Source organism: Cystobacter fuscus DSM 2262 (assembly GCF_000335475.2).
Taxonomy (GTDB): domain Bacteria; phylum Myxococcota; class Myxococcia; order Myxococcales; family Myxococcaceae; genus Cystobacter; species Cystobacter fuscus.
Genome location: NZ_ANAH02000014.1, coordinates 115,344 through 230,686, shown reverse-complemented (window position 1 = coordinate 230,686; position 115,343 = coordinate 115,344). Strand labels below are relative to the sequence as shown.

Sequence of the window (115,343 nt, the reverse complement as noted above, 5' to 3'; positions counted from 1 at the left end):
CCCTGCTCACGGACGTCGAGCACACGCTGCACGCCCACGGCCTCACCCCCGGCCCGAGCCCCCGCACGGTGCGGCTGGAGCTGCGCGAGCCCGGCGACGTGGAGCGCGGCCGCGTGCTCCACCGCCTGCGGGTGCTCGGCCTCCCCGGCTTCACCCGGAACTCGGGCCCCACCTTCCCCACCGAGCCCGTGCTCCAGGAGTCCTGGACGGTGGCTCCCGCGGAGGACTTCCTCTCCTGGGTCATCGAGGCCTCGGGCTGGGGCGCCACCCTGGAGCAGGCCGCCACCGCGCGTCTGGAGGAAGCCCTCCTCCAGGCGGGCCCGAACCTGGAGCGGCTCACCCTGCTCCTGGCCGAGAGCTTCTTCATCGGCGCGAAGCACCTGGCCCGGCGCGTCCTCACCGCGGTGGCCGCGCAGGCGGGCAACGAGCCGGACCTCGCGCGGCTGGGCGCGGCCCTGGAGCGGCTGCTCGCCATCTGGCGGCATGACGTGCTGCTCGGCGCCCAGGGCTCCGCCGAGGTGGGGCAATTGCTCGCGGCGGCCGTCGAGCGCGGCCTGTGGTTGCTCGAGCAGCTCGACGGTCCCTCGCTCCCCAGCGACGAGGGACACCTCCGGGCCATGGCCGCGCTGCGCGACACGCTGCGCTTCGCCGCCCAGCCCCTCGCGCTCGACGTGGCCCGGGCCAGCGCCGTGTTCGAGCGCCGGCTCGCGTCCCTCCATGCGCCGCCCGCGGTGCGCGGAGCCTCGCTCGGGGCGCTCTGGTCCCTGTCTCGCTTCCCCGACGAGGCGAGCGCCGAGGCCGCCGCCCTGCGCGCCACTCGCGCCGCCGCGCGCCCTTCCACCCTTGGAGACTTCCTGGCCGGGCTGTTCCGGCTCGCCCGCGAGCAGGTGGTGCACACGCCCGCCCTCACCTCGGTGCTGGACGAGCTCATCCGCCAGCTCACGGAAGAGGACTTCCTCGTCGCGCTCCCGGCGCTGCGGCTGGCCTTCGGGTTCTTCCCTCCCCGGGAGAAGGAGGGCATCGCCCGGACCCTGCTGCCCCTGCACGGACAGGACGCCTCGGGCGCGCGGGCCCTGGTGCGCCTGGACATGGACCCCGCCGTCATCCTCGCGGGCGCGGCGCTGGACGACGAGGTGGAGCAGGTGCTCGAACGCTTCGGCCTGCATGGGCCTGGAAGGAAGGAGAAGCGCGATGCCCCTTGAGCCCCTGGCGCGCTGGCGCCTCGTGTTGGGAGAAGCCTCGGACGGGGCGCTCGGCAATTGTCTGGACGAGCGCGGACGGGCGATGGACTCGGCGCTCTCGTGGCTCTACGGCCGGGAGGGAGATCTCTCCGAGCGCGGCGTGCGACAGGGCGGCTCGGGCGAGTCCGTGCTCAGCGTTCCGGAGTGGATCAACGACGTCCACACGCTCTTTCCCCAGGAGACCATCGAGCGGCTCGAACAGGATGCCGTCGAGCGCTATCAAATCGACGAGGTGGTGACGCGCGCCGACGTGCTCGAGCGCGTGGAGCCCAACGAGACCCTGCTGCGCGCGGTGCTGCGCACCAAACACCTGATGAATCCCGAGGTGCTCGCGGTGGCCCGCCGCATCGTGCAGCGGGTGGTGAGCGAGCTGATGGAGAAGCTGGCCCGGGAGGTGCGCCGCACGTTCTCGGGGGTGCTCGACCGGCGGAGGCGCTCGCCCCTGAAGGTGGCGCGCAACTTCGACTTCCGGCGCACCCTGCGCGAGAACCTGCGCCGCTACTCCCCCACCGAGCGGCGGATCGCCATCGAGCGCGCCGCGTTCTACTCGCGCACCCGCCGCCACGTGGACCGCTGGCAGGTCATCCTCCTGGTGGACCAGTCCGGCAGCATGACGTCCTCGGTCATCCACTCGGCCGTCACCGCCGCGTGTCTGTGGGGACTGCCCGGCATCCAGACGCACCTCGTCGCCTTCGACACCGCGGTGGTGGACCTCACCCGGGACGTGACGGACCCCGTGGAGCTGTTGATGAAGGTGCAGCTCGGCGGGGGCACGGACATCCAGCTCGCGGTGGCCTACGCCGCGGGGCTCATCGAGACGCCCCGGCGCACCATCGTCGTCCTCATCACCGACTTCATCGAGGGCGGCCCCCCGGGGATGCTCGTGCGCCGTGTGAAGGAGCTGTGCGACCAGGGCACGAAGGTGCTGGGGCTCGCGGCGCTCGAACCGGACGCCACGCCGAACTACGACCGCGACTGCGCCCGGCGGCTGGTGGACGTGGGCGCGCACGTGGCGGCGATGACCCCGGGCGAGCTGGCCGGGTGGATCGCCGAGAAGGTGCGCGCATGAGCCGCGCGGATCTGCTCGCGCTCACGCCCCAGGCCATCGCGAGCCTGTCCAACCTGGGGCTCGTCAAGCGCGCCCAGAAGGATCTGGAGGAGGGCAAGGGGCCGCGCCTGGAGGAGCTGGCGGACGGCACCGTGGTGGGCACCTTCGAGGACGGCGTTGTCGCCCGGCTCGTTCCGGGCAAGGCCTTCAAGAACGGTCCCTGCACCTGCAACGCCGCCACCGTGTGCCGCCACCGCGTGGCCACGGCCCTCGCCTATCCGGCGTTCATCGCCACGAGCGCCGCACCGCCTCCGGCCGAGGTGAAGGCGGAGGCCCCCTGGTCCCCGGGAATGGTGGACGACGCGGAGCTGGCGCGGGTGCTGCCCCGCCGGGCCCTGGAGCGGGCCGAGGGCTTCCGCAAGCGCGGCTACCTCGCGCAGGTGCGGCGGGGAACCTTCGAGGGAGAAGACATCCCCTCGGTGGCGCTCGCCACGTGCACGGTGCGCTTCCTCGTGCCGAGGGACTTGAGCTACGCGCGCTGTGACTGCTCGCTCGGGACGGGCTGCGAGCACCTGCCCCTGGCCATCTGGGCCTTCCGCGCCGCCGACGAGAAGGACCCCACGCGCCGCGAGGTCTCCGTCGAGGTGGCCCGGGGCGCCGTCACCACCACCGTGGGGGGAGCGGCGCTGGACACCGCGGGGGACCTCGTGCGCTTCCTCTTGTTGGAGGGAGTCCAGCACGCCAGCCAGGGGCTCGCGGGGCGCTTCGCCGTGGCCCGCGCGGGCCTGGAAGGGGCGCGCATGACGTGGCCGCTCCTGGCGCTCGAGGAGCTGGAGGAGCTGCTTGGCGCCTACGTGAGCCGCGCTGCCCGCTATGACGCCCCGCGCTTCACCGCCGTGCTGACGGAGTTCTTCGCGCGCATGAGGGCCTCGCGGACGCCGGGCCCGGTGCCCCCCCGGGCGGTGCTGGGCATGGACGAGGCGCCGGAGACGAAGCTCGATTATGTGCGGCTGGTGTCGCTCGGCATCCGGCTCTTCGCCGAGGGCCGGGAGCGCCGCGCGGAGGTGGTGCTCGCGGACCCCGACACCGCCGGCCTGCTCGTGGTGCGCCGCGCCTTCACCTACGCGGAGGATCAGACGCCCGAGGACGGCGCGCAGCTCGGACGCCGACAGGGCGCCCCCAGAACCACTCTGGAGGCGCTCGCACACGGGCAGGTGGTGGCCTCGGGCGCCACGCGGCGCACCAACCGCCTCATCCTCTTCTCCACCCAGGGCTTGCAGCGCACCTCGGTGACGCCGCAGTCCGGGGACTGGAGCCTGCTGCCCGAGCCGCTGCTCGTGAAGGACGTGCGCGCGCTGGAGTCCGCCTGGCGGGCCCGCCCTCCCCGCTTCCTCCGGCCCCGGCTGCTCGCGGAGAACGTGCATGCCTTCGCCATCTCCCGCGTGGGGGAGGTGACGTACGCCCCGGGTGCCCAGGAGGTGCACGCGGAGTTGGAGGACTCGCGGGGCCACGGCTTCCGCGTCGAGCTGTCCCACCGCTCGGTGGCTCCCGGGGCGCTGGACGCGCTCGCCGGGGCGCTCACGGGCGGGCACGGCACGCCGCGCTACGTCTCGGGCGAGGTGCGCCGGACGGCCCGGGGGCTCGTCGTCGAGCCCATGGCCCTGTCCTGCGAGCACGGCGTGGTGGCGCTCGACGTGCAACCCACCGTCACCACGGGGAGGCCGCGCACGGCGGCGGACGCGCCCGCCCTTCCCCCGCTGGCGGCGGCCCTGACCGAGGTGGAGGGCTGCCTCGCGGAAGGGGTGCACCAGGGCCTGCGCCATGTGCCCCCCGCGTGGAGCACCCGGCTCGACACCGTGGCGTCCCGGGCGCGGGGGCTGGGCCTGAAGCGCCTGGCGGAGGACCTGGGCGCGCTCGGCGCGGCGCTCGCGAGGGCCCGGGCCTCGGGGGCCGCCGGGGACGAGGCCGCGCTCGCCGAGACCTGGGCCAGCGCCGCCCTGCGCACCGGGGTGGGACACGAGCAGCTCGGCGGGTGAGGGGCGCCCTGCCCCCCTGCCCGGCCACTTCCCCGGGCCGCTTCTTGGGCTTGGAGCCCCACTCGCGCTAGCCTCTTGCCCGCCATGTCGATGTACAACGAGTCGCTCCGCGCCTTCCTCAAGCCCGTGCTGCCCCATCTCGACGACCCCACGGTCTCCGAGATCATGATCAACGGGCCCACCGACATCTGGATCGAACGCAAGGGCAAGGTCAGCAAGATCGACGCCTCGTTCACCGAGGAGGGGCTGCTGGGCGCCGCGCGCAACATGGCCCAGTTCGTGGGCCGTCTGCTCAACGACGAGCGACCGCGCCTGGACGCGCGCCTGCCCGACGGCAGCCGCATCCACGTCGTCATCCCGCCCATCGCCCGCAAGGGCACCACCATCTCCATCCGCAAGTTCTTCAAGGACAAGCTGACGGTCGACTCGCTCATCAAGTTCAAGTCGATGACGCCGCAGATGGCGCGCCTCATCGACGCCGGCATCCACACCAAGCTCAACATGCTGGTGTCCGGCGGAACGGGCTCGGGCAAGACGACGCTGCTCAACATCGTCTCCTCGCTCATCCCCGACGAGGAGCGCATCCTCACCATCGAGGACTCGGCGGAGCTCCAGCTCAACCAGTCCCACATCGTCCCCTTCGAGAGCCGGCCCCCGGACAAGTTCGGCAAGGGCGGCGTGGACATGGGAGACCTGCTCAACTCCGCGCTGCGTCTGCGCCCCGACCGCATCGTGGTGGGCGAGGTGCGCGGCGGCGAGGCCTTCTACCTCGTGCAGGCGATGAACACGGGCCACGGCGGCTCGCTGGCCACCACGCACGCCAACACGCCCACGGACACGCTGCGGCGCATCGAGTCGCTCTGCCTCATGTCCGGCATCGAGCTGCCCCTGGTGGCCATCCGCGCCCAGGTGGCCAGCGCCATCAACTTCGTCATCTGCTGCGAGCGCCTGCACGACGGCAGCCGCAAGACGATCGCCCTGTCCGAGGTGCTCCCGCTCAGCGAGAAGGGCGAGTACCGCACCCAGGACATCTTCGTCTTCACGCCGGTGACGAAGGACGAGGAGGGCCACATCCTCGGCTACCACGCGCCCACCGGCATCATCCCCAGCTTCGTGGACCGGGCGCGCGCCTACGGCTTCAACGACCTGGACGAGTCCTTCTTCGACCCGGCCACCTACGGCGTGCCCCCGCCGCCCTCCTTCCGCCTGGGCGAGTCGTACAACGTGCGCTGGGTGCCCTCGCTCAAGCACCGCGAGCGCGGCGAGCAGGATCCCTCCAGCTTCAAGAAGGAATGGTTGGCGTTCGAACAAAGGCTCAAGGACGAGGCGCACGACGCCAGGGGGGACAAGCCCGCCGCGCCCGCCGTGCAGGTGCAGGTGCCCGCCGCGCGGACGCCCGCGCCGGTGGCGACCCCGCCGGCCCGGCCCGCGCTCCGTCCCAGCGCGACCACCCGCCTGCCGCCGCCCGTGGAGTTCGACGAGCCGCTCGGGGACGACGACAAGACGCCGCCCCCCACGCCCAACCCCTTCGCCATGGACGGGGACGAGGCGCTCCTCCCGCCCACGGACGAGCCCAAGGTGCAGGTCGCCGCGGACCTGCAGGAGGAGATAGAGGCCACCCAGAGCCGGGCCACCGCGCTCTCGCGCGCGTCCCGTCCCACGCCTCCCGCCCGGCCCGCGGCGTCCGTGCCCCAGCGTCCCGCGTCGCCGCCCGTGCGCCGTCCGCTCGCGTCCCGGCCGCCGCCGCCCGTGCCGGACGAGGACCTGGTGGATGACGCGTCGCAAGACAATTCGGAGAAGACGGCCATCCGGGCCATGCCCGAGAAGCCGCGCCGCTGACTCGCGTCCCGTGGGGCCGGGCAGCCGGAACCCGACCTCACGGAGAGGCCGTGTCCTTGCGGCAAGCACGACATGAGGGGAAAGTGGCACCCCGTGTTCCTCTCCCTTCTCACCACGCTCGTCGTGCTCGGCCAGGCCCCCGCCTCTCCTCCCAGTGCCTCGCCGCTCACCGTGCTGATCGCCCCACCCGATGCCGCGGGAGTGCCGTCCCACATCGTCTCCTTCGCCCAGGAGCACGTGTACGAGCAACTCAAGACCGAGGGCTTGCAGGTGATCCGCGCCTCGGAGCTGTCCCAGGGGCTGCCGCCCGCGCAAAGAAAGGCGGTGCTCGGATGCAACCGCCTGGAGGCCGCCTGCCGCATCACACTCGGGGAAGCGGCCGTGTCCGACGTGGTGATGATCGCCGAGCTGGTGCAGTTCCTCAGCGGCTACCGGGTGGGGCTCAAGGCCTACGCCACGCGGGACGGGGAGCTGCTCGCCGAGTACTACGTACCGGGCGTGCACGAGGATCAGCTCCTCGACGCCTTCACGGAGGCGAGCAACAAGGTGCTGCCCCCCGTGCTCCGCGCGCTGCGCCCCTCGCAGGAGCCCGTGGCCCAGAGGCCCACCGTGACGCCGGGAGCGCAGACACCGGGAGCCACCGGGCCCCATTCCCCCGGGGCGGCCACCGCCCGCCAGGGCACGCCCGAGTGGGCGTGGATGCCGGCCGCGGGAGGCGCGGTGATACTGGGCCTGGGGACGTTCTTCACCATCCAGGCGGGCAACAACCACTACCGGCTGACGAACGGGAATTTCAACACGGCCCAGGACGCCCGGAACGAGCGGGACGCGGGCGTGCGCAATCAAGCGCTGGGCACGACGGCCTTCGTGCTGGGCGCGGCCGGAGTGGCGACCACGGGTGCCCTCTATCTGCTGAAGGGCAAGAGCCCGCTGGACTTGCTGCCCGTGCGGCCCACGGTGTCGGTGGGGCCCTCGGGCGGCTCGGTGGGACTGGTGGGAACGCTGCCGTGAGAGAGCACATGCGAGACAACAAGAGCTTGTGGATGCTGGGCGCCGTGGCGGCGCTGGCGGCGGCCTGGGGCTGCTTCGACTTCAACGGTGCCTTCAAGGATTGCGTGGAGCGGGGCGACTGTCCGGTGGAACCCGGCACGTGTGACCCGAACTACCGGGACGTGCCGGATGACAAGTTCACGGATGCCAACTGCGATGGCATCGACGGCACGGCGAGTGAGGCCATCTTCGTCGACGCGGCCACGGGGGAGGACGAGCGCCTCAACGTGGGCGAGAAGATGACCCCCTTCCGCACGCTCGGGGCGGCGCTGGCCCAGGCCGTCCAGTCCGGCAAGTCCATCTACCTGGCCCAGGGCGACTACACCGAGCCGAGCCTCCAGTTGGACAAGCCCGTCTCCATCTACGGCGGCTACTCGGGCACGAACGGGGAATGGAAGCGTGGCACGCAGTACACCACGCGCATCACCCTGCCGGGCACGGGCCTGACGGTGATGAACCTGGGCGAGGACGCGGGCGTCACCCTGGACCTGCTCACCGTGCGCGCCACGACCCCGCCGGGGGAGACGGGCGCCCCGTGCATTGGCGTGCGGGTGATGAACTCGGGCGGGGTGCGGTTGCGCAACCTGACGGTGACGGTCGGCGCGGGCAGCCCGGGCACCACGGCCCCCAACACGCCTCCGGCCGCGGACGGCGGGACGGGCTTGCCCGGGGCCAATGGAGTGGCGGGCGGCGATGGGGGCCTGCCCGGCCCGAGTGACTGCAACCCCGCCGGGTTCGGGCAGGGGGGAAAAGGAGGCATCTTCACGGCCTACGCGACCCGAGGACAAGCCGGCGGACCGGGCGTGGAGGGCGGGAGCGCGGGTTGTGACGGAGGTCCAGATACCAACTGCGACAATTTCAATGGAGGGCCGGGGCAGAACGGCCTGAATGGAGACGCCGGCACCGACGGCCTGGAAGGCGATGGCGTGGGGGTCGTGGCGCAGGGCGTGTGGAGCGCGAGTTCCGGCGAGCAGGGCAAGCCGGGCACGGGCGGAACCCATGGCGGCGGCGGCGGCGGCGGCGCATTGCTCCTCGCCGGCAGCGGATTCAACGGCGGAGGCGGAGGCGGGGGTGGAGCCGGCGGGTGTGGCGGACAGGGCGGCCTGGGCGGCCAGGGGGGAGGCGCCTCCATCGCCCTGCTGCTCATCAACGGGCAGGTCTCCGTGGAGCACTGCGCCCTGCGCACGGCGGGTGGAGGCAAGGGAGGAGCGGGCGCGCAGGGAGTCGAGGGCGGCCAGGGGGGACCCGGCGGTCAGGGTGGAATTGGCGAGACCGCCGGCCTCTCGAAGGCCGGAGACGGCGGCAAGGGGGGCACTGGCGGCAACGGCGGCAAGGGCGGCAACGGCGGCAACGGCGGAGGGGGGCCGTCGGTGGGCGTGTGGTGCCAGGACTCGTCCGTCAGCGCCCAGGACACCGCCATCACCCTGGGGAACGGGGGTGTGCCGGGCGCGCCCTCGGGCAACCCGGGGCTGCGCAAGGAGTACCACCAGTGTCCGGGCTTCCCGTGACGGCGAAGGGGAACACGAGGTGGCGGCTCCTCGTCTCCGGGCTGGCGTTGGTGGTGGCCTCCGGCTGTCTGGATTTCGAAGGAGCCCACAGGGAGTGCCAGAGACGCGGGGACTGCCCGGTGTTCCCTCAAGAGTGTGATCCAAGCTTCCCGGACGAGCCGGATGACACGTTCGTGGATGCCAACTGCGATGGCATCGACGGCACGGAGCGCAAGGCCATCTTCGTCGACGCGACCACGGGGCAGGACGAGCGCCTCAACGTGGGCGAGAAGATGACCCCCTTCCGCACGCTCGGGGCGGCGCTGGCCCCGGCCACATGGTCGGGCAAGTCCATCTACCTGGCCCAGGGGGACTACACCGAGCAGAGCCTCCAGTTGGACAGGCCCGTCTCCATTTACGGCGGCTACTCGGGCACGGGCGGGAACTGGGCGCGCGGCCCGCAGTACACCACGCGCATCACCCTGCCGGGCACGGGCCTGACGGTGATGAACCTGGGCCAGGACGCGGGCGTCACCCTGGACCGGCTCACCGTGCGCGCCACGACCCCGCTGGGGGAGACGGGCGCCCCGTGCATTGGCGTGCGGGTGATGAACTCGGGTGGGGTGCGGCTGCGCAATCTGGTGGTGACGGCCGGCGCGGGCAGCCCGGGCGCCACGGCCCCCAACACGCCTCCGGCCGCGGACGGCGGGACAGGCTTGCCGGGGAACGCTGGAGTAGCGGGCGGCGATGGGGGCCTGCCCGGCCGGAGTGACTGCAACCCCGCCGGGTTCGGGCAGGGGGGAAATGGAGGCATCTTCACGGCCTACGCGACTCGAGGACAAGCCGGCGGGCCGGGCGTGGAGGGCGGGAGCGCGGGTTGTGACGGAGGTCCAGATACCAACTGCGACAATTTCGATGGAGAGCCAGGACAGAACGGCCTGAATGGAGACGCTGGCACCAACGGCCTGGAGGGGGATGGCATCGGGGGGGTGACCCAGAGAATGTGGAGCGCGAGTTCCGGCGAGCAGGGCAAGCCGGGCACGGGGGGAACCCATGGCGGCGGCGGGGGCGGCGGCGCATTGGCCCTCGTCGGCGCCGGATTGAATGGCGGAGGCGGAGGCGGGGGTGGAGCCGGCGGGTGTGGCGGACAGGGCGGCCTGGGCGGCCAGGGGGGAGGCGCCTCCATCGCCCTGCTGCTCATCAACGGGCACGTCTCCGTGGAGCACTGTGCCCTGAGCACGGCGGGTGGAGGCAAGGGGGGAGTGGGCACACTAGGCGCCGAGGGCGGCCAGGGGGGACCCGGAGGCGAGAGGGGAATCGGCGAGACCGCGGGCGGGATGAGGGCCGGAAGTGGGGGCAAGGGGGGTAGTGGCGGCAAGGGCGGCCGGGGCGGTAACGGCGGCGGCGGCGGAGGGGGGCCGTCGGTGGGCGTGTGGTGCCAGGACGCGTCCGTCAGCGCCCGGGACACCATCATCACCTTGGGTGACGGGGGCGTGCCGGGCGCGCTCTCGGGCAACCCGGGGCTGCGCAAGGAGTACCACCAGTGTCCGGGCTTCCCGTGACGGCGAAGGGGGACCAACCACCCCCCTGGACGCCCGCCCGCTTGTGGGAATCCGGCTCAGGTCTGATAACCTGGGAATAACTCCCCAATGGCTGACTCCCGTAACTGCGAAACCTGCGGCGGCACCGTGCCCGTGGACACGGACATCTGTCCGCGCGACGGCACCGTCCTGCTCGATTTCTCGACGGCGCCGCGCCTGGCCGACCCTGGTAGCACCCGGGAGACATCACCCGGCAAGAACGTGCACGTCATGGAAGACGTCTCCGCGCAGGACACCCTCGTCGGATTGAAGGTCGGTGAGTACGAGCTCGGCCAGCGCATCGGCGTGGGCGGCATGGGGCTCGTGTACGACGGCATCCAGCCCCTCATCGGCAAGCGCGTGGCGGTCAAGGTGCTACGCCCCGAGCTCGCCGCCGCCGAGGAGCAGGTGGCGCGCCTGCTCGCCGAGGCCCGCGCCGTCAACGCCATCCGCCACCGCGGCATCGTCGACATCTTCGGCTTCGGCCAGGTGCCCGACGGCCGCCAGTACATCATCATGGAGTACCTGGAGGGGGTGGCGCTCGACGCGCACCTGGCCGAGCGCGGCCGCATCCCCGTGCCCGAGGTGCTCGACATCCTCGACGAGGTGCTCAGCGCGCTCGGTGCCGCGCACGGCGCGGGCGTCGTCCACCGCGACCTCAAGCCGAGCAACGTCTTCCTCGTGAAGCAGCCGGATGGCTCGCGCTACGTGAAGCTGCTCGACTTCGGCCTCGCGAAGATGGGCCTGCCCGCCGGGCGCACCGCCCAGACGCGCACCGACATGGTCGTGGGCACCCCCGAGTACATGGCCCCCGAGCAGGCCCGTGGCCAGCCCGTGGGTCCCATGACGGACCTCTACGCGCTGGGCGTGGTGGCCTTCGAGATGATCACCGGCCGGCTGCCCTTCACGGGCACCTCGCCGGTGGATCTGCTGATGAAGCACGTGGACGCGCGGCCGCCCAAGCCCTCCGAGTTCCTCCCCGGGCTGCCCCCCGCGCTCGACGCCTTCATCCTGCAGATGCTCACCAAGGATCCCGAGGCGCGCCCCGGGTCCGCCGAGTTGCTGCGCCGGCAGTTGCAGCGGCTGCGCGACAGCCTCCAGGTGCCCGCCGAGGTCCCCGCGCCTCCGCCCGCGCCCTCCGCGCCCGTGCGCCAGTCCAAGCCCACGGTCGTCGAGTCCCAGCTGCCCGCGCTCCCGGAGCCCCCGCCCCTCGATGCGCAAGAGCCGCTGCCCACGCTCGAGCCGTTGAAGACGACGCCCTCCGTCGAGCTGCCGCGCGCGGGAGGCCACTCGCGGCGCTGGTTGTTGCCCCTGGGCCTGGGCGCGCTCGGCCTGGGCGTCGTGGGAGGTGCCGTGCTCGTCCTGCGCGAGCGTCCGTCGCCGCCCGTGCCGCCCGTCGCCGTCACGGCCCCGCCCCGCGCGCAGCCCCAGCCTCCGCCCCAGGTGGCCACGGCCCAGGTGCCTCCGGCGTCGGCCGCGGCTCCCGTCACGGGCCCGTCCACCGAGACCCAGACTCCAGCCCCCACCGGGGAGAGCGCCACCCCGGTGCCCGCGGTCGCCCACGCCGACGACGCGCAAGGCTCGACGCAGAAGGGCCGGAGCGTGGCCGCCGCCGCCCAGGCGCCCACCCAGTTCATGCTGCAGGGCCGCATCCGCAAGTTCTATCGCGACATCGAATCGCGGGAGGCCAAGAACCAGAAGCTCAGCCCCGCCATCCGCCCCACCCTGGAGCAGATCCGCAAGAAGGTGGACGGGGCGGTGAGCGCCGAGGAGCGCCGCCAGGCGGCCATCGAACTGGATGGCTGGGAGAAGCTCTTCCTGCCCCGCCGGTGACGGGGCAGCGCGCCCATTTAGTGGCAGGTGACTGGCTGGGCCATCGCGTTGCGGGCCCGCTCCACGGTCACCAGCTTGTAGTCGGCCAGGTCCGCCAGCAGCACGTCCCGGTTCTGGCGGATGATGCTCTCGTTGCGGCACTGCACGGCGTCCACGTAGAAGCCGTGCGGCGGCAGGGTGAGCGACAGCTCGGCGAGCTGTGACAGCTCGAGCGCGTCCAGCTCCTTGCCGAAGAGCTTGTACGCCGCGTCATCCACCCCGACGATGCCCCGCTCGAAGTAGACCGTGGCCAGGTCGTAGGCGATGAGCTGATCCTTCTGGAGGAAGGAGTGCAGGCGGTGGGCGGCCACGGTCTGCTGCAGCGGCTCCTCGATGCCCAGCGCCATGGCCAGCCGCATGGCCAGCTTGCGCTCACAGGAGCCATCCCCCGCGAGGTTGGCCCCCACGGCCACCTTCACCAGCAGGCGCCAGGCCCACTTCGGCCCATCCTCGCGCTCCGTCTGGAAGAAGGTGGGGCAGCCAAGCTGGGAGATGTAGAGGGCGACCAGATCCTTGGGCAGGCGGGAGAAGTCCGGCCGGGGGAACTCCACGGAGCGGCCCTGCTCGAAGGTGCCGGCGCGCACGCTCATGCGCTCACCCTCGATGGAGTGGCGCAGCTGCTTCTCCAGGTCGAACTCGGTCTCCAACTGCGGCAACTTGCTGGCCGCATGGAGGTAGGCGGCGGGCAGCGCGACCCCCGCCAGCCCGATGAGGAACAACACCAACCAGAGCACGGTCTTCACGCCCCCCACGCTATCAAAGGGAGACGGCGGGACGGGTCCACGTTAAACCTTCTTTTCACATGAACGACTGGCACCCCACCACCGTGGCGGCCGTGCTCCCCGCCGCGGAGGATCTCACCGAGCTCGTCCTGGACATCTCGGGCACCCCCCTGGTGGGACACCACCGGATGCCCGGGCAATTCGTGCGCCTGTCGCTGCCAGAGGTGGGCGAGAGCATGTTCGCCATCGCCTCGGCGCCCGAGCCCTCCGGCACCCGCTGGGAGTTCCTCCTCAAGGGAAGCAGCCTCCTGTCCGAGCGGCTCATCGCGCTCGAGCCCGGGGCGCGGGTGTACAGCAAGCAGCCCGAGGGCCAGGGCTTTCCCCTCCCCCTGGCACGCGGGCGGGGGTTGCTGCTGTTCGCCGTCGGCTCGGGCATCTCCCCCATCCGCTCCGTCATCGAGAGCATCCGCCGGGAGCGCGGGGCCTACGGGCAGGTGACGCTCTACTTCGGGGCGCGCACCCCGCGCGCGTTCGCCTACGAGGACGAGCTGCGCCACTGGGAGGAGGCCGGCATCCGCGTGGTGCGCACGGTGAGCCAGCCGGGAGACAGCGACTGGCAGGGGCTCACCGGCTACGTCCAGGCGCACCTGAACGAGGAGCCGGTGGAGAACACCGTGGCCTTCCTCTGTGGCCAGTCGAGCATGGTGAAGGGCGTCATCGAGGCGCTGTGCGCGCGGGGACTGCCCCGCGAGGCCGTCCACCTCAACTACTAGCGCCGCTGGACGCTGGGGGCGGCGTAGCCCACGGAGAAGAGGGCGGCGGAGGGATCGCTCTGCTGATCTCCCGTCACCTTCTGCGGCGTCCACGCGGCCACGCCCACCAGCCGCCCGTCCGGACCAAAGCGCGCCCGACGCACGGACCAGCCCAGGCGCCGCTCGGCCACGGGGGCCTCCTGCCCCTCGCGCCAGAGGAAGAGCCGCTTGTCCCAGCTTCCACTCACGAGCGCGCGCCCGTCGGGGGAGATGCCCGCGGAGGCCACCACGCCCTCATGGCCCGTCCACTTGCGCAGCACCTGGCCCGAGCCCGCGTCCACCACCGCCGCGGCGTTCCAGGCGGAGGGCGGCTCGCCAAGTCCCTTCTTCTCCCGCTCGTACACGGCGCGGGTGCGCTCGGCCTTCGCCTCCGAGAAGGCCACGCCCAGGCGGCGCCCGGACGCGTCGACGGTGACGTCGTTGACGTGCGCCTCGAAGGAGAACGTGGCGCGCGGGGCGAACACCAGCGCCCGCGCCTCCACCGGAGCCGGAGGCGCGGGGGCCTTGAGGGTGAGGACGGCCTCGGAGGTGACCTCGTCGAACGCCACGTCCACGCGCTCGGCGAAGGGCGCGCCCAACACCCCCCCTACGTCCGCGGGGAGGCACGCGTCACACACCGCCACGTCCACGCCCTCGAGCACCAGTCCCTTGAAGCGCAGGCGCTGGGCACGCACGAGCCGCGCCAGGGTGGAGCCGAGCGCGGTGGGCAGGGACACCGTCTCCTGGACGAAGGCCGTGTCGATGCCCGCCTCGCGCGCCGCCGCCGTGCCGAGCACGAGGGCGGGCGTGCGCGCATCCAGCGCGAAGCGCACCGGGGCGCCACCGTTGACGCTGCCCACCACCACCGCGTGGCCCGAGCGCCGCTCGAAGCGCACCCGCGCGCCGTCGCGCCGGGGCGCCTCCTCGCGCGTAGCGAGGACATGGATGCGCTTGTCCCAACCGCCCGAGTACAGCGTCCCGTCCGCCGCGAAGGCGAGCGCGCTCACCCGGTCCGCATGGGGCCGCGACTCGAAGGAGAAGCCCAGGTCCGCCGCGCGCAGCACGGTGACGAGTCCCCGGGCACTGCCCACCACGAGGTAGCCGCCCGATGGGTGGAAGGCCACGGCGGTGAGGGGCTCCTCGGTGCGCAGGCTCGCCCGGGGCGCTCCGGTGGCCGCGTCGAACAGGCGCACCACGCCGTCCCACCCCGCGCTCGCCAAGAGCGCGCCGTCGGCGGAGAAGGCCAGCGCCTCCACGTCGAACTCGGAGGGGTTGAGCGAGGCGTCCACCACGCGCGCCGGCGGGGGCCCCAGGCTCCAGAGCCCGAGCCGGTAGTCCTGCCCGGCCAGGTGCGTGAAGGCCACGCGCGCGCCGTCCGGCGAGAAGTCGAGCGTCCAGACGAAGTCGCGGCGCTCCAGCACGGCCGCGTCCGCGAGTCCCACCGCGTCGCCCGCCAGGTAGCCCCCCGGCGTGGACTCGAGCCGGGCGGAGACGTCGGGGGCGAGCACCGGCGCGGCGTGACGGCAGGCCGCGAGCAGCAGGGCTCCCGCGGCCCACCAGGCCCGCGGCGCGCCCCGGCTCACATGTCCCCCACGGACGCTCTCTGATCGGGAGTCACCTCGGTGACGCCCTTGTTGCTCACGGACAGCAGGAACAGGGGCTTGCGCGCCTCGCGCTTGTCGTCGAAGGACGTCTTGCCGGTGGCGCCGTCGAAGTCCTTGAGGTTGGCCAGCGCCTCGCGCAGCTCCGCGCGGCTCTGCGGGGCCTGCTTGCTCTCGAGCATCTGCCGCAGCATGCGCGCCGAGTCATAGCCGTAGGCCTCCAGGAGGCTCGGGTCGCCGTTGTACGCCTGGCGGTAGGCCTTCACGAAGCGCTGCGTGGCCGGGCGCTGCGAGTCCACGAAGAAGCCATCCACGTACACCGAGCAGTTGACGAACTTGCCCCCGCGCTCGACGAGCTCGGGCAGGCCGCTGGCGCCCTTGGCGCTGCTCCACGCGTTGGTGCCCAGCAGCATGACCGTCTTGACGGTCTTCTTGCCCGTCGTCTTGCGGATGCGCTCCAGGTCGCGCGCGTCGCACGAGTTGGTGATGATGTCCTCCACCGCGAGCGCCGGGGCCACCAGGCTCACCCGCCGCCATTCGTCGGGGATGAAGATGGCCTCGAAGTCGATGATGGGCTCCACGCTGCCCTTCATCTTCTCCATGGCCTTGCGCTTGCGGAACGCGTCCTGGCCGCTCGTCTGCTGCTCCACCTCGCGCACGCCCTCGTAGTAGTCGCCCCGGTCCTCCAGGTAGTAGCGGCCCACGAGCTTCTTGGCCTCGGAGGTGAAGGTCGTCTGATCATGCGCGTACGTCTCGGCGCCGCGCACCTGGCCGCCGTTGTCCACCACCTGGTCCCAGAAGTCGTTGGCCAGCTCCACGCCGTAGGGCAGGTTCGGATAGAGCATGGCGAAGCTGCGCAGGCCCTTCTCCTTCATGGCGTAGTCGGCGATGGCGCGCGCCTGGGCGGAGTTGGTGAGCATGTTGCGGAAGACGTACGGCCCGATGGCGGTGATGTCCTCCTGGCGCGTGAACGTGAGCAGCGGCACCTGGAGCTCCTCGGCCAGGAGCGCCGCGCGCCGCGAATCATCGGAGGCGATGGGGCCGAGCACCGCGATGGCGCCCTCGTCATAGGCGAGCTGCTCCATCGCCTGGCCGGTGAGGTTCACGTCGCCCTGGGTGTCCTTGACGACGAGCTCCACGTCGCTGCCGGACAGGGCCAGCTTCACGCCCCGCAGCACCGCCTCGCCCCAGGCCTTGTACTTGCCCGTCATGGGCAGCAAGAGCCCCACCGTCCGGGGCTGCACCTCCACGCGCCGCGTGGCGCGCGCGAGCAGCTCGCGGGCCTGGGGCGCGAAGGGATGGGAGGGGGCCTCGGCGAGGAAGCGGTTGAGCGTCTCCTCCAGGCGCGTCCAGTCACGCAGGTGGTAGTGGATGCGCGCCAGCTTGAAGGTGAGCACCGGCCAGGCGGGATGCGAGGCGGGCAGGCCCTCCACCACCCGGGCCACGTCCACGAAGCCCGCGCGGCCCTCCACCAGTTGCTGCACCCGGGCCACCGCGGCCTGCTGCTCCTCGGGCGTCTGCGCGCGGCCGGCCAGGTCCACGGCGATCTGCAGCGACTGGCCGTAGAGGCCCGCCTTCTCCCCGGCCTTCGCGGCGTCCTGGAGCAGTCGCACCTGCTCGGCGCCCTCGGCGCGCTCGGCGAGGCTGGAGAGCATCAGGTAGGCGTCGCGGTAGGCGCCCACCTCGAGCGCGGCGCGGCCCAGCCGCAGCTTGGCGTCCTCGGCCTCGGGATGGAGCGGGTTCTCGAAGAGCAGCTCGTTGAAGGACTTGCGCGCGTTGGCGTAGTCCTGCGACTCGTAGAAGAGCACGCCGGCGCGGTAGAGCGCCTCCTGGCCCGCGGTCGTCTCGGGGTAGGCCTTGCGCACCGCGAGGAAGAGCTCCGCGCCCTTCTTGCCCGGCGCCGACTGGGCCTGCTGGGCCGCCTGCGCGAGCGCCGCGTCCGCCGCGGAGTCCTGGCGCGCCTTCACGGTGGGCTTGGTGGGAAAGGGGTTTTCCTGGGTGACTTCACCCGGCGAGGAAGGGGTGGAGTCGGTGCCGGAGCTCGCGGCGGAGGGCGTCTTGCAGGCGACAAGCAGCATCGTCAGCGCGAGCAACAGGGCGCGGCACGGAGAAAGGCGGGCATCCATGGTAGGGGCGTGCATAGCAGTGGGGCGCTTCTGCGTCGACAGCCGAGCGGGGGGAAGATTCCCCGGGGAGCGCGGCCTGCCGTGCAGCCAACGTGCCGTCCCCGCTCCCCTCGGGGCCGCCCGGGAGCGCACGTGAAGTGCGGAGCGGGGGCCACGCGGGTGCGTCCCCTGGGACTCGCCCGCTGGAGCAGCGAGGAGGAGAGCGAGCACCCGGCAAGGGCGGAATGCGTCCGGGCGGGGCATTGCGCTCCCCGGCCCCCGACCCCAACGTCAACGGTCCGAGGTTCTCTCCAACCCAGGAGCACACGATGGCGAACAAGCCGACGAGGACGCGAGAGGGGTATGGGAGCACGAGCGAGCAGCGGCAGCGCAATCTGGAGGGAGACGCCTTCCAGGAGCGCGCGCCGCGGACCCCCGAGGAGAGCGAGGCGGCGCGCGGCTCACCCGACAAGGGCGGGCAGGTCATCCAGGTGAACGCCCTGCCCGAGCCGCTCGACGGCACCCAGGATTAGGGCGGGCCCCCCCCCGCGAGACTCGCGGCGCGGGCTCATGACGAGGCGAGCGTCGCGGAGTCGACGGGAGCGGAGACGAGCGCCGGGGCCCGGACGCCCTTGGACTCGGCGGTCACCCGCGCCATCACCTCCGTGCGGAGGGCATCCAGGGCGGGGGCGGGCAACCGTCCGGCCGCGCGCAGCCGGGCGAGGGCCTGGGACACATCCGACGCCCCGAGCAGGGCCGGGTCCGCTTCCTCCAGGAAGGCCACCGCGGCGGCCAGGGCCAGCACGGCCTTGGGGGTGGTCGCCGGCAGAGGCGGCGCGTCCCGGGCGCAGGCATCGATCAGGCCGTCCAGTTCCTCCGAGTCCCGGCCCAGGATGGCGCGCACGGCCTCGAGCGAGGGCCGCGTGAAGCGCCCACCGGACTCCTGGAAGGCCGCGAGCGCCAGGGCATACGCCACCGCCGAGGCGCTCTCGGCCTCCGCGGGAGCCGCGCCCAGCCGGCCCGCCACATCCCGGGCCAGACTGGCGAGCAGGGAGCCCCACGCCCCCGCTCCGCCCAGCATCGCGAGCGCCGCGTCCACCACGCGCGAGTGCCACCGCGCCGCGCGGCCTATCTCTCCGGTCCCGCCCAGGGCCGCCTTCTCCCTGTCCCCGGCCTCACCGCCCGAGGTGGCGCCCCCCGGACGCGACTCCCCGGCCCGCTCCACGGCCTCGCCCCGGTAGAAGCGGTCGATGGCGCGGCGCAGCGCGCTCTGGGTGGCGTAGATGCCGCGCACGGCGTGCCCGGTGATGAGCTTCAGCTCGTCCAGACGCGCCAGGTCGCGGGGCTCGCGCATGGCGCACACCAGCACCCCGGCCTGCTGGGACACCGGGATCACCTCCAGCCGCTCGGCCTTCTCCAGCGGCAGCAGGGGCAGCAGCACGCGGGGCACGGGCATGGTGCGCAGCACCCGATCCGAGATGAAGGGGAGGCCGCTCTGCTCGCTCAGGGCGCGCACCACGTCCTCCTCGGACAGCAGCCCCTCGGCGACGAGCAGCTCGCCGATGCGCCCGCCGGAGCACCGCTGCCGCTCCAGCGCGCCCCGGAGCTGCGGCTCCGACACCTTGCCGAACACCAGGAGCATCTCGCCCAGCTTGCGGTGCGCCGGACGCATCCGCGTGGCCAGCTCCAGGACGCCCGTGCGGGTGGGAGGAGCCGGGACGGCAACGCGGCCCGGCTCCGTCTGCGTCCGCACGGGAGTGGGCGTGCCTGGCCGGGGCCCTCCGAGGAACGGCGGGCGCGAGCGCACCGAGGTGAGCGGCGTCGGGCGCTGCAGCCCCACGTCCGAGCCCAGGCGGATCTCCCCCCCGAGCGCCTCGGGGGAGCCGCCGTCCACGCCCTCCAGGAGCGAGCGACGTCCCGGCAGGCAACGCTGGAAGAGCGCCGCCACGTCCTGGGGCCCCACGCGCAACCGGTGGTCGGAGAGGAAGTCGCGCAGCGCGTCCGCCAGGTCGCGTGCCCGGTGGAAGCGCGCCGCCGGCTCGGGCGCCAGCACCCGGGTGATGATGCTCCAGAGCGCCGCCGGCACGCCGGGCAGCGGCACGAGGCGCCTCACGTCGAACTGGGCGATGGCGCGCAGCGTCTGGAAGGAGTCCGTCCCCTGGAAGAGCTGCCGGCCCGAGAGCAACTCGTAGAGCAGCAGGCCGGTCAGGAAGAGGTCCGCGCGCTGATCCACCTCGGCCCCCTTGACCTGCTCGGGTGCGAGATAGCCCGCCCTGCCCTTCACCACCCCCACCTGGGTGCCGCTCTGCGCGTTGAGGGCCTTGGCGATGCCGAAGTCGGCGAGCTTCACCTCGCCGCGGCTGGACACCAGCACGTTGGACGGGTTGACGTCGCGGTGGATGATGTTGAGCGGCCGGCCCGCCGCGTCCACGCGGCCATGCGCGTAGGCGAGCCCCTCGGCGAGCTGCTGGACGATGAAGCACACCTCGCGCAGTCCGAGCAGCAGGCCCCGCGCCGCCGCGCCGCGCTGGAGGGCACGCAGGTTCTCCCCCTCCACCCACTCCATCACCATGTAGTACTGGCCCTCGAGCGCCCCGAGGTCGAGCACCTGCACCACGTTGGGGTGCTGGAGACAGACGGTGAGCCGGGCCTCGCGAAGGAAGAGCTCCACGAACTCCCGATCCCTCGCCATGGACGGCAGGATGCGCTTGACGGCCACGGACTTCTCGCAACCCTCCGCGCCCACCACCTTGGCGAGAAACACCTCCGCCATTCCGCCGGCCGCCAGTTTGCGGATGAGTCGGTACGTGGCCATGCCCACCCCCCCTTCCCAGGGTTGAAGGCTCGGTATGCGCACGTGCCGAGGCGTTGGTGAGTGTCCTTCTCCCGGGGACGCCCTGAACGTCCAGACCCGGGCATTGCAACCGAGGCAACCCGGCCACTTCGTTCACCGATGGCCAGCGCGACGCGACTCCAGGTCCGGTGGGGTGAGCCGCGCCCAGGGGGGATACCCCAACACATGCGCCCGCACCGCCCTCCCTCTCCCCGAATCCCGTCCGCTTGAAGGATTCGAGGAGGGAGGAACAGGCGGCTAGCCGAACAGCTCGCGCACCTTCTCGAAGAAGTTCTTCGACTGCGGGTGCGCTTCCTCGCCGCTGGCGTCGGCGAACTTCTCGAGCAGCTCGCGCTGCTTCGCGGTGAGCCCGGTGGGCGTCTCCACGACGATGCGCACGTGCTGGTCGCCACGCTGGCCGCTGTGCAGGTGCGGAACACCCTTGCCCTTGAGGCGGAACACCTTGCCGGACTGGGCGCCCTCGGGGATGGTCATCTTCACCTTGCCGTCGAGCGTGGGCACGTCGATCTTCGCGCCCAGCGCCGCCTGGGTGAAGGAGATGGGCACCTCGCAGAAGACGTCGTAGTCCTCGCGCTGGAAGAGCGGGTGCTCGCGGACGATGACCGTCACGTACAGGTCGCCCGCGGGACCGCCCCGGTCTCCCGGCTCGCCCATGCCCGTGAGCCGCACCCGCGTGCCGTTGTCCACGCCCGGCGGGATGTTGACCTCGATGACCTCGTCACTGGGCACCTTGCCCGAGCCCTTGCACTTGCCGCACGGGTCCGGCACCACCGCGCCCGTCCCGCCGCACTCGGAGCACGGCCGCGACACGGCGAAGAAGCCCTGGGTGAAGCGCACCTCGCCCGCCCCGCCGCACGTGCCGCACGTCTTGGGCGCCGAGGCGCTCTTGCTGCCCGTGCCCGAGCACGTGTCGCACTTCTTCGGCCGCGGAATCGGCACCTTCGGCCGACAGCCGAACGCCGCCTCCTCGAAGGAAATCTCCAGGTTGAAGCGCAGGTCCGCGCCCCGGTTGCTCGCCCGGCGGCCCCCTCGCCCCCCGAAGATGTCTCCGAAGATCTCCCCGAAGATGTCGTTGATGTTGACGCCCTGGAACCCGCCGAACGGGTCTCCCCCGGCCGCCCCGCCCACCCCCGCGTGACCGAAACGGTCGTAGCGGTTGCGGCGCTCCGGATCACTCAGGACCTCGTAGGCCTCCGAGGCTTCCTTGAACTTCTCCTCGGCCTCGTGGTTCCCGGGGTTGCGGTCCGGGTGATACTGCAAGGCCACCTTGCGAAAGGCGCTCTTGAGTTCCTGCGCCGAGACGGTCTTCTGGACCCCCAGCACCTCGTAATAGTCCCGCTTCTGGCCCGAAACCGCTGGCATTGCTTCAAACCCCTGGATTTATTGGACTTTGGCCGCGCGTGGCGAATTCCGAGCCACTATAACGCAGCGTTGGGGTCCAGCAATCCGCACCCGCCCCGGCGAGGGAGCGGGCGCATCTCGGGGTGGACGCCTGGGGAAGAGCCCTCAGACGGTCCAGATGCGGTTGGCCGTCAGCTCCATGCGCGCCAGGCGGCGCTTGAGGATGGGGTCGATGACGCCCCGGCTGACCGACCACTTGGGAACCACGAAGTGGAGTTCCGCGTTGTAGAGCTTGGCGGCGCTCGACAACAGGCTCCAGCGGTTCTCGGCCGCGGGATCATCCACCATGCCCGGAGTGACGATCTCCAGGATGATGGGCGTCCGGGCCGAGTCGGACTGGCGGCAGGTGAAGTCCGGCCGGTGGTCCTCGATGGTCCCCGAAAGCACGGGGGGTGGCAGGAAGCCAGGCAGGCGAGCCTTGATGTCCGTGCAGCCGATGGTCCTGAAGTACTCCGCCATCAGCCACAGCAATCGACGACGCTCCTCGTCCTCGACCACTGGCTCACAGCCCGGGCTGTTCAGCACTTCTTTCTCAGTGTTGTTCGTGTCCATGGCTAGCCGAAAGCTGTCCGTCCTTGGCCGTTGAGGCAATGAACGCACCTACATGGCCAGCCGGGAGGGCCGTGGGGCAGGCGACCAGGCGAGTCCCTTTGCCTGGGCCCTGGCGCGATGACACAGTGCGCGCCTCGCCGTGGCGCCTCGTCCCTCCCCTCACGTCTATCGTCGGCTCCTGGGCTATGTGCGGCCCTACCGCCTGCTGCTCGCAGCGGGACTGGGTGCGTCGCTCGTGGCCGCCGGGGCCACGTCCACCTACGCCTGGCTGGTGGGGCCGCTCTTGCGCGCGGTGCTCACCGGCGGCCCCGTGGAGCTCGCGGGCGTGAAGCTGTCCGGAGAGCACCTGCTCGGCGTGCTGCCCCTGATGGTGGTGGGCGTGGCGGTGCTCAAGGCGGGCGCGAACTACCTCCAGGGCGGGTGGATGCAGCGGCTGGGACAGCGGGTGATGGCGGACCTGCGCGCGTCCCTCTACGCGCGCCTGCTCTCCTGGCCCCCCGCCTTCTTCGAGCGCCAGCACTCGGGCGAGCTCCTCACGCGCTTCACCGCGGATGTGCCCCTGGTGGAGTTCTCCGTCACCCAGGCGCTCTCCTCGTATGTGCGCGACGGGCTGCAGATTGTCGCGCTGCTCGCCACGTGCCTGCTCATCGACGCGAAGCTCTTCCTGCTCACCTTCGTGGTGATGCCGCTCACGGTGCTGCCGGTGCGCGCCTTCACGCGCTCGCTCAAGAAGGTGGCCCAGCGCTCGCAGACGAGCCTGGGCGCGCTCACCGCGCTGACGGCGGAGCAGTTGCAGACGCTGCCGGTGGTGCGCGCCTATGGCGCCGGGCCCCGGGCGCTCGCGCGCTTCGAGACCGAGGCGGCGCGCTACCTCGGGGAGATGCGCCGCTCGCTCTTCCTGCGCGGCGCGTACAGCCCCACCGTGGAGCTGATGGGGATGGTGGGCGTGGCGGTGGCGGTGGCCTGGGGCGCGCGCGCCATCTCGGGGGACCCCTCGCTCTCCGGACGGCTCTTGTCCTTCATCACCGCCACGCTCCTGCTCTACCAGCCGGTGAAGTCGCTCAGTGGCACGCTCTCCCAGGTGGTGACGGGCCTCGTCGGCGCCGAGCGCCTCTTCGCGCTCGCGGACCAGCCCGTGCCCCCGGATGAGGGCGAGGACGCGCTTCCCCTCACCCAGGCCCTGACGCTCTCGGGCCTGCGCGTCACCTACCCCGACGGCCGCGAGGCCCTGCGGGGGGTGGACCTCACGGTGCCCGCGGGGGCCCGGGTGGCGCTGGTGGGCGCGTCCGGCGCGGGAAAGACGACGCTCTTCTCCGTGCTGCTGGGCTTCCTGCCCCCCAGTGGCGGCACGGTGGCGTGGGATGGCGTGCCCCTGTCACGGCTCAAGCCCTCGCGCGTGCGCGAGCGCCTCGCGTGGGTGCCCCAGGAGCCGGTGCTCTTCTCCGGCAGCGTGCGGCACAACGTGCTGCTCGGGCGGCCGGACGCCTCGGACGCGGACGTGTGGGAGGCGCTGCGACTCGCGCACGCCGAGGACTTCGTGCGCGCCCTGCCCGGAGGACTCGACGAGCCGGTGGGCGAGCGCGGCGCGCGGCTGTCGGGAGGACAACGCCAGCGCCTCGCCCTCGCGCGGGCCTTCCTGCGCCAGCCCTCCGTCCTCCTATTGGACGAGCCCACCAGCGCCCTGGATGCCCAGAGCGAGGCGGCGGTGGGCGCGGGCCTCGCCACCCTCATGAAGGGGCGCACGGTGCTCGTCATCGCCCACCGGCTGTCCACCGTGCGCGACGCGGACCTGATCGTCGTCCTCGACGCCGGGCGCGTGGTGGAGGCCGGCACCCATGCCGAGCTGTCCGCCCGGGGCGGCCGCTATGCCCAGCTCCTCGGTGAAGGGGCCGTCGCCGCCTAGCCAGCAGAGGGAGAACCTGGCGTCCGCCCGCTCGCTCCCTTTCCTCACCGAGCGTTCACTGCTCATCGGCTCTTCCGTACTTGGGGGCAAATTCATGAATTCATGGGATTCGGTTTATACTCTTTAAACCATGCTGACTCCCGTCAGGTTCACGCCGCTCTCCGGACTGTTGCTCGCCGCGCTTCCCCTCATGGCGATGGGGAGCGTCGGGCTCGCGCTCCCCCCTCTTCTGGGTGGAGGAACCGAGGTGTGGCGGATGGCGGGAGCGCCGGGCCTCTACAGCCTCTTGATGTGGCTGGGCATCGGGGGGGTGACGCTCGTGCTCTCGACGCTGCTGTGCAGGGGAGTCGCGGGCCGGCACGCGCCGCTGGTGCTGCTGGTGGGGCTGGCCACCCTGCCCTGGCTGCTGGGCATCGCCGGCACGCAGGAGGCGATGCGCCGGGTGCTCGCGGCGCTCCCGGAAGTGGGGGGACGGGACGCGCTGGACATGCTGGCCGCGGGCACCGGCGAGGCCATGGTGACGCGCCGGCTGGGGGCCTGGACGAGCGCGGCGCTGCTCGGCGCCGTCGCGGTGGGACTCGTGCTGGTGCACAAGCACCGGCGCAGGGGAGAGGACTCCGAGCGGATGCTCGGCGCCGCGCTGGCGCTGGTGCTGGGCTTCAGCGCCCTGCTCGCGGCGCTCGAGGCCCACCTGCTCGTGGATCTGCTCACGCCCCGGGCCCTGCCCGACGCCGGAGACCCCGCCGCGCGGCTCGCCACGGACACCTCGCGGCTCACCTCCTTGCAGGAGATGCGCTGGGCGCTCTTGGGAGCCCTGACGGTGCTCGGACTCGCGCTCGTCGGCTGGCGGTTCTTCCCACGCCCGAGGGCCGTGGCCCAGTGGGCGGGAAGCCTCACGCTCATGGCGATCGCCGCGGCGGTGCTCGCGCTGGACACGCGGCCCCTGCAACTCGCGGCCTGGGGCGCGTGGAGGGCGGATGCCTCGCACATGTCGCCCTCCTCGCGGCTGCCCCACGTGCTGGCCGGCGCGCTGGGCGCGGTGCCCTCCGCGCACTGCGCGACTCCCGCGGTGCGCACCGGGCCCTGAGCACAGACGGAGCCCTGAGCCCGGGCCCGTCGTCCAGACTCCTCAGAGGAGCCAGAACAACAGGGCCACGCCCACCACGAGCCCCACCGCGAGCACGAGGAGCATGGTGAGGCCCTCGCGGCCCTGCCGGCGCTCCAGGTCCGAGGCGATGGCGCTCGGGGGAATGAGGGGAACGGGCGCGGAGGCCACCTCATTGGACGCGCGAGCGGGGGCGGCAGCCGCCACGGACGCGGGGGGCGGGGGAGCCGGCAGCGGGTTGCCAGCGAGCGCGAGGCTCTGGCGCGCGAGCCCGAGCACGCGCTGGATGTGGAGGATGTAGCGATCCTCGCCCTGGTAGTCCTCGAGCGCGAGCGCGGCGCGCAGGAGCCGCTCGGGCACGGGCTCGCGGTCGGGGTGGACGACGCTGGCCTCGGTGCGCGCGGCATCCACCTGCTCCACGCGTCCGGTGCGCAGGCCCACGCCGCTCGTCCACACACAGTGCTCGCCCAAGAGCGTCAGCTCCTGGCGTTGCACCCTTCCCTCGGGGTCCACGAAGGAGAGCAGCTCGGCGCCCTGGGCGGACAGGTGCCAGACCGAGCGTTGACCGTCGTCGCCGGGAGGCCCCTCCACGGGGCGGGCCAGGGACAGCGCCTGGATGGCGAGCTTCACTTTCTGGGACGACGGTTCGCTCATGAGAGGCGGGGCAGCCTAGGGATGGAAGGGCGAAAACGGAAGGCGCTCGTGACAGAGAGGGGCCGTCCAGGACAGAACGGGTCATTCAGTCCCCTGGTCCCCCGGTGGGTTCTCGGAAGGCAAGAGGCCCCGTCAGGGGCTACGGTGAGAAGTATGAGCCGTTCCCGTTCCAAACAGATGGAGTTCCTCCACGAATTCGAGGGCGCCCAGGTGCTCGACGGGCTCCTGGAGCTCGCGGGCGTGCCGCACGACAGCCTCACGGTGCTCGCCCACATGCGCCAGGCCCACGCCGAGGGACGCCCCTCGAGCGAGGTGATTCCGAGCCTCTTCGAGCGCGAGCCGCGCTTCGAGTCCCCGGAGCTCGCGCGCCGCTTCTTCCAGAACCTGCTGGGGCTGTGGGACCTGGTGCAGGAGGGCAAGCAGGTCCGCCTGGAGGACGGTCCCCGGCCGCCCCGTCCGAAGAAGCAGAAGGGGGAGCCCCCGCCCGTCTTCGCCCCGGGCGAGCCGGACACGGCATTCGTGGAGGCGGCCTGGCGTTACCTGGAGGACGACGAGAAGGCGCGTACGCGACTGCACGATTCGTTCGAGAACCGGCAGGACGCGCTGCTGGGGGAGCTTGACGCGGCGGGGTTCACGGACGAAGGATATGCCGTTGCCCGTCACTTGCTCTTCGAGCTGCACGCCATGCTGGAGCTGGGGTGGCCGCGAGGACTGGCGGGAGTGCCCCCCGAGGCGTTGAGGGGGTCGGGCACGGAGCTTCCGCCGGTGCCCACGGCGCTCGCCGCGTACGCGGACGAGGCCCTGTTCGAGGCGGAGCACGACGAGGAGCACCCCCTGGCGCCCGAGGAACTGATTCGCGTCCGTTCCCTGGTGAAGAGCGGCTTGGCGGCGCTGTGGGGGGCTCGCAAGGGGAAGTGACGCAATGGCACGTGACAGGGATGACGATCGGGGCGGCGGCGGATTCTCCGGCAAGCGCACGAAGACGTGGCGGGAGCTGGACGCCCAGCGCGGCAAGGGCCGGGGCCACACCTCGCGGCAGGATGACCCGGCGCAGCAGCGCATCGAGCGCAGCGCCTCCTACGAGAAGTACAAGTCGGCCGCGGACGCGCTCTTCAATGGCGGCGAGCTGCCCGAGGGCCTGGCGAAGACCTTCGATCCGGAGGGCAAGCGCAAGGCGCAGAAACAGGCCATGCAGAAGGTGCTGGAGAGCGCCGAGGACCCGCGCGCCTGGGCCCAGGGCGTGCTGGACTACCTGGAGAAGTACCCCGAGCTGCCCGAGGACCCGTACTTCCTCGACAGCCTCCTGGGCCACCCGAAGGAGCGCATCGCGGACAAGGCGCTCGGCAAGCTGGAGGCGATGGAGGCCGAGGGCAAGCTGGTGAAGGGCAAGCTGCCCAAGAGCCTGGACCAGCGGCTCAAGGGCATCGAGATGACGCACTCGGATCCGGAGACGCAGGAGCGGGCCAAGGCGCTGCGCGAGAAGGTGCGCGCCTGAGCCGGCGCCGGGGGGCGGCCCCCCCGGACCCGGAGCCCCTCAGCGGTTGATGACGAAGCCGCAGGCCGAGTCGAGCACCACCTTGGCCCCGGCGAGCGCCTGGAGCAGCCGCTCGTAGTGCTCGTGCTCGGCGTCGAGCTGCGCCCGCACCGCCTTCTCCTCCAGGCCCTGGTGCGTGAGCGACAGCTTCATGCGCGCGAGCGCCGCGTCACGCTCGGCCTCCACGGCCTTGCGCGCGCGCGCCTGGAGCTTGCCCAGGTCCGCCTCGGCGGCCTTGAGCGCCACCGGCACGCCCGCGTCCACGAAGGCCGCGAAGCCCGGGAAGGCCCGCGCCACCTCGTCCCCCTTGAGCGACTTGCCCTCCGCCTCCAGCGCGCTCAGCACCCCCGTGTCCGCCTTGGGACCCGAGGCGCCCTCCACCACCGCCACGTGCACCAGCGTGCGCTCGAGGAAGCGCGCGAGCTGACGGCTCGGCACCCGCGCGCCCGGCGAGGTGTCCTCGGGCTCGGGCAGCTGCACGTGGTAGAGCAGCTCCACGCCCCGCGCCTTGAGCGGCCCGCGCTTCTCGATGAACCGCGCCGCGCTGCGCCCGTACGGCCCGTCCCGCAGGAAGCCGAACAGCGACTCCACGATGGGGTGGCCCGTGGCGTAGTACTCCAGCTCCTCGGCCTCCACCGCCGTGTCGCGCCAGAAGGTGCCCAGCACCGTGCGGTCCTCGTTGATGTCGATGCCCGGCAGGCCCTCCACCTTGAGCGCGTGGCCGAACTGGAACGCGCACTGGAAGGCATCCACCTGCTCGTCCGTGTCCACGCCGATGCCCACCCGGCGCGCCAGCTCCGTCACCGACTCCTCCAACCGCTCGTCCAAATCCCTCGCCACGCTCCACAGCCCCTCCTCCAGGCTCGGCGCGTCCTCCTCCTCGTCCTCCTCCTCCAGCCCCATGCGCTCCTGCGCCCGCTTCACCAGCCGCGCCACCGCGTCCTTGTCGAACGAGCGGATGTCCAGCAATGGATCATACGCGCGCTTCACCTGCGCCCGCGCCGCCTCCACCTTCGCCTTGAGCTCCGAGGCGTACGCCATGCGCGACTCGCGCGGCAGCAGCGCCAGCTCGGCCAGCCGCGGCTCCACCTCCTCCAGCACCGCGTCCAGGCCGCCCACCGTCTCGCCGAAGACGCCCACCGCGTCCGCCAGCAGCATCAACACGTCCGCGGCCAGCGTGCCCGCGGAATCGAAGACGTGGATCTCCACCGGGTGGTTCTGCCCGATGCGATCCAAGCGCCCGATGCGCTGCTCCACCGTCGCCGGACTCCACGGCAAGTCGTAGTGCACCAGGTGGTGCGCGAACTGGAAGTTGCGGCCCTCGCCGCCCACCTCGGTGCACAGGAGCACCAGCGGGCCCTCGGGATCGCGGAAGCGCGCCACCTGCCTGTCCCGCTCCACCAGGGGCAGATCCCCATGGTAGGCGAGCGCCTCGGTGCCCTCGCGGCCCAGCTCCGTGCGCAGCGACTCGAGCGTGTCACGGCTCTCGGTGAACACGAGCACCTTGGCCCGGGGCTCCGCGCTCCAGATGCCGCGCAGCACCTCCTGGAAGGCGCTGAACTTCGCGTCGCGCGCGGGCAGCTTGAGCGAGCCCGCCACGCTCGCCAGGGCCTTGTTGCCCTGAAGCGCCTCGGCGAAGGCCGCGGGGCTCGACTCCAGGCGGCGCAACAGGTTGCCCAGGGGTGCCCCGCGCAGGGTGGACGAGGCGAGCGCGGCCAGCGCGGCGTCGCGCGTGCGCAGCTCCTCGGCGGACAGCTTCACCGGGTGACGGTGCAGCCGGCGCGTGGAGAAGCCGCCCACCACCGCGCGCCGGTTGCGCACCAGCCGGTCCGACAGGCTGTACGTCTCCGCCAGGTGCTGCAGGAGCGCGTCCCGGTCCTTCAGCGCCGTGAGCCGCGAGTCGTCCGGGAAGCGCGCCGCCAGGGCCTTCACCGCGCCCTTGGCGTCCTGGCCCTCGAGCAGCCCGCGCACCGCCGCGCTCAGCTCCTCCTGCCGCGCCAGCCGCTGCTCGAAGCCCGCCACCGTGGGCGCCGTCGCCGCGTCGATGAGCGTGAGCAGCCCATGGTACTCGGCGGGATCCAACTGCATGGGCGTGGCCGTGAGCAGCAGCAGGCCCCAGCTGTTGGCCGCCAGGCCCTCGGCGGCCGCGAAGGCCTTCTCGCCCTTGAGGTGGTGCGCCTCGTCGATGATGACCAGGTCCCAGAACGCGTCCTCGTCCGCCACGGCGCGCCGGTGCTCCTCGCTCCGGGCGAGCATCTCCAGGCTCGTCACCACCAGGGGGAAGCGCGCCCACGGGGACACCTGGGGCTGCTCCTTGAGCGAGCTCGCGTACCGGTCCGAGTCCATGAACGTGAAGAGCTGGTTGAACTTGTGGAACAACTCCACCAGCCACTGCACGGTGAGGTGGCTGGGGGCCACCACCAGCACGCGCCGCGCCAGCCCCGACAGCCGCAGGGCGCTGAACACCATGCCCGCTTCGATCGTCTTGCCCAGGCCCACCTCGTCGGCGAGCACGAAGCGGGGCCGACGCGCGCTGAGCACGCGCTGCACCACGCCCACCTGGTGCGGCTTCACCATCACCCGGCTGGCCAGCAGCGCGCCGAGCGCGTCACACCGCCGCTCGTCGTCCAGCCGCAGCGCCTGCTTGCGCAGCATGAAGGCCCGCGCCTCGCCCACCCGGCCCTCGCGCAGCGTGGACAGCACGTCCGAGCGCGGGGCGAGCGCGTGCACCTCGGACTCGGGCAATTCGTCCTCCTCGCCCGTGTCGGCGTAGCGGATGACGTAGCGGCGCAGGCCCCGGCCGCCCTCCTCCTCGCCCACCACGGTGGCGCGCCGGCCCCGGGCCGTCTTCACCGGCTCGCCCTGGGTCAGGCGATAGGACACCAGGGCCCCGCCCTTGGTGGACACCAGCACCGGCTCGCCCTCCCGGGCGGGGAAGAGGACGAGCGCCTTGGCGCCCTCGTCCTGCAATTCGAGGAGATGCCCCACGCCCCACTCGGGCTGGGGGAGGTAGCGGACCTTGTTGCCTGAAACGAAGGACATGGTCGGAAACAGACCCTCACGTCAGAAGAAGCAGAAGAAGAAGGGGTGGCTCATAACCCCCCGACACCCTCCGGGCCATTCTCTGGAGCCCCCGAGGGAGCTTCCGGCGCGGACCCGGAGCGCACGAACCCTGTCCTTTAACGGACAGCGCGCCATCCCACGAGGGTGATTTCCTGGCCGAGTACGCACGACCAAGTTGGAAAGAACCAGCGACTCCACCCTCGGGAGACGCTGAGGGGGAGACCAACCCATGCCGCCGCGTCACTCAAGCCGCCCGCTGTTCGCGGGCGTGGGCCTGCTCGCGCTCGTTCCCACCACCCTCGCCGCCTTGGGACTCGCCGCCGGGTGGCCGGACCTCCCGCCCCTGGACAGCCTGCCCCCCACCGCGCTCGGAGTACTCGCGGGCCTGTTGAGCGGGGCGGGATTCCTCCTCGGCTACGGCCTGGGCTGGAAGCTGCGTCCCCCGCTCCCTCCCCCACCCCCCCTGCAGCCCGTCCCCGTGCGGGTGGATCTCTCGCGGCTGTCCACCGAGCAGCTCTACCTGGAGTTGGAGCGCATGAACCGGGAGGCCCTCCTGTCCGGACCGACCCGCCGAGCGCTCGCCCCCTGGCTCGATGCCAGGTCAGAAAAATGACTTTTCAGCACTGTGAATAATTCCCTTAGAAGTTGAAATCCCAAGGGAAAACCGCTCTAATCTGTTCAGACGCGAATCTTCGTGTTCCCGGAAATAGGGAAATGAACGGGATTTCGTGGGGCGCTGGGCTGGGTGGGGACGGGCGAGGGTCTGCGCGAGAACCAAGGCTGGACGGGTGGCCCCCGCCACCCCTACTGGGAAAAGAGGGTCCGCCATGAGCGGTCAGATAGCACTGGGCGTGCCGTCGCACGCGTCTGTCCTTTTGCGCGGCATGGGGCTGGTGGCGTTCCTCTGGGGGGCGGGCTTCGCGCGACCGGCGGCGGCCTCCGAGGTGACTTCCGCGGGGAAGACCGGGGAGGACGCGCGGGAGGTGGCGCGTGGGGGCTCCAAGCCCATCCCCCTGGCGCTCGAGGTGGGCTACGAGGGCCTGCCTCCCGGCAAGGTCCAGCCGCTGCGGGTGAAGGCCGGGCAGAGCTTCTTCATCAACCAGATCGACGTGCGCGAGGTGGTGAAGTCCACCCGGGACGAGGGCGTGGACGGGCTGCGCCGGACGGGCCGTTTCGCACAACTGCCCTGGCAGGGACTCAAGCAGGCGGACGAGGAGCCCATCATCCTGCCCAACGCGGACGGCACCTACACCCGGCGCCGCTTCTACCGGCAGGCGCAGTGGATGGAGCAGACGAGCGTCTTCACGGTGCTGCCCGTGGATGGGTGGGGCCGCCCCACCGGCCGCCCCATCCTGCTCAACATCGGCCGGGGGGATCGCCGCCAGCCCACCGACGACTTCTTCATCCGCCGACTGCGCGCGGTGCAGACCACCGCCGACTGCAAGAGCGTGAGTGACTGCTCCACCGCGCGCAACTTCACCGAGGAGGCCCTCGTCGAGGTGCGCAACGCGCGCACCGGCGCCACGCCCTTCACGCTCACGCGCAACACCCGCGCCCTGCGCCTGTTCTGGACGATGCGCGCCGGCGTGGACTACTACACCATCCCCATCGAGCAGGAGGACAAGCCCGCCTACGCCTACGGCGCCTCGGTGGACATCAAGGCCCTCACCCCGCCGCGCGCCAATGGCACCTACGCGGCCGGCGCGAGCATCACCTTCCAGCTCACCCTGCGCGATGGGGCCGGCAAGCGCCTGCACCCCCAGGGCAGCCTGCCCACCTACAAGGAGTACTCCTCGGGCCAGGTCGACTCCGGCCTGCAGTACTACCGGGCCTTCTTCGAGCCCACCACCACCTATTACCTGCGCAAGCACCGCGAGCGCATGCTGATGACGCAGATCATCGGCCCCGCGCAGAAGATCCAACCCATCCGCAGCATCGTGGACCTGGACGCCTTCTTCGGCGCCGACGACGTGCAGACGGTGGGCACGCTCGAGCGCGACGGCGTGTTCGCGCAGTTCCAGACCTTCCCGCCCGCCAACGACTTGTTCGGCGGCGCCTTCTTCCCGGACAAGGGCGGCTGGGACGCGCCCGTGAGCGACACCTGGACGTACACCCTGCCCGCCAACGCCGAGCCCGGCACCTACCTGGTGACGGTGAAGGGCCGCCGCGTCTACCTGGGCGAGGACATCCCCTTCAGCAAGACGATCAACATCCAGGTGGAGTCCGCGCAGCCCACCCAGCCCAACCTCACCACCGGCCCGTGCAACAGCTGCCACAGCGAGGGCGGCGAGCTGGTCAAGGTGCTGCACGCCAATGACAACCGCGCCGGCTGCAACGCCTGCCATGCCCCGCTGGGCTTCGAGCTGGAGGGCCCCATCGCCGTGCGCACCCACTTCATCCACTCGCGCTCGGGCCGCTACGACTCGCCCCTGCAGCAGTGCGACAAGTGCCACCTGAAGGCCGAGGGCATCCAGCGCACGAGCAAGGCCGCGTGTCTGTCCTGTCACAAGAGCTACCCGGACACGCACGTGCAACAGTTCGGTCCCATCGAGAGCATGTACGTGGGCGGCGGCCGCGAGTCCTTCCAGCAATGCACGGATAGCTGTCACAAAACCCACCCAGGCAGTAACCTGTAGGCCGCACTGCCCTACTGCCCCCGCGGGAGGTCCTGGTTGGCTCGAGTGAAGATGCAGACGGCGCGCAGCACATTGGTGGAACCGGTTGCCGTGGCAGAGGATCTCATCCGGCAGCTCGAAGGTGGCGAGACCCCCCGGCTCGTCACCCTGTTCGCCTCGCGCGAGCGGGATCAGCTCGCCCTCAACCGCGCGGTGCGCGAGCGGCTGCCCCCAGGCACGCGCCTGGTGGGCGCCACCACCGCGGGCGAGCTGGACAACCACGGCATCCACTCGGGCAGCGTCGTGATGGGCGCGCTCTCGGGGGACTTCGAGGTGGGGCTGGGGCTGGGCACCGGCCTGTCCGTGGACGCGGTGAGCGCGGGCGCCATGGCCATGAAGCGCGCCGCCCAGGAGCTGGGCGTGCGCCAGTCGGACATCGATACGCGCCGGTACGTGGGCCTCGTCATCGATGACGGCTTTCGCTACAAGAAGGAAGAGCTGCTGCTCGGCCTGCTCGAGAAGAACCAGGCGCTGATGCTCGTGGGCGGCGGCGCCGCCGACTCCGATCCGGATCCCCAGAGCCAGTCCGCCCAGCTCCACGTGGACGGCGAGGTGACCACGGACAGCGTGCTGGTGGCGCTCTTCAAGACGAGCGCGCCCTGGGCCGCCCTGCGCTCCCACTGGTACCAGCCGCTGGGCGAGCGCCTCACCATCACCCGCGTGGACGACAGCGCCACGCGCGCCCTGGAGATCGACGGCAAGCCGGCCGCGCGGCGCTACGCGGAGATGCTGGGCGTGTCGGTGGAGGATCTGGAGTTCGGCAAGCCCCGGGGCTTCGCCGCGCACCCCACCGCCCTCAAGGTGGGCCGTGAGTACTTCATCCGCGCCCCCTGGAAGGTCCTGCCCGACGACTCCATCCTCTTCGCCAACCTCCTGGAGGAAGGCACCGAGCTGGAGCTGATGAAGGCCGGGGACCTGGCCGGCATGACGCGCGCCTTCTTCCAGGAAGAGCTGCCCCGCCGCGTGCTCAACCCCCGCGCCACCCTGCTTTTCCATTGCAGCGGCCGCATGTGGTACGCCCAGGCAACCGGAGCGGTCGGCGGCATCGCGGACTCCTTGCGTCACGCTCCCACAGCGGCTGGAATGAATGTGCACTTCGAGCTCTACTCGGGGTTTCACATCAACACGACGCTGACGGTCTTGGCGTTCGGGGAAAACTGACGGATGAGCATTCCGCCCCCTGCCGTGTCGGACACCAGGACACTGAAGTTGCTTCTGCTGGCGGGAGCGCCCGAGGGCGCCCGCATCCTCGAGGCCCTGCGGCGCTCGGACCTCGAGGTCTCCTCCGAGCACCCCGCCACCCCCGAGGCGTTGAAGGTGGCGCTGGAGCGCGAGTGGGACGTGGCCGTGTGTGGCCCGGGCCTGCCCGGGCTCACCTTCCGCGAGGCCGCCCCGCTCATCCAGGAGAGCCATCCCCTGCTGCCGCTGCTCGTCGTCGGGGCGGTCTGGGACGAGGAGGAGATGCAGTCGGCCCTGGAGCAGGTGCGCGCCAGCAGCTACCTGGAGATGGACCGCCTGGGATTGATTGGGCCGGTGGTACGCCGGGAGCTCCAGCGCGCCCAGGAGCGGCGCCAGCACCAGCAGGCCGAGCAGGAGCAGGAACACTCGCGCTGGCTGCTCGAGCGCATCGTGGACAGCCTGCCCTTCGTCCTCTTCGTGAAGGACGGCGAGGATCGCCGGCTGCGCGTGGTCAACCGCACCTTCGCCGACGCCTTCGGGGTGACCAAGGAGTGGTTGCTCGGCAAGCTCGACCACGACTACTTCCCCAAGGAGCAGGCCGACTCCTTCGTCACCATCGACACGGAAATCCTCGAGACGGGCAAGCTCAAGACCTTCGAGGAGGTGGCGCGCACGGGCGGGCAGGATCGCGTCTACGCCACGCGCAAGCTGCCCCTGTTGGATGACTCGGGCCGGGCGCGCTACGTGCTCGGCATCACCGAGGACATCACCGAGCGCAAGGCCGCCGAGGAGAGCCTGCGCCGCTCCAAGGCGGAGCTGGAGGCGGCCAACCGGCGCCTCGCCGAGAACCTCGAGGAGCTCCAGAAGAGCCGTGCCGTGTCCGCGCGCACGCTCGCCAGCTACCAGCAGCGCGCGCTGCAGATGGAGCTCATCCGTCAGCAGAACGAGGACCTGGACCGGCTGGCCACGGAGCTCGCCGCCGCCAAGCGCAACGAGGAGGAACGGGCGCGCGAGGCGGAGAGCGCCTTCCGGCTGCGCAGCGAGTTCCTCGCCAACTTCAGCCACGAAATCCGCACGCCGCTCAACGGCATCATCGGCTACTGCGACCTGCTCATGCGCGAGGAGGGCAGCCGGCTCACCGCCCACGGCCGGCGCGACCTCAACGTGGTGAAGAAGAACGCGCAGACGCTGCTGGCGCTCATCAACGACATCCTCGACCTGTCGAAGATCGAAGCGGGCCGTATCGAGGTCGTGGTGGAGCGGGTGGACCTGGCGGAGCTGGCCGAGGAGTGCACGGCCACGGTGAAGGAGTACCTCAAGGGCAAGGACGTGGAGCTGCGCACGGACATCGACGAGCACGTGGCCCACGTGCGCACGGACGCGCTCAAGCTGCGGCAGATACTGCTCAACCTCCTGTCCAACGCGGCCAAGTTCACCGAGTCGGGCGAGGTGTCGCTCACCGCGCGCGCCGAGGGCAACGAGGCCGTCTTCGTCGTCGAGGACACGGGCATCGGCATCCCGCCGGACCAGCTGCCCTTCATCTTCGAGAAGTTCCGCCAGGTGGACGGCTCCACCACGCGCAAGGTGGGCGGCACGGGCCTGGGGCTCGCCATCGTGCGCGAGCTGAGCAAGATACTGGGCGGCGGCGTGGAGGTGGAGAGCACGCTGGGCCGGGGCACCACCTTCACGGTGCGGCTGGCGGGCGTGCTCGAGGGCGAGTCCCTGGGCCAGTCGCGCGAGCTGGACAAGCCCGTGGCCGCCGAGGACGTGGGCGCCGTGCTGACCCCCATGATGCGCGGGGGCACCGTGCTGGTGGTGGATGACGACGTGCTCGTGCAGCAGCTCGTCGCCGGCCAGCTCGAGCCCTCGGGCTTCACCGTGGTGACGGCCTCGGACGGCATGGAGGCCTTGCGCAAGGCGCGCGAGCTGCGCCCGCAGGCCATCGTCCTGGACATCCACCTGCCGCGGCTGGACGGCTGGAGCGTGCTGTCCACGCTCAAGGGCGAGGCGGATCTCTCGCGCATCCCCGTCATCATCATCTCCGTGGAGGAGCAGCGCGCGCGGGGCTTCTCGCTCGGGGCGTGCGAGTACCTCGTCAAGCCGGTGGAGCCGGATCACCTGGTGGAGGTGGTGCGCCGCAGCATCGGCAGCGCCGCGGGCGCCGGCGAGGTGCTCGTGGTGGACGACGACGCCTCCACGCGCGAGCTCGTCAGCCGCTCCTTGCGCCGCGCGGGCTTCTCCACCCACGAGGCCCACAACGGCGAGGACGCCCTGCTCAAGGCGCGCGTCTCCCCGCCCACGCTCGTGGTGCTCGACTTGATGATGCCCAACCTGGACGGCTTCGAGGTCATCCGCCGCATGCGCGCGGACAAGCTCCAGGTGCCCGTGGTGGTGCTCACCGGCAAGTCGCTCACCGCCGAGGAGCAGGCCGTGCTGCGCGACGGCTTCGCCGGCTTCGTGCAGAAGGGCGGCCACGCGCTGGAGGACGTCATCGGCCAGGCCAAGGGGCTGCTGCTCAAGCAGAGCGCCCAGCGCGCCAACCGCCAGCCGCGCATCCTCTACGTGGAGGACAACCCGCAGAACCGCGACATCGTCCGCCGCTACCTCGGCGGCCTCTTCGAGGTGCTGGAGGCCGAGGACGGGGAGATGGGCGTGGAGCGCGCCACGCGCGAGGTGCCGGACCTCATCCTCATGGACCTGTCCCTGCCCCGCGTGGATGGTTGGGAAGCCACCCGGCGCCTGCGCCAGGTGCCCGCCGTGGCCAGCGTCCCCGTCATCGCCGTGACGGCCCACGCCGGACGCGAGTACCAGGAGAAGGCCTCCGCCGCCGGCTGTGACGCCTATCTCACCAAACCCTTGGATCGCGAGGTGCTCCTCGACACCATTCGCAAGCATTTGGGGAAGACCCATGGATGAGCGCATCACCACCAGGGCCCGCGTCCTGGTGGTGGACGATGATCCGGATCAACTGGACCTCGTCCGACGTACCCTGGCTCCCCACTTCGACGTGCAGACCCACGACTCGGCCCTGGGCGTGTCCAACCTGGTGCGCCAGGGCGAGCCGGATCTCGTGTTGTTGGACGTGAACTTCCCCGCCCTCAAAGGCGACCAGGTGCTCACCCTGGCACGCCGGTACGCTCCCAAGGGGACCAAGTTCATCCTGTACTCGGCAACGGACGAGTCCCGTTTGCGCTCCCTGGCTCTCGCCGCGGGCGCGGATGGTTATCTCTCCAAGAGCATTCAAGGGGCCGAACTCATCCAGAAACTCAACGCCTTCCGCGGATAGGTCCCCCAGGCTCCTGTCCGAGGCGGACGTGTCCTCGAAAGGGGCCCCTGTCCCGGATGCCCCCAGGAGGACGCATGGAACAGATCCCCGAGGTCGTCGTCAGCGCCGCCGAACAGTTGAGGCGTCAATTGCAGGGCCCGTGGCTCAACCCGCTGCTCAAGAAGTGGGTGGGCCAGGGCGAGTTGGACTACGAGAAGTACGTGCGCACCCCCGAGCTGCTCGCGCTCCAGACGCCCCCCGCCCAGCGGGTGAGCCCCGACGAGCTGCTCTTCCAGGCCGTGCACCAGTCCCAGGAGCTGTGGCTCAAGCTGCTCGCCCACGAGTCGGTGGAGGCCGTGGAGGAACTGGACGCCAATGCCCTCTGGGAGGCCTCGGCGCGGCTGGAGCGCCTGCCCCGCATGGCGCGCGTGCTCGCCGCGGAGCTGGGCGTGCTGGAAACCCTCACCCCGGACACCTATCAGATCATCCGCCGCAGCCTCGGCAACGGGAGCGGACAGGAGTCGCCGGGCTACAACGCCGTGAGCGTCGCCGCCCGGGGTCTGGACGAGGCGCTGGAGCGGCTGCTGCGACGGCGCGACGCGCGGCTCGCCGACGTGTACGCGACGTCCCGCTACCCCGACCTCAAGCGCGTGTGCGAACAATTGCTCGACTACGACGAGGCCTGGCAGCACTGGCTGTACACGCACTTCCAGCTCGTGCGCCGCACCATCGGCGTGGACGCCACGGTGAAGGCGCTCGATGGACTGCCCACGCGGGTGCTGCCCGGACGCATGACCCAGCCCCTCTTCCCCGCGCTGTGGCGGGTGCGCGTGGAGATGACGGCCACCTGGCAGCGCGAGGGCGGCCACGCGCCCGGGGCGCCCCGGGACGCGAGCGGAGCGGGTGTCCCATGAGCGAGCCGCTCCCCGGGCCTCGCGCCCTGCTGCACCTGCTCTTCAACGGAGCGCGGGCCGTGGACGTGGTGGAGACGGCGCTGCGCCTGGGGCTGCTCGACGCGCTCGAGCCGGGGCCGGTGACGCTCGCGGCCCTGAGCGAGCGCCAGGGCCTCGTGCCCGCGCGCCTGGACAAGTTCCTCGACTGCCTGGAGAGCCTGGGGCTCGTGCGGCGCGAGCCCACCCCGGACGCGCGCGAGGAGACACGCTACGCGGCGGTACCGGGCCTGCGCGCCGCGGCCGAGGCCGTGCTGGGTCCCCGCTCATTGGAACGAGACCGGGAGAGGTACGCCTGGCACGAGCTGCACGGCCATCTGCCCGAGGTGCTGCGCGGTGAGCGCAGCGTGTCCCGCGAGGCCTTCGACTGGCCTCCGCGCACGCCCGAGCAGGTGGCCGGCTTCGAGGCCAGCATGGCGGCGGGGCTCGGCCCCATCGTGGAGACCTTCCGCGCCCACGCCGACGCCCTCTTCCCCGCGGGCACGCGGCTGCTGGACGTGGGGGGCGGCGATGGCAGCCTCGCGGCGCACCTGTTGGAGGCCCGGCCCGACCTGCGCGTGGACGTCTACAACCTGCCCTCGTGCGAGCCACTGGTGGAGCGCACCCGGCGGGCGCGTGGACTCGAGGGTCGGCTTGGCTTCGTGGCCGGGGACTTCCTGCGCGAGCCCCTGCCCAACAGCCATGACGCCCTGTCCTTCGTGCGCGTGCTCCATGACTGGCCCGAGGACACGGCGCACGCCCTGCTGCGCGCCGCCTTCGAGGCCCTGCCTCCGGGCGGCCGCGTCCTCATCTGCGAGGAGTTCCGCACCCCGGAGCGGCTCGCCGCCCAGTTCTTCTGGTCCTACTTCCTCATGGGAGTGGACTCGTGCGGCAGCCGGCTGCGCGACGTCGCGTTCTACACGCGCGCCCTCCCGGCATCGGGCTTCCGCGAGGTGCGCGTCCTTCCCGGCCCCTTCGAGCTCGTCACCGCCCTGCGGCCCTGAGGCGCTCTGGCTCTACTTGGGGAACTCGGCCTGCTGCTGCTGCGGCGGCGGCGGCCGGGCGAACCCGCTCTGGTAGGCGATCATCGCCATCTCCACGCGGTTCTGCACGCCCATCTTCCGGTAGAGGTTGGACACGTGGGCCTTCACGGTGCGCTCGGTGATGCCCAGGCGCGCGGAAATCTGGAGGTTGTCCGAGCCGGCCGCCACCAACTCCAGCACCTCGCGCTCGCGCTGGGTGAGCCGCTCCAGTGGGGAGGCTGAAGCGCCGGGGTTCAGGCTCACCAGCTCCGGGGGAACGAGGCTCTCCCCGCGCGCCACCTGCTCGACGGCGGACAGCAGCGCCGCGCCGCTCGCGTTGAGCTTGCACAGGTAGCCGGCCGCTCCCGCCTGGAAGCAGCGCTCCAGCAGGGAGGCCTCGCGATGGGCGGAGAACACGATCGACCGGGTGTGGGGGTAGCGCTCGCGCAGCACTTCCACCAGGCGCAGGCCATTGTCCACCGCCCAGTTCCCCGGGTTCTCCAGGCGCAGGTCCACGATGGCCACGTCCAGCGGCTTGTCCTGCATCTGGGCGAGCAGGCTCTCCACGTCCCCGCCCGAGGCACACACCTCCATGCCCGAGCCCTCGAAGAGGGCCACCAGGCTCTCCCGCAGAACCGTCTGATCCTCCAGGATGCCGACCCGAATCCGTTCCCGCATGATGTGACTCCTCGCTGAGGTTGGCCCCGCCCGCTCGGCAATACCCACGGTCGACTTGAACTCTACCACCCGGGATGCGACCGCCCCCCTCGTGCGGGATGGACCTGTTGTGTAGCGCCCAGAGTCTCGTGCGACGAGCATCTCGCACGCCCGTGGGTGAACGCCTCGCCGAGGAGCGGCGCGGCGACCGGCGCGGGAGACTGTCCTCGAGTCCAATCGCCCCATCGCCCCGCCCCAATGAAGAGCCGAGAAGGGCCGACGACGGACCTCCCGGGATGGTTGTCATTGGGCGCCGCGCGGCCCACCGCCCGGCCTGACGCTTCCTGGCCGTCCGTCCCCGACCGGGTTCATTCCTGGAAGCTCTTGCTTGATTTACTTGCCTGACGGGGTTACAGGCGTCCGATTTCTGGCCTCCGGCGCGAGTTCCGGGAGGGTTGGACCTCCCTGATCGCTGACGGAGCAGTATTGTTCGGGTGCGCAGCCCCCCGCTGCCTCTTGGGGAAGAGTCCCATCTCCGAACAGTCTCCGAAAGGGAGCCCATGTCCGAGATCGAGAACAAGATCCGCGTGCTGGTGGTGGACGACGACGTCGACCAGCTCATGCTGGTCGAACGCACCCTCCACGCCTACGGCTTCGAGATCCGCACCCACCGCTCCTCGCTGGGCGTGTCCAACCTGGTGCGCACGGTGATGCCGGACCTGGTCCTGCTGGACGTGAACATCCCGGCGCTCAGCGGGGACAAGGTGCTGGCGCTCGCGCGCAACCAGGCGCCGTCCACCACGCGCTTCATCCTCTACTCGGCCTCGGACGAGGCCCGGCTGCGCTCGCTCTCCCTGGCGTCGGGCGCGGATGGCTACATCTCCAAGAGCGTCCAGGGCGAGTCGCTCGCCCGCAAGCTCATCAGCATCTACAAGAAGAGCCGGCTGCCCGCGGCGAGCGCGCGCTAGTCCCGCGCGCCCCCGAGCGGCCCGGCGCGCTCAAAGGAGCGCGGCGACTTCCTGGTACACCCGGGTGAAGTCGCCCTCCGCGCCGACCAGCCGCAGGTTCTGCACGAGCCCCCCGGTGGAGCGGAAGAACATGACCGCCTCGGCGGGCGGACGGATCTTCAGGAAGCGGGGCGCGTTGCGCGTGAAGTGCGAGCGCAAGTCGCGCGTGATGGAGCAGGTGGCGAAGTCGTAGGGCGCCAGGCGCATGGGCCGGCCGACGATCTGGAACACCTCCTGGATGAGCGCGCTCCCCTCGTCGTCGGGCAGCTCGCAGGTGAAGCCCACCTCGCGGCTCAGGGCGAGGATGTCCATGGGCTCCTTGCGCATGGCGTGCAGGAACATGCGCCGGTTGGCATCCACGAAGTGCGCGCTGAAGCGCTTGATGGAGCCGAAGTCGAGCACGCCCAGGCGTCCATCCTCGAGCACCATGAAGTTGCCCGGGTGGGGGTCCGCGTGCAGGTCGCCCACGGTGAAGAAGGGCCCGTAGATGGCGAGGATGAGCTGGCGCGCCACGCGGTAGCGCTCCTCGGCGGAGGGATGGGAGACGACCCAGTCCTTGAGGGTGCGGCCGCGCAGCAGCTCCAGGGTGAGCACGCGCCCGGTGGTGAGCGCGGTGATGACCTCGGGCACCTTGAGGTCCGGCAGGCGCTCGGCGCTCCGGGCGAAGGAGGCGCACAGCGCGGCCTCGCGCAGGTAGTCCGTCTCCAGCAGCATCTCGTCGCGCAGCTCGCGGAAGTAGGCGGTGCCGTCGGCGAGCTTCGACGCCTTGGAGACCGTCTTCACCACGAGGCCCAGGTTGTCCATGTCCCCGGAGAGCGTCTCGGCGATGCCCGGGTACTGGACCTTGACGGCCACCGGCCGGCCATCGTGCAGCACGGCGCGGTGCACCTGGCCGAGCGAGGCGGCGGCGAGCGGCGTCTGGGAGAACTCGCGGAAGAGCTTCTCCGGCGCGTCGCCGAGCTCCTCGCGGATGACGCGCTCCACCAGGGCGTAGGGCATGGGGGGCGCCTCGTTCTGCAACCGGGCGATGACCTGGCGCACCTCGGGCGAGAGCATCTCCGTGTCCATGGCCACCGCCTGGCCGATCTTCATCGCCGCGCCCTTCATCTCCCCGAGCGTGGTGACGAGCTTCTCCGCGGCGGACATGCTGAGCAGCTCCGGATCCTGGCCCACGAGCCGTTTGGCGCCGCTCTTGAGGACGTCCGCGCTGAGCTGCGCGGAGAGGCCCGCGAGCTTGCGGAAGCGGGTGAACCGGCCCTGGGTGGGGAGCTTGTCGTCGTCGGGGGGATTGGAAGCCATGGCAGGACCCGCATCCTAACGGGATGCGATGGCTTCCGCCGAGTGGCGCATCCTCGCCTGGAGGGCATGCCAGCGCTTGAGGGCCTCGAGGTGGAGGGGATCCGCGCGCAGGGCGGCTTCGTAACAGGCGAGTGCCTCGGACATGCGACCGGCCGACAGGTAGGCCTCACCGGAAGCGATGTGCAGCAGCGAGTGGCCCTCCGTCTCGGGGTGGCGTTCGAAGTAGCGGCGGCGGCACGCCTCCAGGGCGGTGACGGTGAGCCCCGCGGACAGGCAGCGCATCACGCCCTTCACGTTGCGCAGCTCCGCGTCGTACTCCACGCGCCGCTCGGGCTGACCCAGCACCTGGAGGCACTCGGCCACCCGGGCGAGCGCGCGCTGAGCGAAGGTGCGCTGGGCGTCGGACAACGGCAGGGAGAGCAGGGACTCGAGCCGGGCGCGCGCCTCGCGGGCGTGGGCCCGCACGCTGTCGGCGTCCGCGTCGCGCGGCACGCCCAGCACCGCGTACCGGTCCCCCTGGAGCCGCTGGCGGAAGTCGCGCAGCACGACCTCGGCGCGCGGATCATCCGGCGTGGGCGCCGGGGGCGCGGGAGGCGTCCCCGTGAGCAGGCGCGAGAAGCGCTGCTGGAAGGCGGGGGTGGCGTCGCGCAGCTCCACGCCGAAGCCCGGCGCCATGTTCCACGCCCGGGCCTGCTCGGCCGACACGTGGCGCACCACCTGGCCGACACAGGGCAACTCCCCGCCCGGCAACTGGAGCACGAGCGACACGTCGGAGCGCAGCGGGGGCGGCGTCCCGGCGCAGCGAAGGAAGAGGCCGGCGCGGCCCACCCGCTCCGCCGGGTAGTCCCGCGCGCTCGGTCCCGGCACCCGCGCGGTGAAGGCGGCGGGGGCGGGCGCCACGGGCGCCGGAGCCGCCTTGAGGGCGGACTCCAGGGCGGCGCGCAGCTCGGCGGCGGTGGTGAAGCGCTCCTCGGGGCGCTTGGCCAGCGCGCGCATCAGCACGGCGGAGAGCGCCGGAGACACGCCCGGGCGCACCTCGTGCGGAGGCACCGGCTTCTGCGTCAGGTGCGCCACGAGCACCGCCGCGGTGCTCTCGTTGGAGAAGGGAACGCGGCCGGTGAGCAGCAGGTAGCCGAGGACGCCCACGGCGTAGAGGTCCGTGCGCGCGTCCACGGCCTCTCCGCTGCACTGCTCGGGCGCCATGAACTCGGGCGTGCCCAGCAGCACCCCCGTGCGCGTGGGCGTCTCGCCCTCCATGCGCGCCAGCCGCTTGGCGATGCCGAAGTCGAGCAGCTTCACCCGCTGGCGGCCCTGGGCGCCCGGCACGAGGAAGATGTTGGCCGGCTTGAGATCGCGGTGGACGATGCCGCGCGCGTGCGCCGCCCCGAGCGCGTCACACACCTGGGTGAGCAGCTCCACGGCGAGCGCCGGCTCGATGGGGCCGCGCGCGAAGGCGGCGAGGCTCTGCCCCTCGAGGTACTCCATGACGACGTACGGGCGGCCGTCGCGCGTGTCCAGGTCGTAGATGGTGACGACGTTCTCGTGCTGCACGAGGCTCATCGCCCGCGCCTCGGCCAGCAGGCGCGCGACGAGCTCCGGCTCCTCGGCGAGGTGGCTGTGGAGCACCTTCACCGCCACGCGCTTGGGCATGAGGACGTGCTCGGCGAGCAGCACCGTGCCCATGCCGCCGCGGCCCAGCTCGCGGATCGCCCGGAAGCTGCCGAAGCGCTGACCCACCAGCTCCCCGCCGCGCTCGGCCTTGGGCGGCAGCGTGGGCATGGACGCGGGGACGAACGTGGGGCATTCCGCGCCCTCATGAGGCGCCGGACAGGAGCACGGTGACTGGGAATTGAGTTCCACGCGAACACCCATCCTTGCGATGTTCATGCCGAGGGACGGAGGGAGTCTCGGCGGCCAGGCTCCCACCTGGGCTCAGGCGTGCTTCCCCTCGACAGGACGTCGGCGGCTTCCTCGCCCCTGACGGAGCCCTGCTCCGTCAGCAGGCGGACGAGGATGTAAATAAAGCCAAAGTCGCCCGGTAATTCCTGCTGTCTTTCCGATCCCCCGTCCGGTGGATGACACGTTTCAACCGTCAGCCCCTCGTACCGGACGATCACACGGGAGGAAACCTGGGACGGGATGAACGCGAAACGCACCACCCCTCACACGAGGAGCGGTGCGGAGCGCACGCGCGGAGTCGAGGCGGGGCCTCGTGGGCGCGTCAGTGGTGTTCGCGCGCGGAGAACGAGTCCGCGCCCGGGAAGAGCGATTCGGTCTCCTCCAGCTCCACATCGAGCACGGAGACGGTGCGGCAGGACTCGTCGACCTCGTAGAGGAGCGCGTGGCCGTCCACGATGCAGCGCAACAGGGGCCGATCGGTGGCGCCGAGCTTCAACCAGAGCGGGTTGAGCGGAGGAGCCACCTCGGCCAACTGGGCGATGCCATCCAGGCGCCGATGAACCTGCTCGACGAGCGCGGGCGGGAGCGCCTTGAGGGTGCTCCACAACTCCACGGGGATATGGACGCGGTAGGCCATTGCCAATCCAAGTGGCCATTGTCCCCAAGCGCGACAAGGGGGGGGTTGCGCATTGCCGGACACCTGCAACTTTGTGGACGGCCTGTTTGGATGACCGGAGGACATCCGCGCGCCCGGAAGTGTCCACGGGACGCCAGACGCGGCGCGGCGGCGCGAGCCCCCCCGCGGAGGGGATTTCTCGGAAGGCCCGCTGAACCGTGCTCAGATGACGAGGAGGGGGGTGGGAACACCCTCCGAATCCTTCCCTGGGAGCTCGACGTCACGTGGAAACCCTCGTTCGCATCGCCGAGGCGCTCGGCCGTTTCTCCGCGCGCTACGTGCCCGGCTCGTTCGCCATCGCGGTGCTGCTGTCGCTCTTCACGATGGGGCTGGCGGTGGGGTGGACGGACACGCCCGCGCCGCGCGTGCTGGACGCGTGGGGGGCGGGCTTCTGGGAGCTCTTGAGCTTCTCCATGCAGATGGCGCTGGTGATGTTCACCGGCTACCTGCTGGCGCTCACCCGTCCGGTGCGCGCGCTGCTCGAGTGGCTCGCGGGGCTGGCGCGGGGACCGAGGAGCGCGGTGGTGCTCATGGCCATGGTGTCCATGGGGCTGGCCTACCTCAACTGGGGCCTGTCGCTGGTGGCGAGCGCCATGCTGGTGCGCTTCGTGGCGCGGCGCCGGCCCGAGGTGGACTACCGGCTGCTCGTGGCGTGCGCGTACTTCGGCCTGGGGGCCACGTGGCACGCGGGCCTGTCCGCCTCGGCCCCGCTGCTGGTGGCCACGCCGGGGCACTTCCTGGAGAAGCAGCTGGGCCTCATCCCCATCGAGCGCACGCTGCTGTCGCCCTTCAACCTCGGGCTCACCGCGGCGGTGGTGACGGGGCTCACGCTGCTGGCCTGGGCGCTGCACCCCAGCCCCGAGCGCGCGGTGCGGGTGGACCCCAAGGTGCTCGAGCGCTTCCAGGACTTCGAGCCGCCCGAGCGGCCCGTGGGCAACAGCCCCGCGCTCTGGCTGGACTACGCGCCCGTGCTCTCCACGGTGTTCGGCGTGCTGGGGGTGGTGTGGTTCGCGCGCGCGCTGTGGCTTGGCGGGGGCTGGAAGGCCATCAACCTCAACGCGGTGAACTTCCTCTTCCTCACCCTGGCGGTGCTGCTGCATGGCACGCCCGCGCGGCTGCTCAAGGCGAGCGAGGAGGCCGCGAGCGTGCTGCACGGCATCGTGTTGCAGTTCCCGCTCTACGCGGGCATCTACGGCATCTTCAAGGCCACCGGCCTCACCGAGCGCATCGGCCAGCTCTTCGTGTCGCTGTCCACCACGGCCACCTTCCCCGCCATCGTGTATCTCTACAGCGGCGTGGTGAACTACTTCGTGCCCTCGGGCGGCTCCAAGTGGGCCATCGAGGCGCCCTACCTCCTGGAGGCCGCGCGCACGCTCGGCGTGGCGCCGGAGAAGGTGGTGCTCGCGTATGCCTGGGGGGACATGGCCACCGACCTCATCCAGCCCTTCTGGGCCCTGCCGCTGCTCGCGGTGGCCCGGCTCGACTTCAAGGACATCCTCGGCTTTCTGCTGGTGGCTTTTGTCTTCTACCTGCCACTCGTCACCCTCGCCTTTTTCGTCTGGGGTTGAGCAAGCGGGGTTGTCCAGCGCGGGTCTGCCTTGTGCTAGACACCGCCGGGACACCCGAACATGGGGGAGGACAACATGGCAGGCACCCTGAAGAAGCTGGCGATGTGCGCGCTGATGGCGTGGGGCGGTGGGGCGATGGCGCAGGACGCGGCTCCGGCTCCCGCCGCCGAGCCGGTGAAGGCGCCGTCGGCCGACGCGGTGCGTGACACCTGGAACTACTTCTACAAGGCGCAGGGCCAGGGCCCGGTGCTGGTGGAGGCCAAGCTGTGCACCGAGGTGGGCAAGGAGGGGCCCAGCAAGTTCGAGTGCACCGTGGAGGTGCCCGCCGAGGGCGTCAAGGCCAACACCTCGGTGATGGTGTGGCAGTCCTATCTGGTGCCCCAGGGCGACTCCGTCGAGGACCTGATGGTGCAGACCAAGCAGGGCAACGTGGTGCGCGAGACCAAGGACGTGAAGGTCAAGGGCGAGGGCTGGCGGGCCCGGCAGTGGACGGGCGTGCGCCTGAGCAAGGCGGGAGACTGGACCGTCTCCATCCTGCGTGGCGAGCAGGTGCTCAAGACCTTCAATGTGAAGGTACTGTAATCATCACTCCTCTCCTGGAATTCGACTTTCCTCCCGGGGACGTGGTACACGCGGGCCGCCTTCAAGGCGTGCTCTCCGTCCTTGAAGGGCGAGGCTGAGCTGAAGCGTTCGCGGGGGGGGACTTCAGATGACCCACCGCGGGCGGCCAACCCCTCGATTCTCACGTTTTCTTCATCAGCGCGCGCTGGCGGGGAGCGCCACGCGCCACGAGATGAGCTTTGAGGAGTTGCATCGAATGATTCCCACATCCCTCTCCGCCAAGGCAGCCAGGATCCTCGGGTTCCTGGCGGTACTGGCCAGCAGCACCGCCCGCGCGAGCGAGGCGGATCTCATCCTCCCGGACTTCCGCTCCGTCACCTTCCTGGGTGGCTCGGTGAACGGGGCCACCCTGCTCATGGTGGGTATCGCCATCTGCATCGTGGGCCTGGTGTTCGGCGTGCTCCAGTTCTCCGCGCTGCGCCGCCTGCCGGTGCACAAGGCGATGCTGGAGATCTCCGAGCTCATCTACGCCACGTGCCAGACGTACCTCGTCACCCAGGGCAAGCTCATCCTCATCCTCGAGGTGCTCATCGGCGCGGTGATGGTGGTGTACTTCGGCTTCCTGCGCCACCTGGAGCCGCTCAAGGTCATCGCCATCCTGGTGGCGAGCCTGATGGGCATCGCCGGCAGCTATGGCGTGGCCTGGTTCGGCATCCGGGTGAACACGTTCGCCAACAGCCGCACCACCTTCGCGTCGCTGCGCGGCAAGCCCTACCCCACCTACGCCATCCCCCTGCAGGCGGGCATCTCCATCGGCATGGTGCTCGTGTCCGTCGAGCTGTTGCTGATGCTGCTCATCCTCCTGGTGATTCCGGCGGACTACGCGGGCTCGGTGTTCATCGGCTTCGCCATCGGCGAGTCGCTGGGCGCGAGCGTGCTGCGCATCGCGGGCGGTATCTTCACGAAGATCGCCGACATCGGCTCGGACCTGATGAAGATCGTCTTCAAGATCAAGGAAGACGACGCGCGCAACCCGGGCGTCATCGCCGACTGCGCGGGTGACAACGCGGGTGACTCGGTGGGTCCGTCCGCGGACGGCTTCGAGACCTACGGCGTGACGAGCGTGGCGCTCATCACCTTCATCCTGCTGGCGGTGCCCGTGCAGTACCAGGCGCAGCTGCTCGTGTGGATCTTCATGATGAGCAGCGCCATGGTGCTCGCGAGCCTCGCCTCGTACTTCATCAACGGCATCATCCAGGGCGGCCTGTACAAGAACGCCGACCAGATGGACTTCGAGAAGCCCCTCACGGTGCTCGTGTGGCTCACCTCGGGCGTGTCCGTGGTGGTGACGTTCCTCGTGTCCTGGCTGCTCATCCCGGATCTGGCGGGAGACAACACGCTGTGGCTGCGCCTGAGCGCCATCGTGACGTGCGGCACGCTCGCGGGCGCCATCATCCCCGAGGCCATCAAGGTCTTCACCTCCACCAACAGCCGCCACGTGCGCGAGGTGGTGACGGCGTCGCGCGAGGGTGGCGCGTCCCTGAACGTCATCTCGGGTCTGGTGGCCGGTAACTTCTCGGCCTACTGGATGGGCATCATCATCATGCTGCTCATGGCCGGCGCGTACTACTTCAGCCTCGGCATCCCGAGCACGCTGATGATCGCCCCGGCGGTGTTCGCCTTCGGTCTGGTGGCCTTCGGCTTCCTGAGCATGGCGCCGGTCACCATCGCGGTGGACTCGTACGGCCCGGTGACGGACAACGCGCAGAGCGTGTACGAGCTGTCGCTCATCGAGAACGTCCCCAACGTGAAGCAGGAGATCCAGAAGGACTTCGGCTTCACGCCGGACTTCGACAAGGGCAAGGACTTCCTCGAGCAGAACGACGGCGCGGGCAACACGTTCAAGGCCACGTCCAAGCCGGTGCTCATCGGCACCGCGGTGGTGGGCGCCACGACGATGATCTTCTCCATCATCGTGCTGCTGGTGGGCATCACCACGGGCACCGACGGCCTGCGCGCGCTCGACCCGGCCAACACGGACAAGCTGTCGCTGCTGCACGCGCCCTTCCTGCTCGGCCTCATCGCCGGCGGCGCCGTGGTGTACTGGTTCTCCGGCGCCTCCATGCAGGCGGTGTCCACGGGCGCCTACCGCGCGGTGGAGTTCATCAAGGCCAACATCAAGCTCGAGGGCGTGGAGAAGGCGAGCGTGGAGGACTCCAAGCGCGTGGTGGCCATCTGCACCCAGTACGCGCAGAAGGGGATGATCAACATCTTCCTCGGCGTGTTCTGCAGCACGCTGGCGTTCGCCTGCTTCGAGTCCTTCTTCTTCGTGGGCTACCTCATCTCCATCGCCATCTTCGGTCTGTACCAGGCGCTCTTCATGGCCAACGCCGGTGGCGCGTGGGACAACGCGAAGAAGCTGGTGGAAGTGGAGCTCAAGGCCAAGGGCTCGGAGCTGCACGCGGCCACGGTGGTCGGTGACACGGTGGGTGACCCCTTCAAGGACACCTCCTCCGTCGCGCTCAACCCGGTCATCAAGTTCACCACCCTCTTCGGCCTGCTCGCCGTGGAGCTGGCGGTGGAGCTCAAGCAGGCCGGCCAGGGCACCCTCACCCAGGTGATCGCCGCCGTCCTCTTCCTGGTGTCCTTCGTGTTCGTGTACCGCTCGTTCTACGGCATGCGCATCGAGACCCCGATGTCCGCCCTCGTCGGCGAGACGCCCAAGACGGACGTGAAGACGGCCTAGTCACCGGCCCCGGGGCCTGAGCGGCCCCGCCTGGGTGACACGAGCGGCGGGAGGCCCCCAGGGGCTTCCCGCCGCTTCGCTTTTGGGGCTCAGCGGATGAGGAAGGCGGGCGGATCGATGCGGGTGGAGCGGCACTCCGGGCAGGAACCGGGCCGGGACAGGCGCTTGCGGTCGCGGAAGACATAACCACACGCGACGCACTCGGCGGGGAGCACCGTGAGCGCGGCCCCTCCGGCCTTGAGGGACTTCTCCAGGTGCTCCAGGTGGCCGGCCACGTCCTTCTCGGAGATGCCCACGAGGCCGGACAGCTCCTTCGCGGTGAGGCCCGTCTCGGGCGCCGAGGCCAGCTCCGCCTCCAGGGCTCCGCGGACGGTGACGCCCCGGGGGGGCGGAACGAACTCTCGGGTCATGCGCCAGGACCTTCCAGGGAAGAAGCCAGGCACGGGGCCTGGCCTCGGGGACCGGGCCCCCCTCGGGAGACTAGGTCGTCTCCGCCCCGGCCATGGACGCCGACGCGGCCGACGCGGCCGAGGACGACGACGGGTTGAAGGTGGGCGGGCGCGCGGGCAGGAAGGGCCGCAGGATGAAGGTGCTGAACATGAAGCCCCACCAGCTCTTCACCAGCAGCTCGGGGTGGATGTTGTGGGCGTGCTCGGCGTGCAGCGCGGGCGTCTGCGACCAGTGCACGCCCGGCTTCTGGTGGTGCACCGTGTGGTAGCCGTTGTTGAAGAGCAGCGCGTTGAGCACCGGGGAGACGAAGTTGCGCGAGTGGTTCCAGGCGCTGCCCGTGTCCACCTCGATGTGCTGCACGTAGTTGAACACCTGGATCATGAACAGCGAGAACTGCTGGGGGATGACGAAGAAGAGCAGCGCCTTGCGCCAGTCGAGCACCAGCAACACCGCCATGGTGCCGAAGTACACGACGAACTCGGAGAACGCCCAGGCGAAGGCCTTCTTGTCGCGCTGGTACAGGTTCTTCATGTAGGCGGAGATCTCCGGCGCCTGCTCCAGGCCCGTGAGCGTGGGGTAGACGAGCAGCGACAGCAGGTGGTTCTTCTTGAAGAACTTGGGGCCGCGCGAGGTGTCACCCTCGGCGAAGTTCAGCTTGTGGTGCGTCTGGTTGTGGGTGGGCACCCAGGCCACCGTCGGCGTGCCGTAGTAGAGCGCGAGCACGTAGTTGGTGAACGTGTTGGCCGGCCGCCACTTCCAGATACCCAGGTGGTTGTGATTGTGGCTGATGACCGCCACCGTGACCCCCATGAAGAGGCCCAGGGCGTAGAGCACCGGGTACACTCGATCCAGGTTCCACTGCAGGATGGAAAGGCCCACGGCGAGCGCGAGGTAGGCCACGGTACGGCGATCGGCGGTATAGCGAAGCAGAGGATGCCTCCTCGAAAAAGGGTGAGAGGGTGGAAAAACCGCGCGGACTGTACCGTGCGTGAACCGAAAAGGCTCGAAGTCGCTCCCTAGAGCCCTGTCCCGGCAACTCTCGACGCACGGGAAGTCATCCCCGTACTGTTCGAGTAACAACAATCTTCCCTTCTTCTCTCGACTTTTAGATCTGGACGGACTACGCCAATGCTCCGGCTCAAGTCCGGGCCGAGCAGGCGGCTCCACCCGTCTGGTGACGAAAGAAGAACGAATTATGGCAACCGGTGTGGTCAAGTGGTTCAATGACGCGAAGGGCTTCGGGTTCATCACGCAGGACGGCGGTGGCGAGGACGTGTTCTGCCACCACACCGCCATTCAGGCGGACGGCTTCCGCAGCCTGCAGGAGGGCCAGCGGGTGTCGTTCGATGTGACGCGCGGCCCCAAGGGCCTGCAGGCGCAGAACGTGCGTCCGGTCTGATTCCCACTGCGTGGGATTCCTGGAGCCTGACCTCGACCGGGGTCGGGCTCTTGCTTTTTCATGAGCTCGCGTCTGCCCCCCCTGCCCCGAGTCGTGGGCTTCGACGATGCCCCCTTCGCGCGACGCGCGGGCGTGCGCGTCAGCCTCGCGGGCGTGGTGTGCGCCGGGACGCGCTTCGAGGGACTCGTCTGGGGCCACGTGCGGCGCGACGGGTGGACGGCGACGGATGAGGTGTGCCGGCTGCTGGTGGGCGGCAAGTTCCTGCCCCAGCTCCACCTGGTGCTGCTGGATGGGCTCGCCTTCGGCGGCTTCAACCTGGTGGATCTGCCCCGCCTGGCACACACGCTCGGCAAGCCCTGTGTGGCGGTGATGCGGCGGATGCCGGACCTGGAGGCCGTGGAGCGGGCGCTGCGACACCTGTCGCGGCCCAGGGCGCGTCTGGAGTTGCTGCGGCGCGCGGGTCCCATCCATCAACGCGGCGGCTTCACCTTCCAGGTCCAAGGCGCGGAGCCCGAGTGGGTGGAGGAAGCACTCCAGCGCCTCACGGACACCGGCCGCGTGCCCGAGGCGCTGCGACTGGCCCACCTCATCGGCTCGGCGGTGATGACGGGAGAGAGCTCCAAGCGCGCCTGAGCGTCCCCGGTGTCACGGGGACGCGCGGGACTCACTGGGGCGAGGCGGCGTCGTCCGGCTCGAGCGAGGCGGCGATGCGGCCCGCGGCGGCCGCCAGCTCCACGCGACGCACCTCCAACTGGGAGCGGGCCTGGGCCGCGCTGCTGGCGGCGAGGAAGCGGCGATTGTCCGCGTCCGACATCTCCAGGCTGGTGGCCACTCCGGCCTTGTAGCCGGCGGCCACCTGCTGCTGCACCCGGGCGGCGAGCTGCGACTGGGACTCGGCCTGGGTCAGCGCCACCCGCGCGGCCTCCAGGTTGGCCTGGGCCGCCACCCAGTTGGCGCGAGCGCGGGCCCGCGCCGACTCGTACTGCGCCCGAGCCTGGGCCAGACGCGCCTCGTCCTCGTGCAGGGCCGCGTAGCGCTGGCCCCGGTCGTACAGCGGCAGGCTGGCCGCGACGGACACCTCGTAGGAGGTGTTCTGCCCGGTGAAGCCCGTGTTGGAGTTGTAGAGGCCCCGGCCCTGGGCGACGACGCTCGGCAGCCACGCGAAGCGGTCATACGTCACCTTGCCCTCGTTGGCCCGCACCACCAGCTCCGCCGAGCGCACCGCGTAGGTGTCCTCCCAGGGCCGCTGGTCCTCGGAGGGAATCCGCCAGGAGGAGTCCGAGTTCTCGAGGGGCACCGGCTGCACGGGCTCGCCCACCAGGGCGCCCAGGAGCGCGAGCAATTGCGTGTACTGGCCGGACAGCTGCGCCAGTTGCACGCGCGCCTGGGCCGTCTCCGTCTGGGCGCGCAGGAGCGCCGCCTCCACCGTCATGCCCACGTCGAGCTGCGCCTTGGACTCGGCCTCGCGCTGGAGCGCCACCGCCTCCGCCTCGCGCGCCGCCGCCGTGAGCTGGACGATGCCCTGCAACCCCAGGTAGGTGCGCGCCACCGCCAGCAGCACCTGCTCGCGCGCCTCGAGGGCCCCCAGCTCCGCCGCCTCCGCGCCCGCCTTCGCCGGGCCGATGAGGAAGACGCCCGCGGGCGTGAAGAGCGGCTGGGAGATCTGCACCGTCGCGTAGTGCGAGTTCTCCGCTGTGATGACGACGGGGCCCGGGATGAACTGCGGGTTGGCGGGCTGGAGCGCGAAGACGCCTCCCACCAGCTGGACGATGGAGCCCAGATCGAACTGCGCCGGAGCGCTGGAATGGACGAACTGCGCGCTGACCGTCAGCTCGGGCTGCCACGCCGTCCAGGCGCGGTTGACGCCCGCGGCGGCCACGGCGGCCTGGGCCCGGGCGGCGACCACGTCCGGGCTCTGCTTCGCGGCGAGCAGGAGCGTCTCGCGCAGCGTGGCGGTGCGCAACGTGCCCGGGGCGGGAGACTCCCCGGCGGCGGGCGGGGCGGAGGGCTGCTGCTGGACGGGCGCGTCCGAGGGCGTCTGGGCGAGCGCGCCGAGCGGAGCGAGGGAGGCCAGCAGCAACAGGGACAGGGGGCGCCGGAGGGAGCCGGCGGAGCGTCGGATGGACATGGGGAACACAGGGGAGATGACGGGGGACGACGCGCCGCGCTCAGGCGGCGCGGTCGCTGTGCTGCCTCGGCTCGGGAATGGGGAGGACCGGGGCGTCGGCCGACTTCGGAGCGCGCTTGGAGAAGCCCAGGCTCTCCATGGCCGCGAAGACCACGGGGACCACCAACAGCGTGAGGAAGGTGGAGGTGATGACGCCGCCGATGACCGCGATGGCCATGGGGGCGCGGAACTCGGAGCCCACGCCCTGGCCGATGGCGGTGGGCACCATGCCGATGGCCATGGCGGCGCTCGTCATGAGGATGGGACGCAGCCGGCGCGGCCCCGCCTTCATGAGCGCCTCGTCCACCGTGGCGCCCTCGCGCAGGTACTGCAGCGCGCCGTCCACCAGGAGGATGGCGTTCTTCGTCACCAGGCCCATCAACAAGATGATGCCAATCATGGCGCCCATGGAGACGTGGAAGCCGCCGAAGTACAGGCCCAAGAGCGCACCCACGAGCGCCAGCGGCAGCGACACCATGATGGTGAAGGGGTGCTTGAAGGACTCGAACTGGCTGGCGAGCACCATGTAGATGAAGACGAAGGCCAGGATGAACGCCGAGCCGAAGGCGTCGTTCTGCTCGGTGAGCATCTTCATCTGCCCGTCGTAGATGAGCGAGTAGCCCGGGGGCAGCGGCTGCGCGGCCACCTTCTCCCGGAACGCCGACGCCACGTCGCCCAGGGCCGCGTCCTTGAGCTGGGCATAGACGGCGATCTGCTTCTGGCGGTTCTCGTGCTCGATGACGCTCGGACCGTCGCGCAGCTCCACCTTGGCCACGTCCGACACCGGCACCATGCCCCGGGGCGTGGCGAGCAGCAGCTGGCCCACGCGCTCGGGCGTGTCCCGGTCCCGCGAGGACAGGCGCACACGGATGTCCGTCTCGTCCACGCCCTCGCGCAGCTTCGCCGACACGTCGCCACCAATGGCCAGCCGCAGTTGCATGGCCAGCGCCGCGGCGCTCAACCCCAGGTCCTTGGCGCGCGCCCGATCGATCTCGATCGCCAGCTCGGGCTTGGGCGGGTTGAAGTCCACACGCACGTCCACCGTGCCGGGAATCTCGTGCAGGAGGCCCGCGAGGCGCTCGGCTTCCACCTGGAGCTTCGCCATGTCCGGGCCGGTGACGCGCAGGATGATGGGATAGAAGTCCCCGCCGAGGCCGTCGATGATGGGCGGATCCATCATCAGCACGCGGGTGGCGACCATCTCGGGATTGAGCCGGGCCCGCGCGTCCTCCTTGATGGCCTGGATGCCCCGGGTGCGCTCGTGCTTCTGCGTGGTGAGCACCCGGATGCGCGCCTTGTTGACGTCGCCGTTCTCTCCCACGATGGAGTAGATGTCCGTCACCTCGGGGACTTGCCGCAGCAGCTTCTCCGCCTGCGCCACCCGGGCCCCCGTCTGCTCCAGGTTGGAGGAGTCCGGCAGGATGAGCTGGACGAAGAACTGCGAGCGATCCTCCGGGCTCATCAACTCGAAGCCCAGGCCGCGCGCGGCCCCGAAGGACAGCACCATCGCCACCAGGGTGATGCCCATGGTGGCCCACTTGTGATCCAACACCCAGCGGAGGATGCGCGAGTAGACGCGCTCGCTGCCGTCCAGGAAGCCGCGGATGGAGCGCGCCAGGGCGTTCTCCTGGTGGTGCTCGCCCGCCTGGCGCTGCTTCGCCAGACGCGCGGACAACATCGGATCCAACGTGAAGGAGATGAAGAGCGAGATGAGCACCGCCACGGAGATGGTGATGCCGAACTGCTGGAGGAACTGGCCCACCATGCCGGGCATGAAGGCCACCGGGACGAACACCGCCACCAGCGCGAGCGTGGTCGCGAGCACCGCGAGCCCCACGTCCTTCGTGCCATTCGCGGCGGCGGACATCGGGTCCTCGCCCTGCTCCAGCCGGTGGGTGATGGCCTCGCGCACCACCACCGCGTCGTCGATGAGCAGACCGATGGCGAGCGAGAGCGCCAGCAGCGTCATCTGGTTGAGCGAGTAGTCGAGCAGGAACATCACGAAGAACGTGCCGATGACCGAGGTGGGCAGCGCGAGCGACGAGATGAAGGTGCCGCGCGGATCCAACAGGAACATCAGGATGATGAGCACCGCCATCGCGCCACCGAAGACGAGGGCGATCCACACCTCGTGGGCGTTCTCGCGGATGGGCACCGACTGGTCGATGAGCAGCGTGGTCTTGAACTCGTGGCCCAGCGTGGGCACGAGCTTCGTCATCGCCGCCTTCACCGCGTCGCTCACCGCCACGGTGTTCGAGCCCGGCTGCTTGACGATCTCCAGGATGACCGCGTCCTGGCCATTGAGGCGCGTCGTGGTGCGCCGCTCCTCGGCTCCGTCGGTGACGGTGGCGATCTCCTCCAGCCGCACCTGCGCGCCCGTGCGGCTCTGCGCCACCGGCAACTGCCGCAGCTCCTCCACGCTCTTGAACTGTCCGAGCGAGCGCACCGTCAGCTCCGTGGAGCCGAGTTGCAACCGGCCCGCGGGCAGGTCCAGGTTCTCCGAGCCGATGCGCTGGCCCACGTCCATGGGGGACACGCCCACCGCGCGCGCCTTGTCCAGGTCGATGTCCACCTGGATCTCCCGTACGTCACCGCCGTTGATGCGCACGTCGGCCACGCCCTCGAGCTGCGCGAGCGCCGGCTTGAGCTGGTCCTCGATGAGCTTGCGCACCGTGCGCGAGTCGGCCTGCGCGCTCGCCGCGTAGGTGAGCACCGCCACCGCCGACAGGTCCACGCGGCCAATCACCGGCGCGTCCGCGTCGTTGGGCAGGCGGTTGGACACGCCCGACACCTTGTCGCGCACCTCCTGCACCGCCCGGTCCAGGTTGGTGGACAGCTTGAACTGCACCACCACCGTGCCCACGTTCTCGCGGCTGAAGGAGTGGATCTTGTCCACGCCGTTGATGCCCGCGACGGCATCCTCGATGGGCTTGATGACCTGGGTCTCGATCTCACCCGGGCCCGCGCCCTTGTAGATGGTGTTGACGACCACCACCGGAATGGACACGTCCGGGAAGAGGTCGGTGCCCAGCCGGGTAAAGCCCATCACCCCGAGGACGATGAGGCAGAGGGACATCATGGCCGTGAAGACCGGCCTGCGAATGGAGACGTCGCTGAGGAACATGGGGGGACGCTCGAAGAGGCGTGCGGCGGGAGGACTACTTCACGGAGACGCGCGTCCCCTCGGTGAGGGAAGGCGTGAGGTACTCGACGACCTTGTCCAGCGGCGCGGCGGCCTTCACCACCACCTCGCGCACCCCGCGCTCGAGCACCTGGACGTCCACGCGGCGCACCTCGCCCGAGGGCGCCACCACGAACACGTGGTCTCCCCCGGAGGAGGACAGCGCGCTCGTCGGCAGGGCATGGGCCTCCTCCGCCTCGCCCAGCGGCAGCACCACGCGCGCCAGGGTGTTGGCCACGAAGCGGCCGTCCTTGTTCGGCACGAGGATGTCCACCGGGATGCGGCGCGTGGCCGGGTCCGCCGAGGGGATGACGGTACGGATGACGGCCTCGTCCGTGAAGGTGCTGCCGCCGATGACCTCCACACGCACCCGGGTGCCCGGCTTGAGGCGCGCGCGCGTGGACTCGGCCACCGTCGTCTTGAGCAGCAGCGTGCCCACGTTCTCCAGGGAGAAGAGCGCCACGCCCGGGCCCACGATGGCGCCCACCTGCTCGGGCGCGTCGGTGACAGTGCCGGCGAAGGGCGCCTTGAGGTCATGCCGACGGCGGCCCGCCTGCGCCTGGGAGAGCTGCGCGCGGGCGGCGAGCAACTGGGCCTCGGCCTGACGCGCCTGGGTGCTGGAGGTGCGGTTCTGCAAGTCACTCACGTTGCCCTGCTGCTGCAGCTTCGCGTTGCGCTCGGCCACGTCCGCGGCCATGGCGGCGCTCACCTCGGCGGCGGCCACCGAGGCCTGCGCCTGGGCGAGCTGGGCGTCGGAGATCTCCGGGTTGAGCTGGCCGAGCGTCTGGCCCTCCTGCACCGTCTGCCCCTTCTTCACCCGCACCTTCTCCAGCCGGCCTCCCACCTCGAAGCCCACCTGCAACGCCTGGGAGGGGAAGAGCGTGCCCGTCACCTCCTCGCGAGGCGTGCTGCGCACGGCGCGCGGCGCGGCGAGCGTCACCGACTGGAGGCCCGGCGTGGCGGCCGGAGTCGCGGGCGTCTGGGCCGCGTCCGCGCGGCAACCCGAGAGGGACAACGAGGCGGCGGCCATGCCCACGGCGGCGAGCCCGGCGACGAGCGGCGTCCTGAAGAGTTTCACGATCCTGACCTCGGGGTACTGCGAGTGCGGGAAAGCGCGCGGGACGAGGCCCGGCGCGAAGAAGTCGAAGGCTTCGGTGGCGGCGCGCGCGGCGGCTCCACCGGGGCGGCCACGTCACACCGGGGCACGCAGCCCTCGCGGATGAGCAGGTGGATGGAGTTGGCCCAGGCGGCCAGGTCCGGCTTCTCCTGCATCTGGCTCATCCGCTGCGCCAGCAACACGTAGGTGCCGACGATGAGCGAGCCGATGACCTCGGAGGGCACGTCCGAGCGCAGCGCGCGGCCGGACTGCAGGCGCCGGAACTCCTGGGCCACCCGCGACACCTCGCGGTCCACGAAGCCCCACATCAAGGACTCGAAGTCCGTGCCCTGACTGCCGCGCATGAGCACCTGCATCACGTCGCGGTAGGCCCACATCAGCTCGAGCGTGCGCAGGTCCCCCTCGGCGCTCATCGCCAACAGGCGCTCGTAGCGCGCGGAGCGCTCGGACACGTCGCTCGCCTCCACCGCGCCCTGCTCGGCGAAGAACTGCTCCGTCTCCTCGCGCCGCTGGTCGATGAGGCCCTGCAGCGAGGACATGAACTCGCCGAGCACCTCTCCGAAGAGGGCCTCCTTGGACGCGACGTGCAGGTAGAAGGCGCCCTTGGAGAGTCCGCACGCGGCGGTGATGTCCTCGATGCGCGCGCCCTTCAGCCCCTTCTTCATGAACTCCGCCCGGGCGGCGGCGATCAGTGCTGCTCGGGCGTGTGGATCCGCGGGACGGGCCATGGTGGCCGCATTCCTAACCCGCCGGTCAGAAACGGCCAAGGGGGGTTCCTGAACCCCGGGTCAAGAATACATCAAACCAGCTTATGACACCCATCAGTGTATCTCGGGCCGGTTCCCCGGACTCCGGGTATGTCTGCCTATGAGGACTGACCCGGGCCGAGCCGCGCGAGGGCCTTGCACAGCGGGCACGCGGCCACCGGGTGGCTGCCCTCACGGCGATGCAGGTCCAACACCGCGCGCGACACCTCGGCGAGCTCCCGACGCACCTCGCGCCGCGCCCCCTTCACCCGGGCGATGGAGAGGTTGTCGTAGGCCGTCGTCTGGTGGCGCATCCACGCGATGACGGCTGCCTCGGCGCGCCGCTCGATGGGGATGCGCTCGGTGCGCGCCACGGTGCCGCTGCCCACGGGCGTGGCATGCGCGGACACCGCCACCGCCATCAACTTCGCGTGGGGCAGGAAGGAGGGCGAAAACGCGAGGAAGCGCAGCACCGCGTTGGCGAAGTCCACCTCGTACTCGGACTGCTCGCGCTCGCGGCGGCGCACGTCGGCCTCGCGGCGGCGGGCATAGGCCGGGGTGGCGCGCTCGGCCTCCAGGGCCGCCTGCGCGGCGGTGATGTGGGCCTCGGGCGCCCAGACACCCCGGGAGAAAATCTTACGGCCCTTCTTCTCCACCACCGTCCAGCTCGGGCCGGCGGCCTTCACCCGGCGCGTGAGGCCCGCGTCGCCCGGGGGCAGCAGGGCCCAGCCAGCGGGCACGGTGAGGACGGAGCCATCGGCCGCGCGCACGCGGCGCGGGTCGCTCGTGGGGGACACGGTCAGGGAGTCGCTCATGGGAAGGGCGCGCCTCTTAGCCCACCCACCCCCCGGGCGAGAAGAGCCCCCACGTCAACCCCCTCGTCCTCGTGGTACATGAGGCGGATCGCGTACACATCCGGTCGCCGCGCCGGGAGGAGTTTCATTCATGGGCAGCGCTGGCATGTCCATCCTCAGGCTCACCTTCCTCGGCACCTCGGCCGCCCAGCCGACGTTGCACCGCAACCTCTCCGGACTCGCGGTGAAGGCCAACACGGATCTGCTCCTCTTCGACTGTGGCGAGGGCAGTCAGCGGCAGATGGTGCGCTACGGCACCGGCTTCAGCGTGGACGCCGTCTTCTTCACCCACTTCCACGCCGACCACTACCTGGGCATCATCGGCTTCTTGCGCACGCTCGGGATGATGGGGCGCGACGGTGCCGTGCAACTCTATGGGCCCCCCACCGCGCGCCGGCTCTTGCACCAGGCGGTGCACCTGGGCGTGGAGTCCCTGTCCTTCCCGGTGGAGATCCACGAGCTGCGCGACGGCGACATCGTGCGGCGGCACGGCTACTCGGTGCAGGCCGTGGCGGTGGATCACCGCATCAACGCGCTCGGCTACGTGCTGCAGGAGGACGAGCGCCCGGGCAAGTTCAACCTGGAGAAGGTGAAGGCGCTCGGGGTGCCGTCCGGGCCGCTCTATGGCCAGCTCCAGCGGGGCGAGCCGGTGCAACTGGCCGACGGCCGCACCATCCGTCCCGAGGAGGTCGTCGGCGAGCAACGGCCCGGACGGCGGCTGGTCATCTCCGGGGACACCCGCCCCTGCCCCGCGATGGTGAAGGCCTCGCGGGACGCGGATCTGCTCATCCACGAGTCCACCTTCTCCGATGACGAGCAGGCGCGGGCCCTGGAGACGCGGCACTCGACGGCGCGCGAGGCGGCCCAGGTGGCGCGCGAGGCGGGCGCCCGGCGGCTCATCCTCACGCACCTGTCCAGCCGCCACGACACGGACCCGACCCGGCTGCTCACCCAGGCGCGCGAGGAGTTCAAGGGCCCCGTCGAGGTGGCCTACGACGGGCTCACCGTGGAGCTGCCCCTGCGCGACTGAGCCCCGCGCGTCGCGGATGGGCCCTCCCGGGGCCCTACTTGACGGCCGCCTCGGCCTCGGCGCGCAGGGCGCGGGCGCCCTCCGGGTCCACGCGCTGCAACAACTCCCACTCCAGCTCCCGGTCGCGCGTCATGTTGGTGGTGTCCGTGCCCAACGCCTCGCGCCGGCCCGTGCGCGAGTCCACCGGGCCCGGACCGGACTCGGTGCGGTTCTGCCGGAAGATCTCCACCGAGCTCTGCACCGGGCTGGGCTGCCGGCCCCTCACGTAGTAGCGCACGTAGTTGGTGCCCAGCGACGAGGGCGCGCCCACCATGGCCCAGTCGGTGGCGATCTCGAACGCGCCCGGGGCCTCGCGGATGGGCAGCTCCTTCTCCTTCAGCAGCGAGCGCAGCTGGGGCCACACCTCGGCCATGGGCTTGCGGTACACGTAGTCGCTGGCCTTCTCCTGGATGTACATCTCGCGGCGGCTGGACGCGCATCCAGCGGCGAGCAGGGCGGCGGTGAGTAACACCACGGACTGAAACCACGGCGAGTGCTTCGAGGAACGCATGGCAGCTCTCCTGGTGAATGAGGCGGAGAGCGGGCATTTGAAGCATGGGGGCCTGGGGAGCGCTAGACTCGCGCGTCATGAAGGACGGCCCCCTTCGCCGGAGCATCAAGCGCCTCGCGCGGCTGCGCTACGACTTCGACCTCGCCGTCACGCGGCTGTTCCTGCGTGCCCGGGGCGAGCCGCGCTACCGGCTGACGGGCGCGTGCAACGGGTGTGGCCGCTGCTGTGAGTCGCCTACCCTCGCCGTGAGCCGGCCGGTCTTCTTCCTGCGCTCGCTGCGCTGGCTCGTGCTCACCTGGCACCGGCTCGTCAACGGCTTCGAGTACGTGGGCGAGGACCGCCGGCACAAGCTCTTCGTCTTGCGCTGCACGCACTACAACGCCACGACGAAGCAGTGCGACTCCTACGACAGCCGGCCGGGGATGTGCCGCGACTACCCGCGCAACCTCGCCTTCGAGGCCCTGCCGGAGTTCTTCCCCGAATGCGGCTACTCGGCCGTCTACAAGAAGGCCGAGCCGCTGCGCCAGGCGCTCAAGAACAGCAACCTGTCGCCGGAGAAGTACGAGGAACTGGTGCGCAAGCTGCACCTGCGCGAATAGCCCCGCGCGCCCTGCCTCACGCCGGGGGATGAAGCGCGTGCGTCCGCGCGCCAAGCCGTTCTCCTCGGCGTGGTGAACCCGGAGCCGAGTGGGTGTCCATGTTCAGGCACGGGGTTCGCTGTTGCTGCGTCCCTCAGAATTCTCGCGGGTCGCTCCATTCAAAATCTTCCTCTTGCCAGTTCGTGCGAGCGTTCAGTGTCTCACCAAACCTCTTGATGAAATCCTGGAGGGCTTCGACCTCTGTCTGTCCCATTCCGGCTTCTCCATCGGGGGCTCCATTGGCGTCTTTCACACACACATTCGCGACTGCGACGAAGCCTCCGGAGCTTCGCTCAAGGACCTTGATCTTGTATCTGGACCAAGGAAGACACCGCATGTCTCGGACCTCGAAAATGCCTACCACCCGCTCTATTTTCGAGGCACCGTGCAGATCGACCGTTCTCCAGCTCATCAGCTCATTCCTTGCTTCCTTTCTCATCGAGTGAGAATGGCCGGAGCTGGCCTCTGGTAGCCGACGAAGTGGAGAATGGCGTCCAAGGCGCCATACCGTTCTCCTCAGCGTGGTGAACCCGGAGCCGAGGGGTGTCCATGTTCAGGCACGGGTTCTCTGTTGCTCCGTCCCTCAGAAGTCCTGCGGGTCGCTCCATTCAAAGTCTTCCTCTTGCCAGTCTGTGCGAGAGCTCAATGTTTCACCCAGTCTCGTGATGAGATCTTGAAGGGCTTCGGCTTCTGTCCGTCCGAGCCCTGCTATCCAATCAGGGCTTCCATTGGCGTCTTTCACACACACATTGGGAACCGCGAGGAAATCCTGGGAGCCTTGCTCAAGAACCTTGATCTTGTATTTGGTCCATGGAATGCCTCGCATGTCGCAGATCTCGAAGAGGCCCACCACCCGCGAAATGCTCGCGGCGCCATGCAGATCGATTGCTCTCCAGTCCATCAGTCACCTGCCTTCTTAGCGAGCCCCAAAAGAAACAATCCGTCCATCCGGCGCAAGATCAATATACTTGCCACTCTTGACATAGCGAATCACACCCTCGGTGGCGCCTTCAATTGGAAATTTTTGTGCGCCCTTGATGTTTTGCGCGAAGCCTCTTGCCTTCCGCAAATACTGTGAGACATCTTTGGCCCCAACCTCTGCTCCATGTTTGGCGAAGTGTTTCTGGAGTGAATCCAATGGAGAGTCGTAACTCCCTTCATGCCACCGTTCAAGCTCCGGAAGGTCGTCCTTCTTCGGAGCACCGTCACCGCTCGTACGGCTTGACGTCATGGCCACCGCCCCTGGAGCGAGGGCGATGGTGACTGTCTCCGCGCTCACAGCGACCGTCTCCACTTCCCCCACCGCCGCGAGCCGGATGCCCACCTGCGTCTCGGCTTGTACGGCCGCCTGCATGGAGCCGGGCAGCTTCGGCACCTTCGCGGCCAGCCCCGGTGCCGTGTTGCCCATGGCCGCCATGGCCAGCATGGCGAATGCTCGCGCCGCGTTCCGGCCCATGAGCTTGCCGTACCGCTCGCCCGCCGCGCGCAGCCCGTTGAACGTGGTGGCCCGGTCCGCCTCGTCCATCAGCCGCTTGAAGCCGACGACAAGGCCCCAGAAGGTCTCGACGCCCACGTAGGAAATGATCGTGGCGGTCATCACCGCCGCGAGGCCCTTGGAGACTGTCACGTCGGGAAGGGAGACGAGCACCATGTACGTCGTCCAGGTCCAGAGCACGGCCGCCACCATGGCGTGGGGGTCGGCCATGTCCTTGAACGCCTCCAGCATCTCGTCCAGCACGGCGCCCTTGGCCAGAGCCAGGGCCAGGGCGAAACGGCCATCCCCGTTGAGGGTGGGGCTTTCCGTCAGCAGGCGCAGACAATCCCCGGGCCTGCCAGTACGCTCGCACCAACGCAGGTAGTCGCGCGTCAACTCCACCTCCGCCATCGTTGATTGCCCCTCCAGGTGCTCGCCCGGCTCGAGCGGAGTGATGCGGCGGCTGGGGGGCTCGTACGTGTACGAACCGCTTCGTGCCTCCACCTCGAACAGCCGCCGCGCTGCTTCCTGGGGCCGAGCGGGGAGCCGTACATCCCGAGCCACGGGGCAGTCCCCGCCCGTTCCACCTGTCTCCTGGAGTCCCCTCCAGCCCTGGAGACATCTTGAAGACGCGCGGCATCAGCCGGGCTGCTGTTCCTGGCTGGTCGACTGCAAGTAGAACAGACGTCCCTTGCTGCGCAGCGCCTTCTCCAAGAATTCCGAGAAGGAACTGGCGACTGGCCCGCAGTACTCCGGGTTCGGCCACGCCTCGTGGTAGCCATCCGTCAGGGAGTAGCGGTCGTTCTCCTGGCGAGCTACATCCACCAGTACGTAATCCCCGTCCTGTACATCACAGAGGGTGTACATTGAGGCTGGGCCCCACTTGTCATCATCTTCCCCGTAGATAGCTACCCGTGCCCGGATGATCTCGGACAGGGAAAGGAGACGATACGGGGTGTTCGGTAGCCGCTTGAACAGTTCGGCGCCGTTGCAGTGCAGGTAGAAGGCCCGCAGGTCGGGGTCCAGCGTCCAGCCCACCCTCCGCTCAAACTCCTCGATCTCCTCGGGTGTGGCGGGGGCATGCGGGAAGTGGTCGCACGAGACCTCTTCAAGCAGGTTGCTGAGCGGGATGGGCATCATTAGTTGTCCGTGTAGGGCAAGTCGGGACCCACTGTATTCCATGGGGACTGGCCGCTGTAGCACGCGGGATATTCCCTGTTGTACGCTTCGTGAACGCCGGGCTGCACGGGGAATACGTTGTTGGGGTCCACCGGATCGCCGCCGTGCCAGAGGTCGCGGATATGGTGCCCCGGCCAATTGACGCCGGTGCTGGCCGTGGGCCAGACACCGAACCGTTCGCTCCATCTCTGTCGGAAGGACTCCATCGCGGCCTTCCATTGGTCACGCCCAGCCTTGTTCTGCTCCTTCGTCAACGTAGGGTAGTCGCAGCAGCAGTGATAGATGCCGTAACGGCTCCCGCCCTTGACGGGAACGGGCAAGGCAATGAGGCGTCCCTCCCAGTCGAACTTCAAATCAGCCAGCCATATGCACCCCTTGAGCGTGTGGCCCTCGCTAGCGCACTCCCTCTGGCATCCGTTCATGAACTCCCGGCGACACTGCCAGGGGCCATAGAAGAGGGTCGTCTTCATCCGTCCGCCGGGCACGTTCAACCAGGGCAGTTCCTTCTTCACGGCGGGCCTGGCCCCCGGTGAGGGCGAAGGGCCAGAACCTCCCGTCCCCTGGGTTGTCGCGCATCCGGTGAGCAACACCAACAACACCACCGCTTCGGCCAGCTTCATGGGAATTCCCCGTGGTGATGTTCCCCCCTGATGGATTGCCAATCCGGGGAAACACCCAGTGAGTCTGACACACGCTGGAGCGCCAGGAATCACGGGAAGGTCACGTTGCCGAGGGTGATGAGACGCTTCCCACTCTGGTCCCACAGCCTCAAGGTGAAGGGGCCTTGGGCTTCCCGGGCCGTCAGCTCCCACTCCACCACGACCACTTCCGTCTCCTCTGCGCCCGGCAGGACGGGCGAGGGTTGCCAGCTCACCTTCATCGGCTTGGGCTCCTGGTCCTTGCCCACCAGCGCCGCCCCCTGGAGCGCCCAGGGCTGCGTGCCCTGGTTCACCAGTTGCATAGCCACGGCTACCCGCAACAGGTTCTCCTGACGAGTGGTGACGCGGTAGCTGAAGACACGGCGAAGAACGAGAGCGTTGCTCGCGGGCTGGGTGACATCTCTCCTTATGTGCTTGGCTTTCACGCCCGTGTCGTCCACCGTCATCAACCCGCTGGCGATCAGCCCCGCGAGACCACCCGGTCCCATCTCCGTCCGCAGGCGTTCAAGCTCCTGGCCGAGTTGCTGGGACTTCTTGCGCTCCTCCTGGGTTTCCTTCTGGTAGTCCTCCACGGTGCGCTTGTGGCGGAACACGTTCACCTGCCGTGTCCCGAGTGCGGAGTGTCCCACTAGAATGAAGGTGGCGCTCGTCGGAGCCGCTCCGTCCGCGAAGCGCACCACCACCTTGAACCTCTCCCCGGCCTGGAGAGCCGCCGGAGGATGGAGGGTGAAGCTCCGCGTCCCAGGGGCCACGTCCTCGAAACGCTCGCGCGCTTGCAGTTCCAGCGAGCCCGGCACCAGCGGCGAATCGAAGCGGAAGGTGATGGGGAGTTCCGGGCTGATGCACACCTCCTCCACCTTCCCGGTGGGCTCCGCTGGTAGCTCCACGCGGGACGGGGACGCCTCACAGTCTGGGAGAAGAGGTTCGGCGGTGGCGCCGGCCCCCGCGAGGAGCACCAGCGCCAGGAGGGCGGCGGGGGACGAGGCGAACACGAACGGGAACCTCACGAGGCGGGACGAGACCGGAGACGTGGCCTCTACCACACCTTCCCCCCTGGTAGTGTGGGGGCCGTATCGGGCTCGCGGCCCACCAATCGCTGGGCCGGTTCACTCGAAGCGATCCACCGCCTCCAGGTCTTCGATCCAGAAAATCAAGACATTGTCCGGCGTACTCCCTGACTCCATCTCGGTACCGGGACCGGGCTTGTAGTACCCACCGCCTCGCTTGGCCATACGCTCCCCGGTGAAGATTTGCATGCAGACCTTGTAGGTGTCCCCCGTGGGTGTCTGGGCCTGGGTGAACCGGCCATAGACGCGACCTTCCCCGAAGTAGAGACGTCCGTAGAGGATGCTCCCCACCGGCAGTTTTCCCCGCGTTCCGCCGGTCTTCACCGAGGTGAGTCCCTCGCGCACGGAGACGAACTGGCCCTGGCGATCGTTGGGGGCGAATAGACCGTCAAACTTTGATCCAATGTCAATGCCGAGCGTTTCGGTCATGGTCTCGACGGCACCCGCCGGGCACGGCTCGGCGTCAGGGGCGGGGGCGGGACGCACCTGGGCACCGGGACACGCCGTGTTGGCGGCAGCGGCGGCACCGACACACCACCTGGCCACGGGTGAGAGGGCCCCCTTCTGCTTCTTGTCCCCCTGGGGGGCCTGCTGCTTCTTCAAGGCGTCGTCCTTGGGTCGCGTCACCAGCGAGGCGACGACCGCAGGAGTCTTCTCCACCGGGGGCGGAGCTGCGGCCCGCTCAATTTCCGGCGGCGGCCACGGGGGCGCCACTTCCTGACCGAAAGGTGACTTCCACGTTGGGGAGGGGGCGGAGGACGCCACGGATGGGGACTCGGGCCTCCACCGCCGCGCGAGCCACCACCCGGCAAGGGCCACTCCCACCAGCACGGCCATCCACACCGCCGCACGCCGAAGCGCCTGGAGCGCCATGGCCTGCACGGGCACATGCGCCACCGTGGCCGGAGTCGGTGTCGCCGGAGTGGGCTCCACGGGGGGCACGGCCGCCTCGGGCTTCTCCCGCGCCGCGGCCCCCCGGCGGCCTCGCCTCGCTCCACGGGGGCCGTCATGCAGGGGCACCTGCCAGGACGCATCCGCACGGGCCTGCAGGTGCGCCAGCTCCTTCACCAACTCCAGGACGCTCGGGTAGCGCTTCTCCGGCGTCTTCTCCAAGAGCTTCATGCACACGTCACTCACCACCCACGGCACGTTGGGGTTGAGGATGTGCGGCGGCAGCGGCTCCTGGTTGATGACGGCCTTCACCGAGGCCTCGTCATCCCACGTCACCTCGAAGGGGAAGCGGCGGGTGAGCAGCCGGTAGAGCACCACGCCCAGTGCGTATTGGTCGTCCGCCTTCCCGGGCCGGTAGGTGACTCGCCGGTCGTTCCAGTGCTCCAGGCCGAAGCGCCACGCCTCCGGGCTGCGGTAGTGGGGCGTCCCCGGGGGAAACAGGCCCTCGGTGAGAGTGGTCTGCCCCTCACGCCTGGCGGCCCCGAAGTCCACCAGCACCGGCTCCCCATCCTCGTCGCGCACGAGGATGTTGGCCTCCTTCACGTCCCGGTGGACCACCTGCTTGTCATGCGCCACGGCCAGTCCGCGCGCTACCCCCACCACCTTGCCCACCACGGCCCACGTATCGGGGTTCTCTTCCCAGGCCCACACGTCGAGCGGGCGGCCCTCGACGTAAATCATCTTCAAGCAGAAGAACTCGGGCAGCACGGGCGGCCAGTAGCTGAAGCCCACCTGCTGCACGAGGTTCTTGTGCTGGAAGGGCATGGCGAGCACGCCCTCGCGCTCGGCCCACTGCTTCGCCCGGTGGAGCGGGACGAACTTGAGGGCGAACAGGGTGCCCGTCAGCTTGTCCCGTGCCCGGTACACGGTGCCGTAGCCCCCGCGCTCCACCAGCTCCTCGATGATCGCGCCGTTGACGTTCGTGCCGGGCGGCAGGTCCGGCGTGTCCCGCTCGTTCATGGCGCCACACGCTAACAGCTCACCGGGGCGGATACCTACCCGGTGAGACTCCCTCGCGGGGCCAACTTCTCGGACAGGGTGGCCACTCCCTGGCGAGTCCCCGCGCGCCCCGCCCTACACCGGGTGATGAAGCGCGTGCGACTGCTCCCGGGCGTGCACGTCCACCCGCTCCACGCCACTCGTGGCCCGCGCGGCGCGGAAGTGCTCGAGCAGCAGCGACGCCACCTTGTCCGGCGCCTCGAGCGGCAGGGTGTGGCCCTCCTCGGGCAGCCGGCGCACGATGGGACGCTGCTCGAAGTACGGCTCCAGGCCCTGGGTGAACGTCGTGCGCAGGGAGGGATCCCGCTCTCCCCAGATGAGCATCAGCGGAGCGCGCGCACGCGGCGTGGCGAGCAGCCGGCGCCTGCCCCCGGGCGTGAAGAGCAAGCGGAACAGCTCGCGGTAGTAGGTGATGGGCGGGCGCACCGCCTCGGGCCGCGAGAAGTGGGCCTCGTACTCCGCCAGCTTTCCCGGAGGCACGCGCGAGTCGTCCACCATCTGCCGCCGCAGCATCCGGGACACCAGGGCACCACCCCCCGCGGACAACAGCCGCTCGGGCAGCCACGGCAACAGGAAGAAGAAGGCGTACCAGGAGCGCAGCATCTGCGCGGGTTTGGCCAGCTCGCGCACGAGCAGCGCCGGATGCGGGGCGTTGACCACGGCCAGCCGGTCCACCACCTCCGGGTGATGGGCGGCCACGTAGAAGGCGATGATGCCGCCCCAGTCATGCCCCACGAGGTGCACCGGCCGGCCCGGACTCAGGTGCCGCGCCAGGTGGACGACATCCATCGCCAGGGTGTCCAGGTCGTAGCCCGTCTCGGGACGCTCCGTGTCGCCATAGCCGCGCATGTCCGGCGCGACGACGCGGAAGCCCGCCGCCGCCAGCGGGCCCATCACCTCGCGCCAGCTCTCGGACAATTCGGGGAACCCATGGAGCAGGAGCACGAGCGGCCCCTGGGCGGGCCCCGCCTCCAGGGCCTGCATGCGGAGACCGGGCAGCGAGACGGGACGGGAGAAGATGGCGTTCATGACCGTACAGTTAAGAATCGCCCCCCGCGCCAGGAAGCGCCCCGCGCGGTCGTCCGCACCCCCACAAGCAGGAGGGAAAGCGCTGCCCCCGCGCGCCGTAGTAGGCATGATGGGGCCCGCGCGATGATTCCCCTCAGTGACGACAACCCCACGCTCCGCAGTCCCGTCATCACCTACCTGTTCCTCGGCGCCATCGGCGCCACCTGGGTGCTCGTCCAGGGAGCGGGCTTGAATCCGCTGGAGCTGGCCACCAGCGTGTGCAACCTCGGGCTCGTGCCGGGCGAGCTCACCGGCCTGGCCCCCGAGGGCTTCCCCGTGCAAATCGGCGAGGGCCTCGCGTGCGTGGTGGACCGCGAGCCCATCAACACCTTCACGCCCCTCACCTCCATGTTCCTGCATGGCAGCTGGAGCCACATCCTCGGCAACTGCCTCTTCTTCTGGGTGTTCGGCAACAACGTGGAAGACAGCATGGGGCGGCTGCGCTTCATCGTCTTCTACATCGTGTGTGGCCTGGCGGCGGCGGCGGCGCAGGTGATGGTGGACCCTTCCTCGCCCATCCCCATGGTGGGGGCCTCGGGCGCCATCTCCGGCGTCATGGGCGCCTACCTGCTGCTCTACCCGCGCGTGCGGGTGAACATGCTCTTCATCTTCATCATCTTCTTCAAGGTGATTCCCCTGCCCGCGTGGCTGGTGCTCCTCTATTGGTTTGGGCTCCAGGTCATCACCGGCCTGCCCCAGCTCAACTCCCTGAGCGCCGAGGGTGGCAGTGGCGTGGCGGTGTGGGCCCACGTGGGTGGCTTCGTCGCGGGGCTCGTCCTCATCAAGCTCTTCGAGAACCCCCGGCTCACCCGTCAGCGCTCGGGCTGGCGGCACCGCCTGCACCCCGACCATCCGTGAGAGCGCTCGAAACGAGCCGGGAACGAACGCGCTGATTCGTCTGTTTCGGCGTCCGCGCCAGGGCATGAAGCTTGCTCCCTGGACAGCAATCACCCCTGGGGAGCTCGCCGCTCCCCGGAGACAGTCCGTGAGGTCGTGGCAAGATGCGCTGGGGCAGGCAGTTGCGGTGTGGCATTGCGCGGCACTCGCCGCTCCTCGTGGCGCTGATGTGCCTGGGGTTGTGGGACTCGCCCCCGCGGGCATCGACCCGCACGGAGACCGAGCCCCTGTTCCCCCGGGGCCTCACGCTGGAGATTCCTCCGCCGCAGACGGTGAACGAGGAGGAGGTGCTGCGCATCACCATCCCCGTGAAGGGCGGCCGTCCAGGCACCCGCGTCTTCGTGGAGGGCCTGCCGCCCGGGGCCCGCTGGCATGAGCCCTCGCGCACCCTCACCTTCCAGCCGGACTTCATCCAGGGCGGGTGGCGCCACGAGGTGACGTTCACCGCCGTGGACGGTGAGCAGACGGTCCAGGGCGAGTTGATGGTGACGGTGCGTGACACCGTGCGCCCGCCCGAGCCCCGCGTCGTCCAGCACGAGGAGGAGGCGGGCAGCCTGCGTCTGACGCTGGAGCAGCCCACGGACACGTGGCTGGACAGCCCGAGCCAGGCCGGCCGCACCTTCCCCGCGGTGGTGACGGTGCCCCTGGCCGCCACGTCCCGTCAGCCCATGCCGGTGACGGTGCGCCTGCACGGGGTGGGCAACTGGCCCCCCTCCCCCGAGGTCGCCCGGGACCGCTTCATCATCCAGCCGAGCGATCCGCAGCTCACCTACTGGTACGGCTATTCGGAGGACATGCTCCGGGGCACCGCGCCCAGGGGCACCGTGCCGCCGTACACCGTGCGCCGGGTACTGGCGCTGCTGGAGTGGGTGCTGCGCAGCTATCCCAGCGCGGATCCCAACCGGGTCTTCGTCGAGGGCGACTCCATGGGCGGCGCGGGCGCGCTGACGCTCGGCCTGCTGGACGCCCGGCACTTCGCGGGGGTGTTCGCCCGCCATGCCCAGCCCGTGGCCCGGGCCCACCGTCCCTGGCGGGTGGCGCAGCTCTCGTCCTTGTGGGGCATGCCGGAGGAAGAGGTGCTGGGGCCCGAGGGCCTGGGGGTCTGGAGCCGGCTGGACATGACGCGCGCCCTGCGCGACGAGCCCGAGGCGCGCTCGCAGTTCCTCATCCTGGAGCACGGCAAGGACGATCCCATCATCCACTTCGGCTCCATGGTGAGCCCCAGCACCCTCACCGGCGCCTCCTTCTATGAGACGCTGCAAACCCAGCACATCGGCCACGTCGCCGTGTGGCACGAGGGCGGCCACACCGAGCCGGATCCCTGGCTCGGGGAGCGCTGGTGGGACCGGGGCTGGAATCCGCGCGCGGACACGAAGTCCTTCCTCCGGCGGGACGTGGCCTTCCCAGCCTTCAGCCGCTCGTCCTGGGATGGAGATCCGGGCCGGGGCGGCAACGGGCACCAGCCGTGGCGCAAGGAGTCCGGCTACGCGGGAGACCCGAAGGTGGCGGGCGACACGGGCTGGGATGGGGACGTGGCGGGCATGTTCAACCGGGCGCTGCGCTGGGATGCCAGCCGGCTGGTGGACACCCCCCAGCGCTTCGTGATGCCGCTGCGCGCGGTGCTCGGCCCCGGTGTCACCACCACCCCCCAGGTGGATGTGACGCCCCGGCGCGTGCAGCGCTTCCAGTGCCTGCCGGGCGAGCGCATCCGCTGGTCCTTCGGGCAGGCCCACGGCACCGTGTTCGCCGCGCCGGATGGGGGCGTCACCGTGCCCCGCCTGAGCCTGCGCGGGGACTGGACGCCGCTCGTGCTCGAGCGCGGCTGAGCCGGCTCACGGCTTGACGGGCTCCGTGCTGAAGGCGAGCCGCTGGATCTGCCGGTTCACCTCCTCCTGCGCCTCGCGCTGCTCCTGGGAGAGCCGCTCCAGCTCCCGGGCGATCCCCTCCAGCCGATCCTCCTGCTCGTTGAGCTTGGTGACGAAGCGCGCGACCAGCTCGCGCTGCGGCGCCCCGCTCTTGAGGGATTCGATGTTGGCCCGGATGCGCTCCTGATCCTTGAAGAGCTGCGAGCGCTCCTCCGTGCGCTGGCGCACCTCCTCGGAGCGCCGCGCCACGCGCTCGCGCAGGGAGATGATCTCCCGCAGGCTCCGGGCCACGCGCTCGTCGATGAAGCCCGAGCTCAAGAAGAAGCTCACCTCGTCCAGGCCCGTGTTGGCGAGCAGGTAGGTGCGCTGGCGGCCCGAGGACTCCGTCACGGTGAACGTCTCCGTCCCCCCCGCGGCCAGCCCCCGCGTGAAGCGCCAGTAGTGGTCCGTCGTCTCGTCGGGCGCGCCCACCTGATCCAACCGCCAGCCCTCCGTGCGCGGGTGTTCCAGGAAGAGGATCTGCGCGCGCCTGGCCTTGTTGCGCAGGTGGTAGTGGGTGCGCCGCATCATCACGAACTCCACCGTCAGCACGCCATGGCTCACCATGGCCCGGCGCACCGGCCCCTCCTCGGAGCGATCCTCCACCGACACCACGAAGCCGAGCTCCACCGCGTAGGGCACCAGGCGCCGGTCCTCCGGCTTCATCGTGTCCAGCATCGCCTCGCCCACGTACGTGTCCCCCTCCGTCACCGTCACCGGGCCCCCCTCCAGGGTGAGCCCCGTGGTGTTGCGCAGCTCGAGGCACGCCAGGGGGTTCTTCTCGCGCGTGGCGCGGTTGTAGAGCAGCACCCGCCGCCCCTCGAAGGGCCGGTGGAGGATGGGCACCAGCGCGCTCTGGTTGCGGCGCACCGTCACCGGGTGCTGCACGCGGTACTCGAAGAGCTCGCCCACCTCCTTCGTCACCGTCTGCACCGCCGCGCTGCGCTCCTGGGCCTCGCGCCGGGCCATCCCCCCGCTCGACATGGCCCGCATCATGGGCGCGGAGGCGGGGGCGGACGCGGCCATGGGTGCCACCACCGCATCCGTCTCGGCGGCCATCTCCCGCACCGCGCCAAAGCCCTCCTCGGGGATGACGGGCGCGACGGCCGCCTCGGTGCGCACCTCCACCACGGGCCGGCGCAGGTAGCGCGGGTTGTACAGGTCGTGCACGAAGGACACCGGCAGCCCGGCCATGAGCGTCAGCTCCACCTGCTCCCAGTCCTCGTCCCCGGTGTTGTCCACCACCGCCCAGCCCTGGAGCACCGGCGGCTTTCCCTCCTCCAGGAGCATGCGGTAGCTCGTCTTCCACACCGGCGCTTCCAGCACGTAGGAGACGAACAGCTCGCGCTTGCCCTCGCCCGCGGTGAGCACCGACACGCGCTTGCTGTCCTTCTTGTACGAGGAGAGCATCGTGGCCAGGTAGAACTCCAGGTCCGCGCGCACGGCGTCATCCAGGAAGGTGAGCTCCGCCACCTCCAGCAGATCGAAGCCGCGCAGCGCCGCGCCCACCAGCAGCGTCAGGTAGGGCCGCTCCACCGCCGTGTCGCCCTCGGCCACGGGCATGGAGTCGAGCCCCACGATGACGCCCTCCACGAGCTGCTCCGAACCCACGCGCGCCCGCACCCGCGCGCCCTTCACCTGCCCGAGCAGCGCGGTGAGGCTGCCCGACTCGGGAATGCGCAGGGTGATGTCCTGGAGCCGCTGCTCCAGGGGCCGGGTGGAGTCGTAGCTCACCGACGACACGGAGCCGCCCGACAGGTCCAACACCGTCATGGACTTGAGGACGTCGTTCATGTCCCGCGCCTTGAAGTCCAGGTGGAGCGTCTCACGGCCCTCCACCGTGCCCCGGCGCTCGAAGTAGCCAACGCCATGCTTGTAGAGAACGACGCGGCGGATGGGCAACGACGGGGACATGCACGCGGCTCCAGCGAAAGATGGGAGGGGCTTCACCCCCGGTGTATCAAGTCCCCCATGCGAATGCGTTTCCCTTTCCGCGCCTCTTCCCTGGGCATGACGCTGTTCCTGCTCGCCGGCTGCCAGAGCACGAAGTCCGGTGGCCTCGCCCCCACCCCCCCGGAGACCCCCACCGGGACCGCCCCCTCGGCGGCGTCGCCGTGGCAGCGCGCCCGGGTGGGCGACGCCGTCACCTACACCTTCTCGGCCCAACAGGGCGCGGCCCCGGGCGGCACGGCCCGCTCGCTGCGCGGCCTGGTGTCGCTCGAGGTGGTGGCCGTGCAGCAGCCCTGGGTGTGGGTAAACGTGTCCTTCACGGACGAGGCCGGCCAGCCCCTGGCCCCGGTGTGGCTCGCCTGGCCGCAACTGCTGCCGGTGCGCTCGGACGTGACGCGGCCGATCGAGGTGCCCCCCCTGGGCGAGCCCGTCGCCGAGCGCCCCACCGTCGCCGGCCGGGCCTGGGACGCCCAGCGCTTCGAGAAGGACTCGCGCCCGGTGGATGGGCCGCTCGTCTCGCGCGTGTACGCCACCGAGCCCGGACCGCTCTACCTCACCCGGGGGCTGCTCGGCGCGCGCACGGAGACCGCGGGCTTCCACGTCCCGGGCGGCAGCGAGCTGACGCTGCGCGACTTCCGCGAGGGCTCGTCCACGGCCAGCTCCGCCGTGCCCGTCCTGGAGCGCCCCCTGGGCTCCGGCACCTACTATGACCGGCGCCTGGAGCAGGGCCCCACGCCCACCCTGACGCGCGTGTGCTTCGGCGCCGAGCGCGGCTTCCTCTTGCGCACCGAGGCCCCGCTGGACACCCAGGCCGCGCCGTGCACGAACTTCGCCGAGGCCGAACCCGAGCCCCTCGAGGAGGTGTTGACGGGACTGGTGTGGGAAGCGGTGGCCGTGGCATGGCCCCCCGCCACCGCGGCCGCCGGCACGCGCGGCACCTTCGAGGCCGAGGGCCACGCGGTGCCCGCGCTCACGGCGCAGCGCACGGAGAACGACGGGAGCACCCAGCGCGTCCTCTCGGAGACGTACGCGGCCGACCCGTGGTCCCCCACGCTGGCGGGGCTGGCGCGCGAGGCGCGCTTCCAGCCGCTCGCCGAGAGCACCGAGCGCGTGGAGAAGGCCGGCAAGCGCGAACTCGAGGGCGGCTCCCGGCTCGTGCGCTGGGGCTCCTGGTTGGGCGGCGCGAAGTAGCGAGCCGTGGCGTCAGGGGACGGCGGGCGAGGCGTAGTGGAAGACGTAGGAGCGCTCGGTCTGCTCGCGTCCCGACTCGCTCTTTCCCTGAGGTGTGCGCATGCGCATCTGGGTGGAGCGCCGCAGCGTCAACCGGTGGGGAAGCAGGGTGGCCGGCTCCACCACCGCGCGCACCTCCTGGGACGTCTCGAGGGCTTCGGTGACGGGGCCCTTGCCGGACTGAGCGGTCAGCGCCTGCTGCAGAAGCTTCTTCGCCTGCTCACGGTCCGGACTGGACTCGAGCACCAGCTCCACACAGCGCGGCTCCTTCTCGTCGGGGGTGCATGCCGACGGACCCACCCAGCGGAAGGTGGCGACCATGTCCAGCGTCCCACCTCCGAGTTGGGGGACGGAAGTCGGGCTGCGCAGCTCCCGCGACGTGCCCGGGGTGAGACCCAGCCGCGGCCAGGCGCCGACGCTCATGTTCCAGAAGTCGAGCGCGATCGCACGCAACGCCTCGTCCGTCGTCGTCATGTCGAAGACGCGGCGGCTGAGCGGGTCGAGCGACTTCAGCTTCACCTCGCTGGCGAAGGCCTCGCGTGCCTCCGCCGCCCCCTCGATGCCCAGGAACTCGCCCTGGCGCGAGACGCGCACCAGCGGGATGCGGTCCACCAGCCGATCCGCGGGAGACCCCATCTTCGCGGGCAGCGTCCCCTTCCACCCGGAGAAGGCCTCCCGCTTCACCTGCAACTCCTCGCCTTGAAGCTGGGTGGAGAGGGTGAAGGTGGCCCGGGCATCGTGGCGCTGCGTGCGGCCTCCCGCCTCCCGCTCGCCCTGGATGTGGACCTCCACCTGGGCCTTCAACCCCTCGGGCCAGGCGAAACGGAGGGTGGCGGGCTCTGCGGCCGAGACGGAGGTGCCGAGCAGGAGGAGCGGGAAGAGAAGGAATGAGCGCATGGGCGGCGCATGCTGCTCCAACCGGCGCGGCCCGGCGAGTGACATTCCGGAGTCCGTATATTCTCCGGCACCATGAAGCCCCCGTCGAAACCCATCTCGAAACCCTCGTTGAAGCCCACCTTCTTCGCGACTCCCGCCGACTGGCGCGCCTGGCTCGAGAAGCACCATGAGCAGCAGCCGGAGTTGCTGGTTGGGTTCTACAAGAGGGATTCGGGCCGCCCCAGCATCACGTGGCCCGAGTCGGTGGATCAGGCGCTGTGTTTTGGCTGGATAGACGGGGTGCGCAAGCGGCTCGACGAGCACAGCTACACCATCCGCTTCACCCCCCGGAAGCCACGCAGCATCTGGAGCAGCGTCAACATCCAACGCGTCCGGGAACTCACCGGGCAGGGCTTGATGCGCCCCGCGGGCCTGCGGGCCTTCGAGGCCCGGTCGGAGGAGCGCTCGGGGATCTATTCACACGAGCAGAAAGACACCGCGCTGCCCGAGGCGTATGACAAACAATTGAAGGCGAACAAGAAGGCCTGGAGCTTCTTCCAATCCCAGGCGCCCTGGTACCAGCGGGCGGCCCTGCATTGGATCACGAGCGCCAAGAAGGAGGAGACGCGGCTCAAGCGGCTCGCCACCCTCCTCCAGGACTCCGCGGAGGGACGTACCGTGCACCACCTGACCCGGACGCCCCCGGCGCCGAAGTGAGCCCCGCCTACCTGCGCACCTCGGGCGGCACCTGCGCCAACCACCCCACCTCCAGCGCGCCCCACAGCCCGAGCAACACGGCCTCGGCGGCGTCGTGCCGCAGCGAGGTGGGCCGGGGCGCACCGGACCAGTCAATCACCCGGCGCGCGAGCACCCCGGCCGCATCCTTGGCGAGACCTCCGCTGCGCTGCTCGCGGGCGTACAAGAGCCGCGCCCGCCAGTCCTGGGCGGACACGCGCAGCACCGGAAGCGCCCGCCGGAGGGCCTCGCGCTCCCACACCTCGGCGATGGGCCCCCCGCCCTCCAACACCAACCACGCGAGCGGCCCGGCCGAGTGCAGCACCGCGGGCACCGCGCGCTTGAGCCGGGACGGGGAGCCAAAGTTCTGTGAGCGGTACCAGCGCAACCTTCCGTCCTGGCCATAGAAGGCCAGCCCCGAGCGCAACCCGAGGTCCACCGCGAGCAGCCCCGGCGCCGTGGGCGCATCCTGGCTCACCCCGACTCCGTCCAGGCGATGTCCACGCACGTTCTCCTCGTCCTCGAGTCCAATTCCATATTTTCGAACGCCGTGCATTGAAGCACACGGGGACGGATTGTCTTCTTTCGAGGGTTCATGGCGACCTGCCCCCTGGTCCAATCGACAGCCTGGGGAGCTTGCCGAAATGATCCGGCGGGAGGGAATCGGGCCGATGGAGACATGGGCCCGAGTGGGGGGATCCACCATGAGCAACGAAAAACCCGTGAACGTGACCCAGCAAGACGCCGGCCTTCTGGAGCTGAGGAATGTGAGCGACTTCCTCCGGCATCAGAAATCGGCGGTCACCGCGCCAAACATCGTCACGGGCCAGCTCAACTCGACGAGCTATCCCTGGGCCGTGGGCGGTGACTCCGGCATCGACTCGTGCCTGAAGAACGAGGATCCGCCGCCTGGGTGCTGGGTGGACGGAGAGACCGTCCATGGCGGCATCTACATCAAGACCCAGAGCTGGGGCACCTACACGCGGCCGATCTTCGCCTACCTGAAGTACGTGAGCACGTACACCTATCCGAGCGGCGCCAGCCAGCACTACACCACGACCCAGACCGTGGGCCTCACGGAGACCTTCACGAAGGAGGTCAAGGCGAGCTACTCGGTGGGCGCCAACATCGACATCGTCAATACCAGCTCCAGCATCGAGACCGGGTTCTCGAGGGCGTCGTCCTGGTCCCAGCAGACGATCCAGAGCTGGACCACGAAGCTGCAGGGGCCCGCGACCTTTTATATCTATCAGGTCGCGCTGGTGTACGCCCACTGCGCCACGATGGCGGGCAAGAGCTGCGCCTCCAGCTTCAAGTACCAGCGCACCCGTGTCATCAATGATGGGCGGACCGATCTCTATTACCTCTCGTCCATCAGCAAGAAGGACATGGTGATTCTGAGCAAACCTCTCATCCCGCTGAGCTGGGACCAGGTCCAGCAATACGTGCTGATCGACAACTGGAACACCTGGTACTTCGACTACAGCGCCTACAGCGATCCGTTCCGCCGTTACTAGGCGCCTCCCCGTGCAGCGCCTGCTGTAGACATGATGGCCGCGGTCCACGGCCTGGCCGACCCGGGCCAGGGGCTCACCCCGGGTTTGTCCGGGTGAGTTCGTGCGCCAGCTCGATGCCCGCGTCCAGGTGCAGATCCTGGATGAAGCCCCGGCCCGCGATGGGTCGGGTGTGTTCGGGCCGGGTGGAGTAGCGGACGCACTCGGCATGTGAATAGACGGAGCCGTGGGCCATGAGCTCGAGACAGTGGATGTAGCGCTCCATGCGGGCACGGTCGGTGGCACCCAGACCGAGGGCGTCGTAGAGGGCGGCCATCCCAGCCTTGACCGTGAGGAACCGCTGGACCGTCTCGTCGAGCAGGGCAGCGGTGCGTTCCAGGGCCTGGGCGGTGGTGAGGTTCTCCGAGCGTTCCATGGCGAGGACCACGTTGACCTCTTGCTGGTGCCGGTCCTTCGGCAGGGAGAAGACGTCGTTCTGCAGCAGCACGATGTCGACCACGCATTGGCGCAGAGCCTGGATCTGGCTGGTTCCAATGACAGACGCGGGCACCTCGAAGCCCTCCGCGACCTCGATGAAGTCGATCATGGCGTTCATGCCGATATCGAGACGACGGATCTCGAACGCGGTCTGGGTGTCGATGGCTTCGAGGCGTTTGCGGAAGGTGGTCATCCGGAGCACCCCGATGAGGTACCATCTCAAGTGGTCGCGGAACCGGGCCATCCAGGTCGCGGACATCTTCGGAGTGAGCCGGTGGAGGATATCCGCGATGCCTCGCGCGGCCGCGTTCTCCCCCGGTGTGCCGGACGTGGAGTAGAGAACGCCAATCATGTTCTCGGTGATTCGAGCCACCCGCTCCGGCTGGTTCCCGAGAGGGCCAGCGAACTGGTCGTCGTAGAGGAACCCCCAGGTGATCCACTCCGTGGCCAGGTCCAGGACGTCACCGCGCCCGGTGGGCAGACAGTGTCCGGTGAGACGTCCCCAATTCCACGCCTCCAGTTGCCCGAGCGCGAAGTCGGTGGTGGCCAATCCCATCTGACGGGCCCATGCGACACTGTGACGTTGGGCCTGTTCGATGTCGGGACTGAGGTCACGAGGGAATGGAAACCGGAACTCGATCGCGGCACGGTGAGTGTCCATCTGCAACGGCGCTCCTAGGAGACAGGTGTGGAGGAACGGGGAACGGCGGTCATCAGGACCTGGTTGGGTCGCAAGACCGCGCGGGGGACCTCCCGGACGTGGTGACCGGGCACCGGGACGAGCCGCCACCGGGCGGCGATGGTGGCGACGGCGATCACCATCTCGGTCCGGGCGAAGACGTCACCGATGCACTTGTGTTTCCCGTCCCCAAAGGGGATGAAGGCGTGACGCGGAATCTTCTGCATCCGTTCCGGCAGCCACCGGTCGGGGTCGAATCGCAACGGCTCGGGATAAAGACGTGGGTCGCGATGGACCATCATCGGGCTGATGATGACCTCGGCCCCGGCCGGCAGGTGGGTGCCCGCCAGTTCCAGGGCACGCAGGGTGCGCCTCGTCAGCACCCAGATGGGCGAGTGCCGGCGCAGCGTCTCGGAGATCACGTTCTGGAGGTACTGCAACCGGGGCAGGTCCTCCATGGTGACGGGCCTGCCACCCAGCACCGCGTCGAGTTCGGCGTGGAGGCGCGCGTCCACCTCGGGGTGGCGTCCCACTTCGTGGAAGAGCCAGGTCAACGCGGTCGCCGTGGTCTCGGATCCGGCGACGAACAGACCGGAGATCTCCATCCGGAGCTGTTCATCGCTCATCCCCTGGCCGGTCTCATCATCCTGAGCCGCCAACAACGCGGACAACAAATCTCCCTGGTCGCGGTCATCCGCGCGCCGCGACTCGATGTACGCGGCGATGATCTCATTGAACCGGGCTTTCTTGCGCACGAACGCCTGGTTGATTGGAATTGGCAGCCTTTCGAAGACGCGGCCAGAGAGCAGGGTGTGAAGACCCACCCAGGAGTTGGCGGCGTCGATGTAGTCGCCGATCTCGGCGGCGATGCGCTCCTCGGTGTTCGCGCCGAACAGCGTCCCGGTGACGGCATTGAGCGTCAGACGGTGCATCTCCTCGCGCACTGAGAGGTGGGCACCCGGCGACCATCCGGCAATCTGCGCGTCTACTTGCCGGTGGATCGTCTCCATGTAGCCGTGGATGCGCGCGCGGTGGAACCCCGGCTGGAGGAGTTTTCGTTGCCGCCGGTGAACGCTCCCGTTGGAGACGACGAGCCCCTTGCCGATCGCGGCCGTCGCCTTGTCGAAGAGGCGCCCTCTCTCGAAGCTCTCGGCGTGAGTGACCAGCACCTGATGGATGCACTCAGAAGAGGTAACCACATACAAGGGCGAGGGCCCGACCCGGATCTGGACGATGTCACCGAGTCCACGTAACGACTGCAGATAGTCGAGAGGTGAGCGCAGCAACCGGAGCGCATGACCAAGCAGCGGCAACCCGCCTGGCGCCCCTGTGGCGGAGGCAGGGGGCGGAGAGGTCACGGTGTTCATGGGGTGGACGCTCCTCGCTGGATGATTCCCCGCGGCGGCCATGGCCCACGTCGGGAGATCCGAAAGTTGGAGAGGAAAGCCTGGGGGGGAGGCAATGTTTCTCCTAGCGGAATCACGGGTGGCCAGCAACGCAAGTTTCCCACGGAACATCGAGAAGACCCAGTGATGCGGCCCACGGGCCCAACAGGTAAAGTGGCCTCCCGAGCATCAACGGAGCGCGGCTCACCTGGCTCCGCCCGGACCAGGCCCCGGTACTTCCGGCGCGAATGGGTCATGGAGACAAAATGCCCATGCAGGGCATGTCCTGTCCGAAGTGCGGGACCGTCCTCCAGGTCACCGGACGAGCACCCGAGTCCAAGAGCACCTGCGCATGCGGCGACGTGACGACCATGCCCCGCCAGGGACGAGCCGGAAGCGACTCGACATCCTGGTCGCGATCAGGGCCCTGGCGGTGTTCCGCCCGTGCGTGAGCGCCGAGCTGCTGGAAGGAATCAGCGTGGACACCGCACGCCCCACGGCAAGGTGTCGGGCGAGTGCCCCTGACGCGGGGGGGCGTGGGGGAGTCGACGGCGACGAGTGACTCGACGTGTGGAGCACCTCCAGCGCGGAGCACGAACGAGCGGATGGGACCCACATCCCAGCGGGCGGTCCCTTCAACGACCGGCTCAACGCCCAACACCGTCCATCATTGGTGGCACCACGTCCTCGACGGAGCACACCTCCTCGGTAATGCTTCCCGAGGGCTTGTTGCTGTGTCGTGATGTGGAGGGGCATATGCCGGTGGCATGGTTCGTATCGAGAGGGAACGGAAGTGCGCGAAAGAAGGCCGTGTGCGCACTGGCTCTCGCGGGCTTGGTGCTGCTCTCAGGGTGTACCATGAGGCTGAGCGACCCACTGGAGATGACCCCATCGCTCCAGAGTCAGTCTTGCATGTTCAGCCCCGGGTGCATGGCGCCAGCGGCCAGCGGAGAAATCATACCTGCGACGCCCGCGGTAATAAGGGCCGCGCAGACGGCGCGGGGACTGCTCACGCTCAAGGACTTCCTGGACGAGGCGGAGGTGGCGCGAGTGGAGGCAGTGCTGGTGCAGTGCGCTCGCGAGGCGGACTTCGAGGTCAACGAGCGCGAGTATCCTCGAGAAAGGTATCCAAGCGACGCAGAGTGTAATCGAGAGGTAGGCCGTGACAAGAATGGTAAGCCTATCACCCGCGCCATGGAACTTGGAGTCATGAAGCATGAACGAGCGTTCGCATGTGTCGAGCGAGAACTCGGACGGGACTTCTCGGAGCATTTCACCCGCGAGCCTCGTTATGGCAAGGACGCCTCCACGGAAACGTATGTCCTCACTGGAGAGGGCGTGGGCTCGCTCGTTCCCGACATCGTGCTGCACCTGGTGCGTGATGCCACCCGCATCCAATTCCTCTATGACCTCTTCTTTCCCTGTACATCCAAGAGCAAGAGTGATCCGCTGGGTCCAGGCAGGCAGGTAATGGACAAGAAGTTGGAGAAGTATGAACCGCTGACGAAGCGTCAATCCCGAGCCCTCGTCACCCCTCAGTTGGGAATCAGCCGATGAGTCGTCGCAATCCCCGCATCCGCCACTACGCCGCAACGCCTCATGGAGAAGTGCTCGTCCAGCGGGACGTGGTCCGGCTCGTGCTGCATTTGCCTTTTGATCACGTGGACCTCTCCGCAGGCGTGAACCGTGCGCTCGACATGTACTTGAGTAGCGTGGGGCAGGGGTCGGAGATTCTGTCCGAGTGGTGCGACGTGGAAGGCGAAGACGATCTATTTCCGCTCGATGCGCAGGGCTGGGATTTCATCCGCTCCGAGTTGTCCCCGCCCCAGGGGGAGCGGTTCCTGGATGACGTCCCCGATGAACGGTACGTGCTTCGCCGAATGAAGAAGCAGTTCGATCGATCCGTGGAACTCTCGGGTGGAGAGGGGGGCCTGAGCGGCTACGGCTTCTTTTACTGGGCTCGGCTGCCATGGCGCACTCCACAAGCGGACGAAGTCAGTCTTGTGAGCTTTTCGTGGCCCACCGAGTACATGGAGGCGCGAGGCCCCGGGAAGATGCGAGCGGAGATTGAGCAACTGGCCGCGCTGCTGCCCTATGCATCGGGCCACGCGGGGCTGGCCTTCTATTCGTCCACCGTGTGGGGGCCCGTCATGAAGGACATTCACGAGGAGGCACTGCGCTACCCGGGCATGGACGTGACCCACGGGCAGCGAGCGCTGGGCACACGGGTGGACGGGGTTCACTGGCTCAACTTCCTGGGTCCGGAAGTGCTGGCGCAGCTGGGTGGAGCCGAGGCGCTCCGCTCTCGGCTGCACGCGCCGACCACCACGGTGACAGCCCTGGAGGAAGAACGGGCTTTGGTGGCGCTAGGTCCGGAGCCCGAAGCAGGAGACTTGAGCCAAGGAGACACTTTACCGGCTTGGCGTGAACTGGCACGAGTGCTCGAGCCCTGGCTCCTTCCCTTTCCCCACTACCGGTCCTGGCAGGATTGTCCTCCCGACACAGCAAGCCGCTGGTGGCGCCGTTTCCTCGACTGAGTTAGGCAAAGCGGACCAAGGCAGGGGCAACCATGAAGTCGACTCCGCGATCCGGACGCGTGCGAGAGTGGCCAGGGAACCCCAGCATGAGGTGTTCGACACCCATCATGACTCCAGACCCGCTATCTTTTGGCACCGACTCTCCTCAGCATCTATCCACCAGCCTGCCGCTCTCGGCTCCGAGCACCCACCTACTTTCACCTACAGGAGCGACCCTCTGATCTTCTGCGCCAGTCCGCAACCATCAGGAGTGCCCCCATCCCTCTATACGTCAGTAATTTTTCGGCTACTTTCTTGCTTCCGTCTCGAACAGCCACTTTCATACGGAAGGTGTGGGCCACCTTACTCTCAGCATTGACGCACTACGCGCCGCCATCGGCGAAACCATCGCTGGGAGCGTAAAATCCTACGATTTGGAGAAGGTTTGTGCCGAACTCGGAATTATCACTGACATCCGGGACACAGGGCTCGTTCAAAACAGCAAGCGAATCACAGTTTTACAGTGGCTGCCAAACAATCTGAGCCAAGTACTCGCCATTGGCGAGAGAGTTTTGGCTCGCTACCACAATCTTGAACTTGAAGAACTAATATGGAAGGCGCAAGAAAACTCGGTTGAGTTCTCGCAACTCGCGCGTCGGCACATCATTTCCGCGCTCTCTGCCCTTCCTGACCCATGGGGGCAAATCGGCGCCCAAGAGTTCCTGAGCGGGATTTTCCCGCTTGGATCATCTCTATCAAAAGCAGTACTACCCCGCTCCGATCTCGAAAACATTCGAGACACCTACAAACAACTCAACTTACTACACATTTCCGAGAGACGCCTTCGGGCTTTCCTTGAAAAGCTCGTCGACCCAAACATTCGAAATAAAGAAGACCAGAACAAATACGTCGGAACCCTCAATCCAATACTGAAACAATGCGGATGGGAACTACAAGCAACCACTGAAGACATGGGTCGCTTGTTCTACTCAATGCACCGCATCCAACAAGGCGTCCAGGGGCGACCAAAAAACATCATCTTCGCATCACGAATCAGACCCGATCTGCGCTTTGTCGACGCAATCAACAATGACATAGAGATCGTTACCCACAAGGACAAGGTTCTTGTCTATGACCGGCCCATTCCTCAAGCAGGGTTACTCTGGCAAAATTTGCAGGAGTGGTGGGCAGATCAATGTGGACTTGATCCGAAAAGCCGAGAAACCACGGTTCACCTATACCAACGGCTTTATGAATCACTGCCGGAAAACTCGCCTCCACAAAGGTTGTTTTTCACCACCTACTTCAAAGAACACAAGGACTCATTCGTAAACCTACCGGCCCTGCTTCCCGAGGTCTGGCTCCACTACGATCTGCAGACAATCGCACAGCGAGGCCGGGACGCACTGCTTCGGCAGCGGATGGACTTCCTAATGTTGTTTTCCCATGCCGAACGAATAGTTTTCGAAGTCGATGGAGCACAACACTACAGCGACAACGGTGTAGCCAATCCTTCAAAGTATGCCAGAATGGCCGCTGCAGATCGCGAACTCCGTCTCTCCGGATACCATGTATATAGATTTGGCGGCAGTGAATTGCAGGGACCTAAAGGAGAGGAGACCATTCGAAGGTTTTTTCACGCTCTATTTCGCCGCCATGGGCAGAAGTAAAAAGCTGCGACGAAGTTCAGTGTAGATGTACTCTCCTTCTGCCGATACGAAGGACATGCGCATTGGTATGACGAGATAAGTCTTCCATAGAAGACGCGCCGAGGCTTATTACGTAGCGGGCGCCATCAGGTGGCCTGAAAGCAAAAGAGCGGCCAGTCCTAGTCGAACGCCCAGGACATCGAGGTAAGCGCCGCAGCCTCACTTCCGGCCGCGCGCACCATTTTCCCCTTGGTCAGGTGCCCCAGCGCCTCGCCCAGCCCGTCGAGCGTCAGGGGGAACATGTCGACCACATTCCGCACGGCGGCGATGGTGTTGCCCCTCCACGTCTGGATGGGCTCGGGGTTGAGCCACACGCTGCGCTCGAAGTGCCTCGCCAGTTCCACGCGCAGCGTCCGCTCCTTCTTTGACTCACCCCTCGCCGCTGCCTCAGGTGACGAGCACGATGGGGCTCGACAACCACCGCCGACTGGGTTCTCTTCTACCATGTCTGCGGCGTCGACCCCCGCGGACCACCCTCTCCATGCGTTGGCTCTCGCTCCTCTTCTTGCTCTGCTCCACCCCAGCCGTGGCTGCTCCGGAGGGGTCCCCCCGCGGAACCTCCCGCAAGAAGCCGAAGGCGCCCGCACGGGAGGTGCCTTCGCGCACCGGGACCCGACCGGCCGCAACGCAGCCCGCGCAGCAGATGCGCTACTCCCTCGCGCTCGCGGGTGGCGGGTTCTACGGCGGTGGCTTCAACCGAGGCCCCCAGGGCTCGGCGCAGCTCACCCTGACGCCTCCCGGCTGGGGTCGCTTCTCCATCGACGTGGAGCTCGGCTGGCGGCTGGCGCGCTTCCGCGAGGACATCCCCGGCACCGGAGTGGCGGTCTCCGCCCTGCACTCCATCCCACTCACCGCGGTCGGGCGGATGAACCTCGTGCGGATGGCTCACCTCGGCGTGGACGTGCGCGTCGGCGTGGGGCCGCTCCTGGCGCTGCACCACCTCTCCAGCGACTTCTCCGCGAGCTCCGTGCGCTCGGCGGTCGGCTGGGAATTGCTCGCGGGAGCCCAGCTGCGCTTTCCCCTGGGGGCGCTCGAGCCGTTCCTCGACGCGAGGGTGGGGTTCGGCGAGGCGAACATCCCCTTTGTCCTCGGGCGCTCGACGGGTGTGCAGGGGCTCCTGGGTGTGAGGTATCAGCTGCCATGAGGAAGCTCGTCACCATCGCCGCGCTGGTCTTGCCCCTGGCCTGCCGGGACTGGCCGGAGCCGGCCATCCGCTCGGTCTCGCCGTCGGAGATGCGCGCGAGCGAAGCCACGGCGCTCGCCGTCGACGCCGAGCTGGTCCTGCCCGCGACGGTCGACTACGACAAGGGGACCGTCGGGGTGGACACCCAGGTGTCGGTGCGCATCGGGACGCTCGAGGTGCCCACGCTCGCCGTCTCGCCCGAGGGCGTCATCTCCACCCGCGTTCCATCGGTGCTCACGCCCGGCAGCTACGACGTGAAGGTGACTCTCGGGGACGGCCGCACCACCGTGCGCCCGGGCGGTCTCACCGTCGTCGAGGGGGAGTGGCCGGAGGGCTACAGCGTCGACCCCATCGGCCCGCAGAAGCGCCTGGAGCCCTTCACGCTGACGGTGCGCGCGACCGGCGCCAACGCGGCGGCGTTCCACGGCAACGTGCGCCTGGAAACAGGGGCTGGCGGCACCATCGGCCCGCGCGTGAGCGAGCCCTTCGTGGATGGGGTCCTCACACAGCAGGTCGTGGTCAACTCCATCCAGTCGGACGTGGTCATCCTCGTCACCGACATCGCCGGCAACCAGGGCGAGTCGAACACGTTCCTGGTGCAGTGACGGGGTGACTCGAGAGGGCGGCGTCGCACGGCCCCTACTCCCGGCCGCGCACCATCATCCTCCTAAATCTCGATCAACTTCGTCCCCGGGAGAGGACCATGACCGAGGGGAGTGCCTGGCAGGGCAACTGGAGGGTCCGTCTGTACGAGCGGGTTCGTGAGCGTGGTTTCGACTCGCTCACGGCCTTCGCGGAGGCGCGTCCCGCCGTGCCTTTGCATGTGCTCGCCGAGGAGCTGGGCGAGGAGGACGTCGCCGGGGTTCAGCTCTTGGGCGGGTTGCTGGCCGAAGCAGAGCAGCGCAAGCAGGTCACACGATTCGTGCGCGATGTACTCGTGCGCCTCTTGTCGCAGCATCTCCCCGAGGGCTGGCCCGCCGTACTGGACGACTCATCCCGCTTCACGGTGGCCCAGTCCTTCGCCATGTGGACCAGCTTCACTCCTGAAACCCACAAGGAACGGGTCATGCAGGCCAGGGCAGCACTCCGCACCACGCCGCCACCGCCCGGCTGGCGCCCGCTCGGCCCTGACGACGAGTTGCTGCGCACGCTCCTGCCCGACGAGGAAGTCTGAGCCTCAACCCGCGCGGCCCCTACTTCCGGCCGCGCACCATCTTCCCCTTGGTCAGGTGCCCCACCGCCTCGCCCAGCCCGTCGAGCGTCAGGGGGAACATGTCGAACACGTTGCGCACGGCGGCGATGGTGTTGCCCCTCCACGTCTGGATGGGCTCGGGGTTGAGCCACGCACTGCGCTCGAAGTGCCGTGCCAGCTCCATCAGCCACACCAGCCCCTCCTTGCCGTTCTCCAACGCATAGCGGCCTTCCACGTCCGTGCGCAGGGTCAGCTCGTAGGGCGCCATGAGCGCGTCCCCCACCATCACCAGCTTGTAGTGCCGCCCCACCTGTCCAATGAGGTCCGGCACGCTGATGCCCCCCGTCAGCGTCGCGTTCTCGAACACGCGGCCATACACGCAGTTGTGGAAGTAGTAGGTGCGCAGCTCCTTGAAGTGCGTGGCCTGCTTCGCCACCGAGAACAGCCGGCTCACCAGGTGGGCGTACGGATCCATCGAGCCGCCCACGTCCATCATCAGCACCACGCGCGTGTTGGGCCGGCGCGGCGGACGCGTCACCACCTCCAGCTCGCCCGCGTTCTTCGCCGTCGCCGCGATGGAGCCCTCCACGTCCAGCTCGTCCGGCGCGCCCTCGCGCGTGAAGGCCCGGAGCTTGCGCAGCGCCACCGCCATCTGCCGCGTGTCCAGCACCACGTCGCCCCGGTAGCCCTGGTACGCCCGCGCCCCCGCCAGCCGCATCGCCTGCTTGCTGCCACTGCCCGCGGGGCCTCCCACCCGGAAGCCCTCGCGCGGCTGCCCCGAGTGCCCGAAGGGCGACGCGCCCCCCGTCCCAATCCACTTCGTCCCGCCGTCGTGCCGCTCGCGCTGCTCCTCCAGCCGCCGCTGGAAGAGCTTCTCCAGCTCCTCCACGTCGAACTGCTCCAGCAGCGCCCGCTCCTCCGGCGTCAGCTCGCGCCGCTCGCGCGCTTCCTTGAGCCACTCGAGCAGTTCCTCGGTGAGCTGCTGCCCCGCCGCCTCCACTCCCTTGAAGTGCGCCAGGAAGGCCTGATCGAAGGCATCCAGGTGCGTCTCCGAGTGAACCAGCAGCGCGCGCGCCACGTGGTAGAAGCCATCCAGCGAGCTGTCATGCAGCCCCGCCTTCAGCGCCCCCGCGAGGGAGATCGCCTCGTGCGCGCCCACCGGCACCCCGCGCCGCCGCAGTTCGTAGAGGAAGGGCAGGAACATGGTCGCTCCGCTCAGGCCTTCGTCCGCCGGCCGCGCCCGAACGCGTCCGCCACCGCCATCAAGTCCTGCTCACGTTTGATCAACGCCCCCAGGAAGGGCAACTGCTCGTCCAGCTTCACCTGGGTGACACCGTTGGCCTTGAGCACGGCGATCCAGTCCACCAGTTCGCTCGTGGACGGGCGCTTGCGCAGCCGCGTGAAGTTGCGCAGCTCGTAGAACACCTTGAGCGACTGCTCCGTGAGCGACGCGTCCAGGTCCGGGTGGTGCACCTCGACGATGCGCCGCATCAGCTCCTGGTCCGGGAAGTCGATGAAGTGGAAGACGCACCGGCGCAGGAAGGCATCCGGCAGCTCCTTCTCGTTGTTGCTGGTGATGATGACCACCGGACGGTGCGTGGCCACCACGTCCTCGTTCGTCTCCGTGACGCGGAAGCGCATCCGGTCCAACTCGTGGAGCAGATCGTTGGGGAACTCCACGTCGGCCTTGTCCACCTCGTCCAGGAGCAGCACCACGCGCTCCTTCGAGGCGAACGCCTCGCCCAGCGGCCCCAGGCGGATGTAGCGGCGGATGTCGCGCACGTCCCCGTCGCCGAAGCGCGAGTCATACAGGCGCTGCACGGTGTCGTAGACGTAGAGCCCGTCCTGGGCACGCGTGGTGCTCTTCACGTGCCAGGTGAGCAGGCGCAGGCCCAGGCTCTGGGCCACGGCCTCGGCCAGGAGGGTTTTTCCCGTGCCCGGCTCACCGCGCACCAGCAACGGACGCTGGAGCGTCAGCGCGCAGTTGACAGCGGCCTGGAGGCCCTCGCTGGAGAGGTAGGTATCGGTTCCGTGGAAGCGGGAAGGAGGAGGCGTCATGGCGTGCCGACTCCTTTAACACCCCCTCGTCCCGCCCGCCCGCCTGGTAGACGAGTCCACCCCCGCCTCCGGCGGCTCACCCTTCGCCCCCTTGGATGCCTGCCCCCATGCCCCTCCCCCCAGGCCAGGGCAGGTCCTACCTTCCTACGGGCGTCCTTCTTCCACGCGGCGTGGGTGATGAGCATGACCGACAGTCTCCGCATCGTCAGCTACAACGTGCGCTACTTCGGGCACGCCCTGCGGGGTCTCGCCAGCACGCTGGGGCCCAAGCGGCGGGTGGCCGCCGCGCTGGCCACGTTGGAGCCCCTGCCCGACATCATCTGCCTGCAGGAGGTGGAGACGCAGTCGTTCCGCAGCAGCGTCGCCCATCGCCCCGCCCGCCCCGACGAGACCCAGCTCGAGGCCTTCATGGGCCGCATGGAGGAGACCTTCGCCCTCCTCAACCGCCCCATGCCCTACGAGGCCTTCTACTTCCGCGCCCACCGCTACGGGGTGCGCGACTTCTCGCTCTACACCACGGGCCTGGCCATCCTCGTCAACACCCGGCGGCTCTCGGTGGACACCCACAACGTGGACGCCCCCCACCGCATCACCCACCACCACGTGCAGATGCTGCGCGAGCGCAAGCAGAGCCGCATCTGCGCCCACATGCGCCTGGTGCGCCAGGAGGATGGGCTGCCCCTGCATGTCTTCAACACCCACCTGAGCCTGCCCACGCCCTTCGCCCGCTCCTTCTGGGCCACCCGGGACAAGATGGGCAACGGCATCAACCAGCTCCACGAGGCGCGTGCCCTCGCCGCGCTCGTGCAGCACCACGCACGGGGCGAGCCCTTCGTCATCTGCGGGGACTTCAACTCGCCCCCGGCCTCGCCCGTCTACCAGTTCTTCTGTGACGAGGCGCGCTTCACCAGTGCCCAGGCGGCGGTGGGGCAGATCGATCCGCGCGCCTCCCGGGGCTTCCCCACCGCGGGCTTCATGCACATGCGCATGCACCTGGACCACATCTTCGCCGGCGAGCGGGTGCGGTGGCTCGACACCGACGGCACCCACGCCTTTGGCGACACGCGCAGCCGCTTCCATGGGCTGTCGGACCACATGCCCCTCATCGCGCGCTTCCAGATGGAGCCCCCGGCCGCGCGAGCCGAGGCGTCCGCTCCCCCCGCGCCGTGAAGTCCCCTCCCACGTCCGCTCGCTCGCCGCCCGAGCGGGGACACGATGCGCCGTGGATTCGCCTGGGAGGGCTCACGGCACAGCCGGGCCATCTCCACCCTACCCATCAAAGAGGCCGCCCTTTCGGGAGGAGGCATGTCTGGAGATGACACACGGCGATGGATGGATGCGCTGGCGGATCCGCTCGTGGCCTGCGACGCGGGCGAGCGCGTGCGCTACCTGAATCCCGCCGCCGAACGCCTGCTGGGTTGGAGCGCGGGGCAGCTCGTGGGGCAGCCCTTCTCGCGCCTGCTCCCCGTGCGCCCGAAGGCGTCCGGCGAGCGCTCCTTCCTTCATGCCTTGCTCACCAAGGACCGGAGCGGGCAGCCCGTGCGGACCTTCCTCCTGCGCGGCGACGGGTCGCCGCAGGAGGTCGACGTGACGGTCGGGTGCTCCGGCCAGGAGCGCGAGGAATACATCAGCGTGCTCGTGCGGCGCCCCGCCGAGGTCACGTCCGGGCAGCGCGCCCACCAGCTCGTCTTCGACAACGCCCCCCTGGGCCTGTTCCACTTCGACGCGACCTCCACCCTCCTGGCGTGCAATGACTACCTCGCGCGCATCATCGGCGCGGCCCGGCCCCGCATCATCGGGTTGCGCCTGCTGTCGCTGCCGGACAGACCGCTGGCGGACTGCGTGCGCGACGTGCTCGACGGGCGCCATGCCTATTACGAGGGGGACTACCACTCCACCACCACGGACAAGGTGACGCCCGTGCGCGTCCACCTGGCCCCATGCATCGGGGAGCATGGCGAGGTGGAGGGCGGCGTGGGCATCGTCGAGGACATCACCGAGCAGCGCCACGCGGAGAGCGAGCGCACCCGGCTGCTGCGCGAGGCCCAGGAGGCCATCCGCGTGCGCGACGACTTCCTCACCATCGCCTCGCACGAACTCAAGACGCCCCTCACCCCGCTGTCGCTGCGGCTGGCGGGCCTGGAGCGCCGGCTGGAGCGGCAGGAACCGGTGGACCCCGCCCTGCTGCGCCACGCGCGCCAGCACCTCATGCGGCTCACCGCCCTCATCAATGACTTGCTGGATGCCTCGCGCATCGAGGCGGGAAGGCTCGCGTTGCATTTCGAGCCCACGCGCATGGACATGATCGTGGAGCGGGCGCTGGGCAGCATGGACGCCGAGCGCGGCCAGCACCGCGTCGACTACTCGCACCCGGAGGAGCCGGTGCGCATCCGGGGTGACACGTTCCGGCTCGAGCAGGTCATCGCCAATCTGCTGGAGAACGCCCTCAAGTACAGCCCCGACATCAGCACCGTGCGCGTGGCGTTGGAGGTGCGCGGGGAGTTCGCGCTGCTGACCGTGTCGGACGAGGGCATTGGCATCCCGAAGGATCAGCAGGAGCAGCTCTTCGAGCGCTACTTCCGCGCGCGCAACGTCTCCATCACCTCCTACGGCGGACTGGGACTGGGGCTCTACATCAGCCGCGACATCGTGGAGCGCCACGGGGGCCGCATCTGGGTGGAGAGCGAGCTGGGCCGGGGCTCCACCTTCTACGTGGCCCTGCCGCTGCTGTCCGCCGTCAACCCCACGCCCCCCGAGCCCCACGCCCTGTCCCAGCACGTGCATTGAGCGGGAAGCAAGAAGGCCGGGCCCCGCTTCCCCACGATGGAAGAGGAACCCGGCCTCCCGTCACGGCGGAGGGGGACTCAGCGAGCGGCGCGGCGGCGGCGAGCCATCGCGAGCAGCGAGCCCAGGGCCATCAGCACGAGCGAGGAGTCACCGCCCGAGGCCGAGCAGCCCAACCCGCCGCCGAGGTAGGCGATGTCCGCCTCGCGCACGGTCCACGTTCGGGAAGCCGGAGTGCCATCCGCGATGCCGCGGGCATCACGGGCGCGCACCTGGAACGTATGCTCGCCCTCCGCCAGGTCGGTGTAGGTCACCGGCGAGGTGCAGGGAGCGAACTCCGCGCCGTCCAGGCTGCACTCGAACGACACGCCCTGCTGCGAGCCGAAGGTGAACGTCGCGTCTCGCTCCGGGGTGGAGCCCGACGGGCCCGAGGAGATCTCCGTGTCCGGCATGCGCGAGCTGTCCAGCACGGTGAAGGAGCGCGGGGCCGACTCGGGGCCGACATTGCCGGCCGCGTCCCTGGCCCGGGCCGTCACCTGGTGGGGGCCGGAGGCGAGTCCGCTGGCGGTGTAGCTCCACTCGCCCACGTCATTCGCATTCACCACGAACTCCTGCCCATCCAGCAGGAGCGTCACGGTGCTGCCCGGCTCCGAGGTGCCGCTGATGACCACGGGCGAGTCGGATTCCAGTTCGGCGCCCTCCGCCGGAGTCACCACCACCGGGGCCTCGGGCGCGACGGTGTCCACGGTCCAGGAGAAGGAAGCCGGAGTCGCATCCCTGTTGCCCAGGGCATCCACCGCGCTGACCGTGAGCGTGTGCGTGCCCTCGATCACGGTGAGCGCCAGCGACTCCGTGCACGCAATGGACTGACCGTTCAGGGTGCACACATACGTCACGGGCAACGACGCATCCTCCGCGCGGAAGGTGAAGGCCGCGTCCGTGCTCGCGGAGAACTCCGGGGGATGGGTGACGATGAACGTCTCCGGCGCACTCGCATCCACGGTGAAGTGGTGCGCGGGAGCCACGGGGCTGTCGTTGCCCCCGGCATCCGTGGCGTGGGCCGTCACCGCATACGTGCCGTCCGCCAGCTGCGCCGTCCTGAAGCTCCAGTTGCCCACGCTATCCACCGGCGCGGTGCCCACGGACGAGCCGTTGAGGTACACCGTCACCCAGGTGCCCAACTCGGCCGTCCCCATGATGATGCTGATGCGTGTGTTGACGAGCGCGCCGTCGGCCGGAGCGGTGATGACAGGAGCCGCGGGAGCGGTCGCGTCCACGCGGAAGGTGCGGGTGCTGGACTCGGGGCTGGTGTTGTTCGCCGCGTCCGTGGCCGTTGCCTTCACCGTGTACGTCCCGTCCGTCAGCTCCGCCGTCGTGAAGCTCCAGGCCCCCGCGCCATCCACCGGCGCGGTGCCCACGGCCGAGCCGTTGAGATAGACCGTCACCGTGGTGCCGGCCTCGGCCGTGCCCGTGATGACGTTGACGCGAGTGTTGATGAGCGCGCCGTCGGCCGGAGCGGTGATGACAGGAGCCGCGGGAGCGGTCGCGTCCACGCGGAAGGTGCGGGTGTTGGACTCGGGGCTGGTGTTGTTCGCCGCGTCCGTGGCCGTCACCTTCACCGTGTACGTCCCGTCCGACAGCTCCGCCGTGGTGAAGCTCCAGTTGCCCAGGGCGTTCACCGGCGCGGTGTCCACGACCGAGCCGTCGAGGTAGACCGTCACCGTGGTGCCCGCCTCGGCCGTGCCGGTGATGACCGGCGTGCGCGTGTTGAACAGAGTGCCCTCGTCAGGCGCGGTCACCACGGGCGCCACTGGAACCGTCACGTCCACGTGGACGGTGTGGGTGTTGGACTCGGGGCTGATGTTGCCCGCCGCGTCCTTGGCCGTCACCTTCACCGTGTACGTCGCTCCGTCCGTCAGCTCCGCCGTGGTGAAGTTCCAGGCCCCCGTGCCATCCACCGGCGCGGTGCCCACGACCGAGCCGTTGAGATACACCGTCACCGTGGTGTCGGCCTCGGCCGTGCCAGTGATGACCGGCGTGCGCGTATTGACGAACGCTCCGTCGGCCGGAGTGCTCACGACCGGCGCCACCGGAACCGTCGCGTCCACGATGAAGGTGCGCGTGTTGGACTCGGAGCCGGTGTTGTTCGCCGCGTCCGTGGCCGTGACCTTCACCTCGAGGGGACCATCCAGCACCGCGCTGGTCTCATAGGTCCACTCACCCGAGGCGTTCGCGGTGGCGACCCCCACGGGCACGCCATCGACGAGGACCGTCACGGTGCTGCCCGCCTCGGCCGTGCCCGCGATGCGGACGGGAGTGGTCACATACGCACCCTCGGTGGGCGTCGACACGACCGGTGCCGCGGGGGCCACCGTATCGATGGTGAAGGTGTGGGGAGTGGACTCGGGGCTGACGTTGCCCGCCGCGTCCCTGGCCGTGGCCTTCACGTCATACGTGTCGTCCGACAGATCGCTGGTGAGCGCATAGCTCCAGGAGCCCGCCGTCACCGGCGCCGTGCCCAGCGCCACGCCATCGAGGTAGATCGTGACGGTGGTCCCCGACTCGGCGGTGCCCGTGATGGCGGGACGCGGGTTCTTGGAATGGGAATCCTGGGCGGGCGTGCTCACCACCGGAGCGGCGGGCACCAGGGTGTCCACGTTGAAGCCGCGCACATTGGACTCGGGGCTGACATTGCCCGCCGTGTCCGTGGCCGTGGCCTTCACCGTGTGGGCCCCCTGCGCCAGGTCGAAATCCGGCGTATACGTCCACTCCCCCGTGTCGCTCGCGGCCACGGTGACCGGAGACCGGTTGTCCAGGTAGATCGACACCGTGCTACCGGCCTCGGCCGTGCCCTGGATGACGGGACGGAGCGTGATGACGAAGTCGCCCTCGCCCGGCACCGTCACGGCGGGCGCATCCGGAAGGAGCGTGTCCACGGTGAAGGCATTCGCCGTGCTCTTGAGGCTCTGGACCCCGTCCAGCTCCGTCGCGGCCTGGACGGTATGAGCCCCCTGGGTGAGGGCATCCAACAGCACCACGCCGTAACCACCCGCCGCGTCGGAGGTTCCCCGGCGCGCCTCCTTGCCATCGATGTAGATGACCACGGTCGTGTTGGGCGTGGCCGTGCCCGAGACATTGGGGCGCGCGCTGTCCGTATAGGCGCCGTTGGCGGGCGCGCTCACCGTGGGCACGTCGAGCATGGCGAAGCCCCGATCGATCGTCTCGACCCGGCCGCCCGCGCCACTTTCCGCACCGTACGACACCCCTCCAGGCGCGGAGGAATCCTTCTGACTGCCCGACAAGCCGCCCAGGACGCTGTTGCTATCGGCCACGCAGCCCGTGCGCTTGGAGGCCTGCAACAGGATGACGCCGCCACCGCCACCACCACCCGGACCGACCTGCTTGGTATTGGGGCTTCCTCCGTTGCCACCGCTGGCATCGATGTCACCGCAGATCGCGCTCGTGGCCAGGCGCAGATGGATGCTGCCACCCGCACCACCACCACCCGCAGCATCCGTGCTGCTGTAATAGCCCGAAGATCCCGTCGCCAGGATGCTCCCCGTCGAGCCAGAAAGGGAGTTGGCACGGATGAAGACCACGCCACCACCACTGCCTCCCCGCTGGGCGGACGTCGCGCTGCCATGACCCGCACCGCCACCACCACCGGGAATCAACCGATTGAGAAGCGCATAGTCCTCGATGGGTGCACCGGCCCGCCCTCCCACGCCTCGGCTCCCATCCGTGGAGGAGGAGAACCCTCCCCTGCCGCCCTTGCCATGGTTGGCGCCTCCGCCTCCGCCCGACCTGAAGCAGACGCCTCCACCACCGCCATTGAGCACGTAGCCTCGTCCCGTATGGGAGGGCCCATAGGAGGTATTGGCGATGCCCTCTCCCTTTTGAGCCCCCTTGGGCGGGGACTCCGCATCACCCGAGCATCCCGTCGAGCCATTCCCACCGGGGTCACCGACGAACACGCCTCCCCGGAACCCCGCCCCCTCCGCGCTGATCGTCCCCAGGTTGCGGACGAGTCCCGTGGCGAGAAACGCCACGACGCCACCCACCTTGCCATCCCAGGGCTTCGCGAGGATGAAGTTGTCGGGGCCCACGGTGACGCTCGTGAACTCGGGCACCCGGATGATCTGGGTCACCTGCGCCGCGTATCCACGGATGAGCGGCGCCCTGAGCTTCAACGTCGTCCCCGACACGGAATCCACCCGCGCCAGCTCCCAGCGGCCCACCTCGGTGTTGTTGAGCGACGTGGACGTCGCGGGCTCCTCGACCTGGGGGGTCCCCAGGAAGCCGGTCGTCTGGAACACCATCACCAGATCGCCACCGGAGAAGCAGGGCGCTGGCGTGCAGTTGCCGACGATGATCTCCGTGTCTCCCTCCAACAGGGGGGACACCACCTGGGCATAGCTGTTGACGATGCTCTCAGGATCCGCCGTGAACGGGCCGTTGTGCCCATCGCCCAGATAGAAGGTATCCGGCTCGGCCAGCGCCGCCGTCGAACCGAGCGCCAGCACCCACAGCGCGGCCGCGAGCCACTTCGTGAAGAGTGTGTTCTTCATGGTCTTCCTGTCCTCGTCGGCTACTTCTGCTCGCGCTCAGGGGTGGCGATGATGAATTCCACGCGGCGGTTGGCCACGCGGCCGCTTTCCGTCAGGTTGGAGCGGATGGGCTGATCGGGACCCAGGCCCTTGGTCTCCAGGCGCGAGGCCTGCACGCCCTTGCTCACCAGATAGGCCTTCACCGCCTCGGCGCGCGCCAGCGACAGCTTGCGATTGGCCGCCGCGTTGCCACGGTTGTCCGTGTGCCCCTCGATGATGACCCGCCCGAACTCCGGGTGCTGGCCGAGGATGCTGGACACCTGATTCAACAGCGCGAAGGAGTTCGGCTGGATGACGGCCTTGCGGTTGACGAAGGCCACCTGCTCCTTGAGCTCGAGCTTGCCGGACTGCAGGGCCACGAGCTGCTTCTGCTTCTCCGGGCAGCCCTGGTTGGTGGCCACTCCGGCCTCGGTGGGGCAGTTGTCCTGGGCGTCCGCCACGCCGTCCTTGTCCTTGTCCCCATCCGCGTTCGCGTCCGCGCGCTTCACCGGGCAGCCCTGGCTCGAGGCCGGGCCCGCTTCCTTCGGACAACCATCCACGCTGTCGGCGACCCCATCCTTGTCCGCGTCCGCGTCCACGAGCCGCACCGGGCAGCCCAGGCTCGAGGCCGGACCCGGCTCCTTCGGGCAGTCATCGCCCGTGTCCGCGATGCCATCCTGGTCCGTGTCCTTCACTGGCACCGGGCAGCCCAGGCTCGAGGGCGGCCCCACCTTCGTGGGGCACTTGTCGTACTCGTCCGCGATGCCGTCCCGGTCCTCGTCCTTCACCGGGCAGCCCTGGCGCGAGGCCGGACCCGCTTCCGTGGGGCACTTGTCCCGCGCGTCGCCCACCCCGTCCCCATCCGCATCCGGACCCGCGGCGGCGGCCGAGCGGTCGCGACCCCCCATGGCCACGCCGAGCAGCACGCGGAAGGCCGGCGTGCCCGGGGCGGCACCGAACCCCGGACCGCCCAGCGCGTAGACCTCGGCGGACGAGCCCACCGGCAGGCGCAGGCCCGCCAGCACCTCCACGGCGCCCGACTCGCGGGCGGCGAGCGGCACGGAGCCCCGCACGCTCAACTCACCGCGCAGGCCCGCGCCCCGGGTGGACACCGCCGCGCCCAGGCGCAGCTCGTTGCCCACCTCGTCCTGCACCTTCGTCCCATCTCCGAGGACGACCGCGGGCCGCACCAGCACCCCCACCTCCATGCCGGTGCGCAGCCAGCCCAGCTCGCGGCCCAGCATCACCTTGGGGGCGAGCCGCACGGCGCCATCGCGCGAGAGCGCCTCCGCGCTACCCAGGGGCAGGCCCACGCCCAGCTCGAGCGCGAGGTCCACCGGCGCCTGGCGCTGTTGCGCGAGCAGACCCAGCCGGACGTGGAGCAGGGGCGTGCCCAGGCCCGCGCTCGCGGGCGCCGGGACCCCTCGGGCCGAGAGATCATCTCCCCGCTGCCAGACCACCAGGGGCACCTGCGCGCCCAGCTCCAACCAGCGCAGGGGCGCCCACGCCGCCAGCAGGTGCCCGGTCACTCGAGCTCCCACCACCGCCCCCAACCGCTCGCCCTCGCGGTAGAGCGACAGCGGGTTGCTCTCGTAATGACCCGCCACCGACAGGCGCGCGCTGCCCTCGGGCAACAGCTCGCCGGTGCCCAGCACCAGGGAGCCCCGCGCACTGGGATTCAGCTCCAGCCGCTCCAGCTCGAAGGAGGCCAGCCCCGCCGGTTGCGCGAACACGGCCGGGGAGGACAACAAGGAGGCGGCGACGCACAGGCGTCCGGCGACCGTCGACCACTTCGACGGACCTCCCTCCCGCTTCGTCCCCGGGGGGGAGGACGGTTTGGTGTGGCTCATGATTTCTCCGTGATGGGGTCTCAACGGGTCTCGTCCCATTCGAACCCCGCCATGGCACTGGTTCCAGTTTTGGAGCAGGAGAGGAAAAACGCCTGGACACTGGAACGGCGGGCGTTCCAACAACCGAGGCAACGAGGGCCATCCCAGGCCTTCTCCCAGGCGTCCGCCAGCCGGCCCTACAAGGGGGCGTCCTCGGGAAGCCAGACGACCGGGAAGGAGCCATTCGTTCCCACCCGCTCATGCATCCGTGAAGGCCACCGTCCTACTCCGGGCGAGTAGTCAGGGCAAAAGAATCGTTGCCAGGACGTCATCTGGTGCGCACCCTGGGCGCCGATGAAAGTCCTGGGGCGAATCGGGTACGGTCTGGCGCTCGGGCTGATCGGGTGCGGGCTGAACCTGGCGGCCCTGGAGGTACTCCCCGGGGTGCATCTGCTGCTCGGGCCCCTGCTGGTGCTCATCACCGCGGTGCTGTTCGGTCCGGTGAGTGGAGGCGTCGCGGGGGCGGTGGCGGGCCTGGCAACGCTCCGGCTGTGGCACCACCCATGGGGCGCGCTCAACCTGGCGCTGGAGGGGCTCTTCGTGGGCGCGCTGCGCCGGCGCCTCACGCCCCTGGTGGCCGATGCCCTCTACTGGCTGATGAGCCCGCTGTACTTCTTCCTCACCTACTACCTGGTGGAGGGCATCCCGGCCGAGGGCGTGCTGGTGGCGGGGGTGAAGCAGGCGGTGAACGGGCTGCTGGCGGCGCTGGTGCTCCAGGTGCTGCTGCTCATCCCCCGCGTGCGCCGCAGCCTCCGGCCGCTCTTGCCGCCGCCGCTGGCGGAGGTCTCCATCGGCCGGACCTTCAGCTCGGCGCTCACGCTGGGGGCGGTGGTGCCCCTGCTGGTGCTGGGCGGGGCCGAGGGCCGCGAGCGCTACGACTCGCAATTGCGCCAGGTGGAGGAAGAAAACCTGCACGCCGCCCGGGTGGTGGCCAACGAGGTCGAGAGCAGCATCGAGCACGTACGGCACGGGGTGGGTCAGCTCGCGCGCACGCTGTCCCAGGGGCTCACCGCCGGGGGCCAGCTGCCCGGCCAGCACTACATCGAGGGCGAGCTGGACGCGCTCGTCACCTATTCGCCCGAGGTGCACCATGCCTACGTGGGCAATCCCGAGGGCCTGGCGCTCGCCTTCTCTCCGCGCAACGATCTCTCGGGCCGTGCGATGGCCGGCTCGGACTTCTCCGACCGGGGCTATGTGCGGCTCGTGCAGCAGGCGCGCGGGCCCATCGTGAGCGACGTGCTGAGCGGACGCAGTCACAGCCCCGGGCCGCTCGTGGCGGCGGTGGCCCCCATCCGCCAGGACGAGCGCTACGCGGGCTACGTGGTGGCGGCGATGGACCTGCCGAGGTTGCGCCAGCACGCGCACGCGCAGGTGCAGGACAGCGACCGGCGCATCCGCGTCACCGACGTGCGCGGCGGCGTGGTCTTCGACTCGGCCCTCACGGGGCACGAGCCCCTGCGCAGCATCACCGGCACCCCCCTGGAGCAGGCGCTGCGGGACGTGCTCAGCGGCGGCACGGGCACCTATTCGTCCGGGGAGGAAGGGATGCCGATGGTGCGCATGGGTCAACTGCACCACTTCGGCATGGTGACGGTGCCGTCCCTGGGCTGGCGCGTGGTGGTGGAGCAGCCCGGCACCCGGCTGCAGCGCGAGGTGGAACGGGCCTACTTCAGCCTGCTGGTCACCATGGCGATGGCCACCGGAGCCGCGGTGCTGCTGGCGCTCGCCTTCTCGCGCACCATCGTCGCGCCCGTGCAGGCCGTGAGCGACGCGGCGGCCCGGCAGGCGGCCGGAGAGCGCATGGCGCGTGCCTCCGAGGCCGCCCAGGACGCCCCCCACGAGCTCAGCCAGCTCGCGGAGACGTTCGATCGCATGACCGGGCAGCTGTCGCGGCAGATGGAGGCCATCGAGCGCACCAGCCGGGAGAAGGACGCCTTCCTGTCCATCGCCTCGCACGAGCTGAAGACGCCACTCACGGCGCTCAAGGCGCACGTGCAGTTGTTGCGGCGCAAGCTGGGCGGCGAGCACGGCGAGCGCCTGGACAACGTGAGCCGTCAGGTGGACCGGGTGACGCGCCTGGTGAACCAGCTGCTGGATGCCTCGCAGCTCGGCCTGGAGCAGCTGCCCCTGCAGCGCACGCGCCTGGACCTGAGCGAGGTGGTGCGGCGGGTGGCCGAGGAGCTCGTGGCCGCCTCGCCCCTGCACACGCTCGCCTTCACCGCTCGGCCGCTCCTGGGCGACTTCGACGAGCTGCGCCTGGAGCAGGTGGTGCACAACCTCGTGTCCAACGCCATCAAGTACAACCCCACGGGCGGCGTCATCGAGGTGGAGCTCCAGGAGGTGGCGGGCCGCGAGGCGGAGCTGCGCGTGAGCGATCGGGGCATCGGCCTGCGGGTGGAGGACGAGGAGCAGCTCTTCGGCCGCTTCGAGCGCGGAGACCGGCGCGAGCTGACGGGCATCTCGGGCATCGGCGTGGGGCTGTACGTGTCGCGGGAGATCGTCCGCCGGCATGGCGGCCACATCTCGCTGCGCTCACGCGAGGGAGGCGGCGCGGTGGCCACGGTGCGGCTGCCCCTGGCGCCCCCCGAGCAGCGCTCCGCCGCTCCCGCCTCTTAGAGCCGCGCGCTCAGCCCAGCACGCCCAGCGCGTGCGCGAGGCGCCACGCCACCACCAGCAGGTGCGCGTCCATCACTTCATCCAACCGGGAGATCAGCGTCTCCAGCGGGAGCCAGCGCAGGCGGGAGTCACACGCCGCGTCGGCCTCGATCTCCACGGCGAACGGCCAGGCCAGCTCCGGGGTGACCCCGGGCGTCGTGTGGTACGGACCGCCCAGCTCCCACGCGCGGCGCACCGTCACGGAGAACTCCTCGCGCAGGCGCTCGGCCGCGAAGGCGGGCACCTGGGACAAGTGGGAGAGCGTGCGCGGCAGCCGCCAGGCCGGCGCCACCGCGAGCCCCGAGCCCCCCGTGAAGTGCTGCACCGCCGGTAGCTCGCGGTGCTCCAGGCCCACCCGGAAGCCCTCGCGCGTGCGCACCACCGGCAGCGCCACCGCCGTGTTGCGGCTCGCCCCCGCCGGCACGAGGTACTCGCGGGGCACGCTCGCGAGCACACGCCCCTGGGCGTCCCGCTCGGTGAAGGTGCCCGTGCGCGGAGACAGGTAGCCCGTGGCCCCATCATCGTGCGCGGAGAAGACGGCGCGGCGCTCGGGGGTGAGCGCGTCCGGCGCCTCCCGGGGCCCGTGGGGCTGCTCGGTGAGCGCGAGCGGGGCGCCGATCCACGGCCCCGGGGAAGCGCCCAGCCGGCGCAGGAGCCGGTGGATGTTGATCTCCAGGCGAGCGTCCACCATGCCGCCCACGTGGCAGGCGCGCAGCACCTGGCGTGCGTCCAGCTCGCGCACCGAGCCCGCGCTCGTGAACGGGCCGTAGTCGAGCGCGGGCGGCGCGTCCGACGAGAGCACCTCCACCAGATACGCGGAGACGCGCTCGTTCACCCCGCCGGGCGAGGTGAAGTAGCGCACCGGCTCGCTCACGTGGAGGACATGGCCCGCGCCCAGCCCGGCGCGCTCGCGCAGGATGCGGGCGATGGCCTGGGGCGCGGCCTCTCCCCCGAGGGTGATGGCGGCGAGGGGCTCGGTGACATAGCCCGAGAGCGCCGCGCCGCCGAGGTTGGGATGGTCCGCGCACGCGTTGACGATGGGCCGCGGAAAGCCCTTCTTGGCGAGCACGAACACCTGGCCGTCCAGCCGGAACCAGGGCAGCACGTCCAGCGTGCGCCCCGGCCGCTCCACCAGCTCGAACACCTCGCGGGACGCCTCGTGGCGCCAGGTGCTCAAGGACAGGAAGCGGGGGGTGGTGAGCGGCTCGGAGCGCTCCTCGCGCAGCGCCACGCCCGCGCCCGGCGGCACCTTCTCGCCCACGATGAGGTAGTTGGTGGGGGGAAACGGCAGGGGCCGCCCGTCCACGCCCGACAGGTGGAAGCGCCCCTCGTAGCGGTGGGCGAGGATCCACGGGTTGCGGATGGGCATGGAGCTGAGGATGCGCAGCCCGCGCGCGCGGAAGGCAGCCTCGAAGTCCGCCTGGGAGAAGTAGGTGTACTCCTCGAGCAGCTCCACGTCCCAGTCGGTGCGGTAGTCCTTGCGGAGGATGAACTCGTTGGCGGCGCGCAGGGCGAGCCGGTAGCGGACATGGCCCGCGTGGGGCGAGGCGAGGCGCGTGTAGAGCACCGGTCCCGAGCGGTTGACGCTACAGCGGAAGTCGCGGGCGAAGCGCTCGAAGAGGGCGGCGGTGGACAGGCCGGGAACGTCGCCGTCGGCGGCCCCATCCGTGGTGGGCAGATCGAGCCAGACCTCGTCGGGGCCCTCGGGGATGACGAAGTCGCGGATGATGATGACGCCGCCAGTGCGCAGCGCGCGCACCTGGTTGTCCAGACACGTCTCCAGCCGGGCGAGGGAGAAGTCATTGAAGCTGGTGACGTGGTGGAGCACCGACGAGTCGAGCACGCCATCGAGGGACTCGGGAGGGAAGACGGGGTCGGCGATGTCCCCGGCCACGAAGCGCAGGTTGGGGCGCTGGTAGGTGGCGTGGGCCATGTCCACGGACACGGGGTTGATGTCCACGCCCACCAGTTCCAAGCCATTGTAGAGACAGGCCAGATCGTAGGTACCCCGGCCCGAGCCACTGCCCATGTCGGCCACCCGGCCGCGCGTGGGGAAGTGCGCGGTGGTGAGGGCCACCTTCTGCTGCATGGAGGCATCCATGCCCGCGAAGTAGGTGGCGTAGTGGTCCGCATCGCCCCGGTGCTGGGCGGCGTAGAGTTCGGCGGTGTTCTTCGGCTGAGCCATTCGGGGTGGGAGTCTAGAGGCCCGTCGGAGAGTCCACCAGGGAGGCCCCCTTCCCTGCTTGACGCCCCACCGACTCGTCACGCACAAGAGCAACGGCTTCGCGCGTGGGCACGCCCCGCGCCTTCATGAGGGGGAAGTCGTGAAACGGTACCAGGTGGTCGGATTGTGCGCGGTGCTCTGGATGGCGTGCGAGAGGCGCGAGCCCGAGCAGCCCCCCACGGTCCTCGTCCGCATCGACCCGGCGCCCGCCGTGTCTTGCCCTGGCGGAGGGACGGCGATCCTCCGGGGCGCCGACCGGGATGGTGATGGTCAGTTGTCGGACCCGGAGGTGGAGTCGACCGAGTACGTCTGTCAGACCGCCCCTTCCGTCCCCGTGGTGCTGGTGCGGCGGTTGCCCCTGGAACCGGGCACGCCCTGCGCGGCCGGCGGTACCCGGGTGGAGGCCGGAACCGACACGAACGGTGATGGCCAGCTGGACGCGAGCGAAGTGCGGTCCACCGAGTACGTCTGCCAGAACGAGCCCACGCCCTCGCCGTCGGTCCTGGTGACGCAGACGCCAGAGGCCCCGGGGAACCACTGCGCGGCGGGAGGCATCCTCGTGCGGGCTGGAGTGGACACCAACCGCGATGGCACGCTGGACGACGCCGAGGTGGAGCGCTCCTTCTATGGCTGCCAGGCCGAGCCCTCCCCGGTGGTGATCCGCGCGAAGGCCGAACCCGCGGGCACGAATTGCACCCTGGGCGGAGTGGCCGTGCAGGCGGGAACGGACACGGACAAGGACGGCTCGCTGGGTGATGGCGAGGTGGAGACGACCTCGTATGTGTGTGGCGAAGCACCGGAGGCCGTGCTGGTCGAAACGCACCGCATCCTGAGCGGTGGCACGACCTGCCCGGACGGAGGCACGCAGATCCTCGCCGGCACGGACAGCGACCGGGACGGGGTGCTCGACTTCTCCGAGATCACCCTGCGCAGGAACGAGTGCAAGGCGAAGGAACCCGGCTGGATATACTTTGGTGACTACGACATCCGTACCGCGGCGGACGTGGTGGCGCTCCAGGGAGCGGGTCGGATCACGGGTGCTCTCTTCGTCAGGGGCTCCGAAGTGGAGCAGATCGACCTGCCGTCCCTGAAGCGCGTTGACAGCTCGGTTCGCATCTACGGCAACCCGAAGCTGGTGAGTTTCTCGGCCGCCATCGAGGAACTCGGCATCTACCTCCAGGTGCATGACAACCCGTTGCTCACCTCGTTCTCCATCTCCGGCGGTGGAGAGTTCCACGGAGACGTCGCCATCACCCACAACCCGCGCCTGAACAGCCTGAGACTGGGGTTCAACCCCGTGCGGATCGCCGGCTCGCTTTGGGTGGAGGACAACGCGGCACTGCAGAGTCTCTCCGGGCTGAGCAAGGTCCGCCACATCGGAAGGAACCTATCCGTGGCGCGCAATGCCTCACTCGAGTCCAACGGGTGGTCCCTGTATGCCGACTACGGCCCGACCTTCATCGGAGGCCGGCTGACCGTGGCGCAGAATCCGAAGCTCTCGCGGTTCATCTCCTTCCTGGAAACCGTGGGGGAAGACATCCAGGTGACGGAGAACCCGGAGCTCTTCGAGTTCGGGGCCTCGGTGCAGGTCCTGCCGGGCAGCCTCCTCCTCCAGCACAACCCGAAGCTGTACCTGCTGCCTGGACTGGAGCAACTGCGAATCGTGGGTGGAGACCTGACCCTGGAGCGACTGGATGCCCTGGATGTGCTCCACCTGGACGCCCTCACCCACGTGGGCGGGAGCTTCTCCTTCATCGGCAATGAGCTGGTGTGGCACTTCTTCTATGTGGACAGCCTGATGTCCATTGGCGGCAATCTGAACCTGATCGACAACCCCAAGCTCGCCTTCCTCTTCGACAATCTCCTGGCCGTGGGCGGCGGTGTCCGGCTCGAGAGGAACGACGCGCTGGTTCAGCTCGGAGGCCTGGGATGGCTGGCGCGGCTCTCCTCGCTCCAGATCTTGGACAATGCCAAGCTGCACTCCTTGTCGCATCTGCGCAGACTGTCCTCGGTGGACTCCCTGTTGGTCTCCGGCAATCCCCTGCTCACCAGGCTGGAGCTGCCCGAACTCACGTCCGTGTCCTGGCTGAGCATCACGGACAACCCCGCGCTGCCCACGTGCCTGGCCACGGCCCTGCGCGCTCAGCTCTCCGCCACTCCTGGCAGCGTGACCATCAGCGGAAACGACGAGACCTCGGTATGCCCGTGACGTGACCCCGACCCACGCCTGACGCCCCCATGGAAGACTCCCACCGGGCGTCAGGAGTCATGTTACACCGGAGAAGGTGTCAGACGATTTGGACGAGACGATTCGTACGACTCGGGCGGGCCAGTGGGAGGCCCCTCCCGAAAAGGGTGTCAGACGACGCGTAGGAACGACTCGGAGGGCGAGGTCTACGGCGTGTACACCTCTGCCGTCGATTGGGTCGCCGAGGAGGTGGAGTAACCCCCCGTGACCAGCACCTTGCCGGAGAGCAGCAACGTCGCCGTGTGGTCATAGCGGCTCCTGGCGAGGCTGCCGCTGGAGGACCAGGTACCTGTCTCCGGGTCGTACACCTCGGTGGCGAAGGGCTCGAGTCCGTTGTAGCCGCCCGTCACCAACACCTTGCCCGAAGACAGCGACGTGGCCTCGTGGCTCTGACGGCTCGAGGCAAGGCTGCCAGTGGAGGACCAGGTACCTGTCTCCGGGTCGTACACCTCCGCCGTGACGAGGTACCCACCGGCGAGGAGGTTGAAACCGCCCGCGACCAACACCTTGCCCGAGGGCAGCAGCGTGGCCGTGTGGTGCGCGCGGCCCGTGACGAGGCTGCCGGTGGGCGACCAGGTCCCCGTCCCCGGGTCGTACACCTCCGAGGCGCGGAAGGAGCTCCCAAAACTGGAGCCGCCCGCGACCAACACCTTGCCCGAGGGCAGCAGCGTGGCCGTGTGGTTCTCGCGATTCGTGGCGGGGCTGCCGGTGGGCGACCAGGTGCCCGTTCCCGGGTCGTACACCTCCGATGAGCCGCCCGTCACCAACACCTTGCCCGAGGGCAGCAGCGTGGCCGTGTGGTTCTGGTGGATCGAAGCGAAGCTGCCGGTGGAGGACCAGGTACCTGTCCCCGGGTCGTACACTTCCGCCGTGGTGAGGTCCCCACCGCGGCCAGAGCCGCCCGTCACCAGCACCTTGCCCGAGGGCAGCAGCGTGGCCGTGTGGCGCTCGCGGCCCGTGAGGAGGTTGTCGATGGAGGACCAACCCTGGCAATCCGGAATGCCAACGGCGTAGAAGCGGGCGGTGCTCGAGAGCCGCGAGGTATTCATCACGGTGAGGGTGAAGGAAGCGGTGACTCCCGCGACCAGACATGCGGGTGCCCTCCAGATGGCTCGGCTCTCGGACGCCCCATGCGCGATGTCCAAGGTGCCGACATTCGCGGACCAGAGGAATCGAAGCGGGCTGCCCCGCGGATCCCGCGCGGAGGCATGGAAGGTCAGCTCGCCTCCACCGCCCACCCGCGAAGAAGGCTCGGGCTTCTCGATGAAATACGGCGGTTGGAGCCCTCCCGTATCCGGTGGGCTCGGGTCGGCGGGCGTGTACACCTCTGGTTCGTCGGAAGAACCCGTCACCAGCACCTGGCCCGAGGGCAGCAGCGTGGCGTCATGGCGGCCACCGGAGGCATCGACCCAACTGCCGGTGGAGGACCAGGTGCCCGTCTCCGGGTCGTACACCTCCGCCGTGCTCAAGGCATAGCGCCTGCTGTCGCCACCCGCCACCAGCACCTTGCCCGAGGGCAGCAACGTGGCCGTGTGTTCACTGCGGTCATCGGCGAGGCTGCCGGTGGAGGACCAGGTGCCCGTCTCCGGGTCGTACACCTCCGCCGTGGCGAGGGACCCAGAGGAGAGGTTGGTACCACCCGTCACCAGCACCTTGCCCGAAGGCAGCAGCGTGGCGGTGTGGCGATAGCGGCCCGTGGCGAGGCTGCCGGTGGAGAACCAGGTGCGCGTCTCCGGGTCGTACACCTCCGCCGTGGCGAGGGACCCACCGATTCCGTAGCCGCCCGTCACCAGCACATTGCCCGAGGGCAGCAGCGTGGCCGTGTGGTTCTCGCGGCTCGTGGCCATGCTGCGGGTCGACGACCAGGTGCCCGTCCCCGGGTCATACACCTCCGCCGTGACGAGGTCCCCACCGCCGCCCGTCACCAGCACCTGCCCCGAGTGCAGCAGCGTGGCCGTGTGGTGCTCGCGGCGCGTGGCGAGGCTGCCGGTGGGCGACCAGGTGCCCGTCCCCGGGTCGTACACCTCCGCCGTGGCGAGGCTCTTAGAGGAATTGTAGCTGTGGCCGCCAAGCACCAGCACCTTGCCCGAGTGCAGCAACGTGGCCGTGTGGTTATCACGGCCCTCGGCGAGGCTGCCGGTGGGCGACCAGGTGCCCGTCGCCGGGTCGTACACCTCTGCCGTGGTGAGGGATCTGTACCCATTGTCGACATTGTAGCCGCCCGTCAGCAGCACCTTGCCCGAGGGCAGCAGCGTGGCCGTGGGGAGAATGCGATGCGTCGAGGGGCTGCCGGTGAGGGACCAGGAGCCCGCTTGGGGCACTCCCGCATCCGGTGTGCCCGAGTCGGCGGTGGTGCCCGCGTCCTGGGGTGCTCCCGCATCCGGTGTGCCCGAGTCGGCGGTGGTGCCCGCGTCCTGATGGGCGGCCTGCGGACCACAGCCGGAGAGGACAGCCAGCACTCCCACCAGCAGCACCATGAAATGGGTCCGCCGCGTACGCTTCAGGTGCCAGGCTTGACGCTCATGAAAGAAGACCTGTGTGTCCATGGAAGCCCCCTGTCTTCGTGAACCGGAACGGGGATGTAGCCGGTGGGCAGCCCGACACCAAGAATTTCGATCACCTGTTTCGGTGCTCCCTCCATCGCTGGAGGAGCCGAAGAAGGGGGACGAGCCTCAGCTTTCAATGTGAAGGGATACGCCTGTCGGACACGAGCCCTCCCGAGGTGGTCTGTTCCTCGTGGTGCGGCGCGGATGGCAAGGAACAGGTGGATTGCCGCAAGAGAGGCCCAGCCAAGCGTCCCACCTCTCCTTTCGACATGTCCCGTTAGAGCAAGCCCCCTGGAAGACTCGCACCGGGCGTCAGGGGTCATGTTAGACTGGCCCACTCGGGAGGTCAGGTGCATGGAGCGGGCAGGGCGAGGGGAGGCCAGGGCGCGCCGGTGGAGGAAGGCTCGTGGGGAGGGGCCACCGGGCGTGGGCGAGGTCGTGGATGGCTACCGGTTGGAGCGCCGGCTGGGAGAGGGCGGCCAGGGCTCCGTGTTCCGCGCCCGCCGGGACGGACAACTCCATGCCCTCAAGTTCCTGCCCCTGCGGAACGAGGACCGGGCGTGGCGCGAGCTGGAGGTACGGCTGCGGCTGCGGCGCATGCAAGAGGTGGGGGTGTCCGCGTGCGGTCCGTGGCCCTCGGCGCGGCCCCGCTACCTCTACCTCGTCATGCCCTACGTGCATGGCCGTCCCCTCCCCGACTGGGCGAGTGAGCACAACCCCACGGCGAGGCGGGCCGCGCGCGTGCTGGCGGACGTGGCGCGGCAGCTCGTGCAGGTACACCGCGCCGGCGTGGTGCATCGGGACATCAAGGGCGACAACGTGCTCGTGCGGCACGAGGACGGGCGCGCGGTGCTGGTGGACTTCGGCGTGGGCACCTACTGGGGCGCGCTCGACATCACCCACCCCCTGGCGATGCCGGGCACGCCCCACTACCGCAGCCCCGAGACGCTGCGCTTCCGACGAGAGCACCTGGGCGAGCACTCCCCCGGGCGGCCCTCGGATGACCTCTGGGCGCTGGGGGTGGTGCTCTACTGGCTGCTCACGGGCGTCTACCCCTTCGACACGGACGTGCCCGACGAGGGAGCACTCGCCAACGTCATCCTCCAGCACCACCCCGAGCCCCCTCACGTGCTCAACCCACGCGTGCCCCGCGCGCTGAGCGAGTTGTGCCTGCGCATGCTGGAGAAGTCGCTCGCCGCGCGCCCACCGAGCGCCGAGGCCCTGGGGGAGGAGGTGGAGGCGTTGCTCGCGAGCGCGGACGGCACCTGGGACGTGGCGTTGTGCGAAGAGTGGGAGGAGCGCGACGCCACCACTTCCCAGGAGGTGTGGCTCGACTGGGGAGAATTGCGCGATAGGGCATGGCGGCTCGCGGCCCAGGCCCTGCGACGTCCCGTGCGCGGCAGGGCCCAGCCTCCCGAGGAGGCCTCCACGGCCGCTGCGTCCCCCACCTTCGCGTCCCGGCGGACCCGTCTCTGGTCCGGGACCCTGGCCGCCGTCGTCCTCGGGGGCTCGCTGTGCATGTCGCCCCCGGTCTCGGGCCTCGTCCCACGAGGGGTTGCTCACTCCGGCCAGGAAGTGGCGGCTCCTCACGAGCCACCCGAAGGTGGACGTGGCGCAGCGCCCGAGTGGTGGGCGGAAATCCCTGTGCCCGTCGCCAGCGCGACGCCCTGGAAGGACAGCACGCGCGTGAGCACTTCGACTCCGTCTCCCGTTCAACCCCCAGCGACCTCCTCTTCCCAGACCCCCGTGCTCGGCAAGCTCGTGTGGGCCTGCACCACGGCCGCCGCCCTGGCCCAGGCATCCTGCGCCGGCCCGAGCCAGGAGCTGCGGCGCTTCTACGCCGAGCCGCCCCCCGCCGAGTGCCCCGAGGGCGCGGTGGAGACCATGCAGAAGCTGGGCATGTTCGATGTCCCGGTCGAGCCCACCGCGGAGTTCCCCAATCCAGGGTTGAAGAACGCCGAGGTCCGCCCCGGCCCCGTGACGGTCATCAGCCTCATGACCTGGGGACAGCTCCCGACCCGCACCACCCGCTTCACGGGAGAGCTGTTCTTCGGAGAGACCCTCGTCCACGGACGATTCACCCAGGCGCACACCGCGGATGGGCACACCTATCCCATCTGCGCGGAGCTCTGGCTGGGCTACATGCGCAAGGGCCTCGTCAAGGAGAAGGGCAGCACCCGGGATACCGCCCTCGTTCGAGCGTGGCCCACGCTGCGGGCCGTGAAGCGATTCGAGTAGACGAACAGCGCGGCCAACGTCAGAAGTCCCTGGTACTCTGACCACCCCGGAGGTCTGACACATGCCGCCGTCTCTTCCGACTACGCTCTTGTTGCTTCACCTCCTCGAGGGTGCGCCCAGCGCGTCCGGAATCGTCCCAGGACAGACCGCCCTGCCAGACGAGCGTCACATCGAGCTGACAGCAGACGGAGCCAGACAGGACTGGGAGGTTCGCATCAGCCCCAATCAAGCCTCCAACCTGATGTTCAACGCGCCGCTGCGCAGAGGGAGCGTCACGGTCCAGGAGCGCGAACTCTTCCAGTCCGTGATGGTGGATGAAAGCGCTGGGTTGATCACCCTTCTCCCCTCCGCGATGGCGCCGCCGGGAAAGACAGTGATGTTGGTGGTGGGCTTCGCGGACAACAACCTCCCGGAGAACACCACCTTCCGGCTGGTGGTGCGCGCCGACCAGGTGGAACGGCAAGTCCGAGTCGACCGGAAACCACGCTCGGCCTCCTTCTTCCAGGAGGAAGCAAGACAAGCACGAGAGCGCGCGGAGCACTGCGAGACGGCACTGGGGCGACAAACGACGCGAAAGGGCCAGGAAGACCTCGTGGGTCTGTTCAGTGCCAGGCTCGTGAAGAAGGGGATCGGCATCCGTTCGCTGGACTTCTTTTCCGACCTCCCCCAGTCGCCCGCGGACAGCCTTTTCGTGAAGGAAGCCTACAGCTACCGGGCCATTGGCCGGGTCGCGGTGGAATTGTGGCTGGATGAATCCCATCAACAGCCCTGGCGGGTGAAGTCGGCCGAGCTGGTCACCGAGGAAGGGCATTCCCTGCGCGTGCTCCGCACCTGGCAATCGCCGGGCGTGCTCCGTCCGGGAGAACTGCGGCAAATCGTGGTGGAAGCGGAAGCCCCCGAACCCCAGTCCCAGGAACTCTTCCTGCTGCGGCTGACGGAGTCGGAAGGAACCCGGACCCTCACCGTGCGCGGCGTGACTTTTCCTTGAACACCCCCGTGCCACACAGCAGATGCGAGTGCAAAAAGCGCTCTCTACTGCCTGTCGAGTTCACGGTCCCAGCTGAGCGAATCAATGCCGCGGTTCCCAAGCTCTCGAGCCCGCCAGGAGCGGGAGAAATGGCGCAAGGACATCTTCATACCGGCTTACGACAGGTGTATTGATGCCAGCAGTAGAAGCATCGAAGGCCGGGTCTGGGGCGAGACGCAGTGCAAGGCATGCTTCGAAGCCTGCATGCGCTCCGGGTCATGGCCCACGGAGGCCAACGATAAGCCCTGTCCGGGAGCGTAACCATGCGACGCACACGAAAAGAGCGCGGACTGGCTCGCGGGCAGGAAAAGGACCAACTCCTCGTGAAGCTGCTGAAGGCCGACGCCCCCTACGAGGAGCTCAAGCGCGCATTGCTGGAGCTGGAGAAACGGTGGTTGCGCGAGGCGAAGACCGAGGTTGAGCGTCAGCTGACCCGGCGCGGCATCGCGGAGGAGCTCGTCTCCCAGGCGTACGCGTTCGACATGCCGTGGGAGGAGTTCGGCCAGTGGCTTCGTCGTGTCCAGCGGCTCGGCTTTTCCAACCTCGCGCTGCGCGTCCATATCGCCTGCCTCTACGTGCAATCTCTCCACCTCTTCCCCCGCCGGGCCCGAGAAGCATGGGACATGCTGGAGGACGCGGAACGGAGGGTCCTGCGCATTCGCAAGGAGCACTTCCTCCGGAAGGAGAGCCTGAACGCCATTGCCCACGCGAAGAAGGTGGCCACAGTGAGCAGGCCCGCCTCCCGATGAAGGGGAGCAATGAGCCGGACCAGGAGGAAGCACCATGACCTCACCCAAAGCGGATGAGCGGGTCAAGGTCGTCGTCAAACTGGAGAAGGATGAGGACGACTACCCTCCCGCGGACTACGAGGGCCTGTGGGCCCTCCCCGTGGGAGAGGGGCTGTTCCAGATTGACAATATCCCATTCTTCGCCAGGGGCATCGCGTATGGCGACATCGTTACCGCCACGATCGAGCAGCAGGAGCTTCGTTTCCGGGAGGTCGTACGCCCCTCGGGTCACAGCACCCTTCGCCTCATCGTCTACGACGAGAAGGACATTCCTTCCGTCAGGGAATTACTCGAGGAAATGGGTTGCGACATCGAGCGAAGCCACATCCCGGGGCTCATCTCCGTGGACGTTCCCCCCACGGTCCCCCTGGCGGTATTGAAGAGGCACCTGGACGAAGGCGAAGCCCAGGAGCGATGGGGCTACGAAGAAGCCTGTCTCGCTCCATGAAAGAAGTTCGTACTACGCTCCCCGCGTTCCAAGTGCGGGGAGGAAGCAGCATGGCCGAGCAATCACGGGCGACGAAGATGCTGGAAGGCGCGTTCGACTGGGTGAAGCGACTGCCGTCGGCGATGTCGGCGGACGTGGCGGTGGACGTGGGGCGCAAGCGGGTGCGCCTGACCCACGTCCGCGTCGAGGCCCTCACCCGCCAGGTGCTCCAGCAGGTGAAGCACCTGGAGCTGACCGCGTGGAGCTCCGGCCCCGCGCTGTACGACGTGCGGCTCTCCATCAAGGGCTGGCGCCTGCGGGTGGAGACCACCCTGGAGCGCGTGGAGCTGGCCTCGGGGCGCTACAAGGTGCGGCTGCGCACGCCCGGCAAGGTGGAGCTGGAGGAGACCGCCGCCGCGTCCGCGCTCCTCATGGGCGTGATGCGCACCGGCGCCGGACGGGCCGCCCTGCGCGCCCTCGCCGACAAGCTGCTCCCCCCGGGCCTGCGCTGGGACGGCCAGGCGCTGGACATCGAGGGCAGCCTCCCGAGCGAGGGCGTGGTGTCCGCGCGCCTCTTCGAGTCCTCCTCCCTGGCCATGTCCGCCGAGCATGCCCCGGAGGGACTGTGGCTGTCGGCCGAGGCCTGGCCCGGACTGATGGACCTGCTCCAGGCCGTGTTCACCACGGACCTTCCCCGCAGAGCCCCCGGCACCTGACCCCAGGCGCTCACGTCCTGAAGCCCCAGCCACCCGCCGGGCTCTCTCCGCGCAGGTGCGCCTGGAGCCGCCGCACGCACCGCGCCGCCTCCGGCGCGCCCACCGCCTCCAGCCGCAACCGGTAGGGCTCCAGTTCCTCCGGACGCCACCGCTCGCGCCGCCGCAGCGTGTGCACCCACTCGGCCTCCCCCGCGAAGCGCTCGAGCAACACCGCCTCGCGCGCCCGCGCGAAGGCCCCGAAGAACGCCACCGGACGCGCCACCAGCACCTTGTAGGCCCAGGAGAACCACTGCTCCGCCTCCGGCGGCGACGAGCGGTCCCTCCCCGCCGCCTCCACCCGGCTCAGCACCACCTGCTGCACCCGTGCGTCGAGCACACGCAAGAGCGCCAGTCCGTCCGCGGCCGGCGCCCGGTCCGGATCCAGGGGCTCGCGCAACACCGCCGTCATCCACAGCCACTCCTCGCCATGGAGCACCTCGGGCGTGCGCCCCGCGAGGATGCCTCCCAGGATGGCCACCTCGAACTGGCCCAACAGCTCCATCAGTTCCGGATCCACCCGGGCTGCCCGCTCCAGTGCCGCCTCGAGCACCTTGGGCTCCGTCACCACGCCCCCGATGAACCCCACGTGCAGCCCCGCCCCGCGCGTGTTCCCCAGCGCCTCGTCCACCACCGTCTGCACGCGCTGGCGGCGCTCCACCCACTCGTCCACCTGCGACATCAGCAGCCACGACACCACCGACAGCCCCTCCTTCGGGTAGGGCGGATGCCGCGGCGCGGACAGCAATTCCATCACCGCCACCGCCAGCGCGCACTTCTCGTCCGCCGTGCGCTCGGGGGACATCAACGCGCGGCGCAGGCCCTCGTTCAGCCGCTCCAACCGCTCGGGGTCGATCAGGTCCGGCGCGCAGCGCTCGAACAACCGCTCGTGCCGCTCGTCGATGCCCTCCACCTCCGCCATGACCCGGAAGATGTGCCGCTCGACGGGCGGGACGAGCTCCTCCCAGGGCCAGCGCAGCGATGAGAGCGGCCCTCCCTCGCGGAACATCTCCCGCAGGAGCGTCATGCAGTCGGACATGCGTTGGAAGGCGTCGGGCGCGCCCAGCACCCGCTGCGCGTGGAGATAGGCCTCGGTGAGGACCGGATCCAACCCCGGCGGAGGCTGCTGGGGAAAGAGCGTCGCCCTCGCACAACACCGCGTGACTTTCTGTCCGCTACCGCAGGGACACGGTATCTCGCTCATCGTCATGACCCACTCATAACATAGGATTCGGGACATGACTTCCCCAGTCATGCCTCCCAGGGGCCGTGGGTACTGGAACCTCCGGGGCCGTGGTAGCGTCCAAGGCCCATGCGTCCCCTTCCGGAGCCGCCACCCCTGTCCACCCGCGCCCTGCTCGCGTGCCTGGTGCTCGCCGCGGCCGCCAGTGTCTTCCTGTGGCAGACGGTGTGGCTCTACCCCT

General features: G+C 69.7%; 90 protein-coding genes and 1 pseudogene (2 of these 91 cut by a window edge). 50 read left to right on the top strand and 41 right to left on the bottom strand.

The window, feature by feature from the left end:
- The 8 genes from D187_RS24815 to D187_RS24780 all read left to right on the top strand — a co-directional run.
- Positions 1 to 1,202, top strand: partial view of a DUF5682 family protein gene (locus D187_RS24815; protein WP_002625877.1) — the 3' portion only. It extends 1,126 nt beyond the left edge of the window; 1,202 of the gene's 2,328 nt are visible here — the last part of the coding sequence; its start codon lies beyond the left edge, outside the window; its stop codon occupies positions 1,200 to 1,202.
- Positions 1,192 to 2,310, top strand: coding sequence for a VWA domain-containing protein (locus D187_RS58855; protein ID WP_002625878.1), 1,119 nt, complete (start codon positions 1,192 to 1,194; stop codon positions 2,308 to 2,310). Before D187_RS24815 ends, D187_RS58855 begins: the two co-directional genes overlap by 11 nt.
- Positions 2,307 to 4,325 carry a YehQ family protein gene (locus D187_RS58850; RefSeq protein ID WP_002625879.1) on the top strand — a complete coding sequence of 673 codons (2,019 nt, stop codon included), beginning with the start codon at positions 2,307 to 2,309 and terminating at the stop codon, positions 4,323 to 4,325. The genes D187_RS58855 and D187_RS58850 overlap by 4 nt, the downstream gene beginning before the upstream one ends.
- Before the next feature lie 84 nt (positions 4,326 to 4,409).
- On the top strand, positions 4,410 to 6,164 hold the full coding sequence (locus tag D187_RS24800; RefSeq protein ID WP_002625880.1) for a TadA family conjugal transfer-associated ATPase: 1,755 nt from the start codon (positions 4,410 to 4,412) through the stop codon (positions 6,162 to 6,164).
- Between the two features lie 93 nt (positions 6,165 to 6,257).
- A complete protein-coding gene (locus D187_RS24795) occupies positions 6,258 to 7,175 on the top strand; it encodes a hypothetical protein (protein WP_002625881.1) in 918 nt (305 codons plus the stop codon).
- An 8-nt stretch (positions 7,176 to 7,183) separates the two neighbouring features.
- Positions 7,184 to 8,722 carry a hypothetical protein gene (locus D187_RS58845; protein WP_002625882.1) on the top strand — a complete coding sequence of 513 codons (1,539 nt, stop codon included), beginning with the start codon at positions 7,184 to 7,186 and terminating at the stop codon, positions 8,720 to 8,722.
- Between the two features lie 119 nt (positions 8,723 to 8,841).
- The gene (locus D187_RS24785) at positions 8,842 to 10,263 is read left to right on the top strand and encodes a hypothetical protein (protein ID WP_002625883.1); all 1,422 of its coding nucleotides are present in this window, start codon (positions 8,842 to 8,844) and stop codon (positions 10,261 to 10,263) included.
- Positions 10,264 to 10,350: 87 nt separating this feature from the next.
- Complete coding sequence (locus D187_RS24780; RefSeq protein ID WP_002625884.1) at positions 10,351 to 12,114, top strand: serine/threonine-protein kinase; 1,764 nt, start codon at positions 10,351 to 10,353, stop codon at positions 12,112 to 12,114.
- Between the two features lie 17 nt (positions 12,115 to 12,131).
- On the opposite strand, the gene D187_RS24775 is transcribed toward D187_RS24780, so the two are convergent.
- The gene (locus tag D187_RS24775) at positions 12,132 to 12,896 is read right to left on the bottom strand and encodes a transglycosylase domain-containing protein (protein ID WP_020918250.1); all 765 of its coding nucleotides are present in this window, start codon (positions 12,894 to 12,896) and stop codon (positions 12,132 to 12,134) included.
- A gap of 59 nt (positions 12,897 to 12,955) precedes the next feature.
- On the opposite strand from D187_RS24775, the gene D187_RS24770 reads away from it, so the two are divergent.
- Positions 12,956 to 13,648 (top strand): ferredoxin reductase domain-containing protein, encoded by a 693-nt coding sequence (locus D187_RS24770; protein WP_002625886.1) that lies wholly within the window; start codon positions 12,956 to 12,958, stop codon positions 13,646 to 13,648.
- Here D187_RS24770 and D187_RS24765 read toward each other — a convergent pair.
- Both D187_RS24765 and D187_RS24760 read right to left on the bottom strand, forming a co-directional pair.
- Positions 13,645 to 15,249: a WD40 repeat domain-containing protein gene (locus D187_RS24765; protein WP_002625887.1), complete on the bottom strand. Its 1,605-nt coding sequence runs from the start codon at positions 15,247 to 15,249 to the stop codon at positions 13,645 to 13,647. The two genes, D187_RS24770 and D187_RS24765, sit on opposite strands and share 4 nt — an antisense overlap.
- Positions 15,246 to 17,408 carry a penicillin-binding protein activator gene (locus D187_RS24760; RefSeq protein ID WP_043431353.1) on the bottom strand — a complete coding sequence of 721 codons (2,163 nt, stop codon included), beginning with the start codon at positions 17,406 to 17,408 and terminating at the stop codon, positions 15,246 to 15,248. The genes D187_RS24765 and D187_RS24760 overlap by 4 nt, the downstream gene beginning before the upstream one ends.
- Positions 17,409 to 17,701: 293 nt before the next feature.
- Here D187_RS24760 and D187_RS24755 point away from each other — a divergent pair, with 293 nt between their 5' ends.
- Positions 17,702 to 17,905 (top strand): hypothetical protein, encoded by a 204-nt coding sequence (locus D187_RS24755; RefSeq protein WP_002625889.1) that lies wholly within the window; start codon positions 17,702 to 17,704, stop codon positions 17,903 to 17,905.
- Between the two features lie 35 nt (positions 17,906 to 17,940).
- Here D187_RS24755 and D187_RS24750 read toward each other — a convergent pair whose 3' ends face one another.
- From D187_RS24750 to D187_RS24740, 3 genes are all read right to left on the bottom strand, one after another.
- Complete coding sequence (locus D187_RS24750; protein ID WP_043431352.1) at positions 17,941 to 20,187, bottom strand: protein kinase domain-containing protein; 2,247 nt, start codon at positions 20,185 to 20,187, stop codon at positions 17,941 to 17,943.
- A gap of 276 nt (positions 20,188 to 20,463) precedes the next feature.
- Positions 20,464 to 21,588: a molecular chaperone DnaJ gene (gene dnaJ, locus D187_RS24745; protein WP_002625891.1), complete on the bottom strand. Its 1,125-nt coding sequence runs from the start codon at positions 21,586 to 21,588 to the stop codon at positions 20,464 to 20,466.
- A gap of 144 nt (positions 21,589 to 21,732) precedes the next feature.
- Positions 21,733 to 22,179, bottom strand: a complete 447-nt coding sequence (locus tag D187_RS24740) for a hypothetical protein (protein WP_002625892.1) — start codon at positions 22,177 to 22,179, stop codon at positions 21,733 to 21,735.
- Positions 22,180 to 22,318: 139 nt separating this feature from the next.
- On the opposite strand from D187_RS24740, the gene D187_RS24735 reads away from it, so the two are divergent.
- A complete protein-coding gene (locus D187_RS24735) occupies positions 22,319 to 24,082 on the top strand; it encodes an ABC transporter ATP-binding protein (protein ID WP_043431351.1) in 1,764 nt (587 codons plus the stop codon).
- Positions 24,083 to 24,212: 130 nt separating this feature from the next.
- Complete coding sequence (locus D187_RS24730; protein WP_002625894.1) at positions 24,213 to 25,169, top strand: hypothetical protein; 957 nt, start codon at positions 24,213 to 24,215, stop codon at positions 25,167 to 25,169.
- 42 nt (positions 25,170 to 25,211) lie between these two features.
- Here the strand turns inward: D187_RS24730 and D187_RS24725 are convergent, their stop codons facing one another.
- Positions 25,212 to 25,841 carry a hypothetical protein gene (locus D187_RS24725; protein WP_043431350.1) on the bottom strand — a complete coding sequence of 210 codons (630 nt, stop codon included), beginning with the start codon at positions 25,839 to 25,841 and terminating at the stop codon, positions 25,212 to 25,214.
- Between the two features lie 153 nt (positions 25,842 to 25,994).
- Here D187_RS24725 and D187_RS24720 point away from each other — a divergent pair, with 153 nt between their 5' ends.
- Both D187_RS24720 and D187_RS24715 read left to right on the top strand, forming a co-directional pair.
- Positions 25,995 to 26,759, top strand: coding sequence for a hypothetical protein (locus D187_RS24720; protein ID WP_002625896.1), 765 nt, complete (start codon positions 25,995 to 25,997; stop codon positions 26,757 to 26,759).
- A 4-nt stretch (positions 26,760 to 26,763) separates the two neighbouring features.
- Entirely contained in the window at positions 26,764 to 27,336 is a 573-nt protein-coding gene (locus tag D187_RS24715) for a hypothetical protein (protein WP_002625897.1), read from the top strand.
- A gap of 39 nt (positions 27,337 to 27,375) precedes the next feature.
- Here the strand turns inward: D187_RS24715 and D187_RS24710 are convergent, their stop codons facing one another.
- Positions 27,376 to 30,417, bottom strand: coding sequence for a helicase-related protein (locus D187_RS24710; protein ID WP_002625898.1), 3,042 nt, complete (start codon positions 30,415 to 30,417; stop codon positions 27,376 to 27,378).
- Positions 30,418 to 30,667: 250 nt separating this feature from the next.
- Between D187_RS24710 and D187_RS24705 the strand changes: the two genes are divergently transcribed.
- The 7 genes from D187_RS24705 (at position 30,668) to D187_RS24675 (ending at position 39,490) form a co-directional block, all read left to right on the top strand.
- Positions 30,668 to 31,051 carry a hypothetical protein gene (locus tag D187_RS24705; protein ID WP_002625899.1) on the top strand — a complete coding sequence of 128 codons (384 nt, stop codon included), beginning with the start codon at positions 30,668 to 30,670 and terminating at the stop codon, positions 31,049 to 31,051.
- Positions 31,052 to 31,265: 214 nt separating this feature from the next.
- A complete protein-coding gene (locus tag D187_RS24700; protein ID WP_002625901.1) occupies positions 31,266 to 33,074 on the top strand; it encodes a cytochrome c3 family protein in 1,809 nt (602 codons plus the stop codon).
- A 36-nt stretch (positions 33,075 to 33,110) separates the two neighbouring features.
- Positions 33,111 to 34,274, top strand: coding sequence for an FIST signal transduction protein (locus tag D187_RS24695; RefSeq protein WP_002625902.1), 1,164 nt, complete (start codon positions 33,111 to 33,113; stop codon positions 34,272 to 34,274).
- A 3-nt stretch (positions 34,275 to 34,277) separates the two neighbouring features.
- Complete coding sequence (locus D187_RS24690; RefSeq protein WP_002625903.1) at positions 34,278 to 37,208, top strand: response regulator; 2,931 nt, start codon at positions 34,278 to 34,280, stop codon at positions 37,206 to 37,208.
- Positions 37,201 to 37,578, top strand: coding sequence for a response regulator (locus tag D187_RS24685; RefSeq protein WP_002625904.1), 378 nt, complete (start codon positions 37,201 to 37,203; stop codon positions 37,576 to 37,578). Before D187_RS24690 ends, D187_RS24685 begins: the two co-directional genes overlap by 8 nt.
- Positions 37,579 to 37,652: 74 nt before the next feature.
- Positions 37,653 to 38,471, top strand: a complete 819-nt coding sequence (locus D187_RS24680; protein WP_002625905.1) for a tryptophan 2,3-dioxygenase family protein — start codon at positions 37,653 to 37,655, stop codon at positions 38,469 to 38,471.
- A complete protein-coding gene (locus D187_RS24675; protein ID WP_002625906.1) occupies positions 38,468 to 39,490 on the top strand; it encodes a methyltransferase in 1,023 nt (340 codons plus the stop codon). The genes D187_RS24680 and D187_RS24675 overlap by 4 nt, the downstream gene beginning before the upstream one ends.
- Positions 39,491 to 39,502: 12 nt before the next feature.
- On the opposite strand, the gene D187_RS24670 is transcribed toward D187_RS24675, so the two are convergent.
- Positions 39,503 to 40,186, bottom strand: a complete 684-nt coding sequence (locus tag D187_RS24670; protein WP_002625907.1) for a response regulator transcription factor — start codon at positions 40,184 to 40,186, stop codon at positions 39,503 to 39,505.
- A gap of 539 nt (positions 40,187 to 40,725) precedes the next feature.
- Between D187_RS24670 and D187_RS24665 the strand changes: the two genes are divergently transcribed.
- On the top strand, positions 40,726 to 41,133 hold the full coding sequence (locus D187_RS24665) for a response regulator (protein WP_002625909.1): 408 nt from the start codon (positions 40,726 to 40,728) through the stop codon (positions 41,131 to 41,133).
- 30 nt (positions 41,134 to 41,163) lie between these two features.
- On the opposite strand, the gene D187_RS24660 is transcribed toward D187_RS24665, so the two are convergent.
- The 3 genes from D187_RS24660 to D187_RS24645 form a co-directional block, all read right to left on the bottom strand.
- A complete protein-coding gene (locus tag D187_RS24660) occupies positions 41,164 to 42,471 on the bottom strand; it encodes an ABC1 kinase family protein (protein WP_002625911.1) in 1,308 nt (435 codons plus the stop codon).
- A gap of 15 nt (positions 42,472 to 42,486) precedes the next feature.
- The gene (locus D187_RS24655; RefSeq protein WP_245591810.1) at positions 42,487 to 44,331 is read right to left on the bottom strand and encodes a serine/threonine-protein kinase; all 1,845 of its coding nucleotides are present in this window, start codon (positions 44,329 to 44,331) and stop codon (positions 42,487 to 42,489) included.
- A gap of 361 nt (positions 44,332 to 44,692) precedes the next feature.
- On the bottom strand, positions 44,693 to 45,007 hold the full coding sequence (locus D187_RS24645) for a type II toxin-antitoxin system RelE family toxin (protein WP_002625915.1): 315 nt from the start codon (positions 45,005 to 45,007) through the stop codon (positions 44,693 to 44,695).
- Between the two features lie 263 nt (positions 45,008 to 45,270).
- Between D187_RS24645 and D187_RS24640 the strand changes: the two genes are divergently transcribed.
- The 3 genes from D187_RS24640 to D187_RS24630 all read left to right on the top strand — a co-directional run bounded on the left by D187_RS24640 (position 45,271) and on the right by D187_RS24630 (position 49,921).
- The gene (locus tag D187_RS24640; protein WP_002625916.1) at positions 45,271 to 46,614 is read left to right on the top strand and encodes a short-chain fatty acid transporter; all 1,344 of its coding nucleotides are present in this window, start codon (positions 45,271 to 45,273) and stop codon (positions 46,612 to 46,614) included.
- A gap of 75 nt (positions 46,615 to 46,689) precedes the next feature.
- Positions 46,690 to 47,196: a hypothetical protein gene (locus D187_RS24635; RefSeq protein ID WP_002625917.1), complete on the top strand. Its 507-nt coding sequence runs from the start codon at positions 46,690 to 46,692 to the stop codon at positions 47,194 to 47,196.
- Between the two features lie 235 nt (positions 47,197 to 47,431).
- A complete protein-coding gene (locus tag D187_RS24630; protein WP_043431347.1) occupies positions 47,432 to 49,921 on the top strand; it encodes a sodium-translocating pyrophosphatase in 2,490 nt (829 codons plus the stop codon).
- A gap of 89 nt (positions 49,922 to 50,010) precedes the next feature.
- Here D187_RS24630 and D187_RS24625 read toward each other — a convergent pair whose 3' ends face one another.
- On the bottom strand, positions 50,011 to 50,331 hold the full coding sequence (locus tag D187_RS24625) for a transcriptional regulator (protein WP_002625919.1): 321 nt from the start codon (positions 50,329 to 50,331) through the stop codon (positions 50,011 to 50,013).
- Between the two features lie 70 nt (positions 50,332 to 50,401).
- A complete protein-coding gene (locus tag D187_RS24620; RefSeq protein ID WP_002625920.1) occupies positions 50,402 to 51,271 on the bottom strand; it encodes a fatty acid desaturase family protein in 870 nt (289 codons plus the stop codon).
- 295 nt (positions 51,272 to 51,566) lie between these two features.
- Between D187_RS24620 and D187_RS24615 the strand changes: the two genes are divergently transcribed.
- Positions 51,567 to 51,770: a cold-shock protein gene (locus tag D187_RS24615; protein ID WP_002625921.1), complete on the top strand. Its 204-nt coding sequence runs from the start codon at positions 51,567 to 51,569 to the stop codon at positions 51,768 to 51,770.
- Positions 51,771 to 51,830: 60 nt separating this feature from the next.
- The gene (locus tag D187_RS24610; protein WP_043431346.1) at positions 51,831 to 52,403 is read left to right on the top strand and encodes an endonuclease dU; all 573 of its coding nucleotides are present in this window, start codon (positions 51,831 to 51,833) and stop codon (positions 52,401 to 52,403) included.
- A 31-nt stretch (positions 52,404 to 52,434) separates the two neighbouring features.
- Here D187_RS24610 and D187_RS24605 read toward each other — a convergent pair whose 3' ends face one another.
- The 5 genes from D187_RS24605 to D187_RS24585 form a co-directional block, all read right to left on the bottom strand.
- A complete protein-coding gene (locus D187_RS24605; RefSeq protein ID WP_155893555.1) occupies positions 52,435 to 53,898 on the bottom strand; it encodes a TolC family protein in 1,464 nt (487 codons plus the stop codon).
- Positions 53,899 to 53,938: 40 nt separating this feature from the next.
- Positions 53,939 to 57,061, bottom strand: a complete 3,123-nt coding sequence (locus D187_RS24600) for an efflux RND transporter permease subunit (protein ID WP_002625924.1) — start codon at positions 57,059 to 57,061, stop codon at positions 53,939 to 53,941.
- Between the two features lie 34 nt (positions 57,062 to 57,095).
- Entirely contained in the window at positions 57,096 to 58,196 is a 1,101-nt protein-coding gene (locus D187_RS24595) for an efflux RND transporter periplasmic adaptor subunit (protein WP_002625925.1), read from the bottom strand.
- Positions 58,193 to 58,963 (bottom strand): TetR/AcrR family transcriptional regulator, encoded by a 771-nt coding sequence (locus tag D187_RS24590; protein ID WP_002625926.1) that lies wholly within the window; start codon positions 58,961 to 58,963, stop codon positions 58,193 to 58,195. The genes D187_RS24595 and D187_RS24590 overlap by 4 nt, the downstream gene beginning before the upstream one ends.
- A 137-nt stretch (positions 58,964 to 59,100) precedes the next feature.
- Positions 59,101 to 59,796, bottom strand: coding sequence for a DUF2293 domain-containing protein (locus D187_RS24585; protein ID WP_002625927.1), 696 nt, complete (start codon positions 59,794 to 59,796; stop codon positions 59,101 to 59,103).
- A 145-nt stretch (positions 59,797 to 59,941) separates the two neighbouring features.
- On the opposite strand from D187_RS24585, the gene rnz reads away from it, so the two are divergent.
- On the top strand, positions 59,942 to 60,865 hold the full coding sequence (gene rnz, locus D187_RS24580; RefSeq protein WP_043431465.1) for a ribonuclease Z: 924 nt from the start codon (positions 59,942 to 59,944) through the stop codon (positions 60,863 to 60,865).
- 34 nt (positions 60,866 to 60,899) lie between these two features.
- Here rnz and D187_RS24575 read toward each other — a convergent pair whose 3' ends face one another.
- On the bottom strand, positions 60,900 to 61,415 hold the full coding sequence (locus D187_RS24575; RefSeq protein ID WP_002625929.1) for a hypothetical protein: 516 nt from the start codon (positions 61,413 to 61,415) through the stop codon (positions 60,900 to 60,902).
- Positions 61,416 to 61,492: 77 nt separating this feature from the next.
- Between D187_RS24575 and D187_RS24570 the strand changes: the two genes are divergently transcribed.
- On the top strand, positions 61,493 to 62,014 hold the full coding sequence (locus D187_RS24570; RefSeq protein WP_002625930.1) for a YkgJ family cysteine cluster protein: 522 nt from the start codon (positions 61,493 to 61,495) through the stop codon (positions 62,012 to 62,014).
- 133 nt (positions 62,015 to 62,147) lie between these two features.
- Here D187_RS24570 and D187_RS55430 read toward each other — a convergent pair whose 3' ends face one another.
- The 8 genes and pseudogenes from D187_RS55430 to D187_RS24535 all read right to left on the bottom strand — a co-directional run bounded on the left by D187_RS55430 (position 62,148) and on the right by D187_RS24535 (position 69,411).
- Positions 62,148 to 62,465, bottom strand: coding sequence for a hypothetical protein (locus tag D187_RS55430; RefSeq protein WP_043431345.1), 318 nt, complete (start codon positions 62,463 to 62,465; stop codon positions 62,148 to 62,150).
- A gap of 171 nt (positions 62,466 to 62,636) precedes the next feature.
- Entirely contained in the window at positions 62,637 to 62,954 is a 318-nt protein-coding gene (locus D187_RS55425) for a hypothetical protein (protein WP_002625931.1), read from the bottom strand.
- 15 nt (positions 62,955 to 62,969) lie between these two features.
- Positions 62,970 to 64,091: pseudogene (sitA5, locus tag D187_RS24560) on the bottom strand (SitA5 family polymorphic toxin); the annotation flags it as partial.
- Positions 64,092 to 64,166: 75 nt separating this feature from the next.
- Positions 64,167 to 64,664, bottom strand: coding sequence for an SMI1/KNR4 family protein (locus D187_RS24555; RefSeq protein ID WP_043431461.1), 498 nt, complete (start codon positions 64,662 to 64,664; stop codon positions 64,167 to 64,169).
- Positions 64,665 to 64,666: 2 nt separating this feature from the next.
- Positions 64,667 to 65,326, bottom strand: a complete 660-nt coding sequence (locus D187_RS24550; RefSeq protein ID WP_002625934.1) for a hypothetical protein — start codon at positions 65,324 to 65,326, stop codon at positions 64,667 to 64,669.
- Between the two features lie 89 nt (positions 65,327 to 65,415).
- Entirely contained in the window at positions 65,416 to 66,357 is a 942-nt protein-coding gene (locus tag D187_RS24545) for a DUF2381 family protein (RefSeq protein WP_002625935.1), read from the bottom strand.
- Between the two features lie 114 nt (positions 66,358 to 66,471).
- Complete coding sequence (locus D187_RS24540; protein ID WP_002625936.1) at positions 66,472 to 68,343, bottom strand: serine/threonine protein kinase; 1,872 nt, start codon at positions 68,341 to 68,343, stop codon at positions 66,472 to 66,474.
- 114 nt (positions 68,344 to 68,457) lie between these two features.
- Positions 68,458 to 69,411, bottom strand: a complete 954-nt coding sequence (locus D187_RS24535) for an alpha/beta fold hydrolase (RefSeq protein ID WP_002625937.1) — start codon at positions 69,409 to 69,411, stop codon at positions 68,458 to 68,460.
- Positions 69,412 to 69,534: 123 nt separating this feature from the next.
- Between D187_RS24535 and D187_RS24530 the strand changes: the two genes are divergently transcribed.
- Positions 69,535 to 70,308 (top strand): rhomboid family intramembrane serine protease, encoded by a 774-nt coding sequence (locus D187_RS24530; RefSeq protein ID WP_002625938.1) that lies wholly within the window; start codon positions 69,535 to 69,537, stop codon positions 70,306 to 70,308.
- A 143-nt stretch (positions 70,309 to 70,451) separates the two neighbouring features.
- Entirely contained in the window at positions 70,452 to 72,173 is a 1,722-nt protein-coding gene (locus D187_RS24525) for an alpha/beta hydrolase (protein ID WP_002625939.1), read from the top strand.
- 6 nt (positions 72,174 to 72,179) lie between these two features.
- Here D187_RS24525 and D187_RS24520 read toward each other — a convergent pair whose 3' ends face one another.
- A complete protein-coding gene (locus D187_RS24520; protein WP_002625940.1) occupies positions 72,180 to 74,165 on the bottom strand; it encodes a hypothetical protein in 1,986 nt (661 codons plus the stop codon).
- A gap of 57 nt (positions 74,166 to 74,222) precedes the next feature.
- On the opposite strand from D187_RS24520, the gene D187_RS24515 reads away from it, so the two are divergent.
- Positions 74,223 to 75,392, top strand: coding sequence for a DUF6068 family protein (locus D187_RS24515; RefSeq protein WP_043431344.1), 1,170 nt, complete (start codon positions 74,223 to 74,225; stop codon positions 75,390 to 75,392).
- A 12-nt stretch (positions 75,393 to 75,404) separates the two neighbouring features.
- On the opposite strand, the gene D187_RS24510 is transcribed toward D187_RS24515, so the two are convergent.
- Entirely contained in the window at positions 75,405 to 76,328 is a 924-nt protein-coding gene (locus tag D187_RS24510) for a hypothetical protein (protein WP_043431343.1), read from the bottom strand.
- A gap of 72 nt (positions 76,329 to 76,400) precedes the next feature.
- Here D187_RS24510 and D187_RS24505 point away from each other — a divergent pair, with 72 nt between their 5' ends.
- Positions 76,401 to 77,024 (top strand): YdeI/OmpD-associated family protein, encoded by a 624-nt coding sequence (locus D187_RS24505; protein ID WP_211241564.1) that lies wholly within the window; start codon positions 76,401 to 76,403, stop codon positions 77,022 to 77,024.
- Positions 77,025 to 77,031: 7 nt separating this feature from the next.
- Here D187_RS24505 and D187_RS24500 read toward each other — a convergent pair whose 3' ends face one another.
- Positions 77,032 to 77,550 (bottom strand): hypothetical protein, encoded by a 519-nt coding sequence (locus D187_RS24500; RefSeq protein ID WP_245591808.1) that lies wholly within the window; start codon positions 77,548 to 77,550, stop codon positions 77,032 to 77,034.
- Between the two features lie 196 nt (positions 77,551 to 77,746).
- Here D187_RS24500 and D187_RS24495 point away from each other — a divergent pair, with 196 nt between their 5' ends.
- The gene (locus D187_RS24495) at positions 77,747 to 78,559 is read left to right on the top strand and encodes a monalysin family beta-barrel pore-forming toxin (protein ID WP_051256506.1); all 813 of its coding nucleotides are present in this window, start codon (positions 77,747 to 77,749) and stop codon (positions 78,557 to 78,559) included.
- A gap of 73 nt (positions 78,560 to 78,632) precedes the next feature.
- On the opposite strand, the gene D187_RS24490 is transcribed toward D187_RS24495, so the two are convergent.
- Both D187_RS24490 and D187_RS24485 read right to left on the bottom strand, forming a co-directional pair.
- Positions 78,633 to 79,694, bottom strand: a complete 1,062-nt coding sequence (locus D187_RS24490; protein WP_245591807.1) for a terpene synthase family protein — start codon at positions 79,692 to 79,694, stop codon at positions 78,633 to 78,635.
- Between the two features lie 14 nt (positions 79,695 to 79,708).
- Positions 79,709 to 81,079 (bottom strand): cytochrome P450, encoded by a 1,371-nt coding sequence (locus D187_RS24485; protein WP_051256505.1) that lies wholly within the window; start codon positions 81,077 to 81,079, stop codon positions 79,709 to 79,711.
- An 876-nt stretch (positions 81,080 to 81,955) separates the two neighbouring features.
- Between D187_RS24485 and D187_RS52600 the strand changes: the two genes are divergently transcribed.
- From D187_RS52600 to D187_RS52595, 3 genes are all read left to right on the top strand, one after another.
- Positions 81,956 to 82,654: a hypothetical protein gene (locus tag D187_RS52600; RefSeq protein ID WP_245591806.1), complete on the top strand. Its 699-nt coding sequence runs from the start codon at positions 81,956 to 81,958 to the stop codon at positions 82,652 to 82,654.
- Positions 82,651 to 83,634: a type VI immunity family protein gene (locus D187_RS24475; RefSeq protein ID WP_002625949.1), complete on the top strand. Its 984-nt coding sequence runs from the start codon at positions 82,651 to 82,653 to the stop codon at positions 83,632 to 83,634. The genes D187_RS52600 and D187_RS24475 overlap by 4 nt, the downstream gene beginning before the upstream one ends.
- 332 nt (positions 83,635 to 83,966) lie before the next feature.
- Positions 83,967 to 85,283 (top strand): AbiJ-related protein, encoded by a 1,317-nt coding sequence (locus D187_RS52595; RefSeq protein ID WP_076606216.1) that lies wholly within the window; start codon positions 83,967 to 83,969, stop codon positions 85,281 to 85,283.
- Between the two features lie 158 nt (positions 85,284 to 85,441).
- Here the strand turns inward: D187_RS52595 and D187_RS24470 are convergent, their stop codons facing one another.
- Entirely contained in the window at positions 85,442 to 85,666 is a 225-nt protein-coding gene (locus D187_RS24470; protein WP_002625951.1) for a hypothetical protein, read from the bottom strand.
- A gap of 299 nt (positions 85,667 to 85,965) precedes the next feature.
- Between D187_RS24470 and D187_RS24465 the strand changes: the two genes are divergently transcribed.
- The 3 genes from D187_RS24465 to D187_RS24455 all read left to right on the top strand — a co-directional run bounded on the left by D187_RS24465 (position 85,966) and on the right by D187_RS24455 (position 87,679).
- The gene (locus D187_RS24465; RefSeq protein WP_002625952.1) at positions 85,966 to 86,466 is read left to right on the top strand and encodes a hypothetical protein; all 501 of its coding nucleotides are present in this window, start codon (positions 85,966 to 85,968) and stop codon (positions 86,464 to 86,466) included.
- On the top strand, positions 86,463 to 87,110 hold the full coding sequence (locus tag D187_RS50275; protein WP_002625953.1) for a hypothetical protein: 648 nt from the start codon (positions 86,463 to 86,465) through the stop codon (positions 87,108 to 87,110). The genes D187_RS24465 and D187_RS50275 overlap by 4 nt, the downstream gene beginning before the upstream one ends.
- Positions 87,111 to 87,208: 98 nt before the next feature.
- On the top strand, positions 87,209 to 87,679 hold the full coding sequence (locus D187_RS24455) for a hypothetical protein (RefSeq protein WP_002625954.1): 471 nt from the start codon (positions 87,209 to 87,211) through the stop codon (positions 87,677 to 87,679).
- Between the two features lie 19 nt (positions 87,680 to 87,698).
- On the opposite strand, the gene D187_RS24450 is transcribed toward D187_RS24455, so the two are convergent.
- Both D187_RS24450 and D187_RS24445 read right to left on the bottom strand, forming a co-directional pair.
- Entirely contained in the window at positions 87,699 to 88,901 is a 1,203-nt protein-coding gene (locus tag D187_RS24450) for a vWA domain-containing protein (RefSeq protein WP_002625955.1), read from the bottom strand.
- A gap of 11 nt (positions 88,902 to 88,912) precedes the next feature.
- Positions 88,913 to 89,755: an AAA family ATPase gene (locus D187_RS24445; RefSeq protein ID WP_002625956.1), complete on the bottom strand. Its 843-nt coding sequence runs from the start codon at positions 89,753 to 89,755 to the stop codon at positions 88,913 to 88,915.
- Positions 89,756 to 89,938: 183 nt separating this feature from the next.
- Here D187_RS24445 and D187_RS24440 point away from each other — a divergent pair, with 183 nt between their 5' ends.
- A complete protein-coding gene (locus D187_RS24440; RefSeq protein WP_043431340.1) occupies positions 89,939 to 90,925 on the top strand; it encodes an endonuclease/exonuclease/phosphatase family protein in 987 nt (328 codons plus the stop codon).
- A gap of 135 nt (positions 90,926 to 91,060) precedes the next feature.
- Complete coding sequence (locus D187_RS24435) at positions 91,061 to 92,542, top strand: PAS domain-containing sensor histidine kinase (RefSeq protein ID WP_020918243.1); 1,482 nt, start codon at positions 91,061 to 91,063, stop codon at positions 92,540 to 92,542.
- 77 nt (positions 92,543 to 92,619) lie between these two features.
- Here the strand turns inward: D187_RS24435 and agmC are convergent, their stop codons facing one another.
- Positions 92,620 to 97,107 carry an adventurous gliding motility protein AgmC gene (agmC, locus tag D187_RS24430; RefSeq protein ID WP_002625959.1) on the bottom strand — a complete coding sequence of 1,496 codons (4,488 nt, stop codon included), beginning with the start codon at positions 97,105 to 97,107 and terminating at the stop codon, positions 92,620 to 92,622.
- A gap of 20 nt (positions 97,108 to 97,127) precedes the next feature.
- Entirely contained in the window at positions 97,128 to 98,975 is a 1,848-nt protein-coding gene (locus D187_RS24425) for an OmpA family protein (RefSeq protein WP_002625960.1), read from the bottom strand.
- A 333-nt stretch (positions 98,976 to 99,308) separates the two neighbouring features.
- Between D187_RS24425 and D187_RS24420 the strand changes: the two genes are divergently transcribed.
- The gene (locus D187_RS24420) at positions 99,309 to 101,630 is read left to right on the top strand and encodes a sensor histidine kinase (protein WP_043431339.1); all 2,322 of its coding nucleotides are present in this window, start codon (positions 99,309 to 99,311) and stop codon (positions 101,628 to 101,630) included.
- A 10-nt stretch (positions 101,631 to 101,640) separates the two neighbouring features.
- Here D187_RS24420 and D187_RS24415 read toward each other — a convergent pair whose 3' ends face one another.
- The gene (locus D187_RS24415; protein ID WP_002625964.1) at positions 101,641 to 103,854 is read right to left on the bottom strand and encodes a class I SAM-dependent methyltransferase; all 2,214 of its coding nucleotides are present in this window, start codon (positions 103,852 to 103,854) and stop codon (positions 101,641 to 101,643) included.
- A gap of 139 nt (positions 103,855 to 103,993) precedes the next feature.
- Between D187_RS24415 and D187_RS50270 the strand changes: the two genes are divergently transcribed.
- Entirely contained in the window at positions 103,994 to 106,102 is a 2,109-nt protein-coding gene (locus tag D187_RS50270) for a DUF7151 family protein (protein WP_155893553.1), read from the top strand.
- 185 nt (positions 106,103 to 106,287) lie between these two features.
- Here the strand turns inward: D187_RS50270 and D187_RS24405 are convergent, their stop codons facing one another.
- Positions 106,288 to 108,687: a Kelch repeat-containing protein gene (locus D187_RS24405; RefSeq protein ID WP_020918238.1), complete on the bottom strand. Its 2,400-nt coding sequence runs from the start codon at positions 108,685 to 108,687 to the stop codon at positions 106,288 to 106,290.
- Between the two features lie 426 nt (positions 108,688 to 109,113).
- On the opposite strand from D187_RS24405, the gene D187_RS24400 reads away from it, so the two are divergent.
- The 5 genes from D187_RS24400 (at position 109,114) to D187_RS24380 (ending at position 113,883) form a co-directional block, all read left to right on the top strand.
- Positions 109,114 to 110,925: a serine/threonine-protein kinase gene (locus tag D187_RS24400; RefSeq protein ID WP_002623991.1), complete on the top strand. Its 1,812-nt coding sequence runs from the start codon at positions 109,114 to 109,116 to the stop codon at positions 110,923 to 110,925.
- A 61-nt stretch (positions 110,926 to 110,986) separates the two neighbouring features.
- Entirely contained in the window at positions 110,987 to 111,913 is a 927-nt protein-coding gene (locus D187_RS24395) for a DUF2381 family protein (protein ID WP_002623990.1), read from the top strand.
- A gap of 302 nt (positions 111,914 to 112,215) precedes the next feature.
- Positions 112,216 to 112,701, top strand: coding sequence for a hypothetical protein (locus D187_RS24390; protein ID WP_020918235.1), 486 nt, complete (start codon positions 112,216 to 112,218; stop codon positions 112,699 to 112,701).
- Positions 112,702 to 112,735: 34 nt separating this feature from the next.
- Positions 112,736 to 113,188 (top strand): DUF4265 domain-containing protein, encoded by a 453-nt coding sequence (locus D187_RS24385; RefSeq protein ID WP_002623988.1) that lies wholly within the window; start codon positions 112,736 to 112,738, stop codon positions 113,186 to 113,188.
- A 50-nt stretch (positions 113,189 to 113,238) separates the two neighbouring features.
- Positions 113,239 to 113,883: a hypothetical protein gene (locus D187_RS24380; protein WP_002623987.1), complete on the top strand. Its 645-nt coding sequence runs from the start codon at positions 113,239 to 113,241 to the stop codon at positions 113,881 to 113,883.
- A 10-nt stretch (positions 113,884 to 113,893) separates the two neighbouring features.
- Here D187_RS24380 and D187_RS58840 read toward each other — a convergent pair whose 3' ends face one another.
- Positions 113,894 to 115,030 carry a hypothetical protein gene (locus D187_RS58840; RefSeq protein WP_002623986.1) on the bottom strand — a complete coding sequence of 379 codons (1,137 nt, stop codon included), beginning with the start codon at positions 115,028 to 115,030 and terminating at the stop codon, positions 113,894 to 113,896.
- Between the two features lie 201 nt (positions 115,031 to 115,231).
- Between D187_RS58840 and D187_RS24370 the strand changes: the two genes are divergently transcribed.
- On the top strand, positions 115,232 to 115,343 hold the 5' end (the start) of the coding sequence (locus tag D187_RS24370; RefSeq protein ID WP_002623985.1) for a M50 family metallopeptidase. The gene runs 689 nt beyond the window's last position; only the first 112 of its 801 coding nucleotides appear in the window; it begins with the start codon at positions 115,232 to 115,234; the stop codon falls past the right edge of the window.

What these genes read in the sequence shown, in the direction of transcription:
- D187_RS58855 (WP_002625878.1), top strand. Translation starts at nt 1,192, where the DNA reads ATGCCCCTTGAGCCCCTGGCGCGCTGGCGCCTCGTGTTGGGAGAAGCC.
- D187_RS58850 (WP_002625879.1), top strand. Translation starts at nt 2,307, where the DNA reads ATGAGCCGCGCGGATCTGCTCGCGCTCACGCCCCAGGCCATCGCGAGC.
- D187_RS24800 (WP_002625880.1), top strand. Translation starts at nt 4,410, where the DNA reads ATGTCGATGTACAACGAGTCGCTCCGCGCCTTCCTCAAGCCCGTGCTG.
- D187_RS58845 (WP_002625882.1), top strand. Translation starts at nt 7,184, where the DNA reads ATGCGAGACAACAAGAGCTTGTGGATGCTGGGCGCCGTGGCGGCGCTG.
- D187_RS24780 (WP_002625884.1), top strand. Translation starts at nt 10,351, where the DNA reads ATGGCTGACTCCCGTAACTGCGAAACCTGCGGCGGCACCGTGCCCGTG.
- D187_RS24770 (WP_002625886.1), top strand. Translation starts at nt 12,956, where the DNA reads ATGAACGACTGGCACCCCACCACCGTGGCGGCCGTGCTCCCCGCCGCG.
- D187_RS24760 (WP_043431353.1), bottom strand. Translation starts at nt 17,408, where the DNA reads ATGCACGCCCCTACCATGGATGCCCGCCTTTCTCCGTGCCGCGCCCTG.
- D187_RS24755 (WP_002625889.1), top strand. Translation starts at nt 17,702, where the DNA reads ATGGCGAACAAGCCGACGAGGACGCGAGAGGGGTATGGGAGCACGAGC.
- D187_RS24750 (WP_043431352.1), bottom strand. Translation starts at nt 20,187, where the DNA reads ATGGCCACGTACCGACTCATCCGCAAACTGGCGGCCGGCGGAATGGCG.
- dnaJ (WP_002625891.1), bottom strand. Translation starts at nt 21,588, where the DNA reads ATGCCAGCGGTTTCGGGCCAGAAGCGGGACTATTACGAGGTGCTGGGG.
- D187_RS24740 (WP_002625892.1), bottom strand. Translation starts at nt 22,179, where the DNA reads ATGGACACGAACAACACTGAGAAAGAAGTGCTGAACAGCCCGGGCTGT.
- D187_RS24730 (WP_002625894.1), top strand. Translation starts at nt 24,213, where the DNA reads ATGCTGACTCCCGTCAGGTTCACGCCGCTCTCCGGACTGTTGCTCGCC.
- D187_RS24725 (WP_043431350.1), bottom strand. Translation starts at nt 25,841, where the DNA reads ATGAGCGAACCGTCGTCCCAGAAAGTGAAGCTCGCCATCCAGGCGCTG.
- D187_RS24720 (WP_002625896.1), top strand. Translation starts at nt 25,995, where the DNA reads ATGAGCCGTTCCCGTTCCAAACAGATGGAGTTCCTCCACGAATTCGAG.
- D187_RS24715 (WP_002625897.1), top strand. Translation starts at nt 26,764, where the DNA reads ATGGCACGTGACAGGGATGACGATCGGGGCGGCGGCGGATTCTCCGGC.
- D187_RS24710 (WP_002625898.1), bottom strand. Translation starts at nt 30,417, where the DNA reads ATGTCCTTCGTTTCAGGCAACAAGGTCCGCTACCTCCCCCAGCCCGAG.
- D187_RS24705 (WP_002625899.1), top strand. Translation starts at nt 30,668, where the DNA reads ATGCCGCCGCGTCACTCAAGCCGCCCGCTGTTCGCGGGCGTGGGCCTG.
- D187_RS24700 (WP_002625901.1), top strand. Translation starts at nt 31,266, where the DNA reads ATGAGCGGTCAGATAGCACTGGGCGTGCCGTCGCACGCGTCTGTCCTT.
- D187_RS24690 (WP_002625903.1), top strand. Translation starts at nt 34,278, where the DNA reads ATGAGCATTCCGCCCCCTGCCGTGTCGGACACCAGGACACTGAAGTTG.
- D187_RS24685 (WP_002625904.1), top strand. Translation starts at nt 37,201, where the DNA reads ATGGATGAGCGCATCACCACCAGGGCCCGCGTCCTGGTGGTGGACGAT.
- D187_RS24680 (WP_002625905.1), top strand. Translation starts at nt 37,653, where the DNA reads ATGGAACAGATCCCCGAGGTCGTCGTCAGCGCCGCCGAACAGTTGAGG.
- D187_RS24675 (WP_002625906.1), top strand. Translation starts at nt 38,468, where the DNA reads ATGAGCGAGCCGCTCCCCGGGCCTCGCGCCCTGCTGCACCTGCTCTTC.
- D187_RS24670 (WP_002625907.1), bottom strand. Translation starts at nt 40,186, where the DNA reads ATGCGGGAACGGATTCGGGTCGGCATCCTGGAGGATCAGACGGTTCTG.
- D187_RS24665 (WP_002625909.1), top strand. Translation starts at nt 40,726, where the DNA reads ATGTCCGAGATCGAGAACAAGATCCGCGTGCTGGTGGTGGACGACGAC.
- D187_RS24660 (WP_002625911.1), bottom strand. Translation starts at nt 42,471, where the DNA reads ATGGCTTCCAATCCCCCCGACGACGACAAGCTCCCCACCCAGGGCCGG.
- D187_RS24645 (WP_002625915.1), bottom strand. Translation starts at nt 45,007, where the DNA reads ATGGCCTACCGCGTCCATATCCCCGTGGAGTTGTGGAGCACCCTCAAG.
- D187_RS24635 (WP_002625917.1), top strand. Translation starts at nt 46,690, where the DNA reads ATGGCAGGCACCCTGAAGAAGCTGGCGATGTGCGCGCTGATGGCGTGG.
- D187_RS24630 (WP_043431347.1), top strand. Translation starts at nt 47,432, where the DNA reads ATGATTCCCACATCCCTCTCCGCCAAGGCAGCCAGGATCCTCGGGTTC.
- D187_RS24625 (WP_002625919.1), bottom strand. Translation starts at nt 50,331, where the DNA reads ATGACCCGAGAGTTCGTTCCGCCCCCCCGGGGCGTCACCGTCCGCGGA.
- D187_RS24615 (WP_002625921.1), top strand. Translation starts at nt 51,567, where the DNA reads ATGGCAACCGGTGTGGTCAAGTGGTTCAATGACGCGAAGGGCTTCGGG.
- D187_RS24610 (WP_043431346.1), top strand. Translation starts at nt 51,831, where the DNA reads ATGAGCTCGCGTCTGCCCCCCCTGCCCCGAGTCGTGGGCTTCGACGAT.
- D187_RS24605 (WP_155893555.1), bottom strand. Translation starts at nt 53,898, where the DNA reads ATGTCCATCCGACGCTCCGCCGGCTCCCTCCGGCGCCCCCTGTCCCTG.
- D187_RS24600 (WP_002625924.1), bottom strand. Translation starts at nt 57,061, where the DNA reads ATGTTCCTCAGCGACGTCTCCATTCGCAGGCCGGTCTTCACGGCCATG.
- D187_RS24590 (WP_002625926.1), bottom strand. Translation starts at nt 58,963, where the DNA reads ATGGCCCGTCCCGCGGATCCACACGCCCGAGCAGCACTGATCGCCGCC.
- D187_RS24585 (WP_002625927.1), bottom strand. Translation starts at nt 59,796, where the DNA reads ATGAGCGACTCCCTGACCGTGTCCCCCACGAGCGACCCGCGCCGCGTG.
- rnz (WP_043431465.1), top strand. Translation starts at nt 59,942, where the DNA reads ATGTCCATCCTCAGGCTCACCTTCCTCGGCACCTCGGCCGCCCAGCCG.
- D187_RS24575 (WP_002625929.1), bottom strand. Translation starts at nt 61,415, where the DNA reads ATGCGTTCCTCGAAGCACTCGCCGTGGTTTCAGTCCGTGGTGTTACTC.
- D187_RS24570 (WP_002625930.1), top strand. Translation starts at nt 61,493, where the DNA reads ATGAAGGACGGCCCCCTTCGCCGGAGCATCAAGCGCCTCGCGCGGCTG.
- D187_RS55430 (WP_043431345.1), bottom strand. Translation starts at nt 62,465, where the DNA reads ATGAGCTGGAGAACGGTCGATCTGCACGGTGCCTCGAAAATAGAGCGG.
- D187_RS55425 (WP_002625931.1), bottom strand. Translation starts at nt 62,954, where the DNA reads ATGGACTGGAGAGCAATCGATCTGCATGGCGCCGCGAGCATTTCGCGG.
- D187_RS24555 (WP_043431461.1), bottom strand. Translation starts at nt 64,664, where the DNA reads ATGCCCATCCCGCTCAGCAACCTGCTTGAAGAGGTCTCGTGCGACCAC.
- D187_RS24550 (WP_002625934.1), bottom strand. Translation starts at nt 65,326, where the DNA reads ATGAAGCTGGCCGAAGCGGTGGTGTTGTTGGTGTTGCTCACCGGATGC.
- D187_RS24540 (WP_002625936.1), bottom strand. Translation starts at nt 68,343, where the DNA reads ATGAACGAGCGGGACACGCCGGACCTGCCGCCCGGCACGAACGTCAAC.
- D187_RS24535 (WP_002625937.1), bottom strand. Translation starts at nt 69,411, where the DNA reads ATGAACGCCATCTTCTCCCGTCCCGTCTCGCTGCCCGGTCTCCGCATG.
- D187_RS24530 (WP_002625938.1), top strand. Translation starts at nt 69,535, where the DNA reads ATGATTCCCCTCAGTGACGACAACCCCACGCTCCGCAGTCCCGTCATC.
- D187_RS24525 (WP_002625939.1), top strand. Translation starts at nt 70,452, where the DNA reads ATGCGCTGGGGCAGGCAGTTGCGGTGTGGCATTGCGCGGCACTCGCCG.
- D187_RS24520 (WP_002625940.1), bottom strand. Translation starts at nt 74,165, where the DNA reads ATGTCCCCGTCGTTGCCCATCCGCCGCGTCGTTCTCTACAAGCATGGC.
- D187_RS24515 (WP_043431344.1), top strand. Translation starts at nt 74,223, where the DNA reads ATGCGAATGCGTTTCCCTTTCCGCGCCTCTTCCCTGGGCATGACGCTG.
- D187_RS24510 (WP_043431343.1), bottom strand. Translation starts at nt 76,328, where the DNA reads ATGCGCTCATTCCTTCTCTTCCCGCTCCTCCTGCTCGGCACCTCCGTC.
- D187_RS24505 (WP_211241564.1), top strand. Translation starts at nt 76,401, where the DNA reads ATGAAGCCCCCGTCGAAACCCATCTCGAAACCCTCGTTGAAGCCCACC.
- D187_RS24495 (WP_051256506.1), top strand. Translation starts at nt 77,747, where the DNA reads ATGAGCAACGAAAAACCCGTGAACGTGACCCAGCAAGACGCCGGCCTT.
- D187_RS24490 (WP_245591807.1), bottom strand. Translation starts at nt 79,694, where the DNA reads ATGGACACTCACCGTGCCGCGATCGAGTTCCGGTTTCCATTCCCTCGT.
- D187_RS24485 (WP_051256505.1), bottom strand. Translation starts at nt 81,079, where the DNA reads ATGAACACCGTGACCTCTCCGCCCCCTGCCTCCGCCACAGGGGCGCCA.
- D187_RS52600 (WP_245591806.1), top strand. Translation starts at nt 81,956, where the DNA reads ATGAGGCTGAGCGACCCACTGGAGATGACCCCATCGCTCCAGAGTCAG.
- D187_RS24475 (WP_002625949.1), top strand. Translation starts at nt 82,651, where the DNA reads ATGAGTCGTCGCAATCCCCGCATCCGCCACTACGCCGCAACGCCTCAT.
- D187_RS24465 (WP_002625952.1), top strand. Translation starts at nt 85,966, where the DNA reads ATGCGCTACTCCCTCGCGCTCGCGGGTGGCGGGTTCTACGGCGGTGGC.
- D187_RS50275 (WP_002625953.1), top strand. Translation starts at nt 86,463, where the DNA reads ATGAGGAAGCTCGTCACCATCGCCGCGCTGGTCTTGCCCCTGGCCTGC.
- D187_RS24455 (WP_002625954.1), top strand. Translation starts at nt 87,209, where the DNA reads ATGACCGAGGGGAGTGCCTGGCAGGGCAACTGGAGGGTCCGTCTGTAC.
- D187_RS24450 (WP_002625955.1), bottom strand. Translation starts at nt 88,901, where the DNA reads ATGTTCCTGCCCTTCCTCTACGAACTGCGGCGGCGCGGGGTGCCGGTG.
- D187_RS24445 (WP_002625956.1), bottom strand. Translation starts at nt 89,755, where the DNA reads ATGACGCCTCCTCCTTCCCGCTTCCACGGAACCGATACCTACCTCTCC.
- D187_RS24440 (WP_043431340.1), top strand. Translation starts at nt 89,939, where the DNA reads ATGACCGACAGTCTCCGCATCGTCAGCTACAACGTGCGCTACTTCGGG.
- D187_RS24435 (WP_020918243.1), top strand. Translation starts at nt 91,061, where the DNA reads ATGTCTGGAGATGACACACGGCGATGGATGGATGCGCTGGCGGATCCG.
- agmC (WP_002625959.1), bottom strand. Translation starts at nt 97,107, where the DNA reads ATGAAGAACACACTCTTCACGAAGTGGCTCGCGGCCGCGCTGTGGGTG.
- D187_RS24425 (WP_002625960.1), bottom strand. Translation starts at nt 98,975, where the DNA reads ATGAGCCACACCAAACCGTCCTCCCCCCCGGGGACGAAGCGGGAGGGA.
- D187_RS24420 (WP_043431339.1), top strand. Translation starts at nt 99,309, where the DNA reads ATGAAAGTCCTGGGGCGAATCGGGTACGGTCTGGCGCTCGGGCTGATC.
- D187_RS24415 (WP_002625964.1), bottom strand. Translation starts at nt 103,854, where the DNA reads ATGGCTCAGCCGAAGAACACCGCCGAACTCTACGCCGCCCAGCACCGG.
- D187_RS24405 (WP_020918238.1), bottom strand. Translation starts at nt 108,687, where the DNA reads ATGGACACACAGGTCTTCTTTCATGAGCGTCAAGCCTGGCACCTGAAG.
- D187_RS24395 (WP_002623990.1), top strand. Translation starts at nt 110,987, where the DNA reads ATGCCGCCGTCTCTTCCGACTACGCTCTTGTTGCTTCACCTCCTCGAG.
- D187_RS24390 (WP_020918235.1), top strand. Translation starts at nt 112,216, where the DNA reads ATGCGACGCACACGAAAAGAGCGCGGACTGGCTCGCGGGCAGGAAAAG.
- D187_RS24385 (WP_002623988.1), top strand. Translation starts at nt 112,736, where the DNA reads ATGACCTCACCCAAAGCGGATGAGCGGGTCAAGGTCGTCGTCAAACTG.
- D187_RS24380 (WP_002623987.1), top strand. Translation starts at nt 113,239, where the DNA reads ATGGCCGAGCAATCACGGGCGACGAAGATGCTGGAAGGCGCGTTCGAC.